95 protein-coding genes, 4 tRNA genes, 1 pseudogene and 1 other annotated feature (1 of these 101 only partly in view) are annotated in these 93,797 nt (G+C 48.9%); of the genes and pseudogenes, 24 read left to right on the top strand and 76 right to left on the bottom strand.

Annotation, left to right across the window (positions count from 1 at the left end):
* The 39 genes from tnpA to BMW55_RS07565 all read right to left on the bottom strand — a co-directional run.
* Nucleotides 1-387 (bottom strand): IS200/IS605 family transposase (tnpA, locus tag BMW55_RS07755; RefSeq protein ID WP_089967028.1); only part of this gene is annotated, 387 nt, incomplete at its 3' end.
* A 51-nt stretch (nucleotides 388-438) separates the two neighbouring features.
* A complete protein-coding gene (locus BMW55_RS07750) occupies nucleotides 439-723 on the bottom strand; it encodes an NUDIX hydrolase (protein WP_089966970.1) in 285 nt (94 codons plus the stop codon).
* A gap of 159 nt (nucleotides 724-882) precedes the next feature.
* Nucleotides 883-3,663 carry an isoleucine--tRNA ligase gene (ileS, locus tag BMW55_RS07745; RefSeq protein ID WP_089967027.1) on the bottom strand — a complete coding sequence of 927 codons (2,781 nt, stop codon included), beginning with the start codon at nucleotides 3,661-3,663 and terminating at the stop codon, nucleotides 883-885.
* 45 nt (nucleotides 3,664-3,708) lie between these two features.
* Nucleotides 3,709-3,952, bottom strand: a binding site (T-box leader).
* Nucleotides 3,953-4,009: 57 nt separating this feature from the next.
* Nucleotides 4,010-4,852, bottom strand: coding sequence for a DivIVA domain-containing protein (locus BMW55_RS07740; RefSeq protein ID WP_089966968.1), 843 nt, complete (start codon nucleotides 4,850-4,852; stop codon nucleotides 4,010-4,012).
* 101 nt (nucleotides 4,853-4,953) lie between these two features.
* Complete coding sequence (locus BMW55_RS07735; RefSeq protein WP_089966966.1) at nucleotides 4,954-5,739, bottom strand: YlmH family RNA-binding protein; 786 nt, start codon at nucleotides 5,737-5,739, stop codon at nucleotides 4,954-4,956.
* Complete coding sequence (locus tag BMW55_RS07730; RefSeq protein WP_089966964.1) at nucleotides 5,736-6,011, bottom strand: YggT family protein; 276 nt, start codon at nucleotides 6,009-6,011, stop codon at nucleotides 5,736-5,738. The genes BMW55_RS07735 and BMW55_RS07730 overlap by 4 nt, the downstream gene beginning before the upstream one ends.
* A gap of 36 nt (nucleotides 6,012-6,047) precedes the next feature.
* The gene (locus BMW55_RS07725; protein ID WP_089966961.1) at nucleotides 6,048-6,440 is read right to left on the bottom strand and encodes a cell division protein SepF; all 393 of its coding nucleotides are present in this window, start codon (nucleotides 6,438-6,440) and stop codon (nucleotides 6,048-6,050) included.
* A gap of 19 nt (nucleotides 6,441-6,459) precedes the next feature.
* Nucleotides 6,460-7,161, bottom strand: a complete 702-nt coding sequence (locus BMW55_RS07720; RefSeq protein ID WP_089966959.1) for a YggS family pyridoxal phosphate-dependent enzyme — start codon at nucleotides 7,159-7,161, stop codon at nucleotides 6,460-6,462.
* The gene (gene pgeF, locus BMW55_RS07715) at nucleotides 7,149-7,988 is read right to left on the bottom strand and encodes a peptidoglycan editing factor PgeF (RefSeq protein ID WP_089966957.1); all 840 of its coding nucleotides are present in this window, start codon (nucleotides 7,986-7,988) and stop codon (nucleotides 7,149-7,151) included. Before pgeF ends, BMW55_RS07720 begins: the two co-directional genes overlap by 13 nt.
* Before the next feature lie 55 nt (nucleotides 7,989-8,043).
* Complete coding sequence (locus tag BMW55_RS07710) at nucleotides 8,044-8,367, bottom strand: YlmC/YmxH family sporulation protein (RefSeq protein WP_089967025.1); 324 nt, start codon at nucleotides 8,365-8,367, stop codon at nucleotides 8,044-8,046.
* Between the two features lie 77 nt (nucleotides 8,368-8,444).
* Nucleotides 8,445-9,977 carry a sodium:solute symporter family protein gene (locus BMW55_RS07705; RefSeq protein ID WP_089966955.1) on the bottom strand — a complete coding sequence of 511 codons (1,533 nt, stop codon included), beginning with the start codon at nucleotides 9,975-9,977 and terminating at the stop codon, nucleotides 8,445-8,447.
* A 345-nt stretch (nucleotides 9,978-10,322) separates the two neighbouring features.
* Nucleotides 10,323-11,099, bottom strand: a complete 777-nt coding sequence (gene sigG / locus BMW55_RS07700) for an RNA polymerase sporulation sigma factor SigG (RefSeq protein ID WP_089966952.1) — start codon at nucleotides 11,097-11,099, stop codon at nucleotides 10,323-10,325.
* Between the two features lie 72 nt (nucleotides 11,100-11,171).
* Nucleotides 11,172-11,894: an RNA polymerase sporulation sigma factor SigE gene (gene sigE / locus BMW55_RS07695; protein ID WP_089966950.1), complete on the bottom strand. Its 723-nt coding sequence runs from the start codon at nucleotides 11,892-11,894 to the stop codon at nucleotides 11,172-11,174.
* Between the two features lie 41 nt (nucleotides 11,895-11,935).
* Nucleotides 11,936-12,841 (bottom strand): sigma-E processing peptidase SpoIIGA, encoded by a 906-nt coding sequence (gene spoIIGA / locus BMW55_RS07690; RefSeq protein WP_089966947.1) that lies wholly within the window; start codon nucleotides 12,839-12,841, stop codon nucleotides 11,936-11,938.
* Between the two features lie 168 nt (nucleotides 12,842-13,009).
* Nucleotides 13,010-14,167, bottom strand: coding sequence for a cell division protein FtsZ (gene ftsZ, locus BMW55_RS07685; RefSeq protein ID WP_089966945.1), 1,158 nt, complete (start codon nucleotides 14,165-14,167; stop codon nucleotides 13,010-13,012).
* A gap of 57 nt (nucleotides 14,168-14,224) precedes the next feature.
* Nucleotides 14,225-15,463, bottom strand: a complete 1,239-nt coding sequence (ftsA, locus tag BMW55_RS07680; RefSeq protein WP_089966942.1) for a cell division protein FtsA — start codon at nucleotides 15,461-15,463, stop codon at nucleotides 14,225-14,227.
* Between the two features lie 662 nt (nucleotides 15,464-16,125).
* Nucleotides 16,126-16,857 carry a cell division protein FtsQ/DivIB gene (locus tag BMW55_RS07675; RefSeq protein WP_170839811.1) on the bottom strand — a complete coding sequence of 244 codons (732 nt, stop codon included), beginning with the start codon at nucleotides 16,855-16,857 and terminating at the stop codon, nucleotides 16,126-16,128.
* Between the two features lie 137 nt (nucleotides 16,858-16,994).
* Nucleotides 16,995-18,266, bottom strand: coding sequence for a UDP-N-acetylglucosamine 1-carboxyvinyltransferase (gene murA, locus BMW55_RS07670; protein WP_089966939.1), 1,272 nt, complete (start codon nucleotides 18,264-18,266; stop codon nucleotides 16,995-16,997).
* A 14-nt stretch (nucleotides 18,267-18,280) separates the two neighbouring features.
* Nucleotides 18,281-19,189 carry a UDP-N-acetylmuramate dehydrogenase gene (murB, locus tag BMW55_RS07665; protein ID WP_089967023.1) on the bottom strand — a complete coding sequence of 303 codons (909 nt, stop codon included), beginning with the start codon at nucleotides 19,187-19,189 and terminating at the stop codon, nucleotides 18,281-18,283.
* A gap of 118 nt (nucleotides 19,190-19,307) precedes the next feature.
* On the bottom strand, nucleotides 19,308-20,423 hold the full coding sequence (gene murG / locus BMW55_RS07660) for an undecaprenyldiphospho-muramoylpentapeptide beta-N-acetylglucosaminyltransferase (protein WP_089966937.1): 1,116 nt from the start codon (nucleotides 20,421-20,423) through the stop codon (nucleotides 19,308-19,310).
* Nucleotides 20,424-20,446: 23 nt separating this feature from the next.
* Nucleotides 20,447-21,547, bottom strand: a complete 1,101-nt coding sequence (spoVE, locus tag BMW55_RS07655; protein ID WP_089966936.1) for a stage V sporulation protein E — start codon at nucleotides 21,545-21,547, stop codon at nucleotides 20,447-20,449.
* A 37-nt stretch (nucleotides 21,548-21,584) separates the two neighbouring features.
* The gene (murD, locus tag BMW55_RS07650; RefSeq protein ID WP_089966934.1) at nucleotides 21,585-22,961 is read right to left on the bottom strand and encodes a UDP-N-acetylmuramoyl-L-alanine--D-glutamate ligase; all 1,377 of its coding nucleotides are present in this window, start codon (nucleotides 22,959-22,961) and stop codon (nucleotides 21,585-21,587) included.
* A complete protein-coding gene (mraY, locus tag BMW55_RS07645) occupies nucleotides 22,961-23,905 on the bottom strand; it encodes a phospho-N-acetylmuramoyl-pentapeptide-transferase (RefSeq protein WP_425283828.1) in 945 nt (314 codons plus the stop codon). The genes murD and mraY overlap by 1 nt, the downstream gene beginning before the upstream one ends.
* An 88-nt stretch (nucleotides 23,906-23,993) precedes the next feature.
* A complete protein-coding gene (locus BMW55_RS07640; RefSeq protein ID WP_089967019.1) occupies nucleotides 23,994-25,382 on the bottom strand; it encodes a UDP-N-acetylmuramoyl-tripeptide--D-alanyl-D-alanine ligase in 1,389 nt (462 codons plus the stop codon).
* 5 nt (nucleotides 25,383-25,387) lie between these two features.
* Nucleotides 25,388-26,878 (bottom strand): UDP-N-acetylmuramoyl-L-alanyl-D-glutamate--2,6-diaminopimelate ligase, encoded by a 1,491-nt coding sequence (locus BMW55_RS07635; protein ID WP_089966932.1) that lies wholly within the window; start codon nucleotides 26,876-26,878, stop codon nucleotides 25,388-25,390.
* Between the two features lie 325 nt (nucleotides 26,879-27,203).
* Entirely contained in the window at nucleotides 27,204-29,120 is a 1,917-nt protein-coding gene (locus tag BMW55_RS07630; protein ID WP_483099581.1) for a stage V sporulation protein D, read from the bottom strand.
* 117 nt (nucleotides 29,121-29,237) lie between these two features.
* Complete coding sequence (locus tag BMW55_RS07625) at nucleotides 29,238-31,001, bottom strand: peptidoglycan D,D-transpeptidase FtsI family protein (protein ID WP_089966930.1); 1,764 nt, start codon at nucleotides 30,999-31,001, stop codon at nucleotides 29,238-29,240.
* A 61-nt stretch (nucleotides 31,002-31,062) separates the two neighbouring features.
* A complete protein-coding gene (gene ftsL, locus BMW55_RS07620) occupies nucleotides 31,063-31,431 on the bottom strand; it encodes a cell division protein FtsL (protein WP_089966928.1) in 369 nt (122 codons plus the stop codon).
* 43 nt (nucleotides 31,432-31,474) lie between these two features.
* Complete coding sequence (gene rsmH / locus BMW55_RS07615) at nucleotides 31,475-32,407, bottom strand: 16S rRNA (cytosine(1402)-N(4))-methyltransferase RsmH (protein WP_089966927.1); 933 nt, start codon at nucleotides 32,405-32,407, stop codon at nucleotides 31,475-31,477.
* 16 nt (nucleotides 32,408-32,423) lie between these two features.
* A complete protein-coding gene (mraZ, locus tag BMW55_RS07610; protein ID WP_089966925.1) occupies nucleotides 32,424-32,855 on the bottom strand; it encodes a division/cell wall cluster transcriptional repressor MraZ in 432 nt (143 codons plus the stop codon).
* Nucleotides 32,856-32,997: 142 nt separating this feature from the next.
* Entirely contained in the window at nucleotides 32,998-34,257 is a 1,260-nt protein-coding gene (locus BMW55_RS07605) for an adenosylhomocysteinase (RefSeq protein ID WP_089966923.1), read from the bottom strand.
* 135 nt (nucleotides 34,258-34,392) lie between these two features.
* The gene (gene bshC, locus BMW55_RS07600; protein ID WP_089966921.1) at nucleotides 34,393-36,033 is read right to left on the bottom strand and encodes a bacillithiol biosynthesis cysteine-adding enzyme BshC; all 1,641 of its coding nucleotides are present in this window, start codon (nucleotides 36,031-36,033) and stop codon (nucleotides 34,393-34,395) included.
* 113 nt (nucleotides 36,034-36,146) lie between these two features.
* Nucleotides 36,147-37,541, bottom strand: coding sequence for an MFS transporter (locus BMW55_RS07595; protein WP_170839809.1), 1,395 nt, complete (start codon nucleotides 37,539-37,541; stop codon nucleotides 36,147-36,149).
* A 49-nt stretch (nucleotides 37,542-37,590) separates the two neighbouring features.
* Complete coding sequence (locus BMW55_RS07590; protein ID WP_089966917.1) at nucleotides 37,591-38,568, bottom strand: ketopantoate reductase family protein; 978 nt, start codon at nucleotides 38,566-38,568, stop codon at nucleotides 37,591-37,593.
* A 186-nt stretch (nucleotides 38,569-38,754) separates the two neighbouring features.
* Complete coding sequence (locus tag BMW55_RS07585; RefSeq protein ID WP_089966915.1) at nucleotides 38,755-40,290, bottom strand: acyl-CoA carboxylase subunit beta; 1,536 nt, start codon at nucleotides 40,288-40,290, stop codon at nucleotides 38,755-38,757.
* Nucleotides 40,291-40,304: 14 nt separating this feature from the next.
* Nucleotides 40,305-41,081, bottom strand: coding sequence for an enoyl-CoA hydratase (locus BMW55_RS07580; RefSeq protein ID WP_089966913.1), 777 nt, complete (start codon nucleotides 41,079-41,081; stop codon nucleotides 40,305-40,307).
* 21 nt (nucleotides 41,082-41,102) lie between these two features.
* Nucleotides 41,103-41,999, bottom strand: a complete 897-nt coding sequence (locus BMW55_RS07575) for a hydroxymethylglutaryl-CoA lyase (protein WP_089966911.1) — start codon at nucleotides 41,997-41,999, stop codon at nucleotides 41,103-41,105.
* Nucleotides 42,000-42,011: 12 nt separating this feature from the next.
* Nucleotides 42,012-42,227: an acetyl-CoA carboxylase biotin carboxyl carrier protein subunit gene (locus BMW55_RS07570; protein ID WP_089966909.1), complete on the bottom strand. Its 216-nt coding sequence runs from the start codon at nucleotides 42,225-42,227 to the stop codon at nucleotides 42,012-42,014.
* Nucleotides 42,228-42,237: 10 nt separating this feature from the next.
* A complete protein-coding gene (locus tag BMW55_RS07565) occupies nucleotides 42,238-43,572 on the bottom strand; it encodes an acetyl-CoA carboxylase biotin carboxylase subunit (protein ID WP_089967015.1) in 1,335 nt (444 codons plus the stop codon).
* A gap of 215 nt (nucleotides 43,573-43,787) precedes the next feature.
* Between BMW55_RS07565 and BMW55_RS07560 the strand changes: the two genes are divergently transcribed.
* The gene (locus tag BMW55_RS07560; protein WP_089966907.1) at nucleotides 43,788-44,261 is read left to right on the top strand and encodes an N-acetyltransferase; all 474 of its coding nucleotides are present in this window, start codon (nucleotides 43,788-43,790) and stop codon (nucleotides 44,259-44,261) included.
* A gap of 131 nt (nucleotides 44,262-44,392) precedes the next feature.
* Here the strand turns inward: BMW55_RS07560 and BMW55_RS07555 are convergent, their stop codons facing one another.
* Complete coding sequence (locus tag BMW55_RS07555; protein WP_089966905.1) at nucleotides 44,393-45,013, bottom strand: RsfA family transcriptional regulator; 621 nt, start codon at nucleotides 45,011-45,013, stop codon at nucleotides 44,393-44,395.
* 203 nt (nucleotides 45,014-45,216) lie between these two features.
* Entirely contained in the window at nucleotides 45,217-45,987 is a 771-nt protein-coding gene (locus BMW55_RS07550) for an enoyl-CoA hydratase/isomerase family protein (protein WP_170839808.1), read from the bottom strand.
* 123 nt (nucleotides 45,988-46,110) lie between these two features.
* Here BMW55_RS07550 and BMW55_RS07545 point away from each other — a divergent pair, with 123 nt between their 5' ends.
* Nucleotides 46,111-46,338, top strand: a complete 228-nt coding sequence (locus tag BMW55_RS07545; protein ID WP_089966901.1) for a DUF2626 family protein — start codon at nucleotides 46,111-46,113, stop codon at nucleotides 46,336-46,338.
* A 109-nt stretch (nucleotides 46,339-46,447) separates the two neighbouring features.
* On the opposite strand, the gene fabV is transcribed toward BMW55_RS07545, so the two are convergent.
* From fabV to BMW55_RS07505, 8 genes are all read right to left on the bottom strand, one after another.
* Nucleotides 46,448-47,641: an enoyl-ACP reductase FabV gene (gene fabV, locus BMW55_RS07540; protein ID WP_089966899.1), complete on the bottom strand. Its 1,194-nt coding sequence runs from the start codon at nucleotides 47,639-47,641 to the stop codon at nucleotides 46,448-46,450.
* 46 nt (nucleotides 47,642-47,687) lie between these two features.
* Nucleotides 47,688-48,791, bottom strand: a complete 1,104-nt coding sequence (locus BMW55_RS07535; protein ID WP_089966898.1) for a class I SAM-dependent methyltransferase — start codon at nucleotides 48,789-48,791, stop codon at nucleotides 47,688-47,690.
* A 17-nt stretch (nucleotides 48,792-48,808) separates the two neighbouring features.
* A complete protein-coding gene (gene cysK / locus BMW55_RS07530; protein WP_089966895.1) occupies nucleotides 48,809-49,780 on the bottom strand; it encodes a cysteine synthase A in 972 nt (323 codons plus the stop codon).
* Nucleotides 49,753-50,076: a rhodanese-like domain-containing protein gene (locus tag BMW55_RS07525; RefSeq protein WP_089967013.1), complete on the bottom strand. Its 324-nt coding sequence runs from the start codon at nucleotides 50,074-50,076 to the stop codon at nucleotides 49,753-49,755. Before BMW55_RS07525 ends, cysK begins: the two co-directional genes overlap by 28 nt.
* A gap of 37 nt (nucleotides 50,077-50,113) precedes the next feature.
* Nucleotides 50,114-50,647: a thiol-disulfide oxidoreductase ResA gene (gene resA, locus BMW55_RS07520; RefSeq protein ID WP_244527485.1), complete on the bottom strand. Its 534-nt coding sequence runs from the start codon at nucleotides 50,645-50,647 to the stop codon at nucleotides 50,114-50,116.
* A 109-nt stretch (nucleotides 50,648-50,756) separates the two neighbouring features.
* Nucleotides 50,757-51,470, bottom strand: a complete 714-nt coding sequence (locus BMW55_RS07515) for a cytochrome c biogenesis CcdA family protein (protein ID WP_089966893.1) — start codon at nucleotides 51,468-51,470, stop codon at nucleotides 50,757-50,759.
* A 19-nt stretch (nucleotides 51,471-51,489) separates the two neighbouring features.
* A complete protein-coding gene (locus tag BMW55_RS07510; protein WP_089966891.1) occupies nucleotides 51,490-52,119 on the bottom strand; it encodes a TlpA family protein disulfide reductase in 630 nt (209 codons plus the stop codon).
* Nucleotides 52,120-52,392: 273 nt separating this feature from the next.
* Nucleotides 52,393-53,028, bottom strand: coding sequence for an MBL fold metallo-hydrolase (locus tag BMW55_RS07505; protein WP_089966888.1), 636 nt, complete (start codon nucleotides 53,026-53,028; stop codon nucleotides 52,393-52,395).
* Nucleotides 53,029-53,193: 165 nt separating this feature from the next.
* Between BMW55_RS07505 and BMW55_RS07500 the strand changes: the two genes are divergently transcribed.
* Together BMW55_RS07500 and BMW55_RS19935 are read left to right on the top strand one after the other, a co-directional pair.
* The gene (locus BMW55_RS07500; RefSeq protein ID WP_089966886.1) at nucleotides 53,194-53,748 is read left to right on the top strand and encodes a YhcN/YlaJ family sporulation lipoprotein; all 555 of its coding nucleotides are present in this window, start codon (nucleotides 53,194-53,196) and stop codon (nucleotides 53,746-53,748) included.
* 160 nt (nucleotides 53,749-53,908) lie between these two features.
* Nucleotides 53,909-54,157, top strand: a complete 249-nt coding sequence (locus tag BMW55_RS19935) for a DUF2197 domain-containing protein (protein WP_089966883.1) — start codon at nucleotides 53,909-53,911, stop codon at nucleotides 54,155-54,157.
* Here BMW55_RS19935 and BMW55_RS07490 read toward each other — a convergent pair.
* The 7 genes from BMW55_RS07490 to BMW55_RS07460 all read right to left on the bottom strand — a co-directional run bounded on the left by BMW55_RS07490 (nucleotide 54,142) and on the right by BMW55_RS07460 (nucleotide 58,647).
* Complete coding sequence (locus BMW55_RS07490; RefSeq protein WP_089966881.1) at nucleotides 54,142-54,423, bottom strand: hypothetical protein; 282 nt, start codon at nucleotides 54,421-54,423, stop codon at nucleotides 54,142-54,144. The two genes, BMW55_RS19935 and BMW55_RS07490, sit on opposite strands and share 16 nt — an antisense overlap.
* 44 nt (nucleotides 54,424-54,467) lie before the next feature.
* Complete coding sequence (locus BMW55_RS07485) at nucleotides 54,468-54,755, bottom strand: YlaH-like family protein (RefSeq protein WP_244527479.1); 288 nt, start codon at nucleotides 54,753-54,755, stop codon at nucleotides 54,468-54,470.
* Between the two features lie 20 nt (nucleotides 54,756-54,775).
* On the bottom strand, nucleotides 54,776-55,618 hold the full coding sequence (locus BMW55_RS07480) for a deoxyribonuclease IV (protein WP_089966879.1): 843 nt from the start codon (nucleotides 55,616-55,618) through the stop codon (nucleotides 54,776-54,778).
* A 100-nt stretch (nucleotides 55,619-55,718) separates the two neighbouring features.
* Nucleotides 55,719-56,447 carry a glycerophosphodiester phosphodiesterase gene (locus tag BMW55_RS07475; protein ID WP_089966877.1) on the bottom strand — a complete coding sequence of 243 codons (729 nt, stop codon included), beginning with the start codon at nucleotides 56,445-56,447 and terminating at the stop codon, nucleotides 55,719-55,721.
* Between the two features lie 13 nt (nucleotides 56,448-56,460).
* Nucleotides 56,461-56,772 (bottom strand): iron-sulfur cluster biosynthesis family protein, encoded by a 312-nt coding sequence (locus BMW55_RS07470; RefSeq protein WP_170839805.1) that lies wholly within the window; start codon nucleotides 56,770-56,772, stop codon nucleotides 56,461-56,463.
* Between the two features lie 42 nt (nucleotides 56,773-56,814).
* Nucleotides 56,815-58,305, bottom strand: coding sequence for a leucyl aminopeptidase (locus BMW55_RS07465; RefSeq protein WP_089966873.1), 1,491 nt, complete (start codon nucleotides 58,303-58,305; stop codon nucleotides 56,815-56,817).
* A gap of 150 nt (nucleotides 58,306-58,455) precedes the next feature.
* Complete coding sequence (locus BMW55_RS07460; protein ID WP_089967007.1) at nucleotides 58,456-58,647, bottom strand: hypothetical protein; 192 nt, start codon at nucleotides 58,645-58,647, stop codon at nucleotides 58,456-58,458.
* A 343-nt stretch (nucleotides 58,648-58,990) separates the two neighbouring features.
* Between BMW55_RS07460 and BMW55_RS07455 the strand changes: the two are divergent.
* Nucleotides 58,991-59,668: pseudogene (locus tag BMW55_RS07455) on the top strand (YktB family protein).
* A gap of 129 nt (nucleotides 59,669-59,797) precedes the next feature.
* A complete protein-coding gene (locus tag BMW55_RS07450; protein WP_089966871.1) occupies nucleotides 59,798-61,255 on the top strand; it encodes an aminotransferase class I/II-fold pyridoxal phosphate-dependent enzyme in 1,458 nt (485 codons plus the stop codon).
* Between the two features lie 48 nt (nucleotides 61,256-61,303).
* On the opposite strand, the gene BMW55_RS07445 is transcribed toward BMW55_RS07450, so the two are convergent.
* The 3 genes from BMW55_RS07445 to BMW55_RS07435 all read right to left on the bottom strand — a co-directional run bounded on the left by BMW55_RS07445 (nucleotide 61,304) and on the right by BMW55_RS07435 (nucleotide 62,585).
* On the bottom strand, nucleotides 61,304-61,426 hold the full coding sequence (locus BMW55_RS07445; RefSeq protein ID WP_089966868.1) for a GapA-binding peptide SR1P: 123 nt from the start codon (nucleotides 61,424-61,426) through the stop codon (nucleotides 61,304-61,306).
* Between the two features lie 263 nt (nucleotides 61,427-61,689).
* Nucleotides 61,690-61,992, bottom strand: a complete 303-nt coding sequence (locus BMW55_RS07440) for a DUF3055 domain-containing protein (RefSeq protein WP_089966866.1) — start codon at nucleotides 61,990-61,992, stop codon at nucleotides 61,690-61,692.
* A gap of 152 nt (nucleotides 61,993-62,144) precedes the next feature.
* Nucleotides 62,145-62,585, bottom strand: a complete 441-nt coding sequence (locus BMW55_RS07435) for a hypothetical protein (RefSeq protein ID WP_089966865.1) — start codon at nucleotides 62,583-62,585, stop codon at nucleotides 62,145-62,147.
* A gap of 231 nt (nucleotides 62,586-62,816) precedes the next feature.
* On the opposite strand from BMW55_RS07435, the gene BMW55_RS07430 reads away from it, so the two are divergent.
* Complete coding sequence (locus tag BMW55_RS07430) at nucleotides 62,817-63,239, top strand: DUF1885 family protein (protein ID WP_089966863.1); 423 nt, start codon at nucleotides 62,817-62,819, stop codon at nucleotides 63,237-63,239.
* Nucleotides 63,240-63,564: 325 nt separating this feature from the next.
* Here the strand turns inward: BMW55_RS07430 and BMW55_RS07425 are convergent, their stop codons facing one another.
* Nucleotides 63,565-64,911, bottom strand: a complete 1,347-nt coding sequence (locus BMW55_RS07425) for a helix-turn-helix domain-containing protein (protein ID WP_089966861.1) — start codon at nucleotides 64,909-64,911, stop codon at nucleotides 63,565-63,567.
* Nucleotides 64,912-65,210: 299 nt separating this feature from the next.
* Between BMW55_RS07425 and BMW55_RS07420 the strand changes: the two genes are divergently transcribed.
* The gene (locus tag BMW55_RS07420) at nucleotides 65,211-65,510 is read left to right on the top strand and encodes a hypothetical protein (RefSeq protein ID WP_089966859.1); all 300 of its coding nucleotides are present in this window, start codon (nucleotides 65,211-65,213) and stop codon (nucleotides 65,508-65,510) included.
* Between the two features lie 394 nt (nucleotides 65,511-65,904).
* On the opposite strand, the gene BMW55_RS07415 is transcribed toward BMW55_RS07420, so the two are convergent.
* From BMW55_RS07415 to BMW55_RS07405, 3 genes are all read right to left on the bottom strand, one after another.
* Entirely contained in the window at nucleotides 65,905-66,438 is a 534-nt protein-coding gene (locus tag BMW55_RS07415; protein ID WP_089966857.1) for a phosphatase PAP2 family protein, read from the bottom strand.
* A gap of 122 nt (nucleotides 66,439-66,560) precedes the next feature.
* Nucleotides 66,561-67,769 carry a M23 family metallopeptidase gene (locus BMW55_RS07410; RefSeq protein WP_170839804.1) on the bottom strand — a complete coding sequence of 403 codons (1,209 nt, stop codon included), beginning with the start codon at nucleotides 67,767-67,769 and terminating at the stop codon, nucleotides 66,561-66,563.
* A gap of 285 nt (nucleotides 67,770-68,054) precedes the next feature.
* Nucleotides 68,055-69,260, bottom strand: coding sequence for an ATP-grasp domain-containing protein (locus tag BMW55_RS07405; RefSeq protein ID WP_089966853.1), 1,206 nt, complete (start codon nucleotides 69,258-69,260; stop codon nucleotides 68,055-68,057).
* Between the two features lie 542 nt (nucleotides 69,261-69,802).
* Here BMW55_RS07405 and BMW55_RS07400 point away from each other — a divergent pair.
* Nucleotides 69,803-70,477: a uracil-DNA glycosylase gene (locus BMW55_RS07400; RefSeq protein WP_089966851.1), complete on the top strand. Its 675-nt coding sequence runs from the start codon at nucleotides 69,803-69,805 to the stop codon at nucleotides 70,475-70,477.
* Nucleotides 70,478-70,545: 68 nt separating this feature from the next.
* Here the strand turns inward: BMW55_RS07400 and BMW55_RS19305 are convergent, their stop codons facing one another.
* On the bottom strand, nucleotides 70,546-70,701 hold the full coding sequence (locus tag BMW55_RS19305; protein WP_170839803.1) for a hypothetical protein: 156 nt from the start codon (nucleotides 70,699-70,701) through the stop codon (nucleotides 70,546-70,548).
* A gap of 120 nt (nucleotides 70,702-70,821) precedes the next feature.
* On the opposite strand from BMW55_RS19305, the gene BMW55_RS07395 reads away from it, so the two are divergent.
* The 11 genes from BMW55_RS07395 to BMW55_RS07345 all read left to right on the top strand — a co-directional run bounded on the left by BMW55_RS07395 (nucleotide 70,822) and on the right by BMW55_RS07345 (nucleotide 83,912).
* On the top strand, nucleotides 70,822-71,832 hold the full coding sequence (locus tag BMW55_RS07395) for a sugar-binding protein (RefSeq protein WP_089966849.1): 1,011 nt from the start codon (nucleotides 70,822-70,824) through the stop codon (nucleotides 71,830-71,832).
* Nucleotides 71,829-73,292 (top strand): sensor histidine kinase, encoded by a 1,464-nt coding sequence (locus tag BMW55_RS07390; protein WP_342027742.1) that lies wholly within the window; start codon nucleotides 71,829-71,831, stop codon nucleotides 73,290-73,292. The genes BMW55_RS07395 and BMW55_RS07390 overlap by 4 nt, the downstream gene beginning before the upstream one ends.
* Complete coding sequence (locus tag BMW55_RS07385) at nucleotides 73,270-74,139, top strand: response regulator transcription factor (RefSeq protein WP_244527478.1); 870 nt, start codon at nucleotides 73,270-73,272, stop codon at nucleotides 74,137-74,139. Before BMW55_RS07390 ends, BMW55_RS07385 begins: the two co-directional genes overlap by 23 nt.
* Before the next feature lie 157 nt (nucleotides 74,140-74,296).
* Nucleotides 74,297-75,547, top strand: a complete 1,251-nt coding sequence (locus tag BMW55_RS07380; RefSeq protein WP_089967003.1) for an ABC transporter substrate-binding protein — start codon at nucleotides 74,297-74,299, stop codon at nucleotides 75,545-75,547.
* A 65-nt stretch (nucleotides 75,548-75,612) separates the two neighbouring features.
* On the top strand, nucleotides 75,613-76,599 hold the full coding sequence (locus BMW55_RS07375; protein ID WP_089966846.1) for a carbohydrate ABC transporter permease: 987 nt from the start codon (nucleotides 75,613-75,615) through the stop codon (nucleotides 76,597-76,599).
* Nucleotides 76,596-77,417 (top strand): carbohydrate ABC transporter permease, encoded by an 822-nt coding sequence (locus tag BMW55_RS07370; protein ID WP_089966844.1) that lies wholly within the window; start codon nucleotides 76,596-76,598, stop codon nucleotides 77,415-77,417. Before BMW55_RS07375 ends, BMW55_RS07370 begins: the two co-directional genes overlap by 4 nt.
* Nucleotides 77,418-77,620: 203 nt before the next feature.
* On the top strand, nucleotides 77,621-77,890 hold the full coding sequence (locus tag BMW55_RS07365) for a hypothetical protein (RefSeq protein ID WP_089966842.1): 270 nt from the start codon (nucleotides 77,621-77,623) through the stop codon (nucleotides 77,888-77,890).
* Nucleotides 77,891-78,315: 425 nt separating this feature from the next.
* Nucleotides 78,316-79,014, top strand: a complete 699-nt coding sequence (locus tag BMW55_RS07360) for a futalosine hydrolase (RefSeq protein WP_244527484.1) — start codon at nucleotides 78,316-78,318, stop codon at nucleotides 79,012-79,014.
* Entirely contained in the window at nucleotides 79,011-79,850 is an 840-nt protein-coding gene (locus BMW55_RS07355; RefSeq protein ID WP_089966837.1) for a 1,4-dihydroxy-6-naphtoate synthase, read from the top strand. The genes BMW55_RS07360 and BMW55_RS07355 overlap by 4 nt, the downstream gene beginning before the upstream one ends.
* A gap of 299 nt (nucleotides 79,851-80,149) precedes the next feature.
* A complete protein-coding gene (locus BMW55_RS07350) occupies nucleotides 80,150-81,796 on the top strand; it encodes a YndJ family protein (protein ID WP_089966835.1) in 1,647 nt (548 codons plus the stop codon).
* Between the two features lie 544 nt (nucleotides 81,797-82,340).
* Entirely contained in the window at nucleotides 82,341-83,912 is a 1,572-nt protein-coding gene (locus BMW55_RS07345) for a hypothetical protein (RefSeq protein WP_089966833.1), read from the top strand.
* A 733-nt stretch (nucleotides 83,913-84,645) separates the two neighbouring features.
* Here the strand turns inward: BMW55_RS07345 and BMW55_RS07340 are convergent.
* The 6 genes from BMW55_RS07340 to BMW55_RS07315 form a co-directional block, all read right to left on the bottom strand.
* Nucleotides 84,646-84,720, bottom strand: a tRNA-Val gene (locus BMW55_RS07340).
* A 19-nt stretch (nucleotides 84,721-84,739) separates the two neighbouring features.
* Nucleotides 84,740-84,815 (bottom strand) — tRNA-Ile (locus BMW55_RS07335).
* Nucleotides 84,816-84,827: 12 nt separating this feature from the next.
* Nucleotides 84,828-84,904, bottom strand: a tRNA-Asp gene (locus BMW55_RS07330).
* 10 nt (nucleotides 84,905-84,914) lie between these two features.
* A tRNA-Met gene (locus BMW55_RS07325) sits at nucleotides 84,915-84,990 on the bottom strand.
* A gap of 87 nt (nucleotides 84,991-85,077) precedes the next feature.
* Entirely contained in the window at nucleotides 85,078-85,254 is a 177-nt protein-coding gene (locus BMW55_RS19300; protein WP_170839801.1) for a hypothetical protein, read from the bottom strand.
* Nucleotides 85,255-85,543: 289 nt separating this feature from the next.
* Nucleotides 85,544-86,083: a phosphatidylglycerophosphatase A family protein gene (locus tag BMW55_RS07315; RefSeq protein ID WP_089966829.1), complete on the bottom strand. Its 540-nt coding sequence runs from the start codon at nucleotides 86,081-86,083 to the stop codon at nucleotides 85,544-85,546.
* Nucleotides 86,084-86,463: 380 nt separating this feature from the next.
* Between BMW55_RS07315 and BMW55_RS07310 the strand changes: the two genes are divergently transcribed.
* Both BMW55_RS07310 and BMW55_RS07305 read left to right on the top strand, forming a co-directional pair.
* Complete coding sequence (locus BMW55_RS07310; RefSeq protein ID WP_089966827.1) at nucleotides 86,464-86,982, top strand: 2'-5' RNA ligase family protein; 519 nt, start codon at nucleotides 86,464-86,466, stop codon at nucleotides 86,980-86,982.
* Between the two features lie 21 nt (nucleotides 86,983-87,003).
* Nucleotides 87,004-87,438 carry a GNAT family N-acetyltransferase gene (locus BMW55_RS07305; protein WP_244527477.1) on the top strand — a complete coding sequence of 145 codons (435 nt, stop codon included), beginning with the start codon at nucleotides 87,004-87,006 and terminating at the stop codon, nucleotides 87,436-87,438.
* Here the strand turns inward: BMW55_RS07305 and BMW55_RS07300 are convergent.
* Both BMW55_RS07300 and BMW55_RS07295 read right to left on the bottom strand, forming a co-directional pair.
* Complete coding sequence (locus BMW55_RS07300) at nucleotides 87,430-88,266, bottom strand: PHP domain-containing protein (RefSeq protein WP_244527476.1); 837 nt, start codon at nucleotides 88,264-88,266, stop codon at nucleotides 87,430-87,432. The genes BMW55_RS07305 and BMW55_RS07300 overlap by 9 nt on opposite strands.
* A gap of 2 nt (nucleotides 88,267-88,268) precedes the next feature.
* Entirely contained in the window at nucleotides 88,269-88,940 is a 672-nt protein-coding gene (locus tag BMW55_RS07295) for a hypothetical protein (protein ID WP_089966823.1), read from the bottom strand.
* 174 nt (nucleotides 88,941-89,114) lie between these two features.
* On the opposite strand from BMW55_RS07295, the gene BMW55_RS07290 reads away from it, so the two are divergent.
* The gene (locus BMW55_RS07290) at nucleotides 89,115-89,453 is read left to right on the top strand and encodes a hypothetical protein (RefSeq protein WP_089966821.1); all 339 of its coding nucleotides are present in this window, start codon (nucleotides 89,115-89,117) and stop codon (nucleotides 89,451-89,453) included.
* 54 nt (nucleotides 89,454-89,507) lie between these two features.
* Here BMW55_RS07290 and BMW55_RS19295 read toward each other — a convergent pair whose 3' ends face one another.
* Together BMW55_RS19295 and BMW55_RS07285 are read right to left on the bottom strand one after the other, a co-directional pair.
* Nucleotides 89,508-89,672, bottom strand: a complete 165-nt coding sequence (locus BMW55_RS19295) for a hypothetical protein (protein ID WP_170839800.1) — start codon at nucleotides 89,670-89,672, stop codon at nucleotides 89,508-89,510.
* Between the two features lie 109 nt (nucleotides 89,673-89,781).
* A complete protein-coding gene (locus BMW55_RS07285) occupies nucleotides 89,782-90,906 on the bottom strand; it encodes a hypothetical protein (protein WP_244527475.1) in 1,125 nt (374 codons plus the stop codon).
* Nucleotides 90,907-91,255: 349 nt separating this feature from the next.
* On the opposite strand from BMW55_RS07285, the gene BMW55_RS19930 reads away from it, so the two are divergent.
* A complete protein-coding gene (locus BMW55_RS19930) occupies nucleotides 91,256-91,507 on the top strand; it encodes a hypothetical protein (protein WP_139179460.1) in 252 nt (83 codons plus the stop codon).
* A gap of 70 nt (nucleotides 91,508-91,577) precedes the next feature.
* On the opposite strand, the gene BMW55_RS07280 is transcribed toward BMW55_RS19930, so the two are convergent.
* Both BMW55_RS07280 and BMW55_RS07275 read right to left on the bottom strand, forming a co-directional pair.
* Nucleotides 91,578-92,567, bottom strand: a complete 990-nt coding sequence (locus tag BMW55_RS07280; protein WP_089966816.1) for a 3D domain-containing protein — start codon at nucleotides 92,565-92,567, stop codon at nucleotides 91,578-91,580.
* Between the two features lie 292 nt (nucleotides 92,568-92,859).
* Nucleotides 92,860-93,797 carry the 3' portion of a VanW family protein gene (locus BMW55_RS07275; protein ID WP_244527473.1) on the bottom strand. The gene runs 76 nt beyond the window's last position, so the window shows 938 of its 1,014 coding nt (coding positions 77-1,014); its start codon lies beyond the right edge, outside the window; the stop codon is at nucleotides 92,860-92,862.

Below are 93,797 nucleotides of genomic sequence, written 5' to 3'. Positions count from 1 at the left end.
AGTCTCCATGTACTGATTAACAACTTCCAGCGTGACCGTTCCAACGGTCGCAACAAAATAGGAGTTGGTCCAAAGGGATGGGATTCGTGATTTCAAATGTGGAAACTCTTGCCTCAATACTCGCGATGTGAACCCTTTGAGATGTTTAACTGCCCTGTGGATCCCAAACTGCGGGTCACATTGGATGAGCAAATGCACATGATCAGGCATGATCTCCATACTTGAAATCGTAACTTCCAGCTCCCTTGCTTTTTCCATGAACAGCTCTTTCAGCCGATCACTTACTGGTGGAACCAGCACTTTCCGTCGATACTTGGGACAAAAAACAATATGATACTTGCAATCGTACACGACATTTCGATTACTTTGAACCGTTCTCAAATTCATCACCTATTTGCCAATTTTACAACGAATATTAGATATGTTCAAGATATCTAATTAAAAGAACAAAAAAAGAGAGCAAAAGATGGTCAGGCTTGGGAGAGGGGAAATCCATCCCTCCCTCGCCTGACGCTCGCTCTCATCCCCATAGCTGAAGCCAGGGGTTTTCTCGCTCGCAAAGATATAAGTTTCACCTTTCTCAACTCCACCTCCCACTGTAAACCAAACCGCTTTTCCATTGGGATTTTCTGTACTAACACAGGTTTGATCTATCATTTTAAATAATAAAAGATGGTTGAATTCATTGAGTAAAAGTATACGAGTTGTTTTACGGATGTTCATTTAAGTTAAGCTCCTTTTCTATTTTCTCCCGATCCTTCAAATTCGCTGATACCCTTGAAGAAAAGAAAAGGGATGTCCCTCTCTACGTAATGTACGTTCAGGACACCCTTCAATGATCGTATGGTTTTTCAAAAAACCAGGCCTTTTATATGCTGGATCTTATACAACCTCCGCCCCCGCTTCCGGATAATGCTCCCGTACGATCGAAGCACAACGGTCGCACAGAGTCGGATGATCTTCATGTTTGCCCACCGTCGGGGAGAATACCCAACAGCGTTCACATTTCTCCCCTTCCGCCGCGTTTACTTTGACAAGCACCTTTTTGTCCGCCGGAACATCGGCAGACGGCTGGTGTACATGGACCTGCGATACGATGAACAATTGATCCAACTCGTCCTCTTTGCTCAGCAGTTCATAAACCTTGGAGTTTGGAGTCAGTTCAACGGATGCGCCCAACGAGTTGCCGATCAATTTGGCCGCACGTGCTTCTTCCAGCGCCTTGAGCACTTCGTCACGAATCTCGAGCAATTGGTCCCATTTGGATTCCAATGACTCATCAACGTATTGCGGATTTACCTCTGGGAATAACGTCAGTTGAACGCTGACTTCCCGGACGCCAGGGGTATGCTTCCACACTTCATCCGCCGTATGGGGAATCAGCGGGCTGACGATTTGTACCAGGCTGACCAGCATTTCATACAGAACGGTCTGTGCCGAACGGCGGATCGGCGAAGAAGCCGGCAACACATAAAGGCGATCCTTCAGCACATCCAGATAAAACTGGCTCAGAAAAACGGTACAGAAATGGTGGACCTGATAATAGACTTGATGGAACTCATAATGGTCATATGCCTTTGTGACACGCTCAATCAATCGTTGCAGCTTGCTCAAGGCATAACGATCCAGCTCGGTCATTTCGTTTACATTTACCCGGTCTTGGTCCGGATCAAAGCCGTTTAAGTTCCCGAGCAGGAAACGGAATGTGTTGCGCAGTTTGCGGTATACCTCGGCGATCTGCTTCAAAATGGCATCAGAAACTCGTACATCCGCCTGATAGTCCACTGATGCCACCCACAGGCGCAGGATATCCGCTCCGTACTGCTTGACCACCTTGGCCGGTTCAACAACGTTTCCGAGCGATTTGGACATTTTGCGGCCTTCCCCGTCCAGGATGAAGCCGTGGCTCAGCACTCCCTTGTAGGGCGCCCGGCCCCTGGTGGCAACAGCCGTGGATAATGATGAGTTAAACCAGCCGCGGTATTGGTCAGATCCTTCCAGGTATAAGTCGGCCGGCCACCTCAACTCTTCCCTTTGTTCCAGAACGGCGGCATGGCTGCTTCCCGAATCAAACCACACGTCCATGGTATCCGTTTCTTTCCGGAAACGTTCGCTGTTACATTTGGAACAACGCTGACCTTCCGGCATCAATTCATTCACATCTTTGGCATACCACGCCGATGAGCCTTCTTCGGCAAACAAGCTGGCGATGTGTTCGATCGTCTCTTCCGTGATATGCGGTGTGCCGCATTCTTCACAGTAGAAAATCGGGAGCGGAACACCCCAAACACGTTGCCGGGAAATGCACCAGTCGCCCCGGTCTGCAATCATGTTGTGCATCCGCACTTCTCCCCAGGATGGGGTCCATTTTACATTCTTGATCTCCTGAAGCATCTCTTGACGGAAACCGTCAACCGAGGCAAACCATTGCTCCGTCGCCCGGAAGATCACCGGCTTTTTCGTCCGCCAATCATGCGGATATTGGTGTGTGATAAACGTCAGCTTCAACAGGCAGCCGACTTCTTCCAGCTTTTCGGTCACTTTTTTGTTGCCGTCTTCGTAAAAGAGGCCTTCAAACCCGGGAGCTTCGGCAGTAAACCTACCTTTTCCGTCTACGGGGCAGAGAACGCCCAGCTTGTATTTTTGACCCAGCACAAAGTCCTCTTCACCGTGACCGGGAGCCGTATGTACACACCCGGTTCCGGCATCCAAAGTGACATGATCCCCAAAAATGATGGGGCTCTCACGGTCGTAGAATGGATGCTGACAGATCACGCCTTCCAATTCTTTGCCCTTAAACGTAGCCACTGTGGAGTATTCGCTGATTTCAGCGGTTTTCATTACCTCATCCACCAGCTCCGTCGCCATCAGCAGCTTCCGGTCACCCGCCTGGACCAGGCTGTAATCAAATTGTTCATTCAGAGCGATCGCCAGGTTTGCAGGAATGGTCCACGGCGTGGTCGTCCAGATGACCACATAGCCGTTCTCTTCCGGCAGAATCCCCTTCCCCTCTTTGACCGGGAAAGTAACATAAATGGATGGAGAACGCTTATCATGGTATTCGATTTCCGCTTCTGCCAGAGCCGTTTCTGAAGAGGGGGACCAGTAGACGGACTTCATGCCCCGATAGATGTGCCCCTTTTTCACCATTTCGCCGAAGACGCGGATTTGCGCTGCTTCATACCTGGGTTCCAGGGTGATATAGGGACGGTTCCAATCCCCGCGCACGCCCAATCTCTTAAACTGCCCGCGATGTTGCTCCACAAAGGAGAGGGCATACTCCTTGCACATCTCACGGAATTGAACGGGATCAACGCTTTTTCGGTCCACTTTTTTCTTGGTTACAATGGCATGCTCAATCGGCAGACCATGTGTGTCCCAACCCGGTACATACGGGGCGTCAAATCCTTTCAGGGATTTATAACGAACGATAAAATCCTTCAAGGTTTTATTCAAAGCATGGCCGATATGAATATCCCCGTTCGCATAGGGAGGTCCGTCATGCAGAATAAATTTCGGCCGTCCTTTTCTCTTTTCCTGCACTTGTCCGTAGATATCGATTTCGTCCCACCATTTTTGCATTTCCGGCTCTTTGACCGGCAGATTGCCTCTCATGGGAAAATCAGTTTTGGGTAGATTTAATGTTTTGCTGTAATCTGCCATTTTTTTCACTCCTTTGCCTCCAAATAAAAAAAACCTTCTACATCCTCTAGGGACGAGAAGGTTTCCCGCGGTACCACCCTAATGGTTTCGATTGTGCTTGAACAGGCGCCCAAGCCTTATATCGAATCCACTTTACCATCCGTAACGTGGATGACGCGGTCGACCTTACTCATGTTTCAGGTGACGGTTCCAGGGTGATTTTCGATAGAAGCTCGGATTAGGCTTACACCATCCCTAATTCGCTGAAACTCGAGTCCATCTATCTACTCTTCCCTTTCCTTACCTTTAGCCCTATTCGGTTGCTTCTATTATACAGGGTTCATGGATCCAGTGTTCATCGATGTATTTAAAACATGGCTTTTTTCTTCAGTTTGCGGGAAGTTCTGCGCAATTCGCGGCGCGGTTCATCCTCTTCTTCGAGATAGGAAGCGGCTACTTCATCCATTACATTCGTATCTTCCATATTTGGATATTCTTGATTGCGGAACTCGGAATTATGGAACTCTTGGGTTTGTTGTTCCATCAGCACCTCAGGTGACTGGTTGCGCTCAGCGTATTGCTCCAATTTCTTTCCGGTCTCTTCCAGATTGGTTTCCAGCTCCTCAAGCGATTCCCAATCGGAGTTTTCCAGGATATCCAAATGGGATTGCACAAGGGTACGGAAACGGGCGCGATAAACCGTTGCTTTTTGTTTGAGATCAAGCAGCTCGCTGTGAACGGCGCGCGCTTTTTGCAGTGCTTCGTTGATAATGCGGTCCGCGTTCTTCTCTGCTTCTTGTACGATTAGTTCCGCTTCTTTCTTTGCGTTTAAGCGTACTTCTTCCGCCACTTCCTGTGCCACACGAATCGACTTGTGGATGCTTTGCTCCATCGAAGACAGAGCGGCTGCCGAAGGTTGCAGGGCATGCATCGGCTCTTGCTGATAGCGTGGCTGCAATTGGTGCTGGGGAGTGCTTTGCGGCTGTACGGCCGGTTGCGGACTTGTCTGGAACATCGAGTCCCCTTCCATCAGGCGTTCCAATTCGGCTTGCAAGTCTTCCACCTGTTGTTCCAATTCCAGCTTTTCACGGGTCAACAGCTCGAAATCCTTGATAATCTGGTCGAGAAAATCATTCACTTCATCTACATCATAACCACGGAACGATCTTTTAAACTCTTTGTTGTGTATATCGTAAGGTGTTAGCGGCATGATCCGCACCTCCTGGAAAAATTGCTTCTCTCCTATTCGACAATATTAACAAATATCCTTCCGGAATTCTAGAACTATCATCCGTAAAATGGTGGAATCGTTTAGATGAAGGATGCTATTTGAACCAAATTTCTACCTTTCTTGGTCAGCCCTTCAATACTTTCTATGCGAACACGCCCATATCCTCTCAGCGAAATCATATCTCCTGCTTCCAGGGAATAATCCGGTTGATCAACGATTTTCCAGTTTACTTTGCATTTTCCGTTCTTAATCAGAGCGGCCGCCTTTGCTCTGGAAATCCGACAGGCTTCGGAGACCAGCGCATCCACGCGCAGAGAAGCAACCGTAACCGTACGCAGAGAAAACTTTTGTTCCGGCAGTACGAGATCATCGCGGGATATCTCATTTATAGTAACATGGTGACGCCCGACTTGTCCAAGCTGTATGCGAACAAATTCGCACATTTCACGGGCGATGACCACATCCGCCCCCGATGAGTGCGGAATGATGTCCCCCACCCGCTCCCTTTTGATGCCCAAACCGAGAACGGCGCCCAGGACATCCGGATGTTCCAACCGGTTTCCGGTGACTGTCTCCAGGCGCAAAAAAGAAAGGCGAAACAGTTCGGGGTCCGCCGTGACATAAGAAGGTCCCACCACGGCTCGTTTCCTTTCCGCAGACGGAAAACCCCCGTCTTGAAACAAGACGAGTTCGGGCTCTCTTCGTGCCAAGGTGGATAAGATATATTGCTCCCGGGGATCCAAAAACGGGGTTGTTACCGGTTGGTACTTGTCCAGAGCACGGCTGATCAGATCCAGTGACCGCTCGATAAACGGCCTCTCCTCCGGTCTGAAATGGGCAAATATCTCCGGGCTGAGCAGACTCATGTCACCGCTCCCACGATCCAAAAGATGACGGTAACAACTCCTACTTTCACAAAATGCAGGGCAAACAGCGCCGCAATCGGGGATAGATCCAGCACGCCGATGGGGGGGATAAACCGCCGGAACACGGACAGATATGGTTCAACCAGCCGGCCCAGCAAAACGCCCACCGGCGATGCTTGGACATTCGGCAACCATGAGAGCAGGATGTAGATAAAGATCATGATATAGTAAATGTTGAATGCCCAATCAATGACGGTGATAACTGTGTTCATGAAAAAATGGTCACCTCAATCCTTGGCTCATCAGTCTCAATCGTCTTGCAAAATCTCCGTAATCGTTCCTTGAATATCCACGTTGGCAGGTGTACAGATAAAAATTTGCGGGCCCAACTTCTGGATGTTTCCTCCAAGAGCGTATACCGTACCGCTTAAAAAGTCAACGATCTTCATTCCCACATCTCTGCGGACGCGCTGCAAATTGACGACCACCGGGCGATGACTTTTCAAGTTATCAGCGATTTCCTGCGTTTCCTCAAATGTTCTCGGCTCAAACAGAACCAGGCGAATATTTTTTTGCGTATGCAAGGACACGATGTTGCTTTTTCCTTTCGCCGGAACAGAAGAATCCTGTTCCAATCCTTCTTCATATTCCTCTTCTTCGGTCACACCGAAAAAACCCATGATCCGGTCCATCAAAGTCATTTGGAATCGCCTCCTTACCTCATCCTCCCCGTTTCCCTTCTCCTACTAACACAGACCCCAGACGGATCCAGGTAGCTCCTTCTTCGATGGCTATTTCAAAATCTTGAGACATACCCATCGATAGATGAGGAACTTGCAGGCGGGGATGGTTCAGCCGTTGGATTTTTTCCTGCAAATGCTTTAACTCGCGAAAAACCGGACGTACTTCTTCCGGATCTTCAGCGATCGGGGCCATTGTCATCAGGCCGACAATCTCGATAGAAGATAAATTCGCCACTTCCAAGGCAAATTCTTCTAATTCCTGAGGAGAAATTCCAAATTTCGTATCTTCCCCCGCAACATTTACCTGAATAAATGCACGAAGGGGACCTGATTGTTGTTGTTTGATTCTGCGTTCGATTTCCTGCGCCAAAGAAAAACGGTCCAGCGAATGCAGATATGTAAAGCGTCCCACCACGTCTTTTACTTTATTGCGTTGCAGGTGCCCGATAAAATGCCAGGTTCCCCGGTTGCCGAGTTCCTTCCACTTGGGCAGGGCGTCCTGGACCCGGCTTTCACCGATATGTTCCAGACCCAGATCCAGAATACGGGAAGTTGCTTCCATGTCTACATATTTCGTTACCGCCACCACATGAACCCCGTTAGGATCCCGACCGACTCGGTGACATGCTTTCTCGATCCGCTCTTGAATCTGTTTCCACCGGTTTTTCAGTTCCTCCATCCGGATCCCCTTTCCACTTTTGCAATCCAAGCTACCATACGTCCTGTTTTTCCGCCGTCACGGCGATGGGAATAAAAATAATCCGCATCACAGCTTGTACACCATTGACTGCGTAAAATATGCTCGGGTAAAACCCCTGCCTGTTTCAATATTTCTTCGTTGGCTTTCTTTAGATCCAGCTGCCACTTCGCCGGAACATGACTGATCGCGACTTTTTCCAGGGCTGCGGCATCGGGAAGCGCTTTGCGGAGCGGTTCCATCACCCGCTCATCCACTTCATAACAGCATGCGCCAATCGACGGGCCAATCGCGGCGCGGATGTTGTCGCGGTTGGCCCCGAGGCTCACCAGATGCCGGACCATGTTTTCAGCCATTCCGTTTACGGTTCCCTTCCAACCGGCATGGGCCACTCCCACATAGTCAATATCGGGGCTGTAAAAATATAACGGCACACAATCCGCATAATAAGAAGCGAGCAGGATGTCCGTTTCTCCTGTAATCATGCCATCCGTTTCAGGAAAAGCGGACTCACGCGAAGCTCGCCCTTTTCCGCGATCTTGGGTTGTCACATGTTTGATATGAACACCGTGAACTTGTTCTCCGCAGGTCCACGCGGAAAACGGCATCCCCAATTGCTCCGCCAACTGTTCACGGTTCATGATCACTTGCTCAGGATGGTTTCCCACATGGAGTGCATAATTGCGACAATCTATATCTTCACCAAGTTTTCTGGCACTGAAACCCACAATCAAATGAGGAAATTCCTTTTCCCAAGCCACCAGGGAAAAATAGGGAATTTCAGCGTCCCGGTACTTGAAAGGTTCCATCGATTCGTTCCCCTCCTCGTTTCATATTACCATATCTTTGAACATTGACAAAGAGCTACAAATTGTTCTCATCAACGGGAAGGTTTAACATCCGTTTATTTTCATGATAAAGATCCGACACCCTGTGATCCAGTCGGACCAGAATCACATCCGACCCGATCTTAACGATTTGTTTCCAGGGAATTACCCATTCCTGCCCCCCGGCAAACCAACCAAACCATTTCGTCTCTCCCGGCACGACGATCGCCCGAATGATTCCTTGCCGCAAATCCAATTCCAAATCATAGATTTGCCCCAATTTCCGGCCGTCGGATATATTCACCACATCTTTCGCTTGCAATTCCGAAATCTTCAAGGCAGATTCCCTCCGATTGATCATCAAGGAAATATTTTACTTCCATATATATTCCTGAAACGGTCAAAATGTCCAAGAGGCGGAAATAAAAACCCATTCCCTCAGAAAGGGAAATGGGTCGATGATCGATCGTCCGTACTCCGGTTCGAAGCATGGCCGTTTTCTGAATCATCATTGAGGGAATCGATGAAAGCGCTGACTTCAGGCTTCACTTCCTGCTTCCGTTTTAGCCAGCCAATGAGGATAAACAGAATGGCGGATACGAGCACCGGAGCAGCAACCGTAGTCGCAGTGCCTGACTCGAACACATATTTCACCACCGCAAATGCCGAGATCCCTCCGGCCCATGAAACGATCGCCGCCGTTGCATCACTATGCCTGAAGAGCGGCAAAAGCCCCAAAATCATCGGAACGGACGCAGGGCCTACCAGGGCGCCGAACCAGACGATCAACAAGTCCAAAATTCCTCCAAAAGTGCCGGCATTCATCGCCACAATCAAGGTGAATAAAATGAATGCCACCGTGGTGATCCGTGCGGCTCTTAAGGCAGGTTTTCCCTTCAACCCGCGAAACTTCCCGGAGATGACCGGCATGATGTCACGGGTGACAACAGCCGTAATCGCATTTGCATCCGATGTCGTCATCGCCATCGTATGTGCAAACATGGAAGCCAACACCAGCCCCACCAATCCGGGCGGCAAAAGCTCTTTGGCCATGACGGAATACGACTGGGTCGGATCCTCCAGTGAAGGAAAAAAAAGCGGGGCCGCCCACATCGGGAAAAACAGGATCAACGGCCAAATGAGGTAGAGCGCCGCGGAGAGAAAGGCCGCCTTTCGGGCATCCGATCCCTTTGGTGCCGCGATAAAGCGCTGGGCCAAATTCCAGGTTCCCCCATTGTAGCTTAAAAAACCGATCAATAAATAGGCGAGCACAAATCCAATCGTATAAGGACCGGCAAAAGGAGCGCTGTGTTCCGGCGGCAACCGATCCCAAAGTCCCGGGATCGACTGAATTCCCCCTAATTTATCCACAACGATGATAAACATAGCCGCTCCGGCGACCAGTTGAACGACAAATTGGGCAAAATCAGTCAAAGCATCGGCCCACAGGCCGCCAATCGTGATGTAGAAAAGAGAAATCAGACCGGAGAGGATAATACCGGCCGTGATCGGCACACCGGCAAAGACATTTAATATGACCGCGATGGCCGCCCATTTGGCTCCGACGTCAAAAATCTTCAGCAGTACACCGCTCCACGCCATCAATTGCTGGGTTGGCACATTGTATCTGACGGCCAAATACTCCATCGGGGATTCAACCGACAATCTTTGCCGCAAACGCGACCAACGGGGGGCAATATAAATGGCCCCCAGAAAAACAGCCAATGAAATGGGTACCGCCCACCAAACATAGAGGGTGAACCCATATTCATAGGCAACTCCGGCATAGGCGACAAAAACAGCTGCGCTATAGCCGGACATATGATGAGAGATCCCGGACAGCCACCAGGGCATTTTACCGCCCGCCGCGAAGAAATCCTGCGTATCCTTCACTTGACGAAATGACCAGATGCCGATGATGACCATTAACCCAAAATAGAGTGCCATCACCAACCAATCTGCCGGTAACAATTCTTTGCCCCTCCCATCGGTGAACCGAGGACTTGTTATTCTCAAACTATCATATTAAATCAAATAATTCAATTATTTTATAATATTATGTTCATATCAAAGCACAACAAATCCGGTCGGATCGGGCTCAAATGATATCCGTGAGAACCCGAGAAATGTCCGCAAAACTCTTACAAGCTTTGGATATCGTCAACAAGTTCAGGCAACCCACTGTTGAAAAATGTTCGTCTCCATCCAGTGCCCGTGCAATGGCATGCGGAAGGGTATCCTCCCTGCTAACCAGGGGAGAGAAGCGCGGTGTATGTAAGCACAAAAAAACCCAGTCGTACTGGGTCAAATGATTTCTCAATTAATAAATTTATTCATTTGATGGATCGCAGCTTTTTCCAGACGGGAGACTTGTGCCTGGGAAATTCCGATTTCTTCCGCCACTTCCATTTGCGTTTTCCCTTCAAAAAAGCGCATGGATAATATCATTTTTTCTCGGTCATTCAATCTCTCCAGTGCTTCTTTTAAGGCAATTTCTTCGATCCATTGCACATCTTTGGTCCGGTCGTCCTTCAGCTGGTCCATGACAAAGATCGGGTCGCCGCCATCCTGATAAACAGGTTCAAACAGGGAAACCGGGTCCTGAATGGCGTCTAAAGCAAACACCACATCTTCCTTTGGAACATTCAGTACCTCGGAGATCTCGTGAATCGTTGGTTCGCGCGAATGACGGTTCGTGAGTGAATCCCTTACTTGCAGAGCTTTATAAGCGATATCCCGGAGTGAACGGGAGACTCGAATGGGATTGTTATCTCTCAAGTAACGCCGGATCTCCCCGATAATCATGGGCACTGCATAAGTGGAAAACTTTACATTTTGACTGAGATCAAAATTATCGATGGCTTTCATCAGTCCGATACAGCCGACCTGGAATAAATCGTCTACACACTCCCCGCGGTTGTTGAATCGTTGAATGACACTGAGCACCAGACGCAAGTTGCCGTTCACCAGCTTTTCCCGGGCGGAGCGGTCGCCGGCCTGCAATTCCTTGAACAGTTCGCGCATCTCCTGGTTTTTCAGTACAGGGAGTTTGGATGTGTCTACGCCGCAAATTTCCACTTTGTTACGTGCCATGAATTCTGTCCTCCTCAGGATGGATTCATGTTAAGTATCTCCTGAGCAGGGAAATTTATAATGAGCAAGAAATTAAACCATTTTATTGAATTCTTTACGCAATCTCTTAATAATTCTCTTTTCCAGACGCGAAATATAAGATTGCGAAATTCCCAGAAGATCGGCCACGTCTTTTTGCGTCTTCTCTTCTCCCCCGTCCAAACCAAAGCGCAAAACCATAATTTTGCGTTCCCTGTCTGAGAGATTGGATAAAGCTGTCCGCAAAATCTTCTTATCTACTTCATCTTCGATATCCCGGTAGATGGTATCATTGTCGGTTCCCAACACATCGGAAAGAAGGAGTTCATTTCCGTCCCAATCCGTATTGAGCGGCTCATCGAAGGAGACTTCGGAGCGAATTTTGTTATTGCGCCGCAAAAACATAAGTATTTCGTTTTCGATGCAGCGTGAAGCATAAGTGGCCAGTTTGATCTTTTTCCCTGGATCAAAAGTATTGACTGCTTTAATGAGTCCGATGGTGCCGATGGAAACGAGATCTTCAATGTTGATGCCAGTATTTTCAAACTTGCGCGCAATGTAGACGACCAGGCGCAGGTTCCGCTCGATGAGCATCGCTCGAACAGCAGTGTCTCCGCTGGGCAGCCGATTCAGCAAATGCTCTTCTTCTTCACGGCTGAGGGGAGGCGGCAGGGCTTCACTTCCGCCTATATAGTAAATTTCCTCCCCTTTTAAGCCCATTTGCATTAAAATCCGATACCAGAACAGTTGCAAAAAAAGCTTCCACCTGACGATCATACAGTTGGCCCCCCTTAAAAAATTGTGATCGGCAAAAACGGTCAAACGGACAAGCAAGAGGGATGAATAATCGCTTGGTATGTCCCGTCGGACGACAGATGTCCGACATCTATACCTATGAGAACTCTGTCAACATTATTCCACTTGTTTTCTTGCAGAATTTGTACATGATCCGGTTTAAAGGCAATCATCATGTTTCCTTTGCTTCCGGCCGCCCGATAAGGAATCACCCGAACTCTTGCCATCCACTCCGGCGGCAACATCAGCCAGCCTTTTTCCCAGTCATTTGCCTCTGCCATTTCCTTCAGTTCGTGAGGAATCCAGGATTTGATCCGCTCCAGTTCCACCATCATCACCGGTGTACGGGTCATCGGATCGCGCAGCTGGTTTCCGGTGTCTACTAAACCTGTGCACTCCAATTCTTTTCCGTCGATGAAAATTTTGACCCGGGTGAGGAATTGATGAACAGATTGCCTTTCATTGAGCGAACGGAGTGAAAACCTCGTATAAGCCCAGACAAGCGGAAAACCGAACAAAATCAGTAACCAGGATACGGGCGATCCCCATCCCTTAGATGATTGGGTAAAAAAAACTCCTCCCGCCACCTGGCTGTCACCTGTGATCACATAATGAAGAGCGATCATCGCACCGCCCGCGATAAAGCACACCAGATAAAAGACTCCCAAATTTCTCAAATAGGCGAGTGGATGGCAGAATCCGTAAGCGACCCATACCATCACCATCGAGACCAGGATTTTAACGGGAAAAAAGTAGGCAAGTGAAAATACCGGCCAAAGGTGGAGCATCGAATAGATGCCGCCCACCATCGCCGCCAACAAAAGCCGCCAGTACGAAGTTTTCTGTTTGCGAATCCCGGATGTCAGCCAGAGCAGCAAAAAATCTATGCATCCATTGAGGAGGAAAATGAGATCCGCATAGACGGTCATTCAGCTTTTCCCTCCTCCTGTTGGAAGTGAGATTAGTATATATTAATCTTTATTTCAAAGTCTGTCTAAACTTGCCAGCAAAGAGTGACTTTTTTCGTCGAATCTTCAACTTTGAAAGCAAAAGAAAAACCCGGGAACCATGCCGGAACCCGGATTACTGGTCTGAGATTATTTGTTTTTCCCGAATTTATTGCGCAAGAAGGTTGGAACTTCCAAATTGGCATAGGAATCAAAGGGCGATTTCTCAACCTTATTTTCCTCTTTCGCAAATGAATGAAAGACCGGATCGTTCTTATAGGTTGGATCCGCACTGAAAATCGGTTTGCTTTTGCCTTTGCTCGGCTGTTGAGTCGCCGCCTTTTCCTGTTGTTTATGATCAAAGCCGGTGGCAATGACCGTAACCAAAATCTCATCTTTCAAGTCTTCATTGATCACGGCACCGAAGATCATATTTACTTCCGGATCGGAGGCAGAGGCGACGATATCTGCAGCTTCATGCACTTCATACAAGCTGAGGTTGGTACCGCCGGTGATATTCATCAAGACACCGCGCGCCCCGTTGATCGAGGTTTCGAGGAGCGGGCTGCAGATCGCTTTTTTCGCCGCCTCCGCCGCGCGGGATTCGCCGGTGGCCGTACCGATTCCCATCAGTGCCGAACCTCGTTCTGTCATGATCGTTCTCACATCGGCAAAATCCAAGTTGATCAGCCCGGGAACGGCGATCAAATCGGAAATGCCTTGCACACCCTGTCGCAACACATTGTCTGCTTCACGGAAAGCTTCCAACATGGGTGTGTTTTTATCCACAATTTCGAGCAGACGGTCATTTGGAATCACAATCAGGGTGTCCACATTTTCTTTCAGGGCGGCTACCCCTTGTTCAGCCTGGGTGGCCCGTTTTCTTCCCTCAAACGTAAACGGCCGGGTCACCACGCCCACGGTCAAAGCTCCCAGGTCGCGCGCGATGGCAGCAATCTCAGGTGCCGCTCCTGTGCCTGTTCCGCCGCCCATTCCCGCGGTGACAAAAACCATGTCTGCCCCTTTTAATACATTCTCTATTTGTTCCCGGCTTTCTTCGGCCGCCTTTTTTCCGATTTCCGGTTTGGCTCCCGCTCCCAAGCCGCGGGTCAGCTTTTCGCCGATTTGCAGCCGGATGGGGGCTTTGGAACGGTTTAAGGCTTGGGCGTCGGTATTGACAGCAATAAACTCCACGCCCTGAACTCCGGCTTCAATCATGCGGTTGACCGCATTGCTACCGCCGCCACCGACACCGATCACTTTAATCTGGGCAATTTGTTCAATATCATCCAAGTCAAAATTCAACATCTCTTGTCCCTCCATTAATTTTTTAATCTGAAAGGATGTAGCGATTGCCGACACGCACTAGATAAATTCACTCAGCCAATTTTTGACTCGTTCCAGCGGCGAAGGGCCCCGCTGTTTTTTCTGACGGGGAGGGTGAGCCGGCCTGGATTCCGATGCCTGAGGAATGCCGCGTTTTTGAAGATATTGAATCATCCCGACGCCACCGGTATAGGAGGGTTCCTTCATTCCTATATTCTTCGGTGTCGCGATCCGAACGGCAGTGCCCAATTGTTTTTGTGCCACATGAATAATATGCGATGTTGCCATCACACCGCCCGTCAAGACATACCCTCCAGCAGGTTCATCAGAAAAGCCCATCGCTTTTACATGTTGCCGGATCAAGTGAAACATTTCTTCGATACGCGGTTCGATGATTTGGGCCAATTCAAACTGAGAGACCGTTCGCTCCCTGCTGGAGCCAATCGTCTTTACCTGAAAAGTTTCTTTGCTGGATGCATGTTCTCTGCTGGCAACCCCATATTTGCACTTGATTTCTTCAGCGGCCTCGGTATGGGTCCGCAAACCAATGGCGATATCATTGGTTATGTATTCGCCGCCGATCGGGATGACCGAAGTTCCGACCAGATGACCCTGTTGGAATACGGTCAGCGTGGTCGTTCCGCCTCCAATATCAGCCATGACAACTCCGAGATTTTTTTCATCGGTCGACAGGCACAGCTCACTGACCGCCAGAGGTAAAAAAATCATTCCGGCAATGCTCAAGCCCGCTTTTTCGACGCAACGCAACATATTGTGAATAATCGTCTTGGTCCCGGTCACGATGATTGCGTCTACTTCCAACCGAACACCGATCATGCCGTGAGGATCACGTATATCGTCCAAGCCGTCGACGATAAACTGTTTGGGTACCACTTCGATGATGGCCCGTTCCGGCGGCAAGGCAATGACTCGAGCAGCTTGCAGCACGCGGTCGATATCCTGAAAGCCGATTTCCCTGTCTTCGCTCGATACCGCTACCACTCCGTGGCTGGATTGCAAAGAGACATGATTTCCCGATACGCCCACATAAACCTCAGAAATCTCTATGCCAACCATCCGCTCGGCGTGATCCACAGCCTCTCGGATAGATTGTACCGCTTGGTCGATATTGATGATGGCTCCCTTCTTCATCCCCTTGGATTTTGCTGTCCCGACGCCCACGATCTGTGTAGTTCCGTTTGAGTTCACTTCTGCGACAATCACGCGTACTTGTGAGGATCCTATGTCTAAGCTGATGATGAATTCTTCTGTGCTCAAGTCTGGGCACCTCCTTGCCCGAGATCGATATCATGATGAAGGACATGAATGTTGTTTTTAATAAAGAGGGATACGAAGGAAATCACTTACAAACCTAATTCAACAGCAGGCAAGCTGAACCCTTTTAAACACTCAACTTTTCTCTCCCGCGGTTTTGTATATTTTTACTGTCAAAGTATAACTGGCTGTAAGCCCGCAGATTTCGGTCGCGGGGTGAAAGAAAGGTTACTTGCCCGGCATCCCCTTTTAAGGGATGGTAAGAGCAACCAATTTTGTGTATAATCGAACATATGAGCGTGTTCCTCCACCGGCATTGGGATCGTTCCTGACGCCATGGTGTGGGTTTCCGGCGGTGAACATATCTCTCCCACCGGGTAAACTCCTTGCGCTCAGAATGGGCATGAGAGTGAGTGAAGAGGACCAGAACGCCGACAATCCGCAGGATTTCCTTCGCTCTCAGGCGTTCCGCCGTAATGCAACAAGCGTTGTAGAACGGATGCAACGGAATGATGCGACAACCCTGCTTGTCCTTGCTTGAGAAGGACTTGGGAGTGGTCCAAAGCAGAAATGGATGGAGAACGTTAACTACCCAAGCATCCCGGTGCGAAGCCTCCTGAAGCGGCTTCAGTCTTGTGGAATCTCAAATGATTGAGAAGAATTCCTCATGAGCTGTTCTGATTTGTTTCAGGTGAAAACCATATGCTTTGAAGCAAATACAGCGTACCGCGGGGATGGTCTTTAAATGAGGGATAATAGCTCATTTTTTTGTGTAAATCAGCCGCTCTCACAAAGACTAGATGATGGCGCCTGGTTAACATTTGCACCTGATCTTCGTGGTCAGCAACGGGTTTCAACACTCGGATTTCTCTTCTGATCCCGGTTGACAGCATGGCCAGCTTCTGTGCTGCCAGTTTAAAAGCAGGACTGGATGCCGTCCACCCTTCGAATACAGGCCTGTCCTCCCTCCACAGTGACACCGGGCGGTGAGTCAGGACGGACCCGTCAGCGAGGACCGGGTAAACGGTTCCTGCTGAAGTTCTGAAAAAGGCGATGGACGCCTCCTCTTTCACCTGTATGTATACCTTATTCGGAAAAACTTTTCTTACATGAGCCTCTTTGATCTCCGGCAATGTTTCGAGAGCATGTTCAAGTGCTTCAGCGTTGACATGAAAGTATGAAACGCCTTTCATCAAACGAGTGTTTCTGAGTATTTCCCGTTCCGAGAGCAGTTGGTTGCCCGAAATCTGAATCTCCTTAATTTCACTGAGCGGGGAACGCAAAAACAGGATGAGCAACATTCCCGTAAAAAACAAGAAGATGAAACCGAAAGCCCAAGGAGACGGGGAATGCTTTTTTCCTACCCGCAAGCGAAAAGGTGGAACCCGCCCTTCCATGGTGGACTCTCCTTTCGTCTCCATACCGCTTTATCTATCCAAAAATTACTTTAGTCTTCCCTATATATTACCACAAATATAATAGGTTAGAAGAGCTTTTAACAGAAAAAACAGCGGCACTGCTTCAGTGCTACTGTTTAAGAAGAAGACGGGTCTATCTTTTTGCGGGTGATGTCAGCGCCCAGTTGGCTGAATACATTTTCCAGCTGGTAGTATCCGCGGTCGATATGTTCAATACCTTTTACAATCGTCGTCCCTTCTGCTGCCAGCCCGGCAATGGCCAAAGCGGCTCCGGCACGCAAATCAGTGGCTGTGACCACGGCACCGCACAATTTCGGGAGGCCGCGAATGATGACCGTGTTATCCTCGATATGAAGATCCGCACCCATCCGCCTCAATTCAGGCACGTGTTTCAGCCGGGATTCAAATATTTGTTCCGACAATCGGCTGGTTCCCTCGGCAAGAGAGAGCGAAGCCATCATCTGGGGCTGCATATCCGTAGGAAAGCCGGGGTACGGTTCAGTCACCACATGATCAAGAGCCTTTAAACGACGGGAAGCTCGAACCCAAAGGCGTTCCCGTTCGATCTCCATTTGCAGGCCGGCGCGTTTCAGAAGCTCCAAAACGCTGGTCAAGTGCTCCGGCACCACATGCTCCAGCACCATTTCCCCGCCCGTTGCCGCTGCTGCTGCCACCAATGTACCCGCCACAATGCGGTCCGGTATGATCTGGTATGAGATGGATCTTAGTTCCCTGACTCCATGAATGACGATCACGGAACTTCCGGCCCCTTGAATATTGGCTCCCATTTGATTCAGGAAATTTTGAAGGTCGATGATTTCCGGTTCCCTGGCCGCATTGATGATGGTCGTTTTCCCTTTGGCGAGTACCGCGGCCATCATCACATTTTCCGTGGCCCCCACACTCGGAAAGTCGAGTACGACTTCCGCGCCGGTCAGATGTGATGCCGAACAATGAATGACTCCATCTTCCTCCCGGATCTCCGCTCCCAGCTTGGTTAAACCTTTGAGATGGATATCAATCGGCCGGTTGCCGATCGCACATCCTCCCGGCCTTGTTACACTGACACGGTTTAAGCGAGCCAAGAGGGGGCCCATAAGAAAGATCGAGGAACGCATCCGGCTCATCAAATCATCAGGAATGTGGGAAATTTGGATGGAATTCGTATTTACCTCCATCTTGGTACCGGTTCGTCGGATTTTCGCTCCCAACGCTTCAAGGATCTTGCACATAGTCGAAATGTCCGTTAGATCCGGTACCCCGTCAATTTCGTGTTTCCCCCCGGATAACACAGTGGCCGCCATAATTGGCAAGGCAGCATTTTTTGCTCCTTGAACACGAACGGAACCAGACAATGGCTTTCCACCTTTGATGACGAAATGCTCCAAAACGCCACCTCCGATTACCCTTCACCCACCACTTGAACTTCCGGTTCTAACGTAACGGAAAATTTTTCTTCAACCGTTTTGATGATGTGTTCAATGAGTGTCAGCACATCGTTTGCCGTTGCCTGTCCCCGGTTAATTATAAAGTTTGCGTGTAACGTCGATACTTCCGCATCCCCAATCCGGTAGCCCTTCAGCCCGGCTTCCTGAATCAGCCTTCCGGCATGATCCCCGGGAGGATTGCGGAACACACTTCCGGCACACGGAAATTGAAGTGGTTGTGTTTTTCTTCGACGATCCTTAAAACTAGCCAGTGCAGAAGCAATTTTCTTCTTATCCCCCATCTTCAGCTCAAATGTGGCTTCCGTCACAATGCCACGAAGTTCCTTTTGCAAGATAGAGGTACGATAGCGAAATTTGAGTTCTTCGTTGGAAAGGGTTAACCATTCTCCGCTTTCGGTGAGGATCTCGGCGGAGGAGAGGACTTCAGAGATTTCAGAGCCGTGCGCACCGGCATTCATGTAAACAGCCCCTCCCACATTCCCCGGAATCCCTCCGGCAAACTCCAATCCGGTCAGCCCGTATTTGGCCGACATCGAAGCCAGAAGAATGGTAGAGTAGCCTCCACCTGCAGTTATTCGGGGACCGTCTGCCCTGAAGTAGTTAAATCCTTCATCCAGTTTAAAAACAACGCCCCGAATGCCTCCGTCTCGTACCAACAAATTGGACCCACGCCCAATGACTCTCCAGGGCACTTGATGTTTATAAACGATCTTCATGGCCCGTTCTAACTCTTCTTTGTTATGGGGATAGATCATCAGATCGGCTGGTCCGCCAACTTTCCATGTTGTGTGGCGGGACAATGGTTCATTGACTCTCACGTCTTGTACTCCGCATGTGGCTAATTCCGCTAAAATCTTGTTGATCACAGTCGTCCCTCCTCACTCGATGAAGTGCGGATTGTTTCCACCCGAGATTGGTTTAACATAGTTTATGCCAGTGAGCGTTTTATGTGACGCATGCCCACTGGCTTCGAACCTTTTTTTATTGAACTCCGGCAAGAGAGATTTTTTCCAGTTCATCCACCAACACCTCAGCTGCTTGTGGACGGCCCAATTTGCGAGCCGCTTCACTCATCTCATGATGCAGTTCAGGGTTTTCAATCAATCTTTTCACCTCTGCCCACAGGTTTTCACCGGTACACTCGCTTTCCAGAAGCATCTTGGACGCTCCCTGTTCCTGAAGCCAGCGGGCATTGGCTTCTTGATGATTGTTCGTGACATAGGGGGACGGAATCAGAATAGACGGCAGTCCCAAAGATGTCAATTCGGCAAGTGTAGATGCGCCTGCCCGGGCCACTACCAGGTAAGTGGCAGCCAGCACATCCGGCATGTTGTAAATAAACGGGAGAACTTCCAGATTGGGGCATTCATCCTGGCCGATGCGCGAACGAATCGCTTCATAATGGATTTCTCCTGTTACGTAGACAAATTGAACTTGGGGCAGTTCTTTCATGCGGGGAATCATTTGCAAAACAGCTTCATTGATCGCCTTGGCTCCCCGGCTGCCGCCAAAGAAGAGAACGATGGGGCGATGAAGATCCGAAATCCCCAGTGATTTTCTCCCTGCCGCGGCATTGGCTTGTACCACTTCCGTCGCCCTCGGATTACCCGTAAAAACGATGCGGCGTGCATGGGTCAGATATTTTTGTGACTCCTCCAGACTGATGGCCACCACATCGGCAAAGCGGGATAAAAATTTGGTCGTCAGTCCCAGAACCACATTTTGCTCGTGGATCAAAGTGGGAACCCCCAGTTGATGGGCGGCATACACCGCCGGGCCGCTGACATATCCACCGGTTCCAACCACCGCATCCGGCCGGAACTCTTGTATGTATTCTTTTGATTTTTTCACCGCACGAATGAACTTGCGAATCGTGTTCACATTTTCCCAGGAGATGCTTCTTTTAAACCCCTGGATCTCCACTGTGTAAAAACGGATGTTTCCTTCTTTGGGAACGATTTTGGACTCCAGGCCGTTTTCTGTTCCAATATAAGCAATCTCTACATCAGGATATCTCTTCTTCACGGCTCTGGCAATGGCTAAGGCGGGATAAATATGCCCGCCGGTTCCTCCTCCGGACAGCAGAATTCTTTTCATTTATTTTCCCCTCCGCTTCATGCTTACCGTCGAGTAAAACGGGATAGATTGAGCAATACACCAACGGCAACCAACGTCAAGGTGAGTGAGGACCCTCCGTAACTTAAGAAAGGCAAGGTGATCCCCGTTACCGGAAAAGCACCGGATACGACTCCGATATTGATGACAGCCTGGATCATGATCATCGCAGTGATCCCGGTTGCGACCAGGCTGGAAAACAGATCGGGAGCTCCGATCGCAACCCGGAGGCCCCTCCAGACCAGCACTGCGAATAAGATAATGACTGTCCCTGCGCCCAAAAAGCCCAATTCTTCCGCCAGGATGGAGAAAATAAAGTCCGTATGCGGCTCAGGGAGATACAGATGTTTTTGCCGGCTTAAACCGAGGCCCGCTCCCAACAGCCCTCCGGGACCGATCGCATACAGGGATTGAATGATCTGATAGCCCGCCCCACGCGGATCTTGCCACGGATTGAGAAAAGCGGTAATCCGTTGAATACGGTAGGGAGCAGCTAAAATCAGTGCGACAAAGCCGGCCACTCCCAGCATGATAAAGCCAAACAGATGCTTCATCCTCGCCCCCGCGGCAAAGATCAGGACGATTCCTGTGCCCACCAGGACTGTTCCTGTACCCAAATCGGGCTGGAGCATGATCAGGGCAAAAGCGGCTCCCAGAACAGCAAGCCCCGGCAAAAAGCCTGTGCTAAACTTCGTTATTTGGTAATCCGGCCGGGAAAAAGTCTTGGCGAGGAATGCGATCATCGCCAATTTCATAAATTCCGAGGGCTGAATGCTGAATGCCCCGATGCCCAGCCAGCTTCGCGCACCGTTCCTTAAAATCCCCACACCGGGGATCAGCACAACGATCAGCAAAATAAAACAGAATATAAGACCGGGTGTAGCCCATTCGTACAACTTTTTCGGATCGAGGTTTGCAATCAGGAACATCAAAAAAACGCCCAAAGCGGCAAATAGCAATTGTCGCTTTGCGAAATAAAACGGATCTCCGTATTTGTGATATGCAAAAGAAGCGCTAGCACTATAGACCATGATCACGCCGATCGCCAATAAAAGGAGAATGGCGCTTACAATCACAAAGTCGGGAGAAGTTCGCATTTTATTCATGGGCGTTTTCACCTCTTAAAAATTGGGCAAGCTTTTCCTATATTTGAAGACTATGCACAGCTTGTTTAAATATGCTTCCCCGCTCTTCAAAAGAGGTGTACATATCCCAACTTGCACAAGCAGGAGACAAGAGCACGACATCTCCCGGTCCGGCGAGGCGGCTGGCCAGTCCGACTGCCTCCGTCACATCCGTGGCGGTATGCCGTTCCTCAATTCCCGCCTCTTTGGCCCGTTCCATAAATATGGACTTGGTCTGGCCATAGGCAATCACTGCTTTCACCCGCTCCTTGAGGACGGGAACCAGTTCCTTGAAATCAACGCCGCGGTCCAACCCCCCGGCAATTAAAACGACCGGTTCTTCAAATGATTGCAAGGAGTGGATGGCCGCCTGGGCATTGGTCGCTTTGGAGTTGTTATAATACTGCACTCCCTGAATGGTCGCCACATGCTCCAGCCGGTGCTCCACCCCGCGGAAGGTTCGCAAGGTTTCTTCAACGGCGGAAACGGGGCAACCGCAAGAAAGAGCCAGGGCAGTCGCAGCCAGCGCGTTCTCCAGGTTAAAGTCTCCCCGCAGTGCGATTTCTTTCACCGGTAAAATCTTTTGTTCAGCCTGTCCCGGCAGACGGGCGACGATCCATCCCCCGCAGACGAACACTCCCTGCTCAACCTGCTCTTTCCGGCTGAACCATAAAATCCGGCCGGCGATGGACTCACCGATTTGCCGGCAAACTTCCGAATCAAAATTTAGCACCGCCACATCTTCCGGAGTTTGATTTTGGAAAATGCGCTTTTTCGAAAAGATATAGTCTTCCATCGTCTCATGATAATCCAGATGGGCGGGCACCACGTTCAACAGAGCAGCTGCTTTCGGCCGGAACTTTAACGTACCTTTCAACTGGAAGCTGCTGAGTTCGGCAACCAGCCACTGGTCAGCCGTTACTTCCTGCACCACATCGGTCAGTGCTTGTCCGATATTTCCGGCCACCACCGCTTTCAATCCACCGGCATTCAGCATTTTCCCAACGAGGGTCGTTGTGGTCGTCTTCCCGTTGGAGCCCGTGATTCCAACAATGGGAGCTTGCGACAGCCATCCGGCGATCTCCACTTCCGTGACGACAGGGACCCCTTTGGCCAAGGCCTGTTTGACCGGCTTGGCCCGGTAGGGAATACCCGGGTTTTTCACCACAAGGTCGACGTGATCATGAATCAAATCATCCGGATGCTCCCCGCAAATCACAGGGACTCCCAACTCTTCGAGAATCCCTGCTTCGGGACATTGGGTACGCGGTTTTAAATCATTGGCAACCACTTTGGCCCCAAGCCCGTGCAGCAGTTTGGCAACAGCCAACCCGCTCCTTGCGAGGCCAAGTACCACAACCGTACGATTTTCCCAGTATTTCCAATCCCTATTCATCAAAAGAACACCTCGAGATAGACCCCTAATGCGGCAAGCAGAAAGCCGACAAACCAGAAGGTGGTAACCACCCGCCACTCGGACCAGCCCACTAATTCAAAGTGGTGGTGAAGCGGGCTCATGCGGAAAACCCGTTTCCCGCGAAGTTTGAAGGAAGTCACTTGGATCATGACCGAGAGCGTCTCAACCACAAAAATCCCGCCGATAATCGGCAACAGCAACTCGGTTTTCGTAATCACCGCCAGTGCTGCCAGACCGCCTCCCAGGGCCAGGGAGCCGGTATCCCCCATAAACACCTTGGCCGGATGGGCGTTATAAACTAAAAAGCCCAGGAGAGCTCCGACGACGGCGATGGAGAAAATGGTAACCGTTTGGTTGCTTTGATACCACCCGATAATAGCGTAGGCACCATACGCGCAGGCAGCCGTTCCGGCTAACAGGCCGTCCAAGCCATCGGTTAAATTTACCGCGTTGGAAGTCCCGATCATCATGAAGAGCAGGAGCGGCAAATAAAGCCAGTTGAGCTGAATGATCCAATCCGTACCCGGGATCGCCACTTCAAAGATGAATTTATCCGGCTGAGTCGCGCGAACCTGAAGAAGTACCCAGAATAAGACCAAACCGATAAAAAGCTGTCCCAATAACTTTTGGTTCGCAGTCAAACCGAGGCTTCTCTTCATCACTACTTTAATGTAATCATCTAAAAAGCCGATAATTCCATAACCGAGTGTGGCAAACAGCAGAAAGAACAGGTCAGCGTTGATCACTTTCTCTCTGCTTTCCAAGAGCGCCCAGCTGCTGAACGGAATGGCCGTAAGCACGACCGAAGTAAGGATGATCAATCCGCCCATGGTCGGGGTGCCTGCTTTTTTCAAGTGCGCTTGCGGCCCCTCTTCACGGATGCTCTGTCCAAATTTCAACCGCCTCAGCGTCGGGATAAACATCGGTCCTAAGAGCACGCCGATTCCGAAGGCAACGGCGAGCGGGATGAGAATCATACGAAGGTCCAATAAATCATACATTTTTGCTTCTCTACTCTCCTTCAGTTAATTTCTTTACTACCTGATCCAATTGAACCGCACGTGAAGCTTTCACAAGCAACAATACGCTTGGATTTCCCTCTTGCGCTAGAGCTTCGCTTGCTTCATCGAGAGAAGCGAAATGATGAATGATTCTGTCCTGTGCAGGACTCGATGCGCGGGCACCCTCCAAAATCCACCGCCCACGCTTGCCAATCGTATAAATGCGGGAAATTCCCTTCTGGACAGCATAAGCTCCCAGTTCTTTATGATAACTTTCTTCCTCTTTACCGATTTCGAGGATATCGCCCAGCAGCGCCCATTTTTCCAGATGGGGCTCCAGTTCAGCGAGCAGGTCAAGAGCGGCCCGCATGGAAGTAGGGCTGGCATTGTAAGCATCGTTGATGATGGTCATGCCATTGTTCGCCTTCTCTAACTCCAGCCGCATGCCTGTCAGCCGGACCTTGGCCAATCCATCCGCAATTTCTTCTTCGGACAGGCCGAAGTGACGCCCCACTGCAACAGCCAACAGGGCATTTTTGATGTTGTGCCTGCCGAGGAGAGGGAGTCGAAAGAGGGTATGTCGCTTGGCAGAGCGGAAAGTAAAGCCCTCCACGCCTCTCATCTCGATCTCTGTGGGAGAGTCGTCCCCATCCGTCTTCCAGCCGATGCGCACGTGCGGATGGTGATCATCAGCCAGCAATTGATTGAGCAGCGGTTCATCCCCATCGAAAATGATGGGCCCGTCCGAACGCAGTCCTTCTTTTATTTCCAATTTCGCTTTGGCAATTCCTTCTCGGCTGCCAAGAAATTCCATATGGGATTCTCCGATATTGGTGATCACGGCCACATCCGGCTTCGCCATCCTGGAGAGCAAGGCGATTTCACCGGCATGATTCATCCCCATTTCCACTACCGCCACACCGGCCTGTTCGGGCATGGACAGCAGGGTAAGGGGAACTCCTATATGGTTATTAAGGTTGCCCATCGTTTTATGCACGCGATATTTCGCACTCAAAACGGCCGCGATCAAATCTTTGGTCGTCGTTTTCCCGTTGCTTCCCGTCACGGCCACGATGGGAACACCCGACTCCGTGCGATACGCTTCGGCCAACCGCTGTAAGGCGGCAAGAGGATCGGGAACCAGAATAAACGGAATTTCCCTCTTCTCCGGCAAAGGGCGGTCGTTTTTCCACAGCGCGGCCGCCGCTCCCCGCGTGATTGCCTGTTCGATAAACTGATGACCGTCAAACTTTTCACCCGCCAACGGGACATAGAGCTGATTGGGCTGGAGTTGGCGGGTATCCGTGGAAACCCCCCGGACGAGCAAATGCCTGTCTGACGGCCCGCCGACGAGTTCACCGCCTGTCACTTTCTCAATCCACTCACACTTGCGTTCCATCATATTTATCCCTCATTCAGTTCATGAGTCAGAATTGCTTCCCTGGCTACTTCACGGTCGTCAAAGTCATAGCGAACCCCGCCGATTTCCTGATAGGTCTCATGCCCTTTTCCGGCAATTAAAACCACATCTTTCGGCTGGGCCTGGCGAATGGCATCGAAGATCGCCTGCTTTCGATCCACAATCGTCACATAACGGTCTTTTTCCACTTCCTTGAGTCCTTCCACCATATCCGCAATGATCGCCTCCGGATCTTCGGTGCGCGGATTATCCGATGTAATCACCGTCAGATCGCTGTACCTGGCGGCGATTTGCGCCATGAGCGGTCTTTTGCCGCGATCCCGGTCTCCGCCGCAGCCAACGACACAGATGACCTTCCCTTCAGCAAACTCGCGGATGGTCGCCAGGACGTTTTCCAGGCTGTCGGGAGTGTGGGCATAGTCAACCAGCACGGTATAGGGCTGCCCTGCTTGTACGGGTTGAAAGCGGCCGTCCACACTGGAAACTGACTCCAGACTCTGTTTGATTCTCGTGAGATCGATTCCTTCAAGTAAAGCCACACTGGTTGCGGCCAGCACATTATACACGTTGAACTTTCCGATCAGCTTCAGCCCGACATCGATCGAGCCCCGAAAAGTTTGCAGGGTGAATGCCGTGCCGGAAGATGTGATCCGGATGTCTTGCGCCCGGACATCAGCCGGCTTTTCGATGCCGTAAGTAATCACTTGCGCCGGAGTGATGCGGGCGAAATAAGCAGAAGCTTCATCATCCGCATTCAAGACAGCATAAGAGTTTTGACCGGGGTCATCTTCATAGCGGTTTCCCAGCTGGCTGAACAACAGGCCCTTCGCTTCCCGATATCGCTCCATCGTTCCGTGATAATCCAGATGGTCCTGTGTCAGATTCGTAAAGACGGCAGCATGAAACTGACAACCGCGTGTCCTTCCCAGATCGAGCGCGTGGGAAGAAGCTTCAATGACAGAATACTCACAACCCTCGTCACACATCATGCGAAAACTTCTCTGGAGATCAACCACTTCCGGGGTTGTGTTTTTGACCGGGAAAGTACGGTCTCCAATCTTCATTTGAATCGTGCCGATGAGACCTGCCGGGTGACCGGCATCATTTAAAATCTGTTGAATTAAATGGGAGGTGGTTGTTTTCCCGTTTGTACCCGTAATCCCGATCAGCTTCAGTTCACGAGTCGGATGACGGTAAAAAGTAGCCGCCACCACTGCCATCGCCCGTCGCGTGTCGGGAACCCGCACCACAGGCACATCAACAGTCACAGGCTCCTCCACGAGAACGGCGGCAGCTCCCTTCTCCACCGCTTGCGGTACAAACCGGTGACCGTCCACGGTAAAACCGCGCAATGCGATAAACAGGTCCCCGGGTTTTACCTGACGGGAATCGATTTGAATTCCTGTGATTTCCGTGCCAAGGTCACCGGATGCAGTATGTAAAACGAGCGGCCGGATTAGCTCCTCTAAACGCATGCTGTACCTCCTCATCCCAGAATCTCGGGCCCTTTTTCATTCTATATGCGAAAAAATGAAAGAGACAAGACAAAATGCCAGGCATGCTCCTGGCACGAGAAGATCCCGACTATATGAATCCGCCGCTATCAATCGGAAACAGGAGCTTGCTGCTCCCACTGCTCAAGGCAGCATCATCCTGATCGACGGAAAACACCGGTAGTCTGGCAAGTTGCTCTTGATTCTTGCCAAATAAGATTCTAACACATTTTGCGGAACATGTGCACCTGACAAGCGGCAGAAATATTATCAATCTTCGTCTTTTCCCATACGTTTACACGCCATTTCATTTGTTCCCCAAATAAATTTTTATCATCGACCCCTTCTTCACCCGTTTTCCCGGCTCGGGAATTTGATCGATGACAATCTTTCCTTCTCCGTAAGCTTTGAGCGGGAAGGAGTACAGGCTGGCTTTAATTTTATCAATATCCTGGCCAACCAGATTGGGTACGGATACAATCGGGGTCACGAGAGGCGTATCCTCCGGTTCAATTTGGTTGGTTCGTTTCTTCACGCCCATATAACGAAGACTGTCGTCCAGAATATTGCCGACGATGGGCGCGGCGACCACTCCCCCAAACTGAATTCCTTTGGGATTATCGACCGCTACGTAAACGACCAGTTGAGGGTCATCCGCCGGGGCAAATCCAATAAATGACACGATGTGGTTGTTTTGCAGATATCGCCCGTCCGGCCCCACTTTTTGAGCGGTCCCCGTTTTCCCCCCCACGCGGTAACCGTCTACAAATGCTTTCCGTCCTGTTCCTTTGGCCACCACGCTCTCCAGCGCATACCGGATCGTCTGGGACGTCTCCGCGGAGATGACCTTCCGTAATTTCTTTGGCTGAATCGTTTCCAGCGTCTCGCCTGTTTCCGGATCGAGCCAGGCTTTTGCCAGATGCGGTTCCATCAAATCCCCGCCATTGATGGCCGCCGCGACCGCCGCGACCTGTTGAATCGGTGTGACCGAAACTCCCTGGCCGAACGCCGTTGTCGCCAATTCCACGGGTCCGACCCTGCTTTCCCGGAATAAAATGCCCTTGGCCTCTCCATTTAGATCAATCCCCGTCTTCTGCCCGAAGCCGAAGTCTCGGATATAGGAAAACAGAGTCTCTTTGCCAAGCCGCTGCCCAAGGGTGACAAAGCCGGGGTTGCAGGAGTTTTCCACTACCTCCAGGAAAGTTTGATGACCGTGTCCTCCTCCCTTCCAGCAACGCAGCCGCCTGCCGCCGACGGTAATATAACCAGGATCGGAAAAGCCTTGTCTCAGGTTCACTTTCTTTTCTTCCAAAGCTGCCGCCAGCGTAATGATTTTAAACGTCGATCCCGGTTCATATGTTTTCCAGATGGGCAAATTGCGGTTATAGATGAGAGGATTTGCACTCCGATATTCATCCGGACGATAAGTGGGACGACTCGCCATCCCCAGGATTTCACCCGTGTTCGGATTCATGGCAATGGCGAGAGCGTTTTCCGGTTGATATTGGGCGACTGCCTGATCAAGCTCCCTTTCCATGATCGTTTGAATCGTATAATCCAAGGTTGTCATCAAGTCCAGTCCGTCTCGGGGAGGGGTAAACTGATCCTCTCCGAAAGGCAGTTTTTCTCCCTTTACATTGGCACTGAACGAGACATATCCTTTCGTCCCCTTCAACCTCTCTTCATAAACAAGCTCCAGTCCTGCCAATCCCTGATTGTCAATGCCCGTAAAGCCAAGGATATGGGCGGCTAAACTTCCATAGGGATAATATCTTTTGCTGTCTTCTGTGACCACGATTCCCGGCATCCTCAAGCCTTGAATCTCTTTCGCCTGATCTTCCGAAATCTTCCTTCCCCATGGCCTGATATAGACACTCAATGAGCGTTTCGTAATCTGCTCGTAAATTTTCTCCTCAGGGGCGCGCAAGATCCGTGCCAGTTGTTTGGCCGTATTCACCGGATTCTTAATTTGGGCCGGAATGGCCATGACGGTCGGGGAGCTGATATTGTAAGCCAGCTTTTTCCCGTTGCGGTCAAGGATGCGCCCGCGTTTCGCTTCAAAAGGAACAATGCGGCTCTGCAGATCCTTCGCTTTTTCCGTCAGCCAAACCCCTTGAAAGAGTTGAACATAAGCGAGCCGTCCCATCAAAGCTGTAAAAACGAACAACGCAATCATAAAAACGGCAAAGAGGCGCTTGCGCACGATCGAATTTAGGCCTCGCACCCCGTTCCCCCTCCTTTACAGGGTCGTCTCACTGACAAGCCTATTCGTTACAAGCACAAAAAATGCCCCAGAGAAAAGCCAACAAAAAAAGCACCCCGCGAGAGGTGCTTTTTTCCTTTATTTGATGGATTCTGCCATCTGTTTACTGGGCTGCACGGCCCGGATCTGCAACGTCTTTTTCAGGATATCCCTTGCTACGGGAGCGGCGACCTCCCCGCCGGAAACACTTCCGTACTCAGAGGAAGGCTCATCGATGGCCACGTAAATCACCACTTCCGGATCATCGTACGGGGCAAACCCGACAAAGGAAACCACATATTTTCCTTCTAAATATCCCCGCCCGTTCGGGTCCGGTTTTTGAGCGGTCCCCGTTTTGCCGGCGACACCGTAACCGAGCAGCTCCGCTTGCATGCCTGTCCCGGATTTGACCACCCCGCGAAGAAGTTCACGGACCTGTTTGGCCGTTTCCGGACGGATAATGCGACGGCCTTTTGGCTGATTAGTTTGAATGCGTTTCTTCAGCCCCGGCTCCCAGATTTCTTTCATCACATGCGGCTTGTACCAAATTCCCCCGTTGGCGATCGCGCTGACGGCTGCCACTTGTTGGATGGGAGTGACCGAGATGCCCTGTCCGAAAGCCGTGGAAGCCAACTCGGAGGGGTACGGGGATCTGCCAAAAAAGTAACCTCTTCCTTCAGCCGGAAGATCGATACCGGTCTTTTTGCCAAACTTCTGGGTTATATCTCCAAAACCAAATTTATTGATATATTCAACGAGCCTCCCTGCCCCCAATTGTTGTCCCAGCTTCACAAACGCAACATTGCTTGATTTTTCAACGCCTTCCCGGTATGTAATCGTTCCCCAGCCTCTTCCGTTATTCCAATCGCGGATGGTCCGGTCTTCCACTTGGATCGATCCCGACTGGAAGGTCGCATCAGGGTTAAAAATCCCTTCCTCAATCGCAGCGGCAAGAGTGACGATTTTAAACGTCGAACCTGGTTCAAACTGGCTTTCCACCGCGCGATTCTGTCTGTTCTCATCGTCAATGGTGGCAGCATAGTTGTTGGGGTCAAAGGAAGGCCGGCTGACCATAGCCAGAATTTCACCCGTTTTCGGATCAGCGACGATCGCTGTCCCCCCTTTGGCCTGGTAAGACTTGATCGCCTCATCCAGTTCCAATTCCACCTGGTGCTGGATCCGCGTGTCCAATGTTAACACCAGGTCTTTACCGTTGACAGGGGGGCGGTTTTTTTCGGGTTCATCAGTAATCATCATCCCGTTTTGGGCTCCAATATACCGGATATAGCCCTCCTTCCCCCTCAGCCACTTGTCATAGGTGCTCTCAACCCCGCCAGCCGGTTTATCATCGATCCGCAAGAAGCCCAGCACATGGGCGGCTTCGTTGCCGCTATATTTTCGCTTGGTCGTTTGATAACCGTAGATCCCCTCAATTTCCTTTTTTTTGCGCAGCTCCATGACCTTGTCATACACTTCCGAAGGAAACTTGAATTTGCTTCCGTCTCTCAGGTCCACTGAATCTTTTTTCTGCTGGAGCTTTTGCAGCAAAACCTTTTCGTCGATCCCTAAAATGGGTGCCAGCAAACGAGCTGTCTTTTTCTTGTCTTTTACTTTCTTGGGTGCAGCAACAAAATAATAGGCGTCCTCTTCCCAAGCCAGCTGTTCCTTGGTTCTGTCGTAAATGGTTCCCCGTTTCGGCTTCAGCTTTTCATTTTTCACCCAATTTTTAAGGGCTTCAGCCTGCCATTCATCGGAGTTGACTGTCTGGACCCAGAAGAGTCGCAGAATGATGACACTCAACAACAGGGTCAAAACGAGCCCGATCAGAAGAGAACGCTCTTTACTCTTCCTTAGCGAACCCATGATTCAGCCTCTCCAATCTACATCTTTCTGATATAACCCGAGAACAACATGTGCTCATTTTTTACGGCTGAATCGAAGGCAAGATTTTTTGTGCGTTTAACTCCAGCCCCTTACTTTCGGCAAATTTCCGAATCCGCTCCACGCTTCCCAATTTTCTTTTCTGTGTTTCCAGCCGGAAATTAACCTTTTCCGTTTCCTGAATTTGAATCTCGGTGTTGCGAATGGCCACGTTCAACTCAGTCACTTTGGCATACCTGGAAATAACGATTAACACAAGGGCTGCGCAAATCAACACGCTGAACAGATAAAGCAGCTTTTCCCCTACGGGAAGTGTTTTGAGAAGAGACTTCTTCCTTCTTTTTGCGCCGACACCGGTCTTTTTATCTGTTAAAGGCCGTGCAACCGCAAGATTCCCCCGATCCTCTCTCATCTATTTCATCCTCCTTACACTACCAGCCCTCTCCTTTAACTCCTTAACACTTCTCAGCGATTCTCAGTTTTGCCGAACGTGCTCGTTTATTTCTCTCTATCTCTTCTTTAGCCGGCAAAACCGGCTTCTTCGTCACCACACGAAGAAGCGGTCTTTGGTCACACGTACAAACAGGGAAATGTGGAGGGCAAATACAGCCTTTGGCTTTATCTTGGAAGAACTTTTTGCAGATGCGGTCTTCCAGTGAATGAAAGGTAATTACACAAATGCGTCCCCGAGAATGGAGAATTTCCACCGATTGTTCCAACGCTTGTCGAAAAACATTCAGTTCATCGTTCACGGCGATCCGAATGGCTTGAAAAGAACGGCGGGCCGGATGAGGACCCGTTCTTCTGGCAGGCGCAGGAATGGCTTGTTTAATGATGTCGACCAATTGCATTGTAGTTGCAATCGGCTTCCGTTGTCTCTGACTGACGATCTCTTGGGCGATGCGACGAGAGAACTTTTCTTCCCCATATTCAAACAGGACCCGTGCGATCTCATCTTCCGGCCAATGATTCACAATGTGATACGCACTTAATTCCTGTTGCACGTCCATCCGCATATCCAGTGGAGCATCTTGGTGGTAACTGAAACCTCTTTCTCCGGCATCCAGCTGAGGAGATGAGACACCCAGATCAAACAAGATCCCGTCGACCTTGTCAAAACCGAGCCCTTCTACGACTTGTCGGATCCGGCGAAAATTGGTTTTTACCAGATGAAGATTGCATCCGACATCTTTTAGATGCTGCTTGGCATGATCCAACGCAGTTTGATCCTGATCCAAACCGATCAACGTGCCGGATGAATCCAGACGCTCGGCGATCAAACGGCTGTGACCCGCTCCACCCAAAGTACAATCCACATATACGCCGTCCGGTTTGATATTCAGTCCGTCCACTGCTTCTTCTTTTAATACTGTCTCATGAATAAACAACTGGTTTCATCCTCGTCTACAGATCCAAATCCACGATGCTTTCGGCAATTTCGTTAAACGAATCCTCAGAGCTTAAATAATAGTCTTCCCACAAATCCTTTGACCAAATCTCGACACGTGTGGAAACTCCAATAATGACACAATCCTTTTTTAACTTGGCAAAGTCGCGAAGATTAGGAGGAAGCAATATCCGGCCCTGCTTATCCAGCTCCACTTCACAGGCCCCTGAAAAAAAGAATCGCGTAAACTTTCGGGCGTCGGCTTTGGTAAACGGGAGTGCCTTTAATTTCTGCTCTAATTGTGTCCACTCTGAGCGAGGGTATGCGAAGAGGCATTGATCCAGTCCACGAGTGACAACGAACGAGTCTCCCAGCCCTTCTCTAAATTTGGCCGGAATGATGATTCGTCCCTTGCCATCGATCGTGTGGCGATATTCACCCATGAACATGCCGCTTCGCCTCCCCTCACTCCCCCTTCCTCCCCACTTCCCTCCACTTTCCACCACATTGTAAATTATACCACACGAAAATTAAAAAATCCTGCACTTATGTGCAGGATTTAACAGGACGAGTTGAATTTTTTGGAAAACATTACAACTCCCAGCTGGCCAGGTATTTTTCCTGTTCTTCAGTCAGGTCGTCAATTTGAATTCCCTGCGACTCAAGAAAATATCGGGCCACCTGTTCATCGAGATGGTAAGGCACATCGATCACCTTGGGACCGATTTTTTGATGGTTTTCATGGACATATAAGAGGCACATCGCCTGGAGGGCAAAGGTCATATCCATGATCTCGGCCGGATGCCCGTCCCCGGCAGCCAGGTTGACCAGACGGCCTTCAGCGAGCAAGTACAGTTTGCGTCCGTCTTCCATCAGATATTCGGTTATGTCTTTGCGCACCGTCTGGGTGTTGACCGCCTGCTGTTCCAGTGCCTCGATGTCGATCTCCACATTAAAATGGCCGGCATTGGCCAGGATGGCTCCATGTTTCATCAGCGGGTAATGCGATCCGTTGATGACCCCTTTATTGCCGGTGGTGGTGATAAAGAAATCGCCGTATTTGGCCGCTTCCGCCATCGGCATGACCGAAAAACCGTCCATATGGGCTTCCGTGGCTTTAATCGCATCCACTTCGGTGACGATCACACGCGCACCCAACCCTTTGGCCCTGAGCGCAACACCGCGTCCGCACCAGCCGTAGCCGACCACTACGACCGTTTTTCCGGCCACGACCAAGTTGGTGGTACGGTTGATGCCGTCCCAGACCGATTGTCCCGTTCCGTAACGGTTATCAAACAAAAACTTGGAGTAAGCATCATTGACGGCAACCATCGGAAAACGCAGCTCTCCTGATTTTTCAAGGGATCGGAGCCGCAAAATCCCGGTGGTCGTCTCTTCGCACCCGCCCTTGACTTGATCGATTAAATCAGGGCGCTCCGCGTGAAGAATGCTGACCAGATCCCCTCCGTCATCGATGATCAGGTCCGGACGCGTTTCCAGCGTTTGGATGAGGTGATATTTGTATTCCTCCGGAGCTGGATTATATTTGGCAAACACGGTGATCCCGGATACTGCGAGGGCTGCACAAATGTCATCCTGAGTGGAGAGAGGATTGCTGCCGGTAATGGTTACCTCCGCTCCCGCATCCCGAATCAACTCGGCTAAGCAAGCCGTTTTCGCTTCCAGATGGAGAGAGATGGCCACTTTTTGTCCGGCGAGCGGCTTTTCTACTGACAAACGTTCGCGCAAACGGTTTAAAACAGGCATATGCTCCCTTGCCCAATCAATTTTCAAACGCCCTTGCGGAGCCAGATTTATATCGCGCACAATGCTTTTTTCGGCTGAATTCATGAAAAAATCCCCCTTTATGGTTTTCCACCATATGTAATCCCGTACTTTAAACTCTCTCAAATGCCCGGATTAACCAGTTCGCCACCCGTGATAACGTCGTTATTATAACTGATTAGCATGAAAAGAAAAAGGCGCTCACAGGATGATACATCGATGCTCGAATTCTTCGTTGCCTGTCAGAAGAGGGGTCTCAAGTAGGCGGCTCAACCAAGACAGACCGTACTCATTCCAGTAATTGACGAGATTGTAAACCCTCTCCTGCAGCTTATCGAGCGGCAAACAGGTATTGGAAATTTCCTCCCAGTGTCTTAATTCAGTTCGATATTTGTTCTCAATGCTCCTTTTTGTGTAGTTATAAAAATAATCTACTTGCTCTAAAATCTTCTGCTGGTTTTTTTGTCCCATTTCATAAAGATCCATGCCGATTTCTTCACTGAGCAAACGGATCAGCGGCTGATAGCTGGCGATGATTTGCTCTTTGACCGGTAAGAAGAGGTCATCCAGGTGAAAAGGTTGCCTGTCTGCCAGCCATTCTTCTTTTTTCTCGCCGAACCGGGTAAACAAATCCGACCAGGTCAGCCCAAACTCCTGCATTCTTTTATAGGCCGTACGATCAATCAAAGTCATCCGCAGGCGGGGGTATACGACCGGCATTCGGAATCCCGCTTCTTCAAATGCCTGTTTCAACAGCGCCCAGTAGGAGATTTCCCCCGGCCCTCCCACAAAAGCGAGCGTCGGAAACAGGTATTCCTGCATCAACGGCCGGGTAATGACGTTATTGCTCAGTCTTTCCGGCTCCTGTTCAGCAAGGGAAAGCAACTCATCATCGGAAAAGCTCTCCCGGCCATCCCTCGATCTCCAGAGCCCTTGGTCGCGAACCAGCGATAAACGCTCGTCTTCCACTTGCACAAACAAATGCGCCTGATTTTTTTTCAAATCGACAGCAACCGGATAACCCAGTTTTTTCAACTCTTCGGCCGTTTCCATCACCCGGCTGTGAATCGAATCATTGATTTTGATCAAATGCTTGAAAAAGGGTGCTTCCATCCGCCGCAGTTCGGGGTAAGCCGAGTCGATCATCAGCAATCCCCGATCGGCGAACAAGTGATGCATGACTCTGGCGAAAAAGCGGCTCCAAGTCACCGGTTCATTCGTCCACTTCTTCAGCCTTTCGGCCCATTCTTTTTTATATTCCCGGTCAGGCAAAATCCGGCCCAGTTCATCCAGCCAACGCTCCATCTCCTCTTTCTTGATATAAAGGGATGAGACGGGGCGCTTTTTCTCATCTCCGCTTGAAAAACGATGCTTCACCGGGACCCCTTCGCTTGTTTGTATCCAAACGTGATCGACTTCATTCCGGTCATGGTCTTCCCCGGCGATCCAAAAGACGGGGATGACGGGACGGTTCAGCCGTTCTTGTTCGCGTTCGGCCAATTGAATGATCGTGACGGCCTTATAAAGGGTGTAAAGGGGCCCGGTTAAAAGGCCGGCTTGCTGGCCGCCAATCACCACCAGACTGTCCGGTTCCGACAAGCGCTCCAGATTGCGCTGAATGGCGGGGTGATCCAGCTCCGGTTGATGGTAAGAGCGAAGCACCTCAACGAGCCGGGCACGGGAATACTGCTCCTTCCTGCCATCGACCCATTTCGCCCTCTGAACAAAACTTTCTGCGTTCATGGGATGGTATGAAAAAAAGGAATGGATGGGGTGGGCTGGTTGTAGATAATCATGAGTGATCGGATTTGATCCCGGGTATGATACAGCATCTATTTTCATGTTTTACTCCTTCTTTTACCAGGGATTTAACACACTAAACAAAAGTTAGTATAGCACAATCGAGCAGGCACTTAAATTTAATCCGGCATTGGGATGAAAGTCAACACGGAATTCTATCTGTTCTCTTTATGATTCGGTAACAGTAAGCTGATCACCAATCCCAAAAAGGAAGTGGCGGCAACCAGAAGCATCACTTTTTGCTCAGCCACTTGAATCATTGGCCGGGTCCATTCGGTCGCGGTCAACCATCCGTAATCTCCCGGAACAAAGGACCGGTATAGTCTGGCCATCGCCACCAGACCTAATGCCCCTCCTGCTGCACGGAACATGCCCAGCGTCATCAATCCGCTTTTCAACTGACGGACAGGTGCCCATTGAGATAGCGGGACATGGACAGGGGAAGCCAGCGTAAAGCTGAGGCCCCATCCAAGGAGAGCCAGCATCACCCACTGCAGCCATCCCTCACGAAACCAGGCCAAGGATGTATAGGAAATAATGGCAAACATAAATCCCAGAGCCGAAACCCCTTTAAATCCCCATTTTCTTGAAAAGCGAAAAACCAGCGGCAAAGACAAAACCGCCCACAAAAGAATGTATGCGAGCACAACACCATTGAAAAGCGAATGAAGATGAAATGGCTGACTCACCCAGGTGGGAACCAGAACGAGGGCCATCCAGCTGAACCCGGTCAGCGCCACCTGAACGTATAAAAGCCAAAAACGCCAATTGGCAAACAGATGCGGCTCCAAAAAAGGATGCTCGCTTTGCCTTTCAATCATGAATAACGGAATGATCAATCCAACGGCTACAATCCATAGCGGCATGGCCTGAGAATGCGTGAATGCAGTCCAGCCCTGCAGAAAGTCGGTGAGCGTCACTGCGGTCATCAAAAAAAGAATAATGACAGCGAAGAAGAATATCCCTTCACCGTGAATCTGGCGGCCGCGGCCGGGCTGGTCGACGATCAGCCATCTCCTGGAAGCCGCAAACAGAAGAACGGCCAAAAGAAAATAAACAACAAAAAGGCTTCTCCAGCCGAACTGGTACACGAGAAACGCCGTCACCAGAGGGATCAGAACCAGCAATCCCCCTAAAATCAGAAGAGCATTCACCTTTTTTTGCTTGTTTTTTTTGGCGATCATGCGGCGTGTTTGCAAGGCCACATAAGGAACAATCCCACTTGCCCCAATCGCTTCCATGACCCTTCCCCACATCAGCCAAACCCATTGATGGCTAGCCGCGATCATCAAAGAGCCGAGTGCAAAGAAGACCAGAGAGAAAATAAATACTTTATTTCTGCCGACATTGGCGGCCCAACCTTCCAAAATAGGCAAAGAGAAAGAAAAGAAGGCCAAATGTAAAGAAATGACCCACACACTCCAGTGAATGGGATGCAAATATTCAACCATGATCGATTCAAGGGCGGGCGTGAGCGCCACAATGTCCAGGGTGCTGAGAAAAATGGCAATGACAAATGTCTCTACCGACAACTTCTTGGGATAAAACAAACTACCGCCTCCACGATTGCTCTCCGGGATTCACCCATGTTCAGTAACATTATACCATTCCGTCTTCCGTCTCAAAGCTTGTGGCCATTTTCCGAGCTTCTTTGGCACGGATGAGCTCGACAAGCCGCCGGTTGACGGGCGTATCTACATGGGCTTGTCGCCCGGTCTTGACCACCACCCCGTTGATGAATTCGATCTCGGTGGGAACTCCCTTTTGCAAATCCTGTAACAGGGAAGAATAATTGTCCGCCGTCCTTTCGCACACGCTGCGGATTTTGGCCATCATTTCCGCATATGCAAATACCATTCCCTGACTGCTTGCCACCGCCAGGGCTTCTTTCAGGATTTGTTCCATGATGCTCGTGTATTTCCCTGATAACAATTCCCCGTTTTTGACTTCATATAACCCGGTCAACGGATTGATAACACAGTTGACAAGCAACTTTTCCCACATGCGCTTCCGTATATGGGGCTCATATTGGATGGAAAAGGCTGCTCGGTTTGGTATATGGGTCAAATCGTGCAAAAAAGAGCGAAAGTGAATGTGGGAATCCCGGCCCGTTCGCGGAAACAAGCCGACCTGTGTCTCCCCCGCTCCCGTATGTTGGACTTCATTCATTCCTTTCTTCCAAGCCCCTTCGGTCGTGACGGCCGCATAGGTCCAGGGGCGGCTCTGAAGCCGTTCTATTTGCTGCTCATGCCCCAAACCATTCTGCCAAAACAGGATCTGCGATGCAGGATGGGTGATCATCTGAATCACCGGGATGGCCTCGGGCAGGTTCGTCTGTTTTACCGTCACAAAAACCACGTCAAAGGAAGCTTGTCGTGAAATCTGTTTGATTGACTCCACTTGGGCGGGAATTTGCTCCTTTTCCTTTGTCAATGAAGTAAAGATCAGTCCTTGTTGCAATAACGTTTCCTTTTGCTTCTCCGTGCGGGTGATGAGCACTGTCTCATGGCCGGCTTTCAACATCCTTGCCCCCCACAACAGCCCCAATGCCCCGCATCCTAAGATACCGATTCTCATCGATCTGCCCCTTTAACTTCAGATCCAAAGAGCCGATCCGCTCTTTTTATCATCATACAATGACGGCTGTCGGTTTTCATCTTTACCCGGATAGCTGCCGGGACAAACCATTCCGGTATTTAGCACATGAAAAATCCCTCCCGGGCCTGCCTCGCTCCAGGGAGGGATTTTTTAGCGTTTTTTTCCTTACACCGGGTAGACCGGATGCTTGCGGCGGCTGAAGATGACTTGTTTGTTCTCGTAAGCGGCAAAGCGGCCGATCAGCTCTTTACGAAGCTCGTCGGGAGAAACGATCCCGTCGACAATCAGCTCACTGGCTAACCGGTAAATATCGATGTCTTTCTTATACTCCTCCCGTTTTTCCATGACGAACTTGGTCCGCTCCGGCTCTTCCAGTTCGGCGATCTTATTGCTGTACACGGCATTGACAGCCGCTTCGGGTCCCATGACGGCAATCTGGGCGGTAGGGAGCGCCAAACAAGCATCCGGTTCAAACGCGGGACCGGCCATGGCATACAGCCCCGCCCCGTAGGCCTTGCGAACGATGACGGAGACTTTGGGAACTGTCGCCTCCGACATGGCCGAGATCATTTTCGCCCCATGCCGGATGATGCCGGCTCTTTCCACCTGGGTGCCGATCATAAAACCGGGGACATCTGCAAGGAAGAGGAGCGGGATGTTGAACGCGTCACACAATGTGATGAACCGGGCCGCTTTGTCTGCCGAATCCACAAACAACACGCCCCCTTTTACTTTGGATTGATTGGCAATGATGCCGACCACTCTTCCGTCCAACCGGGCGAATCCGGTAATCAACTCCCGGGCAAACAGCTGTTTGATTTCATAGAACGAGCCTTCATCCACCAGGCTGGTAATCAGTTCCATCATATCAAACGGAGCGTTTTGGTTGTCAGGCACTATTTCGGCGATCCGGCGGGCGCCCTCCGGCGGATTTTTTCCGGCCATCTTCGGCGGCTTTTGTTCGTAATTGGGAGGGAAATAGCTCAGATAGCGGCGGGCAGATGCGATCGCCTCTTCTTCTGTCGCGGCCAGCACATCCCCGCATCCGCTCACCGAGCAATGCATCCGCGCTCCGCCCATCTCCTCCAAGCTGACTTTTTCTCCGATCACCATCTCGGCCATTCGAGGAGAGCCCAGATACATGCTGGCATTTTTGTCGACCATGATCACCACGTCGCAAAAGGCGGGAATGTAGGCCCCACCAGCGGCGGAAGGGCCAAACAAAATACAAATTTGCGGTATGACCCCCGACAATTTTACCTGATTGTAAAAAATCCGACCTGCCCCGCGCCGCCCCGGGAACATTTCAATTTGGTCCGTGATCCGTGCGCCTGCGGAATCTACCAGGTACAGGAGCGGCACTTTCAACTTTTCCGCCGTCTCCTGGATGCGGATGATCTTTTCTACTGTACGGGCGCCCCAGGAACCCGCTTTGACCGTGGCATCATTCGCCATCACGCAAACGATTTGACCATGGATTTTGCCGATGGCGGTTACCACTCCGTCCGCGGGTAAGTCACCGGCCGTAAAATTGGCAAACAACCCGTCTTCCAATTGAAATTCATCATCAAACAGAAGCTCCAACCGTTTGCGAACAAACAGCTTCTTCTGCTGCTCCAATTTTTCATGATATTTTGGAGCTCCGCCGGCCTTCACTTTTTTCAGGTTTTCTTCCAGCTGTTCCAACCAGGTATCTTTCATCTTTATCCACCCCGTTATTCGCCGCGATAAATCGGTTTTCTTTTTTGTCTGAACGCTTCCAGTCCTTCCAGACGGTCTTTGGTCGGGATCAGGGTTTCATATGCCTTTGTTTCCAGCGCCAGGCCGGTGGCCAGGTCGGTTTCCAGCCCCTGATCGATGGCAAACTTGGCCTGGGCGAGTGAAAGAGGAGCGTTTTCCCGGATGATGGATGCCAGTTCCATGGCTGTCTCCAACGCTTTGCCTCTCTTCGCCACCCGGTTCACCAAACCGATTTCTTCCGCCCGCTCAGCCGAAATCTTTTGCGCTGTGAAGATCATCTCTTTCGCCCTGGCTTTGCCGATGAGCCGCGGCAGGCGCTGAGTCCCCCCGGCTCCCGGAATAATGCCGAGAGAGACTTCCGTCAGGCCAAACGTGGCTGATTCGTCAGCGACCCGCAAATCACAGGCAAGGGCCAGCTCCGTTCCACCGCCCAGGGCCACCCCGTTGACCGCGGCAATCACCGGCTGGGGCAGGCGTTCGATCTTGGTGAATGTCTCGCGGATCAGATGAATATACCGGCGGACTTGATCTTCGGTAAACGTGCGCCTCTCTTTCAAATCGGCCCCAGCACAGAAAGCTTTGTCCCCTGCTCCCGTGATGATCACCACCCGTGTCTCCTTCATAAAAGCGAGGCGGTCGGCAACCCCGGATAATTCCACCAGCGCATCCATATTCAAAGCGTTGTATACTTCAGGACGATTGATCGTAATGACGGAGATCCCTTCATGATTCTCCCATTGGATGACAGACAACTCCCTCACTCCTTTTCCGATTCAGGCTTCTCTGCTTCCGGCATAGCTTCGCAGGACTTTGGAAGGCAGGGGTTTTCCCAATCTCTTCTCCACCCACAGACTGGTCTCACACAGGGCATCCAGGTTGATGCCCGTTTCCACTCCCATCCCGTGCAAGAGATAAACGAGATCTTCCGTGGCCAAATTGCCCGCAGCACCCGGTGCATACGGGCAACCGCCCATACCGCCAAAAGAGGCATCCAGGGTGGTGATTCCCATTTCCATCGCCACGTAGGCATTCGCCAGGCCGGTTCCGCGCGTATCGTGAAAATGGCCGGCCAGACGGTCCGCCGGAAAGTGCTTGATCAATTCTTTCAAGACCGCCTTTACTTGAACCGGAGTAGCTACACCGATCGTATCTCCCAGGGAGACTTCGTAAACTCCCATCTCAAACAGCCGTTCACAAACTTTGATCACTTGGGAGACAGGTACGTCCCCTTCATACGGGCAGCCAAATACGGTGGAGACATATCCCCGCACTTTCTTTCCCCGCTCCCGCGCCAACTCCACCACTTCAGCAAGCACAGGGAACGTTCCGTCGATCCCCTTGTTGATGTTTTTGCGGTTATGCGTTTCACTGGCTGACATGAACACGGCAAACTCATCCACCGCCGTTTCCAGGGCACGTTCCAGTCCTTTGCGGTTCGGAACGAGCGCTCGATAGGTGACGGCCGGTCGTTTAGACAGTTCTTTGGCTAACTGCTCGGCATCGGCCAGCTGAGGAACCCATTTCGGATGGACAAACGAAGTCACTTCCAAATGACGGATTCCCGCCGTGATCAGACGGTCGGCGATTTCCCGTTTCACTTCGGTCGGCAAAACCGTTTTCTCATTCTGCAATCCGTCTCTTAAGCCCACTTCCACAATTTTTATTTTCATGTGGTGCCCCCTTTACTCCTCCAATTCGATGAGCACTTCACCATCGTTCACAAAAGCGCCGGCTTCCACTTTGATTTCTTTCACTCTGCCCGGCTGATCCGCCTGTACGGGAACCTCCATCTTCATCGATTCCAAAATGATGACATCCTGACCCGCCTCCACCTGATCCCCCTGGGAGACGAGAACCGTGAGCACTGTACCGGCCATACTCGCTTTTACTTGAGCCATTTGGTTCACCTCATTTGTTCGTACTTTTGTTTAAAATCTGCGTGGAATAATGCCCGCTGACAAACTCCGGATGTTCAAGAAGTTCCAGCAGGAGCGGCAGGTTTGTCTTAATTCCTTCCACTTGAAAATCTTTTAATGCTTGACGGCTGCGTTCGAGTACTTCCTTCCGGCTGAAACCGCTTACAATACACTTTGCAATCATCGGATCATAGAAAGGCGAAACGGTATTGCCCGTTTCCACGCCGGCGTCAATCCGAATTCCTTCTCCCTGCGGGGGGTGAAACTTCGTCAACCGGCCCGGTGAAGGCATAAAGGTGACGGGATCTTCCGCATAGATCCGAAATTCCATCGCATGCCCGCTGGCCTGTACCTGTTCCTGCGTTACGGGGAGATGCTCCCCTTCCACCAACGAGAGTTGCAGATCCACCAGATCCAGTCCCGTAATGGACTCCGTCACAGGATGCTCCACTTGCAAGCGGGTGTTCATTTCCAAAAAATAAAACTCATCATCGGGCCCGAGCAAAAATTCCACTGTTCCCACTCCGGTGTAACGAACCGCCTTCGCTGCTCGAACCGCCGCTTCATACAGACGCACTCGTGTCTCGGGCTGAATCGACGGCGATAAACTCTCCTCAATCACTTTTTGATTGCGCCGTTGCACGGAACATTCCCTTTCGAACAGATGAATCACATTCCCTGCTGAATCAGCGGCAATCTGCACTTCGACGTGGCGGGACCGTTCGATCCATTTCTCCAAAAACAGCGTCTCATCCCCAAAATAAGCTTTGGCTCTTGACTGAGTCGACGGGAATGTTTTTTCCAGTTCGAGCGCATCCCTCGACACTTGCATCCCGATGCCGCCACCGCCTGCACTCGCTTTAAGCATGACGGGAAAGCCGATTTTTCCGGCCTCTCGGACGGCTTCTTCGATGCTGCCCAGCCCGTCCGTTCCCGGCACCACGGGGACTCCGGCTTCCATCATCGTCCGGCGCGCAGTGACTTTATCCCCCATCCGGGCAATCACGCCGGGTTCCGGTCCGATCCAGATCAGTCCCCGGTCGATAACTTTTTGGGCAAAGACCGCATTTTCCGACAGGAATCCATAGCCGGGGTGAATGGAGTCTGCTCCGGTCCGGCTGGCAGCTTCCAAAATCGCTTCCATATTCAAATAACTTTTGGCCACTGGCGGAGGACCGATCAGGACAGCTTCATCGGCCAGGGATACATAGGGCAGCTCACGGTCCGCTTCGGAGTAAACCGCCACTGTTTTTAACCCCCGTGACTTGCAGGAACGAATGATCCGGCATGCAATTTCTCCGCGGTTGGCGATCAACACTTTTTGCAGTTTCATATGTCACCTCGCCGTGTGGGTATTGGATTTGAGCAAATGCAAAAACATCCCTATATTCATATTATTTTCTTATAAATGCATATGAAGCAACAGGAGAATATAGAGATCCATTCTAAGTGGTTCGACAGTGTCCGTTTTTTATCCTGCTTGATTTGACTTATGATACAATAAGGGCAAATCACAGCAAAACGCCAGGGGGGAACCGAACCATGCAATCACCCAAAGTCGAAAGGCTGAAGATTAACTATAAGACATTAGAGGAATTCCAAAAATTTCATGAATATGGACTTCCGGAACTTTCCATGTTGGAAGATCTGGAAGCCAATATGGTGGAAAACGACAATAACTCTCCTTTTTACGGCATCTACCAGGATGGTAACCTGGTGGCACGCATCAGTTTATACCGGGTGGATGCCAAATATGACCGCTATTTTGAACCCGCCCAGGATTATTATGAAATCTGGAAACTGGAAGTATTGCCCCAGTATCGCAATCAAGGGTTGGGAACCGCGCTGGTTTCCTATGCAAAAAGCTTGTCTCTGCCGGTAAAAACCAACGCCAGGCATCGATCTGACCCGTTCTGGCTAAAAATGGGCTTTCAACCGGTTCGCTACAACCCCGAAAGGGACCGGGGAGAGAGTCCTTATGTTTGGCTTCCTCCCGGCGTCAAATTGAGAGACTAGCTTATAGAGACCAGTCAGACATCCTGCCCAAACCCCGGGATGATCACCGGGCAGCCCAAACGAAGCAGGGGTTATTTTCCACAAAAAAAGACCCACCTTCCCGGGGATTGTGGGTCTCGATCATTTTAACGTCATTTATCCACTCTTTCCAAATTCCCGTTTTCCTCCATGCGGAATTTGGTTTTTCCCAATGCTTCCTCTTCATCGGTCAAAAGTGCCATTTTACGCGCACGCTCCATAATTTGGACCAACGTGCGATAATCGTCGTTAACGATCCGGTAATCGCTCTGCACATGGTTGAGCTGACTTTTCATCTCGTTATTCTCCCGCTCCAGCTTTTTGAGTTGCATCTCTCGTTCTTCCAACTCTTTCTCTAGCTGTTTTTGCTGTCTGCGCAGCTCATTCACTTCATTTTTATGCTGCCTCAAAAAACGGATGATATTATCTAATGAATAAGCGGGATCATCCATGGTACCGAGGTCATTGGAATAAGAGCGGTATGAGAGGTTTCTCTTTTTTTCCTGGTTTCTCTTCTGCCGTTGGGCTTTGGCAATTTGAATAGCGGCTTCATATTTTTTACGAACGGAACTGTTCCAACGAAAACCGCACGCGGCCGGGGTTCTGCCCAGTTTCTCCGCCACTTCTTCAAAAGCGGACAACTGGGTTCCGCCGTCGCGAATATGCCGGAGCGTCACTTCAGCTAAAACCATATCGTCCTCCGGTGTCCATGCATCTTGGCGTTTCACAGCCATGCTGGTACCTCCTGTCCTTCGACTAGCATACATAGTCTAATATTCCGTCACTTTACTGTATGCAAATGATATAAGTCATAGTATATGCTTCTACTAATTTTTATTACCAAGTGCAATTGGAAGTATACCTGAATTCCACCGGCCTTCCTTCCAATAAAAAAAGCCCTGTCTGAAGGGCTTTTTTCCTGAAAGTTTCCTTAATCCTATGAACGGTTGCCGCGCGTCCGGTTTAAAAAAGATTCCACTGCTCTTCGATGTTCCTCCGTCCCCCAGCATTCGGAACAACTCTTCGCTTCCAAGGGATAAAGTGCAGAAGAGGAGACGCCTTTTTCTACCTGGCGGGCGATCTGTTTATATGTTTTCCTCACTTTGGCCGGCACACTTGCTAGACGCTTGGCAAAGGCGGCCACCTCTTCCGTGAATCGTTCGTGCGGAAAAATATGGTTAATCAGTCCGTATTCCTTGGCCTGTACGCTGGTAAGGATTTCACCGGTTAAAAGGAGCTCCAGCCCGCGGCTGGTTCCGATTTTCCGAAATAAACGGCTGGCTCCTCCCCAACCTGTTGTGATCCCCAGTGTCACCTGGATCATCCCGAATTTCGCTTGATCTGAAGCGAGGCAAAAATCGCAACCGGCCACAATCTCGCACCCTCCTCCCACCGCGGCTCCTTCCACAGCGGCGATGGTGATGGCATCCAACTGATAAATGCGCTCCAGGATTTGACCCATCCGTTTCATCACCAGGTAAATCTCCCGGCCGGTCAGTTGATGAAATTCCTCCAGATCCCCTCCGGAAACAAAAGCTCGTTCATCCCCGCTGAACACAATGACCCCGATCTCCTCATCATCTGCGAACCGTTCGATGATCTGTTCCAATTCATCCATCATCTGAAGATTGACCGCATTTCTCACCGTTGGCCGGTGAAAGCGAATCCAGCCGATGTCATCTTGTTTGGAAGTAAGAAGTGTCTGCATTTTGAACATCCTTTCTCCTTCGCTTGATACACTCAGGGGCGGAGGGTATAATAAACCTGTGTTGGATTAAGGCAGATACTTATTGATGCGTGAGAAGGCATCAGTTAGGAAGGAGTGGGGCACGTGGACCGCATGTTTCGAGTACTCGGATTCTGGACCTTCGTCATCGCACTGATGTTCCTAGCAGGTCATATGTATATTCCAGCCGCCCTCTTTGCGGTACAAACCGTGCTGTTTGTCGGATTGGGTTACCTCGGCCTGACCGAGCGAACCTATATGTACTTATTTGGCGGATATATGTTCCTTTCTTTTGTAGGTATGGTTGTGTACTCAACATTCATGATGCACTGATCATGATTCCGTCAAAAGCCGGGCTCCCGATCGGGAGCTTTTTTCTTTCACCCGGAGAAAAAGGGAGCAAGGGGATCGCCCCCGGCTCCCTTTTTGTTTTTGCCGGTCATTAAGCATTCAGGCTGGGAATTTTCACATCAGGATTCACATCGGCTTCGTAATCCACGCCGTCCGTTTCAAAACCAAACAACTGGAAGAAGTCTGTCCGGTACCCTTCAAGATCGGAGATGGATTTTAGGCTCTCGCTGTCGACCTGGTTCCAAAGAGCCAAGACCTCTTCCTGCACGTCTTCCCTCATTTCCAGGTCATCCACGCGGATGCGGCCTGCTTCATCCACTTCCACGGACGAACCGGAATAGAGCCTGTCCGCAAAAAGGCGGTACATCTGTTCGATACAGCCTTCATGGAGCCCTTTCTCTTTCATCACTTTAAAGAGGAGGGATATGTACAGGGGCACAACCGGAATGGCCGAGCTGGATTGCGTCACCACCGCTTTGTTGACGGAGACGAACGCGCGCCCGTTCAGCTTTTTCAACTGGGCATCCAATTCGTGGGCCGTGGCTTCCAGATGGTCTTTCGCCCGGCCAACAGTTCCTTCCCGATAGACGGGATGAGTGATTTTGGGTCCGATGTAGGAATAGGCAAGGGTGATCACGCCATCTGCGAGCACACCGGCCTCTTCCAGAGCATCGATCCACATTTTCCAGTCTTCTCCGCCCATGACGGCCACCGTGTGTCTGATTTCTTCTTCTGTCGCCGGTTCCAGGGTCACTTCTGATACCTTTCCGGTATGGAAATCCACCGTTTTATTGGTATATGCCTGTCCGATCGGCTTCAACACGGAAGAAAAAACTTCGCCCGTATCAGGATGAACCCGCCTCGGTGCTGCCAGGCTGTAAACGACGATATCCACTTTGCCAAATTCCTTTTTGATCAGGTCGATCGTCTCTTGTTTGATCTCGTTGGAGAAAGCATCGCCGTTGATGCTTTTGGCCACATAGCCCGCTTCCGTGGCCGCTTTTTCAAATGCAGCCGTATTGTACCAGCCGGCTGTAGCTGTGCGTTTTTCCGAACCCGGCTTTTCAAAAAATACGCCGATGGTATCCGCTCCGGCGCCAAAGGTGAGAGCAATTCTGGACGCCAGGCCGTAACCGGTGGATGCTCCGATGACCAATGCCTTCTTCGGTCCCTGAATCGGCTTTTGGCTTTTCACATAGTCAATTTGCTCTTGAACTTGTTTTGCACATCCGGTCGGATGGGCAGTGGTGCAAATAAATCCGCGAAACTTGGGTTGAATGATCATCCTTATTCCATCCTCTTTCATTTCGTATTTTAGAATCCTGTCTCTGTCAGCATGGATGCTGCAACCCTTTGGCTTGCAGCAGGACTTGGAACGCTTCCCCCATCGCCTGAGGAAAGATGAGTTGTTGAATGGCCCTTTTCCGCTTGGCCTCAGGGGTAAACGGATCGCCCGGCAACTCCGGTGGCAACCATTCCAGGATGCCTGCCTCCAGCAAAAAGCGCGATTGAGACTGGTACGAAAGAACGGAAAGGCCAACATCTTCACCCAGAATCTCAAGCGCCTCAAAATTGACATGGCTCGTTATGTCCATCTCCCCCGGTCGGCTATACCAATCCGACGAAAGCCGGTGATGCCGGTATGAGCGGAGAGTGCCGTAACGGCGGTCGAGTAATTCAGCATGACGCCCGCCGTAATCGATGGTTAAAAGATACCCTTTCTTCATCCAAGAAGCAACCTTTTTGAGCCATTCCATCGCGGCCAGATGAACTTCCATCTGCTGTCCTTCCGGAAGCCGGATCGACAAGCGGGAGAGATAGGCGCAAATCCCGGGGTTTGTGAGCGGAATCCACACCTCCGTCAATGTTTGCAAATCGGCATCCCATGCTACATAGGCTTCCAAAAGTTGTCCTCTCTCTTTTTTTATCCGATGAACGGGGAAAGCGTCAACCAGCTCGTTACTGTAAACGATGCTAAAGGGATAGGGAGGAATTTGCCCGATGTGATCCACCTGGGCGAACGGAACGGGGAGACCGGCAAGGCGTGCCTGTTGCAATTTTCGATGGTAGGGGCTCTTCTCAACCAGATAAAAATGGATCTGTGCCGGATCCTGGCCCGCCTCGAGCAAACCTTGAGCCACTTGTTCCGCCAGGCGGCCATCCCCTGCACCCATTTCGACAATCGCCCATTTGCCCTGAGGGTTGACTTGTTCCCTCTTTTTGAGAAAAAAGCGGCTTAATACTCGTCCGTAAATGTCTCCCACGTGGGCATTGGTGAAAAAGTCCCCCTCCCTCCCCAACTTGGGGTGTTCCCGGTTGTAATATCCCCACTTTGGATGGTAGAGAGCCAGTTCCATGTAACGGGAAAAAGGAATCTTGTTCATCCCTGACTGTCGGATTTCGCTCACGATCACAGAAAGCAACTCTTCCGGCACCTGACCAAGCTCCTTTCTCACTCGAATGAGAAGACCGAAGTGCTCAAATAACGTTCTCCGGTGTCAGGAGCGATACATACCACTCTTTTCCCTTTGCCCAATCGTTCGGCAACCTGAAGCGCGGCCCAGACAGAAGCGCCGGAAGAAGGGCCGACCAGAATTCCTTCTTTCCTTGCCAGGAGACGGGTGGTCTCCATCGCTTCTTCATCGCTGACATGGAAAATTTTATCGTAAATATGCCGGTTCAGGATGGGCGGAATGAAGCCGGGACTGGTTCCCGGGATCTGGTGGGAGCCAGGTTTGCCGCCTGCCAATACAGGGGAATTCTTCGGTTCCACAACCGCGATAAAAATGTCCGGCAAATGCTCGCGCAGATATTCCCCCGTTCCGGTGATCGTGCCCCCTGTTCCTGCCGTGGAGACGAAAGCATCCAAATGTCCGCCCATCTGCTCCAAAATCTCCGGACCTGTCGTGAGACGGTGAACCTGAGGATTCGCTTCGTTTTCAAATTGATAGGGCATGAATGAATTGGGGATTTCCTGCTTTAGTTTTTCCGCCAGACGGATGGCTCCCGGCATCCGTTCTTCTCCCGGGGATAACACCACCTCCGCCCCGTATGCTTTTAATATATTGATCCTTTCGCGGCTCATCGTGTCCGGCATCACCAAAATGGTGCGATAGCCGCGGGCGGCTCCGACAAGGGCCAGGCCGATCCCCGTGTTTCCGCTGGTCGGCTCAATGATGGTGGCCCCCGGCTTCAGATATCCGTTTTCCTCAGCAAACCGGATCATATTGGAAGCGGTGCGGTCTTTCACGCTTCCCCCGGGATTCAGTTTTTCCAGTTTCACGTATACATCCGCCCAGTCCGGTTTCCCCATTCTCTGCAAGCGCACCAGCGGAGTTTGCCCGATCAACTCCATAATCGAATTCGCCGTTCGGGCATACGGCATTTTTTTCTGTTCTACTCCTTCTCCACCGGCCCGGTCCATTCCAGCATCCCTCCTTTAAGATTATATAGATGCTGAAAACCTGCATCGGCCAAAACATGGGCAGCCATCACACTTCGCCGCCCGCTGCGGCAGATGAGCAGAATTTTTTGTTCTTTAAATCGCTCCAGCTCTTGATATCTTGTTTCCATCTGGTCATGCGGAATGTGAAGAGCATTTGGGATATGCCCATCCCGGTACTCTTCATCGGTGCGCACATCGACAAGCACATAACGGTTCCGCTCATCTTCCGGGGCAAGGCTGAATTCGCGAGCTTCGATATCCTGGTATTTTCCCATCTCCATCAGCTCCACATTTTCTTTATTCGAGACCAAATTATGTTCGAGGCAAAATGGGGTTAACATAAAGCTCTAATCTGCTCACATCCAGCGGACCCTCGACTTTTCGGCGGATCATTCCCTCGGGATCGATAAAAAACGAGGTCGGAATCGGCCTGATCTGGTAGAGCCTTACCGCTTCCCGGTCCCGGTCCATCCAAATGGGGAAGGTGAGACCATACTGTTTGGCAAATTGTGAGGCAGCCACATCCGTTTCGGCAATATTGACCGCAACAATGACAAACCCTTGATCTTTGTACTTCTCATACACCTTCTGCATCGCCGGCATCTCTGTCCGGCAGGGTTCACACCAACTGGCCCAGAAATTTAGCATGACCGCCTTGCCTCTTAACTGGCTCAGCTTCATTTCTTTGCCGTCCAGCGTGGTCAACTTGAAGTCAGGAGCTTCATCTCCCACTTCCGGATTTTTCCCTTCCCCCACCAACTGAAACAGAGCAAATCCGATCATCGCAATCAAGACCAAAAAAATGATGCGCCGCATCCAGTATCGCACTTGTTTGTTCACAGTCATCACCTGCTTTCTGCCCCTAATCCATGATTGTAGCAAAAACAGAAGCCGTTCATAAAGAGAGCCAATAGAAAAAGCCGAAATGGCGAACCCACTTCAGCCTGAAAGAGACCTAGAAACCCGTAAAGCCCCCGGTCAGACGGGTGAACCAATTGATGATGGAGGTCATCTGATTGGTGTACAACAAGATGCCGAAGATCACCATCAATCCGCCGCCGATTCTCATCACGCGTGACGAATATTTCAATATCCAACGGGTCCGTCCCACAAAAAAGGCCATCAGAAAAAATGGAATGGCAAAACCAAGCGTATAGGCGGTGATCGAAGCAAACCCGCGTTCCGGGCTGACCGCCGCCAGGGAAAGGACTGCGGCCAGGATGGGTCCGATACAGGGGGTCCACCCGGCAGCAAACCCGATTCCGATGAGAGTGGAACTCAGGTAGCCAAATCCTTTCTTGGAAACCTGCCATTTTTTCTCCCGCATGAGAAAGGAGGGCTGAAAGATTCCCATCAGGAAAAGTCCCATGACGACGATCAGTATCGCGCCCAACATGCGGACCAGGTCCTTATAATCGCTGAATAAATACCCTACCCAGCTGGCGGCATAGCCCAATGCATAAAAAACTAAGGAGAATCCGAGGATAAAAAACAGCGTATGAAGCAATGTCAGTTTTTGCACTTCCCGCGGCCGCTCCGAGTCTTTCAGCTGCGCGACCGAGATGCCGGTGATATAGGACAGATAGGATGGGTACAGCGGCAAACAACACGGAGAGATAAAAGAGAGAACTCCCGCCCCGAATGCCAGCCACCAGGTGACTTGTTCCATCCGTTTCCCCCTCCCTGATTTATTTCGTAATCGCTTGCATCAATTGTTCGATTTCTCCTTCGGTCATCATGCCGATCTTTTTGTGGGTGATGACACCGTTCGCATCGACGACAAAGGTCATCGGTACTCCCAGCACCCCGTACTGATCCATCCCGACTGTTTTCTGATCGGCAGTCAGACGGTCGAGCAGGACGGGGAACGTAAACCGATTCTCCTTCAGGAAATGATAAACGGCTTCCTCATCTTCCTCCATGGCGGTTTCATTCACCATGAGAAAGTTTACCCGTCCTTTGTATTTCTCATAGGCTTGCTGAAAGTCGGGCATCTCCTTGCGGCAAGGTTCGCACCACGAGGCCCAGAAGTTGATCACGGAAGGCTTTCCGTCATTCTTGTATAATTCCACTCTGTTTCCATCCATGGTTTGCAAAGTGAAATTGGGTGCACAATACCCTTTCTCGGCCCGTACTTTTCCTTCCCCTGTCAAGCAGTTGGACGCTGGGGAAATACTCCCCTTTTTTTGCCATTCGCTCTGTTTGCCGGGGCTCGTCTTTACCGAAGGAAGGTCCTTGCCGTTTGGCACATTTACCCAGATGGTGGCGATAACGGCTACGGCCACGGCCACCAGGATCAACCCATTGCGCATGTTCATGTTGATCGACACCTCTCTTTTATCTTAACCGAGAAAACCTGCCGGACTTTTTATCAATTATGAAACATTTGTTTCACTCATAAACGGATGAGGATACCGATGGAGGCGAAGCTGACTGCTCGTCCCATTCATTTTATGCCGGATTTCTCTCAAACTGAACCCTCTCTGTTGATAAAGGCCCCCGCCCCCCCTATGTTTCCCGTCGCACCTAGCACATTTGTTTTCTTTATACGAAAAAAACACAGGATGATGCACCCTGTGTGAGCATGAATATCAAATCAACCCTGTCACAAAAGGATTATGCTCCTGCTCCCGTCCGATGGTCGTCTCAGGTCCGTGCCCGGATAATACCCGCGTCTCTTCAGGCAACTCCATCAAGTGGCGATGAATCGAATCCATCAAGGTTTTATAGTCACCACCGGGCAGATCCGTGCGGCCGATCGAGTCCTTAAACAATACATCTCCGCTGAAAATGACCGACCCGCATACATAGGTCACACTTCCCGGAGAATGTCCCGGCGTATGTATCACACGAAATGTTTCCCCCAAAAAAGACAACGTTTCCCCACCGGACAGCACATTCTCGGCAGGACGGCAAGTGATCGCCGGCAATCCCGGCCACAGCCCCGATCCGTTCTGATCGGGATCGGTAAGCCAGTCCGTTTCCGCCCGATGGATATAGACAGGGGCACCCGTCCATTGACGCAGTTCTTCTAAGCCTCCGATGTGATCAAAGTGAGCATGGGTGAGCAGAATGGCTTCAATCTCCAAGCCGAGCTCCCTGATGCGGTTGAGCAGCGGTTCGGGCCCCATGCCGGGATCCACCACGATGCCACTCTTTTTCTCATGGTCATAGACGAGATACGCATTCGTCATGACCGGCCCCAAGACAAAAGTCTCAATGTTCATCCTGTTTTCCTCCCGTAGACCTGATGGTTTCATTTTACACCCAACCAGCATCATTGTTCAAAGCCCGATCACGATACATTCTTTTTTAAGACACGGATAAACTAAATGCAAACAGCCAGGAAAGGACGACAACACATGAAAGGTTTGTACAAGAGGATCGGCCTCATGGGAATATTGCTTTTGACACTTGTGGGCTGCCAACCGGCGAATGAACCTCCGGCGAACGAATCGGCCCCTCCCCGGGCTGAAAGAATCCCCGAAACCGTCAGAGTCAGGCAGACGGCTCCCGAACAACGTGCAGATAAATCTCCCCAGGCTGTCGCCCAGCGGATGGCGAACCTTGCCGCCAGCGTTCCTCAGGTTCGAAATGCCACCGCCATCTCGCTCGGACCCTACACGATTGTCGGGATTGATGTAGATCCAACCCTGGATCGGGGGCGTGTCGGTACGCTCAAATACACAGTCGCTCAAGCGCTTCAGGAAGACCCGCAAGGTTCCCGCGCTTTAGTCACGGCTGATGTGGACCTGGTACAACGGATCAGGGAATTGAATGAAGATCTAAGAAACGGGCGCCCGGTCGGGGGAATCATGGAAGAACTCGCGGAAATCGCCGCGCGCATCTCCCCCCAGCCTTCCAAAGAAGTGAAGAAACGGGAAGAAGCACCCAGCAAAGTAAATCAGGAACGCCTCAACCAGACACCTGACGCCCGTCCCCGATGATCAACAGAAACGGCAAACAAAGCGAGAAGCTATTTCTCGCTTTGTTCTTTTTCTCCATCCGGTTATTGCCCCATTTGCCGGGGGATATAGTATACTATCTGATATGAAAAGAAATGAATAAAACACAAGCAGGCGATGATTCGCATTCATTTCTTCATCCATGATCATCCCACTCCACAGTAAAGGACGTTACGCAATGAAAGTGATTTGCATATTGTGCGACCAAGCTTTCAAGCCGGATAAACGGACGGAGAAAAAATTGCGGAAACATCCGCATAAAATTCAACTTTGCCCGGATTGCTATCAACGAATTACGCATCAGGTGATCGAGCGCCAGAAAAAAAAAGGAGGCGCTTCCCTCCCACAGACTTTAAGCCAAACAGAAACAAATCTTCATTCAAATGATTGATTATACTTCGGTTCGGCCATGATATCCTTTAACAGTTGCTCAGCGGCTCCGCGCGGAAATGTTTGCGACTTCACTTCCCCGTTTTGTTCATATTCGATCACATAGGTGTGCTGATCGATTTTTTTTGTAAGTTGAGTCACCTGATGATCCTCCCGGAGCATCTCTTCAAAAAAGAGGACGGTATCCCGGGCTGAACGGTCGTTTGGCCTCGCTTCCCAAACAATTTGGATTTGCAACCAGTTAAACAGGGCATCCGTCAATTGCAAACCGATTTCCCTCCAATCCAAATGGATGAGTTGCCTTACCGATTTTATTCCGTCTTTTCTTGTTTCGATTTACTGAGATAGAGCCGCACTCTCGTTACCACGATTAATATCACCGTGAAGAACAAAGCGGGAATCATGGGGAATCTCATATAGTGAAAAAGGGTTAACAACAAACAGCCCAATGCCAGAACGAGGTAGACGACCAGGCTTTTCAGCGGCGGTAGCTTGCGGGCAAACGCTGTCTTATAAATAATTCCCGTCAGTACCAGAATGATCAAGTAAATCGCCAAAGGATGAAGTCCATCCAGCCAGACCTGCAAAGCTCCTAACAATGTTCAACCCACCTTTCCTGTCAAATCACTCGCTGTGAGCGCAATTCATGCAGATACACCATCTCGTCCGCGTATTCCTGTTCTTCCTCCACGGGGGTTTCCAGGATGACCGGCAAACCTTCCAAGCGTTTGTCGCGCAAGAACAGGGACAAAGCTTCAGCACCTATTTCCCCTTTTCCGATTTTCTCATGACGGTCTTTGCGGCTGTTATACGGGGCCTTGCTGTCATTAAAATGGATCGCGACCAGCTCATTCAGATAACCTGTCTCTTCCATTTCCTTCAACAGCTCTTCATACGTATCCGCGGACCAGACCCCTGCAGCAAATCCGTGACAAGTATCAAAACAGAAGCCGATCCGTTCGGGATAATCGGTGGCGCTCCTGATTTCCATCAGTTCCCTGATCGTCAGTCCCAGCTCGCTTCCCTGGCCTGCCGTATTTTCCAACAGCAACTTGGTCGTTCCTTCATAATCGGAGAGAATGCGGTTCAGGGTCTCGATCATTCGCCGTTTTCCGTACTCTTCCCCTTCTCCGACGTGTTTGCCGCAGTGAACGACGGCTCCGACTGCCCCGTAGGCCTCGGCAATATGCAAGTCCTCTTTGATGGACCGAATGGTCACTTCATGCAGATCCTGTTTCGGAGTGGATAAATTGGTGATATACGGCGTATGCGCCACCAGGGTGATTCCGTGTTTCTCGCAAAATGCTTTTCCCCGCTCCGCATCGGCGAGATCGATTTTTTTCGGCCTCAAACCGCGGGGATTCTTAGTAAAAACCTGAAAGGACTCGGCCCCCAGTTCTCGGGCCCGCATCGCAGCTTTGTGGAAGCCCTTGGCTACACTTATATGACATCCGATTTTCATCTGTTTCTCCTCCTGTTAATACAAAAAAGCGCCTCTCCCGGGCGCCTGATGAACCTTTATCTATCATAGCACTTTCATTCAATCTGTCGCAACTTGGAATCTATGGACCAACCAGCTCTCTTAAGCGATGAGGAAAGTTTGTGATAATGGCATCGGCGTTTGCTGAGATCAGCCTCTCCATCTGCTTCCGGTCATCAACGGTGTATGGCCGTACCCGGATTCCCCGGGCATGGCACCCGGCAATCATCTCATCCGTCACAGCCGGATAATAAGGATGGATTGCATCCACTCCCAAATGCTCGGCGTAAACCCATGGCTCATACAAGCCGGCCCCGAAGAGAGCCGCCAGCTCCAGCCCCGGGCGGTAAAGCTTTAAATGGCGCAGGCTATGATGATTAAAAGAGGAGAGAATGACACGGTCCTGTAAACCATATCGTTCGACCGCTTCAACCACAAGCTCTTCCATCCGCGGATAAATGACGATATTGTTCTTCAGCTCGATATTGATCCACAGGTTTGTCTCCCTGACCAGCTCCAGCACTTCCGATAAAGTGGGAATGGTCTCCCCCCTGTACTTCTCCGAAAACCATCGCCCGCTGTCCAATCGTTTGATCTCAGACAGCTCCAGATCCTTGACCCAACCCGTGCCGTCGCTGGTTCGGTCCACCGTTTCATCGTGAAGGACCACAATCTCCCCATCCCGTGTCAGATGGACGTCCAACTCAATCCCATCCGCGCCGGACTCGATGGCCATTTGAAAAGCCGCCAAAGTGTTTTCGGGAGCAACGGCCGAGCATCCGCGGTGGGCACATATCTGTGTTTGAGCCATGGCTCTCCCCCGTTCAAATATAAATATGGTTTAAGAAGATTTGATTTTTGTTTTTTAAGACGAAGGTTCCCCGCTCTTTTTCATAATCAACGATCACTTCCGGAGCAAATGCAGGGATACTGCGGGGATCTACGGCAACGATCAGACCTTCCCCCGCAGGAAATCGCACATCCGTCTCCTGAGGAAGATCCCAATTCATTTCGAACCAAACATCAGCACTGCAACCACAGCCTTCATCCATCGACGCCACTCTCAGAACGGCTTCGGAATCCGGTTTTTTCTTGAGCAGCACTCTCTTTGCTTCCGCGGTTACATATACCTCCAACGAACTGACCTCCATATTCCGGCGTGATCCGGTCACTTCCTGTCAGGCAAAACGGATGGCCAGTTGTACAAGGGTTCTGACCATTGCCCCTGTCGCGCCTTTCAGGTGAATGCCGTGTTCTTTTTTGGATTCCGCCGTCCCCGCAATATCCAGGTGAACCCAGGGGGTATCACCGGCGAAATGCTTGAGGAACATTCCTCCCTGGATGGATCCGGCCGGTGCCCCGGCGTCGTTCTTTACATCTGCGATTTCGCTTTTCACATATTCCTCATACTCGTCAAACATAGGGAGTTCCCACACACGTTCGCCGACAATGCGGGCTGCCGTTTTCACCTCGTTGCCCCAGGCTTCATGATTGGTCATCAAACCGCTGGCTTCATATCCCAATGCCACAATAACCGCTCCTGTCAGAGTAGCCACATCGACCAATTTCGTTGCCCCGAGACGTTTTGCATAGGCAATGGCATCTGCCAACACAATCCGCCCCTCAGCGTCTGTATGATGCACCTCAATCGTTTTTCCGCTGTAGGTCCGGATAACATCTCCGGGACGATAGGCGTGATCCCCTGTCATGTTTTCACACGCGGGAATGACAGCAAGGACATTGCAATGCGGCTTCAGTTTGCCGATCGCATCCATCGCCCCGAGCACCGCAGCCGCTCCAGCCATATCGCCTTTCATCCCATTCATGCTGGAGCTGGGTTTGATCTGCAAACCGCCGCTGTCGAAGGTGACCCCTTTTCCGACCAGTCCGAGAATTTCCCGGCTTTCCGGTGCCCCCTGATAAGAGAGGACAATCATGCGCGGCGGATTCGCACTGCCTCCGGAAACGGCGAGAAGAGCATGCATGCCTTGCTCCACTAACTGCTCTTTCGTTAAAATGTCAATGGATAATTCGCGTTTCTCCGCGATCCGTTTGGCGTGGAAGGCTAACTTTTCCGGAGTGAGATAGTTTCCCGGCTCATGTACTAAGAATCGGGCAAAATTGGTCGCTCTCGCAAATACTTGACCCCGTTCGATTCCCGCTTGAACGGCGGATTCAGAAATCGATTCCACAAAAAGCCATACGGTTTCGATCTCTTTTTTCTTTTGTTCCGACTTATATGATTGGTGTTGGTATGTTCCCAGCTCCACACCTTCCACGATCGCTTGGACCACATCGACCGAATTATATCTTTCGATCAAAAAAGAGGGACATCCAAGCCCAAGCTGTTTTAATCCCAGTTTTTGCGCTTTCCGCGCCGCAACGGCCACGGCGTGTTTTAATCTTCCGAGATCTGCCCTGTCTTCTTTGCCCAGTCCGGAAATGATGACACGTCCGGAAGGAATTTTTCCCCAGTTATGCAGAATAGTTATTTCACCCAGTTCCCCGGTGATTTCCCCTTCAGAAATTAAGCTTGAGATCCGATAGTCGAGTGCTTTGTCTACCTTACGAGCATACCCTTGAACAGATTCGCCCCCTTGGGAATGAAACACGATAATCGCATCGGTAGCCAGTGATTCCAGCGGTTCTTTTGTAATTTTCCACTCCATAGCTTTGCCTCCCCGCTTGATCTTCTCTCTATCTATACAGCTCTTTCTCTAAAAAAATAATGTAACCTGTGTCTTTTTACCCCGAGACACAGGTTACACCTTCGACAAAGTCTTCTACTTTTCCTTTCTTAAGCAAATAGACGGAATTGTTCAAAGAGCTTCCAACATTAGCATTTCTTTTCGCAATTCTTCCAGCCGCGCTTTGCATTGATCGATTTTATGGGTACTGTTTTCCATCATGGCCTCATGAAGGAGAGCCAGCTCGTAATCCAGCTCCAATCTGAGCACCGGTATGCGTTCCTCAGGATCGCGGCATTTGTAGGCTTTGATTACATCTTCCACGGTACCACTGCACCCCTTTTCTGATGCAAAATCGGTATTCGCGTCCCCACCGACCACATCTGGAAAACTTTTCTGCTATGGCTACAGCATGCCCCCTTATGAAAAGAATTAAACCTGTCACAAGGAGATAAAATCCCCGAATTTGTTTTGTTCCGAAGAGTATTTCTCACTTCATTGGAAGAGCAAAATGTCACTGTTTTGAATCCCGATCATGATCGGCTCATGGAAAGGTTTAGTTGTGATTATTTTACGCTCACGAGATGAAAGCGTAACGGTATTTGTTATATAAAATTAAAAATCACAACATTGAGCTTCATAGATTTTTTGGGCTTTCGTTTTCATTATGGTAAGATATGAAAAAATGGATGACATCGATTGGATGGTGACCCTATTCATGCGATCTCCGAATTTTATCGAAAATGATTTCGAAGTTTTTAATATTGATGGGCTTGAGCCCCGCATGTATGCTCTGAAAAGGCAAATCCGCCCCAAGTTCGAAATGATCGGGGAGCAAATCGCGCCTTACTTATCCATGCTGGTCGGGGAACCGGTGGCCGTACATATCGCGAAACACGCGCGCCGCACCGTCAACCCGCCTGAGGAGACCTGGGTCGCTTGGTCCACCAGCAGGCGCGGATACAAATCACTCCCTCATTTTCAATTTGGAATCCGCGATCTCCATCTGTTTATCTGGTTTGCTCTCATATACGAGTGTGATAAAAAGGCGTAGTTTGCCAGAAACCTGCGTGAACAACTGGATGAAGTCTGGCCGACCATTCCCGACAACTATTACATCTCCCACGATCACACCAAACCGGATGTAACGTTGAAAAAAGAAATGGAACCGGAACACGTGCTGAAAATGTTGAACCGTTTGGAAAAAGTGAAGCAGGCCGAGTTTTTGTGCGGCATGCTGATTCCGCGTCAATCGGCCACACAGATGAATGGAGAAGAGCTGGTCAAACAAATCGAAACCACTTTCGAGCGGTTGCAGCCCCTCTACAAACTGGCCCTGTCATAGCCTCCCCGCTTGGGGCGGATCATCGTTGAATTCGTTGCATATTTTTGCAACGAATTTTTTCTTTTGTTCCGGGATGGTTTTTGTTATACTATCCGTCGTGCATATTAATCAAAAAGGCAGGCGGAACCTATGAATGACAGACAACATCGCACGCCGCTGTTCACGAAACTGAAAGAACATGCCAACAGAAATCCCGTTCAATTTCATATACCCGGACACAAAAAAGGGCAAGGCATGGATCCGGAATTTCGCGACTTCATCGGTCGTAATGCCTTGTCCATTGATTTGATAAACATCGAACCGCTGGATGACCTGCACCATCCCCACGGTGTGATCCATGAAGCGCAAGAATTGGCCGCTGAAGCCTTTGGTGCGGACTATACCTTTTTCTCTGTTCAGGGTACGAGCGGAGCGATTATGACCATGGTCATGTCGGTAATTCATCCGGGAGATAAAATCATTGTCCCGCGCAATGTGCATAAGTCGGTTCTTTCCGCGGTCATTCTCGCCGGAGGACGGCCTGTATTCGTCCATCCCGAAATGGATGAAAAATTGGGCATCGCCCACGGTGTGACCGCTTGCGAAGTGGAAAAGGCGCTCCGACAGCATCCGGATACCAAAGCAGTCCTGCTGATCAATCCCACTTACTATGGTGTTGCCGGAAACTTAAAAGAGATCGTGGAACGGGTACATCGCTGGGGAATCCCCGTTCTGGTGGATGAAGCACACGGTGTGCTCACCCATTTCCATGAACGCCTCCCCATGTCCGCGATGCAGGCGGGCGCCGATATGGCTGCGACCAGCGTTCATAAACTGGGCGGATCGTTGACACAAAGCTCGATTCTCAACGTGCGGAGCGGATTGGTCAACCCACGCCGGGTGCAATCGATCATCAGTATGTTGACCACCACCTCCACTTCTTATCTGCTGCTCGCTTCTTTGGATACGGCCCGGCGATACCTGGCCATCCATGGCCGCGAGATCATCGAACGCACGCTGCAATTGGCTGATTACGCGCGCCGGCATATCAACGAAATCCCGGGCCTTCTCTGCATCGGAAGAGAGTGGCTGGGTAGCGATGCCCTGTATGATCTGGATGAGACCAAACTGCTGATTCATCTGAAGCATTTGGGGATCAACGGGCATGATGCGGAAAAATGGCTGCGCGAGCATCATAATATTGAAGTGGAATTAAGCGATCTGTACAACATTCTCTGTCTGGTTACACCCGGGGATACAGCAGAAACCATCGATTCTTTGATCACGGCTTTGCAAGATTTATCCAAGCACTTCTACAATCCCGAACAAACGAACCAAGTGCGGATTCGCCTGCAGGATATTCCCGAATTGGCTCTCTGTCCGCGCGATGCCTTTTACAGCGAGACGGTGTCCGTTCCGCTCACCGAATCGGCCGGTAAAATTATTGCCGAGTTTATCATGATCTACCCGCCAGGGATTCCTGTCCTGCTTCCGGGAGAACGAATCACGGCTGAGAACATCAGTTATATTCAGGAGCACATCAAGGCGGGATTGCCTGTTCAGGGAACGGAGGATCCGACCATTCAAACAGTGCGCGTCATCAAGTAAATCAGCCACCGCTTGCGCGGTGGCTGATGTTCGTTTTTTATGGCTATTTTATTGTTCCGTATTGTGGTCATGCTTCTCACAGCCCGTACATTTCCCGTAAAGAGTTCCCACTTTTTCCGATTCTACATAAGTGATCACTTCATCACAGGTTTGGCAAATGATCGCTTCCATCCGAACCCCTCCACTGGATAAACAGATGAATCCGTGCTTTTGTAAGCGCTCTTATTATGATGTATTAATAGTATATTATGTTATACTATTTATGTCAATCATCGTCAAATAATATGCTTAAATAGCAAAAATAAAAAGGGGTTCCCTCCAATTCACGGAAGTACACGAATCTTCAACGTCACATCCCATAAAATAAAAAATACCTGGCGATATCAATTCGCCAGGTTTCCGGATGATCCAGGATTTGCGGCTCACCGCAAAGCTCAATGCTCCGCTTCGGCCTCCATGGTTAACGGAGGAAGATTATTTTTAAAGAAGATCGATATTTCCTCCGCCACTTCCTTCGACTTCAGATTGAAGATTTTTTGTAAGTACTCCAGGTTATCGGCATCTTCTAAAGAAAGTAACGAGGAGCGTCCTGTTTGCATACAAACCACAAGCGGTTTCCCGAAGAACATGTGGGTGTATACAATTCCAAAATCGTAGCGGCCATGTTCGGAAATAAAGCCGACAAATCGTACTTTGGCCTTTTCGGATTCGTCATACAGGCGATCATATAGGCTCACGGTATCTCCTCCTCACTTTAATTTAGAAGACTTTTTTCCTTAGAATGAGATTCTAACAGAAAAAAATACTTCATTTATACAAGCCGTCAAAAATTTGATCAAGTATAACATTAATACCCTGATCTGCTTCCCTTCAAACATCATAATCAAATTTATGAATTACATTCTTTTACTTTGCTTTCAAACAGGGAAGCCAACTCGCAGAAAAGGGTGACATCCTCATCGTCAATCATCCCCCCGGGAGCGCTGATCACCACTAATTCACCCACCAAGTGGTGCCCCCGATAAAACGGGACAAACACTTCCGTCCTCGTTCCGATCTTTTCGCGTACGATCCCGCCGCGAACGGCCGCAAGGCTGAATAAGCCTTCTCCAAACGGGACCTCATCCGGCAACAGCCGATGGCCTCTGTGATATTCGCACTGAAATGTGGCGGAATGGGTGAGGTAAATGCTTACACTTTGATAAACGGCCACTTTTTCCACTAGTATATCACAAACAAATCGATATAATCTCCCGATTTCGCCGGCGCTTTTGTCTGATACGACGCCAATCTCAGAGCGTAACTCATCCAGAAGATCCGCTTTGCGCATCGGAAATTCCTCCATCATCACATATAAAGTACAGAAAGTTTAACATAGCGAGAGAAAAACTACAATCAAAATTTTGAGTATTTCAACTTCATGCTGCGCTTTTTCCTCTGCCGGATGGGTCCGAGCGAAGCTCACCATGCTGAATCTTCCCTATCCGTCATTTGCCTAGAGATTCATTCCCATGCTAAGATGATGTTGGATGCTTTGATGCTGGGTATGAGGAGGATTACCTTGAGTAAAAGCGCATACATAAAGTTGGTGGAAGGTTCGAAACAGAACGAAATCAGCCTGGAAGATACCAAAAACCTGCTGAAGTTTTACCAGGAGATGACATCTCTGACCGGACAGCAGTTAAGCTGGGACTATCAAGCCGCCGCCTTCCCGTATGAGATGGAAGAGCGGGAACAAGACGGGATCCGTTACCTGTTATTAACCGGAAAAAACCCCGCCAAGTACTATTATTTGATGATTGGCACCGGTCAAGAAACAGAGACGGGAACTCATTATATTCAAATCGTCCTGCCGGACAATGCCACCCATGGCGACAAAGCCAAGGCCAACGAATTTTCCAAGTTTTTGGCCAAACAGCTGAAAGCGGAATTGCATTTATTCAATGGGCGGATCATGTACTTTAACGAACGGAAAGGCAAATAGGTCCCCGCGGAAAGGAACCTTTTTCAAAAGGAACAACCCCAACGTTAAAAAAGTGTGAACACGCTGGGGTTGGTTTTGTTTTTTTCTGACTTTTGTAGTAAAATAAAACTATGGATAGATATTTCTGCTTTGATCGAGCCTCTACTTAAGTGCCAGGGGGCTCGGTTTGTTGTTTTACGATGATAAGTGTCATGCTTCTCCTCCTCCTCCATCAGATCCTTGATTTTTCCCCTCGGTTGGAAATACGGTGCAGGAAGAAATACCAGCTTGATCCATTAAGTCCCTGGTGGTTCGGTATGTTGAACGATGATGAGCGCCAAGCCACTCACCTCCTTTCAATGAAAATTTGTTCTCGTTTCGGCTTGTTCAACTGGACTTCAATCATAAACAATCTTTCCATGCATCTATGAAATTCATTCTTATCTATCTGATTCCAACATTGGGCCAATTTAAACCATAATTCGCGTTCCTGATGACCTTGCATATGCTTCCGGGCCAGATCCAGGGCTTTCTGGTAATAACGGATGGCTTCTTTCGGATCACCGTTTTTCTGATGATAATCTCCCAAAGCTATGAGTGCGGGACTGTAGCGGAGCGCATCATTCGCCTTTTCCCCGATCTTGACCGCTTCCTTGATATGTTCAAGAGCTTCCTCCAGTTTATTCTGTTCCAGATAAACCATGCCAATCTGCGTATAGGCCGGGATTAACAAATATTCTTTATCCAGCTTTTCCTTTATGCATAATGCCGCAACAAAGCTTTTCTCCGCGGCTTCCAGATCCCCAGTCTCCATGTAAATCCCGCCCAAGGTGATCAACAGTTCCACCGACCGGTTGTGCACTTTATTGATCCTGGCAATATCGATGCCTTCCTTGGCCGCCCGGATCGCTTCGTCAAACGACTTTAACTTTTTCAATATCGCGGCCTTCAACTCATACATGTTGAGAATAACTTCCAAACTCGCAATCTCTTCCCTTTCCTCCCACAGCATCTGAAGAGTGGACTGGGCTTCATCGATGCGGTCCAATTTTTCCAGATAAACTGCTTTGGAGACTAGCAAGATGTATTTCACATATTTCCGCTCTCCATTTTCAACAAAGCACTTGATTCCGTCTTCCGTGTATTCCAACGCCTCTTCCAATCTATTTTCGAAATAATAAGCACGCGCAAGCTCGTTTAAACTAGCCGCCTTGATATTGGATTTATTAAGTTCCGGCGATTGATCTTCCAAGCGGATCGCTTCCAGAAAGTGGTTTTGTGCTTTGTTCCACTTCTGTTTATTCATATAGTATTTCCCTTTTAAGTACTGGACCGTGGAAGCATAAAGGTGATTATGGGGCAAGTTCAATCTTTTCAGGTTTGCGAAGCACTTCTCGTTGCTCACTAAGTCAATCACGTTTTCGATATATGTAAGCTTCAGTTTAATTTCTCTCAATTTTTGCTTTTCTTCGTCCAGGAGTTCGGGCAGTTCATCCAGGTTGATGCCTAATTTATTGGAAAGATAGTTCACTTTCTCACTGTTTACATGGGGCATTCCTCGTTCAATGTTACTGATGGTGGATGGTGATATCTGTTCATCTGCCAAATCTTCCAAGCGCAGCCCAAGTTCTTTTCTCTTTTTGCGCAGCAGCTCGCCTATTTGTGCCAGATTGGCGTATTTCAGTGGTATCACCCCTTTCCCCCTCAGAATACATCAAATTTTCTATGAAGTCTAGTATGGCAATGGCCGCTGATTTTCAGATTTTCAGTGTAACTCCAAAAACAGATTTTGCAATTGCAAAAAATTTGTTTCGCACAACTGGATTTACGATTATTTTTAAAAAAGCAGCCGCTAGATGATTGTATTTTTAAATGTTTGAAAAAATTTAGCGAAAATTATATACTTATAAACACAGCAACTCTCTTTCGCTCAATTACAGCCTCTAAAAAATAATATTTCAGGAGATTTAAAAAATCAAGGAGGGATTTGCTTTGCTAAAATTGTGCGTTACCGGAGAGCCAAGCGAATTATATCATTTCATGAACGACCTGAAAACGCAACCCCGGTATAATGTCAGGCTGGTTTCGAACGTGCATGATCAAGAGGATGATCAGGAAACCAAAGTCCTTGTCAACGTAGACCTGATCCCGGAGATATCGAAACCGCTGACCGTGAAGTTGGAATCGGCAAACGGTCAAGAACTGGTCATCAACCTTTTGGACGGCATGGTCGTCGAATTGGATGAGGGAGTGACTTACATCAGCGGAAAAGTCTTTGATGTTTTCGGATAAAAAAAGGCTCCCGGGAAAAGACCCTTGGAACCCTTATTAAAACATATGTTCTCGACTTTATTCTACCATAAACGAAAAAATAAAAAAACGGAAAAAACAATTCCCTGATTGGCTGATCAGCCATCTGTTTCAACCCTCTTCACTGATAGGCCACTCTACATCAATCGGACCAGACACGGGCATTACAGGACAGCATGTTTACACCAATAAACCAATGAATACGGAAAAGGACGTGCAATCGAGTGGGTTTCAAAACAGAACAAAAAAAGAACCCAGCTTCCTTCCGTCATCATGTGGGACAGCTGGGTTTTTCATGTCAACACGGGGAATAAATAAAAAAAGACTGCCGGTTTGTTTCCGGCCATTCATTCAGTTGCATCCGTTTTCCGGGTATTTACAGCAACTCAAACAGATAGACAGTTCCCACGGCAAATCCGCTGCCCAGGCAAGTCCCCATCAGCACATCGGTCGGATAATGCAAAGCCAGATACATCCGCGAAAAACCAACGGTCACCGCATAAGGCAAAAAAATAAAGATGAGAGCAGGTGCATGCAGGATATAGGTTACGGCAATCGAAAATGCAGCGGTGGTATGGCCGGACGGAAAAGAGTAATCAGTCAGCGGATTCGGGAAAGTGTGGAGATGCTTGATCTTTAAATATGGACGGATTCGAGGCAGAAACATTTTGAGGAAGTGAACGGCCAAATGGCTGCTCACCAGGGCTACGAACCCTTCAACTGCCCACATTTTGATCATTTTGGGCATCAGGATCACCCAACCGATGAGAAAACTTAAAGTCGCGGTCGCTCCGCCCAGATGGGTAACGCGCGGCATCAACCAGTCGAAAAAACGGCATTTCCACTGACAATTGACCAGATGGATCAGACTATGATCATAACGAGCCAACCAGGCAGCCAAACTTCTCATGCGCCCACCTCCGCCCTACTGTTGACATCATTGTATAATACCATGATAAAGGATAAATTTGAAGGCAAAGTAAAAAAGGGGTTAATCTTCATCACCGATTAACACCCAAAATGAGCCGTTTTTCAGCGATTTTTGGTTTGATTAAAGATCTGCTCCAATATTTCCCTTCGTTCTGCCATGGAATAGTTTTTCCAGAACCAATCTCCGTAAATGAAAATATCCAAGTGCAAATGAACGCCGTTCCCGGTCCCCTTTGCCCCGTCACTGGTTCCCGAGTTCCCCGCATAACCGATGATTTCGCCTGCTTTAATTCTTTGCCCGGCTCTCACTTTCCCGGAAATCCGGTCCAGATGAACGTAACGGGCCATCACCCCTTTGTCATATTGAATCCAGACAGATCTTCCGCGAAGCTTATCCAATATGTAAGCAGGAGTTTGCCCGTCATTTTTTACGCCGCGAGCAAGCAAACGCTGACGCTCCCTAACGGTCATTTCTTTATAATCATGATCCGCCCTCACGATGATTCCATCCGCCATGGAGAGGACAGGCGTTTTTTTGGTAATCTTCACGCCGGTTCCATAGCTGTACCAGTCAATTCCCTCATGGATCCCGTTTCGGTAGGCCCGGGGGGCTCCGGGCAAGTGCGAGGTCTTTGTACTGACATGAGCTCCGGCGATCGGTGTCTGTAAAAATGAAAGATAGTCAGCCATCTGACTTACGGCCATTCGAGGCAATCTCTTTTGTGGAGCAAATGCAGGTACGGCTGTGGGGTCCCCTTTCCAGAAGGCTTTTTCCCCGCTCCCGGAAATTTTTTGCCCCAATAGGTTTTGAATCATGGAAACGGGAAGCCAGACCTGCCCGTCTTCGATCAGGGGGGCCGCTTGGAGGGGTGCGTAAATCCCGTTGATGTTTACCACTGGTACATCTTGAAGCAATTGGAAAGTGGTTGTCCCGAAGGAGAGAAAGATCTCGCCATCTTCCCTGTCTACTTTGGCCCCGACATGTAAACGTTTTTTGACCTCTTCCAAACTCACGTAAAAGACGTTCCGTCGGGACAGCGTTGTCAAGGGAACCCATTCGTTTTTTTCCGCACCAGGGGTCGAGGCAACTCGTTCATTGGCCGGTTTTTGCGAGTTGATCTTGTTCCGATCCTGCTCTGTTCTTTCCGAGCCGCGCTCAGGCGGATCGGCAATTCTGTTCATCCGGGAAGGCTCCGTCCCCGGCTCCAGAAGAGATTCCCATTTATACAGCCAAGCCTTGTTGCTTGGAGGCAAGAAGACGATCAATACGGTCAATAACGCTGTTACGATCAATAACGATGGTCTGCTCATCGTCATCTCCCTATGATTGAATACATTTATCATACAAGTACAGAAATTGCACCCCAACCACCCTCGAGGGTGAAGAAAAAACACCCCATATCAGCTTTGAGGTGTAACTTCATTTTGTCCCAGTGAGTCATTTACCCTGTCAACTAACTTAAGTTTAGAACGATCAGACGGTCCGGTCAAGGATGAGATTTCTATTCAGTAAAAAAATGCGCAGCCCGGCGGCGGGTGAAAATAACAAGAAGAGATCCCGGGCCGGATCTCTTCTTGTTATTCCAGAATGTTCAGCTATCCCCAAACCATCGTCTGCTCGAAAAAGTCGGCCATCTCCAGCAAACGCTGATATACCTGCCTTTCCGAATCTCCCTTAACCACAAGCGTGACCACATAATCCACACTCGTGTGAGCCCCGGTAAAATACTGCCCGGACTCGGCGAGTAACTTGTACTCAGTCACCCAAGGCGGTAAATGATCCCATGCCGGACCGCTGTGAAAAATGCCTTGTTTGGGAGGAATGCCGATAAATCCAAACTGAGATTTCGGATCCGCGCCGTTCATGACTCTCTCGGGAATCTCCACCTTCAAACCGCACTGTGCCTGGACGGACAATTTGGTAAGATCGATCTCGAAGGCCTGCCGAAATTCCTCAACAATTCTTGATCCGCCCGTGCGGCAGGCAACTTCACAAACGATTAATTCATCTTGTGGCGTGTGGAAAACTTCAGCGTGGAAGGTAGTGTGAAGAGGAGTGGGAAGGGCATTTAAGAGGGATGCGACATAGGCCTTAAGCCTTGGAGTAAGCGGATTTTTCGGTTCAAGAAGATGGCTGCCGAGACATTTTCCCTCATGGAAAGCCAAACAATCATTGATGTATTTGGAAGGCCAGATATGAATCAATTCACCGTCTAACACCAGCCCGTCGATATGATACATTTGCCCTTCAATAAACTTTTCAACCTCGAGATTTGGCGTCAACCCTTCGGTAAGATACCGAATCGTCTCTTCCCTGTCATGAAGGACAGTCGTATTTCTCGAGCCCATGCCGTCGACCGGCTTGACCACGACCGGATATCCGTTCTCCTCGATAAATTCATACAAATCCACGGGCGTTTCAAGCAGTTTAAAAGGAGGTACTTCTATCTTCGCTTCACTCAAAATCTGTTTCATCTTCACTTTGTTGCGGAAGGACAAAGCGCTCTCCCAGGATTGTCCGTCGATCCCGAGCAGCTGCCGTATCCTTGCAGCCCGCAGAATGTCACGTTCCGCGGTGGCGATGACCGTATGATAGGGATACTGCTTGTACCATTCCAGTGCAATCCACTCAATCGCGTTGTTGGTATCATAATCATCAAAAGACATGATTTGTGCATAGCCATTAAAATCTTTAGCCCATTTACGGGCGGTAAGTAAAAGCAGCTCTTCATTCAGGTCCTCCAACCACTTTTCATAAGGAACGTCGGAGTGCGGTAATTTATTGAAAATCAGAATACTCACAACAAGACATCCCCTTTATTCAATAGATGTTGTCCCGCAGATGGAATCGGGAAGCAATACACTCCAATCCTTGACAATCAGCTTGTACAGAGGACCCTTGATCCACAGCATGACAAAGCATCGAATCTCGTTTTCTAAAGCAATCCCACCTTGAAAAAGAGTGTCTAATCTAATAGTACAAAAAAACGAACATTCAGGTCAATTAAATTATTTGTAATTAAAATAATTTATCATGTTTTAATAAGAAAAACCAAACGTTTGGCTTTCCGGTACAAATGTTATCCATTTCGGGGGTTTTTCCGCCCCGGCCATACCGAATCCCGGCCTCAAACGATACGGATAAAAACAAAAATACGATGAAAATTCAATGAAATCATGTGTATTCTCCCTTCTTCCAGTTTGCTAATGTCCAAACTGCGATGCAACGACTTTGATCCGAAATTCTTTACAGAAGCAAAAGTCCTGTGTCAAAATGATGTTATAATTCCAACCAGACAGAGAATCTGCAAGATCACAGCCAGTTCCAGGGAGAGGAATAAGTCATGGCAATCCTAAAAAACGATTGGGCCCATTATCTGGATGATGAATTCAATAAACCGTATTATCTGAAGTTACGTCAATTTTTGCTGGAAGAATATAGCACAAAGACGATTTACCCGGACAAATGGGAAATTTACTCGGCTTTGCACCTGACGCCTTATTCTGACACCAAAGTGGTAATCATCGGACAAGATCCCTATCACGGCCCGGGACAGGCTCACGGCCTGAGTTTCTCGGTCAAACCGGGCATCAAACCGCCTCCCTCTTTGCAAAACATTTTTAAAGAACTTCAGGATGATTTGGGATGTTACATCCCCAATAACGGATACCTGAAAAAATGGGCCGAGCAAGGAGTCTTGATGCTCAACAATGTGCTTACCGTCAGAGCCGGACAGCCCAATTCGCACAGGGGGAAAGGTTGGGAAGAATTCACCAGCCAGGTGATCCGCACCTTAAATGAACGGGAACGGCCGGTGGTATTTATCCTGTGGGGCAGAAATGCGCAGGAGAAAAAAGCACTGATCACCCATGATCATCATTTTATCATCGAATCGGCACACCCGAGCCCTTTTGCCGCCAACCGCGGCTTCTTCGGCAGTCGCCCGTTCTCCAGAACCAACGAATTTCTGCAAAAAATCGGGATTGAACCGGTTGATTGGCAAATCCCGAACATTTGAGCAAAAACAAACATCCAAGCAAAGGGTCCTTTGCTTGGATGTTTGTTATCTCTACTGGCGGAACTTGTTCACTCTCTGCAAGAGAGGTCGATCAGTCCCGTCAATTTCTGTGCTCCGCGGAAATGGGAGGATTCCAACACATCAGAGATCTGATCATAGGAGACCAGCGGAAAAGCAATAATGGATGAAAACAGGACACTGGAATGATACTTTCTTTTTCTCACCAAACCTCTCCTTTCTTGCCCTCTCAAAAGAAATAGACGCACAAGAAGAGAAAAAGTTGCAGCCTGTTTTGATCTTATTCCAATTACCCGATCATATGAGAGGAGTGGCAGGTCATTTTTATGGTCAACTATCGGAAATGGCTTCTTTTGTCAGGTGTGTCCCTTTTCTTCATCTCTGTCTCCCTCTCCGTTTATTTCGGTCTGAAAGCGCTTCAATATGACAACAAGCTGACCCAGTTGGAAAGTTCCTCAAAACAAACCTATCATTTTGTCTTGATTCCCGAGGAAATGGACAATGATTATTGGCGGCTTGTCGAAGAAGGAGCAAGAGAAGCCGAGAAAGACCTGAATGTAACACTGGAATACAGCGGCCCCGTACAGGCGGACATCGAAGAGCATATCAAAAAAATTGACATGGCCATTGCGTCCAAAGTGGACGGGATTATCACACAAGGTTTAAATGAAAACCAGTTTAAACCGATGATTAACAAAGCCATCGCGAAAGGGATTCCCGTGATAACCATCGATACAGACGCACCAAACAGCAAGCGGATCGCTTATGTAGGAACGGATAATTATCTTTCCGGATTTCTTGCCGGTCAAGCACTGATTAAAGATACAAAAGGAAAAGCGGTTGTCGGGATCATTACGGGGCATTTTGCGGCTGAACATCAACGGCTGCGTGTACAGGGATTTCGCGATGCCGTAAAAAATGAGCCCGGAATTAAAATTGTCGCGATTGAAGAATCAAACATTACCAGAATTGAAGCGGCTGAAAAAGCGGGCAAAATACTTGCCGAACATCCGGAAGTAACCGCATTCTACGGCACGAGCGCCCTCGATGCGATCGGCATCGCCCAGGTAGTGGAGCGGATGGGAATTGCCGAAGATATGTATATTATCGGTTTTGATACTCTCCCCGAAACACTCGAACTCCTCAAAAAAGGAACGATCGAGGCGACTGTTGTTCAGAAACCGTACGAAATGGGATATAAAGCGGTGCAACTGATGCTCGATATTAAGAACGGAAAAACGATCTCCCCCGTTCACCACACGGAGACCCGAGTGATTCATAAAGAAGATTTGCCCCTGAAACAGGAGTCACTCCAACGGAGCGTGTCCCGGCCATGATTCGCATACGGACGAAAATGATCGCTTATTCCATGATTCTTGTCTTTCTTCTGAACAGCATCGCCTTCTTTTTGTACCATAACAGCCAGAAATCGATCGATCAATATAATGGGATCTTGCAGAGATTTTTTCTCTTAAACGAAATTTCGCAACGAACAGGCAATGTCTATCGATCATTAAACGCTTATTTGATCGAAAGATCCCCGGAGCATTTCCTCCGGTACCAACAGGAACGTCAAGAGCTGGTTGTTCAACAATCCCGCTTAAAACACACCCTCATGCAACAAAATATCACGGTAAAAAACTATCAAAACTTAATTACCAGCTTTCTCGAAGAATGCACGGCCGTGGTGAAATATTTTGAGAAACAGCAGCTCCCCGCCTATTCTTCTCACCTGGCGGAAGCGTCAAAAATCTCCCGCTTTATCCAGGAAACCACATTAACATTGATTGACGGCGAATTGACCAACTACAGGGCTTTTTACCGCGACATGAATCAACAACAGGAATACTTCCGGGCAATGGGGATCGCGGTGTTTGCGTCCACAATCCTGTTCAGCATTCTGTTTGCACTCTGGTTTTCAAGCGGCATTACCAAACCGATCACTCTTCTCTCCAAGGCGGCAAAAGAAATTTCGCTCGGACATCTCGGCGGCGAAGAGGTGCGGGTGTCAACCAATGACGAACTTCGCTTTCTTACCGAGACATTTAATCGCATGCGCTTCAACATCCGCTGTCTGGTTGAGGAAATAAAAAAGAAATCAGAGTTGGACAAGCTGATCAAAGAAATGGAATTAAAAAACCTTCAAAACCAGATCAACCCCCATTTTTTGTTCAATACACTGAATACGGTTTCGAAAATGGCTTATATTGAAGGGGCTGAAAAAACGAGCGATTTGATTGATTCGGTTTCAGCCATTTTGCGGTATCATCTCGGTGATCTCGACAAACCTTCGACTTTACATGAGGAAGTCAAAGTGGTGGAAGAGTATTTTTTCATTCAAAAAACGAGATTCGGAGATCGCATTAATTTTAAAACCAACGTCGAGCCGGACTGTCTCTCCCTCCCCGTTCCCAGCTTAACGTTGCAGCCGCTTGTCGAAAATGCGTTTATTCATGGCATCGAGTCCTATGAATCCGGCGCGATGCTCATGCTCAACATCTTTTACAAACATGGGCGGATCATCGTTGAAGTGTCAGATAACGGAGTGGGCATGGATGAGGAGACAAAGCGCCGGCTCCTGAACAAGGAAGAAGATCACGGAGCAGGTGAAGCCGGAAGGAAACGGAGCGGACATTCGACAGGAATTGGCCTGAAAAATGTGATCAAACGCCTTGAATTGTTTTATGACCAGGAGAACCTGGTAGAAATCGAATCCGAACCCGGCAAAGGAACAATCGTAAGATTAATCCTCCCTGCTGAGCGGGAAAAGGAGGTTGCCGAAAGGGATCATGTTTAAAATTCTGATCGCCGATGATGAAGCAGTGGAAAGACAAGCGTTAAAAATGCTCATTTCGAGCAGGGTGATAGATGCAGAGGTCGTCGGGGAAGCCGAAAACGGGCGCAGAGCCATTGAACTGGCCAAAGAGCTGAAACCGGATTTGATCATGATGGATATCAAGATGCCGGGAATTGACGGGGTTGAAGCCGTGAAAGAAATTAAACAGCTTCATCCGCAGACAAAGTTTATTATGGTCTCAGCCTTTGACACGTTTGAATATGCCAGACAGGTGATGCAACAGGGAGTGAAAGAATATCTGCTGAAGCCGTCCCGAAAAAGTGAAATCATCCGGGCAGTGGAACGAACGCTCGCAGAGATGAAGCGGGAAAGAGAGGAGAAAGAGGAACAGGACAGCCTCCGGAAAAAGCTGCAGCAGGCATTAGGGTTGATCCAATCGGGGCTGGTTCCGCGCGAGCCTGCCAGCACGGATCCACCGGTTTTCCTGTGTGATGACCCGAAGGTTCAATCGATGATGAACAAGGCGAAACAGTTTATTGATGATCATTATATGAAAGGTGTGTCTCTGGAAGATGTTGCCGGGCATGTCGGCTTAAGTCCCTACTATTTCAGCAAGCTGTTTAAAGAATGGTTCCAGGTCACGTTTACTGATTACTTGACGGGAATCAGAATTGAAAAAGCGAAACAGATGATCCTTCACTCCGATTGCAGTTTAAAAGAGATCTGTTTTAACGTCGGTTACAGAGATCCCAATTATTTCAGCCGCGTGTTTAAAAAAATGACCGGATTTTCCCCGAGCGAGTACAGAAAGGCTTTCTTCCCCCGGATGGACAACCGGATGGGCTGAAGCGAGAATTGCGTTTCAGACCGCAAAAAAGTGAAGATAATCGCAACAAAGTGAAGGTGATTCTTATTTTTTGGCCCAATGTTCATGATATATTGGGAATTGAAAGGGTTTTCAATTTAAAAAGGGGGGAACGATCTTGAATCGAAAATGGTCCGTCATACTCTCATTCTTACTCGTCTTTTCGTCTGCTTTAATCGGATGCAATTCCTCTTCAGGGCAAGATGCGAAAGAGACGAAACTGGAAATTTTCAGCTGGTGGACGGGTGCCGGTGAGGAAGCAGGTTTGAATGCACTCCTCGATCTGTTTAAAAAGAAGTATCCGGACATCGAAGTTGAAAATGCGGCTGTCGCCGGCGGTGCGGGAACCAACGCCAAAGCGGTGCTGGCAAGCCGGATGCAGGGGAACGACCCGCCCTCCACTTTTCAGGTTCACGGCGGTGCCGAATTAAATGATAGCTGGGTGGCTGCCGGGAAAATGGAGCCGCTCAATGACCTGTATGAAAAAGAAGGCTGGAACGACAAATTTCCGAAAGAATTGATTGAACTCGTCAGCAAAGACGGAAAGATCTATTCCGTACCGGTGAATATCCACAGGGGAAATGTCCTCTGGTACAACAAAAAAATCTTTGATCAAAACGGCCTGCAACCGCCCAAAACCTTCGAAGAGTTTTTCAAGGTTGCCGAAGCGCTGAAAGCCAAAGGCATCACGCCGCTTGCCCTTGGCGATAAAGAGCCCTGGACGGCCACCCACCTGTTTGAAACCGTCCTGCTCGGATCGCTGGGTCCGGAAGATTACAAAAAACTTTGGACAGGCGAACTGGCATTTGATGATCCCAAAGTCAAAGGGGCAGTCGAAACATTAAAAAAAATGCTGTCTTATGCCAATAAAGACCACAGCTCCCGCAACTGGCAGGATGCCTCACAGCTCGTAGCCAAGGGCGAGGCAGCGATGAACGTGATGGGGGATTGGGCCAAAGGTTACTTTACCAATGACCTCAAATTAAAAGTGAATCAGGATTTCGGTTGGGTCCCCACTCCCGGAACCGAAGGCTCGTTCATGGTGATTACAGATACCTTCGGTTTGCCCAAAGGGGTTAAAAATGCGGAGGATGTCAAGAAATTCCTTTCCCTGTTAGGTTCTGTCGAAGGACAAGACGCATTTAACCCGTTAAAAGGCTCCATTCCGGCGCGAACCGATGCAGATTCATCCAAATATGACGAATACGGAAAGCAAACCATGCAGGAATTTAAGGAAGCCAAGTTGACGCCGAGCCTTGCTCACGGATCTGCTGCTCCGGAGGGTTTTGTCACAAAAGTGAATCAGGCGGTCAACATCTTCGTGACCCAGCAAAATGTTGACCAGTTCATCGATTCCTTAAAAGCTGCTTCCAGCGAACTGAAAAAATAGTCATCATGCCGGGGACGAGAGCAATCTCTTCCCCGATTTAACATTTTGGGGGGAGGCGGATGGCAATGAACAATGGAATAACAACTCCTTCGGCACAACAGTTGAACGATGGCAAAGCTGTTGCCGCAACAAACAAAAAACGGGGCATTACAACGGATCGGTTATTATCCGTTTTATTTATCCTGCCTTCGATCATTCTCATCGCCATTTTCGTTTACGGATTTATCGGCTGGACGGGTTATGTTTCCTTAAGCAACTGGAATTCACTCGTTCCCGATCTCTCTTTTGCCGGTTTAAAGAACTACGTCTTTCTGTTTCAGGATTTTCGTTTCCAGGCCGACTTGAGAAACACGTTGTTTTTTACCTTGCTCTTTATCGCGATCGTTTTGATTCTGGGCCTCTTGATCGCGGTTTTGCTCGATCAACACATCCGGGCAGAGTCACTGTTCCGCAACATCTTCTTTTTCCCCATGGCTTTATCTTTCGTGGTAACCGGAGTCGTGTGGCAATGGCTGTTCAACCCCTCCACAGGTGTAAACTTGTTCTTAAAAAAGTTTGGCCTGGAGCCGATGTGGTACACTAGCGTGACCGTCATTCCCGGTGTGGAATGGGGAAAAATCCAATTCGGGATTCCTGTCGCCATCCTCGCTGTGGTCATTGCGGCAGTCTGGCAAATGACAGGATTTTCGGTGGCCATGTATTTGGCCGGCCTGCGCGGGATTTCCGATGAGCTTCGCGAAGCGGCACGAATCGACGGGGCCAGTGAGTTTCAGGTTTATACGAAGATCATCTTTCCCCTGCTCATGCCCGTTACCGTCAGCGTCATTATTATCATGGCGCATATCTCCCTGAAAATTTTCGATCTGATTTACGCGATGACGGGACCTGGAGCCAACTTTGTTACGGATGTTCCGGGCGTGTATATGTTTGAAACGACGTTCCGCGGCAACTATTACGCCAACGGGGCCGCCATTGCGATCATCATGTTGCTTTCGGTGGCGATTTTCATCGTGCCGTATTTGATTTCAAGCAGAAAGAGGGAGGCATCATGACTGCGAGAGCGTTTACCCGTCCGCTTTTATACCTCATCTTAACCGGGCTCAGCTTGTTCTTTCTCATGCCCGTTTATGTCTTGCTGGTCACAAGCCTGAAGCCGCTCGATCAAGTTACACTGGCGCAAATGTGGGATTTGCCGAAGACGATTGACTTTTCGAGTTACGGAGAAGCATTTACCAAACTGGCTCCCCATTTTGTGAACACCCTCTACCTGGTCGTGCCGGCAACACTTCTCTCCGCACTGCTGGGTTCCTTAAACGGATACGTGCTCTCCAAGTGGCGGTTCAAGGGATCCGATTGGGTGTTTACAGGACTGTTGTTCGGCATGTTTATTCCGTACCAGAGCATTTTGATCCCGCTCATCCAGTTTTTAAGAGATATTAACCTGTATAACAGCATCCCCGGGCTCATCCTTGTCCATGTGGTGTATGGCATCCCGATTACAACTCTGATGTTCCGCAACTTTTATGCAAGCATTCCGAAGGAAATGATCGAGTCAGCGCAGATCGATGGAGCCGGGATATTTAAAATCTATCAGCATATCATGATCCCCCTCTCGATCACCGGTTTTGTCGTCGTGGGCATCTGGCAGTTTACGAATATCTGGAATGAGTTCCTGTTTGCCGTTACGATTACGACATCCGAACAGCAGCCGATCATGGTCGCTCTGCAAAATCTCTCGGGAAGCCAGATCGTCGAATGGAACGTACAAATGGCCGGTGCCCTTCTGGCAGCCCTTCCGACACTTCTCGTATACATGTTTCTCGGAAAGTTTTTCGTGCGGGGATTGTTGGCGGGTTCGGTGAAGGGATAAACAGGCAGTGCCCCTCTCAGAGATGAGGGGCTTTTTTCATGAAAGCCTGAATTCGCCACTAATATCAATATTCAAAAAATGGACACATCTCTATTCTCCTTATTTAAAAGAAAATAGTTACAATAAGTATTGTAATGTTTCTGAAATGTAGATGATATTCAAACGAAATATAACTCAATATTCGAAAGAGAGGGGATTGTAAGATGGCCATCTATTACGGCAAATATGAAATGAACGAAAGCCAAACGGCTAACGCCATGACTTGGTTAAAGCCCGGGGATGAAGTCCATTTGGTTAGTCGATTGGGAAAGAACATGAAATTTACCGTCAAACAAACGTTTGAGTACAAGGACAAAATTGTCTATGTGACCGATCATTTTGGAATTGTGTATGCCAATGAGTTGAGAAAGGTTCCGAGACCTGCCTGGAAAAATCAACCTTCTGCCCCATCTGCCGCAGTCGTCAACAGCTGATCGAAGCCGGGAGATGAACGGATGATGGTGATCAATGGCGGACTGGACATTTGCCGGTCCGCCGTTCTGCGTTTCTTGCACATATTCCCTAGCGAATGCATCGTTTCCTGAATTCATCGCAAATGTATTTGTCACCGGCGGCAGTTGATAGCCACTCTCCACAAGTCCCCGCACGTCCCAGACCACCCGCCTTCACAGAAAACGGTGATTACAAGTTTGTAGCCCAAGCCTTCGGGCACAGATGAATCAGTCCATTGATAAAAAGCTAAAAAAATGGTTCACTGGTAAAGAGAAATAATCCTGACAGGAATGCGGGGCCGTGTATCGTGTTTGAATGTTGAGCCGGCACGAACCGGCTTGGCCTGTCGTTCAGCACATATGTGGGGTCTAGATGTTGCTAGACAAAGGAGAATAGGAAAATGAGTATGGAGTTAAACGAAGAAACGGCTCTCAACCCGGACCCTGGCCGGACAGAATCGGGAATGCGCGTACTGGTGGCGACCGCTGTTCCTGCTGAGAGGGACGCCGTACTGCGCGGACTTCACGGTTCCGGCAAGTTTGATGTCCTGGTGACGGGTGTCGGCCCTGTCGCAGCCGCAGCCAGCACAGCGAAGGCGTTGGCAGCTGCCGAGTATGATTTGGTCGTGATCGCCGGAATCGCCGGGGGCTTTGCCGACCGGGCTGAAGTGGGTTCGCTGGTGGTGGCAAATGAAATCGTTGGAGCCGATCTGGGAGCAGAAACCCCGGAAGGGTTCCGCAGCCTGGACGAACTTGGCTTCGGCCGTACACGCATCCCGGTCGACCCCGGACTGGTAACCCGGATCACCGAGGCGCTGCACAGAGCCGGACTGCCGGTCATAACCGGGCCTGTACTTACTGTATCGACCGTGACGGGTACCGCCGCCACCGCGCTGGAACTGGTTTCGAGGGTCCCTGGAGCGGTTGCTGAGGGGATGGAAGGTTATGGCGTGGCCCTCGCGGCCCGTGACCGGGGTGTGCCAGTAATGGAGATCCGTGCGGTCTCGAATGCAGTCGGCCCGCGCGACCGTGCCTCATGGCGCATCGAAGAGGCGCTCTTTAGACTGGAAGAAGCCGGCAAAGTATTATGGGAGGTGTTCAGATGAGGATTGCCTTTTCTCCGTGCCCCAACGACACTTTTGTCTTCCACGCCTGGGTACACGGGCTTCTGCCGGGTGCACCGGAGCTTGACGTTACGTACGCAGACATCGACATTACCAACAACCTCGCCACCCGCCCCGACGGCCCGGAAGTGCTTAAGATTTCTTATGCGGCCCTGCCGTGGGTCCTGTCCGAATACGCATTGCTTCCATGCGGAGGAGCGTTGGGACGAGGCTGCGGGCCACTCGTACTGACAAAAAACAGCGCATCCGAAACCAGGGATCCAGCCGTGTTGTCCGGCCGGCGGGTGGCTGTACCCAGCGAGCGATCGACCGCCTATCTGTTGTTCCGGCTGTGGGCAGCCCAGAACGTGCCGGGTGGCGTGGGTGAGATTATCGTTCTGCCGTTTCATGAGATCATGCCAGCAGTACGGGATGGGGCGGTTGATGCCGGGCTGGTGATCCACGAGGCACGCTTCACTTACCCCTCGTACGGGCTAAGCCTCCTGACAGACTTAGGCAGCTGGTGGGAATCCGATACCGGCCTGCCGATTCCGCTGGGGGCGATCATCGCACATCGATCACTGGATCTTGAGGCGATCGCCGGCTGGGTTCGCTCATCGGTCGAATATGCGTGGGCCCACCCGGAGGCATCCCGGGAGTACGTGCTACACCACGCTCAAGAATTGTCCCCTGAGGTTGCACAAGCCCATATCGATCTCTACGTAAATGAATTTACCGCAAATCTGGGTGAAGAAGGCTATGCGGCCGTCACCGCCCTGCTCAGCCGGGCCGCACAGGAAGGGCTCGTTCCGGAGGTGGATTTGGCCAAACTGCGCTGACACCACCCGCCAAAAGGAAAGAACACCGCTTCATATCTTCAGAAGGGCGATCACCGGCACCATGCCCTCCTCCCTTCAGATATTCCTCTTTTTTCAATATCACTTCCATCCTGGGTTTTAACGAAATAAGGAGAAAAGAATCCGAGATTCCTTTCTCCTTTTCATATATTTATTTTAGTTTGAACTTGTGTAGGCTCCTTCGTTAACTGGTGTCTCAAAAAAGTACCGGCCAATTCCTTACGGATCGCTCATACCAAGCGTTGCCTGACTGTCAGGTTCAAAGGAACAGGAGTGAATTTATGAAAAAGCCGCTTTACGTCTATAGCCTCTTTGGAATCCTCACATTATTCGTATTAGCCATGACAACACGAATTTTTATAGTGGATTTGTTTTTATACATATCCATTCTTGTATTACTCCCCATTGGTCTGCATCTGACAGATCAAATGAGCAAATGGATCAGACTGTTGACCCTTGTCTATCCAATTGCCGCAGGAAGTTCTGTTATTTCCCATTGGTATCCCATATTTTCTTGGGGATGGTGTGCATTCACGATATTATTAGCACTATATGGACTCACACGTTTCATCAAACAAGGCGGGATGTATATGGAAGAAAGTATGATCCATTTCGCATGGATGTACATAGCCATTGGTGGAATGTGGTTTGTCGCCCATGCATACAACGATCCACTCATGGGTTTTGATTCTTTGATTGTTGTATTAACCGCGAATCATTTTCATTATGCATCCTTATTTCCTCTTTTGTTCCATGGGCTCCTTGGCCGTGAATTAAAAACACAAGGCCAAATGTTGACACCACTTTATAAGATAGCCGGAGTCATTATGCTTGTGATGCCGCTTTTTATCGCTATTGGTATCACCTTTGCAAGATGGATGGAAATCGTGGGTGCGGTATTCTTTGCATTTTCCCTTATCATTTACGCCTTTTTTGTATGGAAGACCACCTTTTCAACAAAACAGGTGGTGACGAAATTACTATTGGTTGTTTCATCTCTTTCAGCTGTTATGACGATTATATTATCCGTCATTTACGCATTCGGCCGGTGGCAAGGGTACGAAACGATTTCCATTCCAACAATGGTTGTGACCCACGGTATGGTTAATGTGTTTGGTTTTTCGGTTCTTGGCATGATCGGTTATATGATGCTGACAAATAAAAATCACGTCCCTATTTCTTCCATCCCTTTTTCAAATATAAAAGGGACATTTCCCATTGGAAGACACTTTTTTCAAGGTACCATTGATGAGGGCGCTACTGTTTTACCGACCGGAATGGTTGACTCCATGGACATGTTTACATCCACTTCCTTTGATCCCAAAGTCATTCACCCGCTCATCCGATCTTTTTACGAGAACACTATGATGTTTGAACTGGACGTTACCCCTCATTGGCATCCTATTCTTTATCCTTTTGCCAAATTATACAAAAAATTGTCTCATCGCATGGAACAACTGAATTTTCCCATTTCGTCAGATACTAGAAAAGTAGAAGTCGAGAGTACGATTTTGCCATTAAAAGATGAAATCGATGGCAGAGACAACGTCAGAGCATGGATCCGTACTGAAAAAGCAACGAAAAAAGCCTTTTATGTAGCCGCCTATTCCACACATACAAATAATCAGACAGGCGAGCGTTACTATAACATCTTTTTTCCATTGCCATTTGGGGGCATGACAAGTGTGTTACGTATTGCACACTTCCAAGATGGAGGCGTTCATTTGACATCTCTATCACATACAAAGCATGCGACCGAACAGCAAGGTGTTTACGGGCGGATCGGTTCATGGCATATCAGGCTGCCCATTAATGAAACCATTGACGTATGGGTAGAGGATAATGTAATTAAAGCGTGTCATCATAGCTGGTTATTTGGTTTTTGTTGCTTAACACTGGATTATGAGATTAGAAGATTATCAAAGTAGTTCATAGTTAACTTGAAGTACTTTTTGGTTCTCCGGAAAATCCTCAACAAGCAAATTTTTATCAACAAAGAAACCGCTCCCCTTACATGAAGCGTTTTTCATGCAAAGAAGTGGTTTCTTTTTTAAGAAAAAAGTCTGAGTGCGATTTTTCAGTGAAAGCGATCAAAATTGTCCCTGTAAGCAATCAATCTCTTTGATCTTTTCTTAGCTTCTGTAGTACCCGAACATTTTCTTGATACGGGCTTTCCGTAAAAATCTCGATCCTTACTTTCTTCCTTAGCCTTTGTTACATTTGCATCTGGATTTTTCTTCATGATCTCATTCTCAACCAGATCAGAAAAGAACACCGAATATGATTGAGCTTACTATTAGATGAGTCGCTTGTATCCCTTCCTTGTCTTTGATGATCTGGAAAATAGACATGGTACGAAAACCAGTTTATATGATACAAAGCAAGTAGGTTTTTTATTTGCTATATGTATATTTTGTAATATTATGAACTCAGGGGCGACTTATACAATATTTGATAAGTGGGGGAGTTTAGATGATTGTTGTGTATTTAATAGCTGGGTTATCAAGCATTCTATTTATATTATTAACACTCTTATCACTGTTCGTATCAATATATCCAAAAGCAATTAACAAGCTTCTCCGTCAAATCAAACCTGACTGGAGCAGAATTTCCATCAGAAGAAAACATGCTCTTCTTTCGGCTCTGTTATTTTTCATCTTAACTGCTTTTTCGGGTGCTCTGCTTGCGGCAACAGACCCAAACCGCAATCATCAACAAGCGATCAGTAATCAGAAAGGGAAACAGATGAAAGCAGAACAAATACGACCAGACCAAAATAAAGTCAGGAAAATTACTGAGGGTCAAATACCAAAAGCTCCTCAAGATATAGAAGGGATTCTGCAGGCGCCTCCAGGTAAAATACAATACAATCTTGATTATGATAAGGACCCGTATCTTTCTGCTTTTAACAGGGAGATTCAACCCTACATTGATGCAATGCCTTCTTCCATGACAAGTGAGCAAGCATTTGACCGTTTAATATATTACCTAGGGTATGATTGGAAGTCTGTTCTTCATACTATTGATCAATTTGATTATCATGCCTATATTAGTCCCTATTCCCTTAACATGAAAATAAAACCCAGGAAAGTGACGAATCTTAGAGAGAATACGAATTATTTTTTTATTGTAGATGCAGGTAAAGCATTTTCGAGGAAGAAAAACGAACTTCGAAATGAGTTTGATCTATTTAAAATCAAATTTGATCAATACTTCAAACAGGGTATAGAAGAACCTTTTTATAAACCAACCGGAGATATAAAAGTATACTTACGTACCTATGGGGCTGAAAACGATCAGTATTCTCCCTTGTCTCCTTTAAAATCATCTGACCTTAAAAATAAGCTGAATTTAGTAAAACCAGGGAATCAAGTAGGTTCCATGTCTGTTGCGCTAAAACAGCTAAAAAAGGATCTATCCAACGTTCAAGGCAAAAATACAATCAATCTTGTTTATATTTTCACCAGTGGAGAAGATACTTTTAGAGACTCACCTGAGATGATTGCCAAGGAATTAAATTTGTCTGATCAGCAAGCATTTATTAATGTTGTGAATGTGAATGTTAATGAAGAGAATCATCCGATTGCGGATTATAACAAGGATTTAAAATTCAAAAAGATAGCAGCAATAGGGCAAGGGCGATATTTTGATACTGTTGTAAATATCGTGAATGGTCATTATAGATTTCTTACTACAGGTACTTCCTATGAGGATACAGTTTTAGATCTGTATCGTGATTATATACTTCAGATCTACACGAGATACTTGCATGATATAACTGGTTTTACAGTAGAGCCTTATGATTATGATATAGCCCACTCTAAGAGGGACTATACTTTTTATAATAATTCACGTGAGCATGATATTCTAAAAGTAGCTGCAAATAAGTTATTTGATAGTAAAAAGATTGATCAAGTAGAGCTTCAACTTCTGGAGCACATGATTGAAAAAAGGGACGATTTAATCAAAAAACATCTCGGAAACCATTTCGATAAAAAAATGGAGATGATGGTTGACGAATTTAACAAGTTAGAACAACAATAGAAATCCCTTTATCGTACCATCGTATTGATGTAACATGGCTTTGCTTGAAAAGTAGCCTCGAATGTCGTACAAATCCAAATGTAACTAAGACCAAATTGATTGATATATGAGGCGGACCTGATGGTCCGCTTTACTTTTTATAGGAGGCATCAGAGAAATGTTGATGAGGAAAGGCCTTCTAGATAGGATTTTTTCAAGCTGGCAGCATCCTATATATCATGTTCTTACAAGTCCATGCCATTCAATGGATTATACTTCTCATTCTGCTGTGTGATCCCTGTAAGCATTTAAAGATTTTTCGCTCTGCTTCATTCTTCTGTAGTAAGCAAGCATCTTTTTAATGTGAGCTTCTGTAAAAACTTCAATGACAAGCTCTTCCTTAGCCCTGTTTACCTTTTTTAGCCGGATTCCTGTGTTCGTGGAAGCAGCATTATTTCCTATTCTTCTGGCAACTCACAAAAAATGACTTGATCAATTGTGTTGTCACATCTTCTGCATGAATAACCTCACGCTATATAAAACTCCCTAAACGCCCTTAGCGTAAGTTTATAATTATCTAAAGTTGCCTCGGCCCAGATTGGAGTACTTTTTGTCCTCCGGAAAATCCTCAATCGCAATTTTGATTAACACGAAAAAACCACTCCCTTACATGACCATTTTCATGCAATGAAGTGGTTCCACTTGAAATAAGAAGTCTGAGTGCGATTTTCAATGAAAGCACTCAGACTTGGCTTGGTGGGCAGTATAGGAATCGAACCTACGACCTCTTCCGTGTCAAGGAAGCGCTCTCCCTCTGAGCTAACTGCCCACGGTATGTAGGAGGCGTATGGTGGGCCCAACAGGACTCGAACCTGTGACCGATCGGTTATGAGCCGACTGCTCTACCAACTGAGCTATAGGCCCACATGGAAGGATTGGCGGAGCTGACGGGATTCGAACCCGCGATCTCCTGCGTGACAGGCAGGCATGTTAGGCCTCTACACCACAGCTCCACAATTTGATTGGTTGCGGGGGCAGGACTTGAACCTGCGACCTTCGGGTTATGAGCCCGACGAGCTACCAACTGCTCCACCCCGCGTCATTTTTGTATTTGTCCGTTTTCATATCGCATCAGCGACAATTAATAATATACAACATGCGCTTAAAAGATGCAAGGGTTTTTTTATTATTTTTTTTTCCAAATATAACGGACACCGAAGCGGCCGTTGCGGGAGCGGAAAACTTCCACTTCCTCAGGGCTGTCATAACCGTAGAGCCACCAGTCTTCCTGCATGCGTGCCGCCAGGCATCTGGCCTGAAAACGAGTGTCATATAGTTTTGCCCAATAAATCCACTTTCCCATGCGTCGCCATCCTCCTGATGAAGGTATTTTTTCATGTTTATATGGTATTTTGTCATGTTTATATGGTATTTTTTCACCTTTTTTCCCGATTCATGCTGATGGTCAAAAGCACATTTTTATACCGGAGGATGCGGGCTCTGTCCGGTCTGCATAAAATATGGCAAACAAGCAGAGCAGCTTGTTTTCTGACATATTTTCCCTCCTCTGCATTTAACCGGGTTCCGATTACCCGGATTTTTTTATGGCAATGATGAAAGGCTCAATCGACACGACTGAGCCTCATACGATTTTATAGATTCCCTTCTGCCTGAACATTGGACTCTTCAGCTCTTTCCTCTTCATCTCTGAGCCGGTGGGCCAAACGGCTGGAAGCTGCCGCTGCAATGCTGGCGACAAGATCATCTGTAAATGTGTGGACAGGGCCGTTTTTCTTCGTATCGAGCTGCCGGATGATTCCAATTTTATGCTTATCCAAATGGCCAAAAGTGGTTACGGCGATGCTTCCGTATCCGAATACCGAACCCAGCGCGAGCGTCTCATCACAGCCGAACAAGCCTTCGTCGTCGCGAACCAGGGAGAGCAATGGCTCGGAGAGAAGTTTTTTCTCCGCCAGCATATCCAACTCGATTCCGACGAGAATCGCGTGCTGGATCTCCCTTTTGTTGAGAACGGCCAGTACGCTTTCCACACAGCTTTCCATCCTTAAATCGGGTGCGTACGGAGATTGCATCTGATATACGATTTCGGCAATGGCTTCAATGGAGATTCCGCGCTGTTTCAATTTGTCCAGCGCTGCCATCTTGACCTCGTTGCTATGTACCTTTCGCATTTGCTCCTCCTCCTGTCTACATCGCCAGCCCCATATATGTATATTAACACAATTGACACTCTCACACGGCTGAAGCCGGGGATTCTTGGGTGGTTAACGTTCGCAGTTTCACAAAGGAGCTATCGTTGAACTCATCAAGCGCGGGCTTAAGTGGTCGGACTTGCGAGAGGATCAATCCCTCCCTCGTCCGAGTACCCGTGGTACACTTGCTCTCATCTCCAAGGATGAATCCGGGGCTTTCCCGCTCGCAAAGATGTAAAAGATCCGGGACGGAACGCAGTACCCAAGCGGAACAACGTGCTTTATCGGCCGGGAAAAGATATAATAAAAAGAAATGGCTTTATAATTTTCCAACGGTTGAACTCAAGGAGGGACACTTCATGTACTTTGGAATTGCCGTATTTCCTCAAAAATCGGTTCAGGATATCATCAATTCATACCGCAAACGATACGACCCTCATTACAGCCTGATTCCGCCGCATATCACGCTGAAGGAAAAATTTGATCTGCCGGAAGAAAAAGTGGATGAAGCGGCGGAAAAACTGGAAGCGATCGCCAAGCAATGTAAAGCCTTTACCATCAAGTTCCATAAAGTAAGCCACTTTCATCCGACCAGCAACACCATTTACTTAGCGATTGAAAACAGTGAGCCGCTGGTAGAATTGCACAACAAGATCGAAGATGTGTTTGAGCCGGTGGATTCCCCCTACGACTATATCCCCCACCTGACCATCGGTCAAAAAATGTCCGAAGATGAACTGCATGATGTTTATGGAAGCCTGCGCATGAGAAACTTTGAACTGGAAACCAAAATCGACCGCTTCCATCTGCTGTACCAGTTGGAAAACGGCGTATGGAACATTTATCAGTCATTTTTATTGCGGCGATCGAGCAATTGATTCCAAAGGAGAGTTAAACCGTTGCCAATCTTTGTGAAAACAGCTTGTCAGCCTCAAGAATTGGAACAAGCTTTTGCGATCCGGCGAAAAGTGTTTATCGAAGAACAACAGGTGCCGGAGGAACTGGAACTGGACGAATGGGACGGACAGTCCACTCACTTTCTGGCTCTGGAGCAAAATACCCCCGTCGGCACTTGCCGCCTGAGATGGCTCGATGCACGGACGGCCAAAGCGGAACGTGTGGCTGTGCTTCGGACAAAAAGAAACACCGGTGCAGGCAAAAAGCTGATGGAAGCACTGGAGGCCCATGCCGGTAAAAAAGGAGCGCTCTCGATTGTCCTGAATGCCCAGATTCAAGTCGTTCCCTTTTATGAGAAACTGGGGTATCAGGCTGCAGGCACCCCGTTTTTTGAAGCCGGTATCAAGCATATCCCGATGAAAAAAGAATTAGCCTAGCACTCGGGCCGCACTTTTCAGAGCGGTGAGACTGGTATAATCCACCGTGCACGTCCCCAACGGGGCATGATACATGGAGCCGTTTCTTTCTCCATGAAAATCGGAACCCGCCGTAGCGATGAGTTGATACTGTTCCGCCAACAAGCGGTATCTCTCTTTCGCTTGCTCCGGATGGTCAGGATGATTGACTTCAATTCCGTTCAACCCCTTGCGGACGAGCTCCGGAATCAGCTCGTCCCGCTCATACAGACCCGGATGAGCGATGACGGCAACTCCTCCGCTTGCGTGAACCAGCTCAATGGCATCCTGGGGGGAAATCCTTTCCGGGGTAACATAGGCCAGCCCATCCCTCCCAAGAAAGCGGTCAAACGCTTCATCCATGGATTGAACCACGCCTTTATCGATAAGCACTTCGGCGATATGAGGGCGCCCTACATTCAGGTTGGGCCCCCTTTTTTTGGCCTCAACCTCTTCCATGGTGATGTCGATCCCCAGTTCGTTCAGCTTTTCAATCATCATGCGGTTGCGGAGTTTTCTCACTTCGCGTTGTGCTTTCAGTTTGTTTAAGAGATCCGGATGTTGTGTGTCGATAAAGTAGCCCAACATATGAATTTCTCTTCCGTTCCACAACGTGCTGATCTCCACACCCGGCACTACTTCCACTCCCAGTTCGCTCCCTGCTTGTTTCGCTTCCTCCACGCCGGCGACTGTATCATGGTCGGTAATGGCAACGGCAGCCAATCCCGCTTCCTTGGCCAGCCTCACCACTTGTGCCGGCGTGAGCAAACCATCCGAGGCGGTTGTATGACAATGTAAGTCAACTCGCATGACTAGCATTCCTCCTTATACGATTGGAACAAAAAACGATAAATCCCCAACCCTTTTTGTTGCATGAAAATACGAAAAGGGATGTGCACGGTTTCCAATTGTTGTTCGAGCCATGTCGTCATCTTTTGCGCAGTCTTCTCCCTTAGGGGAATGACAGGTCCCAAAGGAAGGGTTTTGACACCGACTTTGACCGGACGTGCGATACAATATTCTGCCTTGAGATCATCTTTATTCCAGACACGATCCCCGACCGGGAACGGAAGCGTTTCTCCCGCCCACTCGTGTAACGAGAGATTTCCCGCATCTTCGACCACACGAAAGACGGAACTGTAAGAGACTATGAGTCGGGAGAGGAACTCCCAATCATCCCGCCGCCTTTTTTCCTTCATAAACCGCTCAATGATCCGCTCATTTTTCACAGTGACATAATCGCATAGATACCATGTATGAAATATTCGCTCCGGAAGAGAACCGGGATCTGTCCCCTTTGTCCGTTGATATCCCGTCAACTCCCGAAACAAATACAAGGCACGCATTTTTTCGCGAAAAGAGGTGGATCGTTCCGCATACAGGCCGGCTTGTTCGATCAACGAGAAAAAATCCGTTTCCTTTTTCTGCTGCCATTTTTCCCGGCGGCTTAAAAAATGAATTGGCCCCCCTGTGTTTTCTCTCATTGAATAGAATGACTCTCTCCTTTGAAAAAATTCTTGCACAACTACATCATAAACCATCTCCCTTAAGCGTAGAATGAAATGTTTTTTTCGCCAAGACATTTTTTGCAAAAAGTGGATTACTCGTCCGGCTTTCAGGGTATCAATTACGTAAGTTATTGGTAAGGAGGGCTTATTGTGCAGTTGAAAACGAAAACGCTTACAGGGATGGTGCGTCCGTATCACTTGATCGACCGTATGTTAAAGTCCCAAGGGTTTCGCCGTAGTCACAATCAGCCGCCAGTCTACAAAATGAAAATTAAAGATGCCGGGTCGGGATTGGTTTATCGTCTGAAGATCCCCACTTCCTCTCCCCGTCCACACTCTGATTTGAAATACTTACGATTTGAACCTCCTTCACTGGAACTGGACAAAACTCTTTTTAAAAGCAATTCGTCGTTACCGGTGATTCCTGACACAATTGTCTCCGCCGCCAATGAGAAAATTGAGGAAGTCGCATCATACTTAAGGTCTTGATGTATCCATAGAAAAGAGCACCCGTTAACCCGGGTGCTCTTTCACTCAGCAGTCTCAGGTACGCTTCTGGATCTCCTTTTTCATCCGCTCAGCAAACTTTTCCGGGGTTTCATTGATCGAACGGGTATTCTTATCCACCCCGAGTTCTCTGCCTACTTCATTCATTATTTCATTGATGTCGTTCTGTTGTTTCCTGTTTCGACGAAAAAAGCGGAACATAAAGAAGCCACCCCTTTCACTGAGTGTGTTTTTATTATGTCACCGACGAGGCCGTTCATTCAGTGCCAAAATAAAAAGGCAGCCGGATCTCTCTCCCTGGCTGCCATTATCATTTTTGTCCCAAAACCTGAAGCTGTTTGTCCACCAGAATCATGGGGTATACGCCTTCCACCTTGGTGAAATAACAACCCGACGGTCGAATCTCAATCGATCCCCTCACCCAGAATCGGCTGTCGGCATACATCGACGGAAATCCCAATAAGTGAACCGGGACCCACTTGTCTTCCACAAACAGTACAGGACCCGTGGAAGAAACGGCCAACATATACATTCCCGCCTTCCCGTTGACATCGGAACCCTTGTACTCAGGCACCACGGCATTTTGCAAAATCCATCTTTTTGCCTCAGCCGTCGTGGGCAGAGAACGGATCAAGAGTACGTACACTTTTTTGAACGTCTCATACACATCGCTGATTCCTTCATCTTGCAACCAGCGGAATAAGTATTTGAGCGTGTTCAAAAAGATCTTACAGCCGTTCGGTGAAGTTTTGACCTGATCCATATACCAGAAGCTGAGGAAATGAACCAGTGAATCCTCATTAAGCATCGACCAGTCAAACGTTTTTCCATAGCGCATCGAGAGATACTTGTAGAGCAGGTCAAGGGAGCGGTTGTAGAATGCTTGGGTTCCTTTTTGCAAGGGTGTTACATGATGGACAAAGAACTGCTCGAGGTGCTGCATGATGTGAGCAGGCAATACATGGTCTTCTTCCTTAGGTTCTGCTGTCCCCCAGAATGGTGGTTCCTTCATGCTTTCCAAAATTTCCGGCGGAGTGGATACCAGTTTCTCCATTTTTTCCAACTCTTTCGCCCGTTGAATAGACCAGCCGAGTACTCTCCATCCGTTTTCTCTGGTTGTAAAGTCATGGTGTTCATCTTCATGATGAGTGTATTTCTCTAGCTGCACGAGTATCTCCCCTCTCATCTCATGCACAATACATATATAAGGGCCGAAGAGCTCATAACGGTTTCCAACCCGGATGAGCCGCGTAAATACGAGCTTTTCTCTGGGAATTGTTTGCCCTTTTTTCACTTCGTATTCCACGCCGTCCACGAGGGACCGGAAAATCATGGCCTCTTCCCTTATTTCCTTTATCTCGTAACATGTAAACGGGGTATCGCAAAAATTGCGTGCCAGACGTTCTTTGATCGGAGATTTACGAATGGTTGACATCCAGATCTCTACAGGGCGCTTACGGTTTATGCAAGGGGCATCAAACAATAACCAGAAGCGAAATGAGAAAGAGAAGTCATGGGGAATTGGCTGATCCAAGGGAAAATGAAGCAGAGCTTTGAAGCGGTCCGCCCACGTGAGTTCCATTTCGGGTGAGCATCTTCGCTTAAACCATCGATTCAAATCGACCAACAGTTCATTTTTCAAACGGCTGTCCCTTAATTCCCTGGCCCGTTCCGCTGCTGAAAAAGCGATGACTCTCTCACAGCATTTCTTGTATTTCTTACCGCTTCCACATGGACAAGGATCATTCCGTCCTACCATCATCACACCTCGGATGTTTTTTTCCTTGCCTAAAGTATATATGAAATGGACAAAAACCAAAAGGGATTTTGCAAAAAAATCCAATATGTTAACAAATTTATGGACAGTTCTGCCATCCTTCCCACTTAAAACAAGCAGCGATCCGGAAACCAATGCAGACGGAATACTATTTCCATTTTTACCTTATACCAGGCTTGCATCAGGAAAGGGAATCGGAAAGGCCATCGGTCAAAGTCTCTTCTGCAGCAAAATCGGGGGGATTGTTTGGGGCTACTAAATAAAGAATTCCATGTTTATGAAAAAAAACCTGCAATGACTTTTCACTGCAGGCGAGATTTTTCCGCAAACTATTTGAGAATTTGAATGGTAACCGTTCTGCGGCCCCATCTGATGGCTTCAGCCCTCGTCTCGAAGAAGAGGTCGATAATCTTTCCGTCGACGGCTCCCCCCGTATCTTCGGCAACTCCATACCCGTAACCGGGAATATAGAGCCGGGTTCCAAGCGGAATGACATCGGGATCAACGGCAACGGTTCCCCTCTTCGGCCAGGTTCCGGTGGCCGTCCGGTTTCCCGTATGTGTATAGCCTGTCGCTTCCACCGTCATGGTTCCAGCGGAGGTCAATTTTGGCTGGTTCTTTTCTTTTTGTGCCAATTCTTTATTTGTTCCAATTTTTACTATTTCATCAACAGGCTCGATTGTTTCGACTAATTTTTCTTGGACTTTTGGTTTGCCATTTTCCAGGATCGGTTTTCCATTCTTGTAGAGCACGACCACTTCGTAGATCTTTTTCCCTTTTTTGCCTTCCTTTTCGGTTTCTTTTTCGCCAAATGCCAATTGGTCATCTTTTTCTTCGACTGTTTTATAGGGAACGATTTCTACTTTCTTCTTGATCCTCTGCTCCACCTGATTGACGACAACTTCCATGCCGTTGACGATCTTCTGATCCAATGGAGATTGAACCTCGTCCCACTCCGTTAAGGTTACATTTCGCTCTTTTAAGAAAGCGCCGACCGTTGGCTGGAGCGTTTTAAAGGTACCAACCTTTTTCCCGCCTACATGCAGGGTGACTTCACAATTGCATGCCAGCTGAATCTCGGTCTGGCCCTCTGTCTTTTGATCCCAGGGAATGCTCGGTTTATACCGGCTCTTCAAACTCTCTACATTGACCCCCTGATCTTCCAGAGCCTCAGCTAAGGAATCACCGGAACTGTCAATGGTGATCACCTTGTTTTGATCACTAAATGTAACCCTCACTTTTTCAGAAGAACACCCGACCAGTGAACCTGAGAGCAGAACCGCCATCATTGCAAGGCTATTTAGAAGGATTTTTCGCATCAGGTACCTCCTTCTGAAATTACCTGAACAATGAACAATTATAGCAAATAATATTCTATAATTCTATGACCCATTAGATGGTTCACCTCCATTTGTATAAACCTTATTCATTAGATGTCTGTCATGCCACTAAAGACTCCGGCCTCGGCCTCCTCTTCCAAATTCAGGGTGAAAGTCCGCTCCTGTTTTGTGTTCCGTCTCCGCATGAGCGCAGTGGCCGAGTCGCTCCACCGTAAAACGAACGCATCCGCTCCTTCAAGTCCATCCGTTCACAGGAAAAGAGCCCCTTCATTCACCTGTGGAACAAGGGGCCCTTTTCCCTGACATTCATGGATTGCTCCATTTCGACCGGATGACTGACCTGGCTGAACTTTGGAGAGGGGGGAACAAATCTGGGGTGATAATGGATCTTTCTCGGTCCGTAAACGGATATTTTGAGCATTCCTTTTTTGATTGTAGCGACAATGAGGATCGGCTCATTTAACTGGTTTTGAAACTTAAAATCTGGTCCGCCCCAGGAAACCGTCGCATCCCGGTGTTCCGGAACATATGTGACTTGTTTGCTGTGGCTGACCCGCTGGATAATCCGCAGCCCTGCGGCATCTACGCTGTTGAACAGGGTAGAAGAGGTTTGACAGACCCCTCCTCCCACTCCTTCGCTGTATTCTCCCTTCACGATAATCCTTGCAGGTCTGTATCCTTTTTTGATTGAGCGCTCTCCCACCACCCGGTTAAAAGAAAAAATTTCTCCGGGCATAAGGATGAAATGGTCAATCGCCTGCGTTGACAATTCGATATTGTGAGACCTGTTTCGATTGTTGGGGTTGAAATAGGTGGTATAAGAACCCAGCTTTTTTTCCTTTAACCGTTTGACTTGGTTTGTGCTTAAGGCGGGTTGTGTCCAGATCACCGGCAGCGGCACGGGCCGGTTGATATAATCGTGAATCTGATCCAGCCACTCGGTTACCTGCTCCCTGTCGATGGTTCTGCCCAGCTGATGGGGAACGATTTTTCGCCCCTTGAAATAAGCAGAACGGGGAGGACGGTTCACCTCTTTTTCCACCACAAGGTGAAACCAGTTCATAAAAGCCTGCCGGTCCAAAGTAGTCGGATCAATTCCGTCAAATCCTACATCATTTAAATTAAGAGTCCATTCCCGGCCAGCGAATTGAACGATAAACAGGGGTGAATAGGAGGATTCTATCCGCTCGTCAGCGGCCTGGTCGGCGA

Origin of the sequence: Lihuaxuella thermophila, from assembly GCF_900110165.1 — a bacterium.
GTDB lineage: Bacteria > Bacillota > Bacilli > Thermoactinomycetales > Thermoactinomycetaceae > Lihuaxuella > Lihuaxuella thermophila.
Note: the sequence above shows the minus strand (reverse complement) of the source record. Positions and strands in the feature narration are given on the sequence as shown.

Excerpts from the sequence above, each read along its gene's own strand:
- BMW55_RS07370 (WP_089966844.1), top strand. The coding sequence starts at position 76,596 with ATGACTGCGAGAGCGTTTACCCGTCCGCTTTTATACCTCATCTTAACC.
- ileS (WP_089967027.1), bottom strand. The coding sequence starts at position 3,663 with ATGGCAGATTACAGCAAAACATTAAATCTACCCAAAACTGATTTTCCC.
- resA (WP_244527485.1), bottom strand. The coding sequence starts at position 50,647 with ATGACTGTGAACAAACAAGTGCGATACTGGATGCGGCGCATCATTTTT.
- BMW55_RS07605 (WP_089966923.1), bottom strand. The coding sequence starts at position 34,257 with ATGAATTCAGCCGAAAAAAGCATTGTGCGCGATATAAATCTGGCTCCG.
- BMW55_RS19300 (WP_170839801.1), bottom strand. The coding sequence starts at position 85,254 with ATGGGAAAGTGGATTTATTGGGCAAAACTATATGACACTCGTTTTCAG.
- BMW55_RS07635 (WP_089966932.1), bottom strand. The coding sequence starts at position 26,878 with ATGCGTTTAGAGGAGCTAATCCGGCCGCTCGTTTTACATACTGCATCC.
- spoVE (WP_089966936.1), bottom strand. The coding sequence starts at position 21,547 with ATGAATAAAATGCGAACTTCTCCCGACTTTGTGATTGTAAGCGCCATT.
- BMW55_RS07280 (WP_089966816.1), bottom strand. The coding sequence starts at position 92,567 with ATGCGAAAAATCCTTCTAAATAGCCTTGCAATGATGGCGGTTCTGCTC.
- BMW55_RS07575 (WP_089966911.1), bottom strand. The coding sequence starts at position 41,999 with ATGAAAATAAAAATTGTGGAAGTGGGCTTAAGAGACGGATTGCAGAAT.
- BMW55_RS07365 (WP_089966842.1), top strand. The coding sequence starts at position 77,621 with ATGGCCATCTATTACGGCAAATATGAAATGAACGAAAGCCAAACGGCT.
- BMW55_RS07465 (WP_089966873.1), bottom strand. The coding sequence starts at position 58,305 with ATGGAGTGGAAAATTACAAAAGAACCGCTGGAATCACTGGCTACCGAT.
- BMW55_RS07500 (WP_089966886.1), top strand. The coding sequence starts at position 53,194 with ATGGGAATATTGCTTTTGACACTTGTGGGCTGCCAACCGGCGAATGAA.
- sigG (WP_089966952.1), bottom strand. The coding sequence starts at position 11,099 with ATGGCACGTAACAAAGTGGAAATTTGCGGCGTAGACACATCCAAACTC.
- BMW55_RS07355 (WP_089966837.1), top strand. The coding sequence starts at position 79,011 with ATGAGGATTGCCTTTTCTCCGTGCCCCAACGACACTTTTGTCTTCCAC.
- BMW55_RS07395 (WP_089966849.1), top strand. The coding sequence starts at position 70,822 with ATGGTCAACTATCGGAAATGGCTTCTTTTGTCAGGTGTGTCCCTTTTC.
- BMW55_RS07295 (WP_089966823.1), bottom strand. The coding sequence starts at position 88,940 with ATGAGAGAAAACACAGGGGGGCCAATTCATTTTTTAAGCCGCCGGGAA.
- mraZ (WP_089966925.1), bottom strand. The coding sequence starts at position 32,855 with ATGTTCATGGGTGAATATCGCCACACGATCGATGGCAAGGGACGAATC.
- BMW55_RS07480 (WP_089966879.1), bottom strand. The coding sequence starts at position 55,618 with ATGAAAATCGGATGTCATATAAGTGTAGCCAAGGGCTTCCACAAAGCT.
- fabV (WP_089966899.1), bottom strand. The coding sequence starts at position 47,641 with ATGATCATTCAACCCAAGTTTCGCGGATTTATTTGCACCACTGCCCAT.
- BMW55_RS07415 (WP_089966857.1), bottom strand. The coding sequence starts at position 66,438 with ATGAGAAGTTTGGCTGCCTGGTTGGCTCGTTATGATCATAGTCTGATC.
- BMW55_RS07390 (WP_342027742.1), top strand. The coding sequence starts at position 71,829 with ATGATTCGCATACGGACGAAAATGATCGCTTATTCCATGATTCTTGTC.
- cysK (WP_089966895.1), bottom strand. The coding sequence starts at position 49,780 with ATGGACCGGGCCGGTGGAGAAGGAGTAGAACAGAAAAAAATGCCGTAT.
- BMW55_RS07750 (WP_089966970.1), bottom strand. The coding sequence starts at position 723 with ATGAACATCCGTAAAACAACTCGTATACTTTTACTCAATGAATTCAAC.
- BMW55_RS07560 (WP_089966907.1), top strand. The coding sequence starts at position 43,788 with ATGCAATCACCCAAAGTCGAAAGGCTGAAGATTAACTATAAGACATTA.
- BMW55_RS07735 (WP_089966966.1), bottom strand. The coding sequence starts at position 5,739 with ATGAGTCTGCTCAGCCCGGAGATATTTGCCCATTTCAGACCGGAGGAG.
- BMW55_RS07505 (WP_089966888.1), bottom strand. The coding sequence starts at position 53,028 with ATGAACATTGAGACTTTTGTCTTGGGGCCGGTCATGACGAATGCGTAT.
- BMW55_RS07515 (WP_089966893.1), bottom strand. The coding sequence starts at position 51,470 with ATGGAACAAGTCACCTGGTGGCTGGCATTCGGGGCGGGAGTTCTCTCT.
- ftsZ (WP_089966945.1), bottom strand. The coding sequence starts at position 14,167 with ATGTTGAATTTTGACTTGGATGATATTGAACAAATTGCCCAGATTAAA.
- mraY (WP_425283828.1), bottom strand. The coding sequence starts at position 23,905 with ATGTTTATCCCGACGCTGAGGCGGTTGAAATTTGGACAGAGCATCCGT.
- BMW55_RS07720 (WP_089966959.1), bottom strand. The coding sequence starts at position 7,161 with ATGGAGGAACTGAAAAACCGGTGGAAACAGATTCAAGAGCGGATCGAG.
- spoIIGA (WP_089966947.1), bottom strand. The coding sequence starts at position 12,841 with ATGACCGTCTATGCGGATCTCATTTTCCTCCTCAATGGATGCATAGAT.
- BMW55_RS07345 (WP_089966833.1), top strand. The coding sequence starts at position 82,341 with ATGATTGTTGTGTATTTAATAGCTGGGTTATCAAGCATTCTATTTATA.
- BMW55_RS07585 (WP_089966915.1), bottom strand. The coding sequence starts at position 40,290 with ATGAAAGATACCTGGTTGGAACAGCTGGAAGAAAACCTGAAAAAAGTG.
- BMW55_RS07450 (WP_089966871.1), top strand. The coding sequence starts at position 59,798 with ATGAATGACAGACAACATCGCACGCCGCTGTTCACGAAACTGAAAGAA.
- BMW55_RS07675 (WP_170839811.1), bottom strand. The coding sequence starts at position 16,857 with ATGGAAGGGCGGGTTCCACCTTTTCGCTTGCGGGTAGGAAAAAAGCAT.
- BMW55_RS07300 (WP_244527476.1), bottom strand. The coding sequence starts at position 88,266 with ATGCGAGTTGACTTACATTGTCATACAACCGCCTCGGATGGTTTGCTC.
- ftsL (WP_089966928.1), bottom strand. The coding sequence starts at position 31,431 with ATGAGAGAGGATCGGGGGAATCTTGCGGTTGCACGGCCTTTAACAGAT.
- BMW55_RS07550 (WP_170839808.1), bottom strand. The coding sequence starts at position 45,987 with ATGCAGACACTTCTTACTTCCAAACAAGATGACATCGGCTGGATTCGC.
- murD (WP_089966934.1), bottom strand. The coding sequence starts at position 22,961 with ATGAATAGGGATTGGAAATACTGGGAAAATCGTACGGTTGTGGTACTT.
- BMW55_RS07570 (WP_089966909.1), bottom strand. The coding sequence starts at position 42,227 with ATGGCTCAAGTAAAAGCGAGTATGGCCGGTACAGTGCTCACGGTTCTC.
- BMW55_RS07475 (WP_089966877.1), bottom strand. The coding sequence starts at position 56,447 with ATGGCTCAAACACAGATATGTGCCCACCGCGGATGCTCGGCCGTTGCT.
- BMW55_RS07590 (WP_089966917.1), bottom strand. The coding sequence starts at position 38,568 with ATGAGAATCGGTATCTTAGGATGCGGGGCATTGGGGCTGTTGTGGGGG.
- BMW55_RS07310 (WP_089966827.1), top strand. The coding sequence starts at position 86,464 with ATGTACTTTGGAATTGCCGTATTTCCTCAAAAATCGGTTCAGGATATC.
- pgeF (WP_089966957.1), bottom strand. The coding sequence starts at position 7,988 with ATGGAACCTTTCAAGTACCGGGACGCTGAAATTCCCTATTTTTCCCTG.
- BMW55_RS07510 (WP_089966891.1), bottom strand. The coding sequence starts at position 52,119 with ATGAACATGCGCAATGGGTTGATCCTGGTGGCCGTGGCCGTAGCCGTT.
- BMW55_RS07525 (WP_089967013.1), bottom strand. The coding sequence starts at position 50,076 with ATGGGAAAATACCAGGATATCGAAGCTCGCGAATTCAGCCTTGCCCCG.
- BMW55_RS19295 (WP_170839800.1), bottom strand. The coding sequence starts at position 89,672 with ATGTTCCGCTTTTTTCGTCGAAACAGGAAACAACAGAACGACATCAAT.
- BMW55_RS07315 (WP_089966829.1), bottom strand. The coding sequence starts at position 86,083 with ATGCGAAAGGTACATAGCAACGAGGTCAAGATGGCAGCGCTGGACAAA.
- murG (WP_089966937.1), bottom strand. The coding sequence starts at position 20,423 with ATGAAAAGAATTCTGCTGTCCGGAGGAGGAACCGGCGGGCATATTTAT.
- BMW55_RS07410 (WP_170839804.1), bottom strand. The coding sequence starts at position 67,769 with ATGAGCAGACCATCGTTATTGATCGTAACAGCGTTATTGACCGTATTG.
- BMW55_RS07435 (WP_089966865.1), bottom strand. The coding sequence starts at position 62,585 with ATGCGCAAAGCGGATCTTCTGGATGAGTTACGCTCTGAGATTGGCGTC.
- BMW55_RS07285 (WP_244527475.1), bottom strand. The coding sequence starts at position 90,906 with ATGTCAACCATTCGTAAATCTCCGATCAAAGAACGTCTGGCACGCAAT.
- BMW55_RS07400 (WP_089966851.1), top strand. The coding sequence starts at position 69,803 with ATGGCAATCCTAAAAAACGATTGGGCCCATTATCTGGATGATGAATTC.
- BMW55_RS07725 (WP_089966961.1), bottom strand. The coding sequence starts at position 6,440 with ATGACTTTGATGGACCGGATCATGGGTTTTTTCGGTGTGACCGAAGAA.
- BMW55_RS07360 (WP_244527484.1), top strand. The coding sequence starts at position 78,316 with ATGGAGTTAAACGAAGAAACGGCTCTCAACCCGGACCCTGGCCGGACA.
- BMW55_RS19935 (WP_089966883.1), top strand. The coding sequence starts at position 53,909 with ATGATCATCCCACTCCACAGTAAAGGACGTTACGCAATGAAAGTGATT.
- BMW55_RS07350 (WP_089966835.1), top strand. The coding sequence starts at position 80,150 with ATGAAAAAGCCGCTTTACGTCTATAGCCTCTTTGGAATCCTCACATTA.
- BMW55_RS07710 (WP_089967025.1), bottom strand. The coding sequence starts at position 8,367 with ATGATCAATCGGAGGGAATCTGCCTTGAAGATTTCGGAATTGCAAGCG.
- BMW55_RS07375 (WP_089966846.1), top strand. The coding sequence starts at position 75,613 with ATGAACAATGGAATAACAACTCCTTCGGCACAACAGTTGAACGATGGC.
- BMW55_RS07555 (WP_089966905.1), bottom strand. The coding sequence starts at position 45,013 with ATGGCTGTGAAACGCCAAGATGCATGGACACCGGAGGACGATATGGTT.
- BMW55_RS07640 (WP_089967019.1), bottom strand. The coding sequence starts at position 25,382 with ATGGAACGCAAGTGTGAGTGGATTGAGAAAGTGACAGGCGGTGAACTC.
- BMW55_RS07445 (WP_089966868.1), bottom strand. The coding sequence starts at position 61,426 with ATGGAAGCGATCATTTGCCAAACCTGTGATGAAGTGATCACTTATGTA.
- bshC (WP_089966921.1), bottom strand. The coding sequence starts at position 36,033 with ATGAAAATAGATGCTGTATCATACCCGGGATCAAATCCGATCACTCAT.
- sigE (WP_089966950.1), bottom strand. The coding sequence starts at position 11,894 with ATGATCGTCAGGTGGAAGCTTTTTTTGCAACTGTTCTGGTATCGGATT.
- BMW55_RS07625 (WP_089966930.1), bottom strand. The coding sequence starts at position 31,001 with ATGGGTTCGCTAAGGAAGAGTAAAGAGCGTTCTCTTCTGATCGGGCTC.
- BMW55_RS07740 (WP_089966968.1), bottom strand. The coding sequence starts at position 4,852 with ATGCCGCTAACACCTTACGATATACACAACAAAGAGTTTAAAAGATCG.
- BMW55_RS07730 (WP_089966964.1), bottom strand. The coding sequence starts at position 6,011 with ATGAACACAGTTATCACCGTCATTGATTGGGCATTCAACATTTACTAT.